109 protein-coding genes, 5 tRNA genes and 1 rRNA gene are annotated in these 109207 nt (G+C 61.3%); 90 read left to right on the top strand and 25 right to left on the bottom strand.

Annotated features, from left to right (window positions below; genetic code table 11):
• Positions 1-7 precede the first annotated feature (7 nt).
• From rrf to rplQ, 47 genes are all read left to right on the top strand, one after another.
• Positions 8-123 (top strand): 5S ribosomal RNA (gene rrf, locus C6V82_RS16235).
• Positions 124-294: 171 nt separating this feature from the next.
• Positions 295-1278 carry a biotin--[acetyl-CoA-carboxylase] ligase gene (locus C6V82_RS16230; protein WP_102588101.1) on the top strand — a complete coding sequence of 328 codons (984 nt, stop codon included), beginning with the start codon at positions 295-297 and terminating at the stop codon, positions 1276-1278.
• Entirely contained in the window at positions 1275-2114 is an 840-nt protein-coding gene (locus tag C6V82_RS16225) for a type III pantothenate kinase (protein WP_102588102.1), read from the top strand. The genes C6V82_RS16230 and C6V82_RS16225 overlap by 4 nt, the downstream gene beginning before the upstream one ends.
• A 118-nt stretch (positions 2115-2232) precedes the next feature.
• Positions 2233-2316: transfer RNA gene (locus C6V82_RS16220), tRNA-Tyr, on the top strand.
• A gap of 50 nt (positions 2317-2366) precedes the next feature.
• Positions 2367-2440, top strand: a tRNA-Gly gene (locus C6V82_RS16215).
• Between the two features lie 36 nt (positions 2441-2476).
• Positions 2477-2551: transfer RNA gene (locus C6V82_RS16210), tRNA-Thr, on the top strand.
• Positions 2552-2699: 148 nt separating this feature from the next.
• Positions 2700-2775, top strand: a tRNA-Trp gene (locus C6V82_RS16205).
• 71 nt (positions 2776-2846) lie between these two features.
• Positions 2847-3215, top strand: a complete 369-nt coding sequence (gene secE / locus C6V82_RS16200; protein ID WP_102588103.1) for a preprotein translocase subunit SecE — start codon at positions 2847-2849, stop codon at positions 3213-3215.
• An 8-nt stretch (positions 3216-3223) separates the two neighbouring features.
• Positions 3224-3757, top strand: a complete 534-nt coding sequence (nusG, locus tag C6V82_RS16195) for a transcription termination/antitermination protein NusG (protein WP_102588104.1) — start codon at positions 3224-3226, stop codon at positions 3755-3757.
• Positions 3758-3845: 88 nt separating this feature from the next.
• Positions 3846-4277 carry a 50S ribosomal protein L11 gene (gene rplK / locus C6V82_RS16190; protein WP_102588105.1) on the top strand — a complete coding sequence of 144 codons (432 nt, stop codon included), beginning with the start codon at positions 3846-3848 and terminating at the stop codon, positions 4275-4277.
• A gap of 2 nt (positions 4278-4279) precedes the next feature.
• Entirely contained in the window at positions 4280-4972 is a 693-nt protein-coding gene (gene rplA, locus C6V82_RS16185) for a 50S ribosomal protein L1 (protein WP_102588106.1), read from the top strand.
• A gap of 283 nt (positions 4973-5255) precedes the next feature.
• Positions 5256-5759 carry a 50S ribosomal protein L10 gene (gene rplJ / locus C6V82_RS16180; RefSeq protein ID WP_102588107.1) on the top strand — a complete coding sequence of 168 codons (504 nt, stop codon included), beginning with the start codon at positions 5256-5258 and terminating at the stop codon, positions 5757-5759.
• A gap of 90 nt (positions 5760-5849) precedes the next feature.
• Positions 5850-6221 (top strand): 50S ribosomal protein L7/L12, encoded by a 372-nt coding sequence (gene rplL, locus C6V82_RS16175; RefSeq protein ID WP_102588108.1) that lies wholly within the window; start codon positions 5850-5852, stop codon positions 6219-6221.
• 233 nt (positions 6222-6454) lie between these two features.
• Positions 6455-10534, top strand: coding sequence for a DNA-directed RNA polymerase subunit beta (gene rpoB, locus C6V82_RS16170; protein WP_102588109.1), 4080 nt, complete (start codon positions 6455-6457; stop codon positions 10532-10534).
• A 10-nt stretch (positions 10535-10544) separates the two neighbouring features.
• Positions 10545-14765 (top strand): DNA-directed RNA polymerase subunit beta', encoded by a 4221-nt coding sequence (rpoC, locus tag C6V82_RS16165; protein ID WP_102588110.1) that lies wholly within the window; start codon positions 10545-10547, stop codon positions 14763-14765.
• Between the two features lie 159 nt (positions 14766-14924).
• A complete protein-coding gene (rpsL, locus tag C6V82_RS16160; protein ID WP_102588111.1) occupies positions 14925-15299 on the top strand; it encodes a 30S ribosomal protein S12 in 375 nt (124 codons plus the stop codon).
• A gap of 186 nt (positions 15300-15485) precedes the next feature.
• Complete coding sequence (rpsG, locus tag C6V82_RS16155; protein ID WP_102588112.1) at positions 15486-15956, top strand: 30S ribosomal protein S7; 471 nt, start codon at positions 15486-15488, stop codon at positions 15954-15956.
• Positions 15957-16064: 108 nt separating this feature from the next.
• Entirely contained in the window at positions 16065-18185 is a 2121-nt protein-coding gene (gene fusA / locus C6V82_RS16150; RefSeq protein WP_102588201.1) for an elongation factor G, read from the top strand.
• Between the two features lie 29 nt (positions 18186-18214).
• Complete coding sequence (gene tuf, locus C6V82_RS16145; protein WP_102588113.1) at positions 18215-19408, top strand: elongation factor Tu; 1194 nt, start codon at positions 18215-18217, stop codon at positions 19406-19408.
• 162 nt (positions 19409-19570) lie between these two features.
• Positions 19571-19882, top strand: a complete 312-nt coding sequence (gene rpsJ / locus C6V82_RS16140) for a 30S ribosomal protein S10 (protein WP_021819602.1) — start codon at positions 19571-19573, stop codon at positions 19880-19882.
• Positions 19883-20031: 149 nt separating this feature from the next.
• Positions 20032-20670: a 50S ribosomal protein L3 gene (gene rplC / locus C6V82_RS16135; RefSeq protein ID WP_102588114.1), complete on the top strand. Its 639-nt coding sequence runs from the start codon at positions 20032-20034 to the stop codon at positions 20668-20670.
• Between the two features lie 14 nt (positions 20671-20684).
• Positions 20685-21290 carry a 50S ribosomal protein L4 gene (gene rplD, locus C6V82_RS16130; RefSeq protein ID WP_102588115.1) on the top strand — a complete coding sequence of 202 codons (606 nt, stop codon included), beginning with the start codon at positions 20685-20687 and terminating at the stop codon, positions 21288-21290.
• The gene (gene rplW, locus C6V82_RS16125) at positions 21287-21583 is read left to right on the top strand and encodes a 50S ribosomal protein L23 (RefSeq protein ID WP_102588116.1); all 297 of its coding nucleotides are present in this window, start codon (positions 21287-21289) and stop codon (positions 21581-21583) included. The genes rplD and rplW overlap by 4 nt, the downstream gene beginning before the upstream one ends.
• 17 nt (positions 21584-21600) lie before the next feature.
• Positions 21601-22431, top strand: a complete 831-nt coding sequence (gene rplB, locus C6V82_RS16120) for a 50S ribosomal protein L2 (protein WP_102588117.1) — start codon at positions 21601-21603, stop codon at positions 22429-22431.
• 33 nt (positions 22432-22464) lie between these two features.
• Positions 22465-22740 carry a 30S ribosomal protein S19 gene (gene rpsS, locus C6V82_RS16115; RefSeq protein ID WP_102588118.1) on the top strand — a complete coding sequence of 92 codons (276 nt, stop codon included), beginning with the start codon at positions 22465-22467 and terminating at the stop codon, positions 22738-22740.
• Between the two features lie 18 nt (positions 22741-22758).
• Complete coding sequence (rplV, locus tag C6V82_RS16110) at positions 22759-23091, top strand: 50S ribosomal protein L22 (protein WP_010626471.1); 333 nt, start codon at positions 22759-22761, stop codon at positions 23089-23091.
• Between the two features lie 11 nt (positions 23092-23102).
• Entirely contained in the window at positions 23103-23801 is a 699-nt protein-coding gene (rpsC, locus tag C6V82_RS16105) for a 30S ribosomal protein S3 (RefSeq protein ID WP_102588119.1), read from the top strand.
• Positions 23802-23816: 15 nt separating this feature from the next.
• Complete coding sequence (rplP, locus tag C6V82_RS16100) at positions 23817-24230, top strand: 50S ribosomal protein L16 (RefSeq protein ID WP_102588120.1); 414 nt, start codon at positions 23817-23819, stop codon at positions 24228-24230.
• Positions 24230-24421: a 50S ribosomal protein L29 gene (gene rpmC / locus C6V82_RS16095; RefSeq protein ID WP_102588121.1), complete on the top strand. Its 192-nt coding sequence runs from the start codon at positions 24230-24232 to the stop codon at positions 24419-24421. Before rplP ends, rpmC begins: the two co-directional genes overlap by 1 nt.
• A 1-nt stretch (position 24422) precedes the next feature.
• On the top strand, positions 24423-24683 hold the full coding sequence (gene rpsQ, locus C6V82_RS16090; RefSeq protein WP_102588122.1) for a 30S ribosomal protein S17: 261 nt from the start codon (positions 24423-24425) through the stop codon (positions 24681-24683).
• A gap of 52 nt (positions 24684-24735) precedes the next feature.
• Complete coding sequence (gene rplN / locus C6V82_RS16085; protein WP_102588123.1) at positions 24736-25107, top strand: 50S ribosomal protein L14; 372 nt, start codon at positions 24736-24738, stop codon at positions 25105-25107.
• A gap of 14 nt (positions 25108-25121) precedes the next feature.
• On the top strand, positions 25122-25439 hold the full coding sequence (rplX, locus tag C6V82_RS16080) for a 50S ribosomal protein L24 (protein WP_102588124.1): 318 nt from the start codon (positions 25122-25124) through the stop codon (positions 25437-25439).
• Positions 25440-25457: 18 nt separating this feature from the next.
• Complete coding sequence (gene rplE / locus C6V82_RS16075; RefSeq protein ID WP_102588125.1) at positions 25458-25997, top strand: 50S ribosomal protein L5; 540 nt, start codon at positions 25458-25460, stop codon at positions 25995-25997.
• A 10-nt stretch (positions 25998-26007) separates the two neighbouring features.
• Entirely contained in the window at positions 26008-26313 is a 306-nt protein-coding gene (gene rpsN / locus C6V82_RS16070; protein WP_102588126.1) for a 30S ribosomal protein S14, read from the top strand.
• Between the two features lie 32 nt (positions 26314-26345).
• On the top strand, positions 26346-26738 hold the full coding sequence (rpsH, locus tag C6V82_RS16065) for a 30S ribosomal protein S8 (RefSeq protein ID WP_102588127.1): 393 nt from the start codon (positions 26346-26348) through the stop codon (positions 26736-26738).
• Between the two features lie 9 nt (positions 26739-26747).
• A complete protein-coding gene (rplF, locus tag C6V82_RS16060) occupies positions 26748-27278 on the top strand; it encodes a 50S ribosomal protein L6 (protein ID WP_102588128.1) in 531 nt (176 codons plus the stop codon).
• Between the two features lie 9 nt (positions 27279-27287).
• Positions 27288-27638 (top strand): 50S ribosomal protein L18, encoded by a 351-nt coding sequence (gene rplR / locus C6V82_RS16055; protein WP_102588129.1) that lies wholly within the window; start codon positions 27288-27290, stop codon positions 27636-27638.
• Positions 27639-27649: 11 nt separating this feature from the next.
• Complete coding sequence (rpsE, locus tag C6V82_RS16050; RefSeq protein ID WP_102588130.1) at positions 27650-28150, top strand: 30S ribosomal protein S5; 501 nt, start codon at positions 27650-27652, stop codon at positions 28148-28150.
• A gap of 5 nt (positions 28151-28155) precedes the next feature.
• Positions 28156-28338, top strand: coding sequence for a 50S ribosomal protein L30 (gene rpmD / locus C6V82_RS16045; protein WP_102588131.1), 183 nt, complete (start codon positions 28156-28158; stop codon positions 28336-28338).
• A gap of 3 nt (positions 28339-28341) precedes the next feature.
• Positions 28342-28776: a 50S ribosomal protein L15 gene (rplO, locus tag C6V82_RS16040; protein WP_102588132.1), complete on the top strand. Its 435-nt coding sequence runs from the start codon at positions 28342-28344 to the stop codon at positions 28774-28776.
• Positions 28777-30108 (top strand): preprotein translocase subunit SecY, encoded by a 1332-nt coding sequence (secY, locus tag C6V82_RS16035; RefSeq protein ID WP_102588133.1) that lies wholly within the window; start codon positions 28777-28779, stop codon positions 30106-30108.
• A 77-nt stretch (positions 30109-30185) separates the two neighbouring features.
• Entirely contained in the window at positions 30186-30299 is a 114-nt protein-coding gene (rpmJ, locus tag C6V82_RS16030; protein WP_008959154.1) for a 50S ribosomal protein L36, read from the top strand.
• A gap of 123 nt (positions 30300-30422) precedes the next feature.
• Positions 30423-30779, top strand: coding sequence for a 30S ribosomal protein S13 (gene rpsM, locus C6V82_RS16025; protein ID WP_102588134.1), 357 nt, complete (start codon positions 30423-30425; stop codon positions 30777-30779).
• Between the two features lie 39 nt (positions 30780-30818).
• Positions 30819-31205: a 30S ribosomal protein S11 gene (rpsK, locus tag C6V82_RS16020; protein ID WP_013331014.1), complete on the top strand. Its 387-nt coding sequence runs from the start codon at positions 30819-30821 to the stop codon at positions 31203-31205.
• Between the two features lie 12 nt (positions 31206-31217).
• On the top strand, positions 31218-31838 hold the full coding sequence (gene rpsD / locus C6V82_RS16015) for a 30S ribosomal protein S4 (RefSeq protein WP_102588135.1): 621 nt from the start codon (positions 31218-31220) through the stop codon (positions 31836-31838).
• 85 nt (positions 31839-31923) lie between these two features.
• Complete coding sequence (locus C6V82_RS16010; RefSeq protein ID WP_102588136.1) at positions 31924-32922, top strand: DNA-directed RNA polymerase subunit alpha; 999 nt, start codon at positions 31924-31926, stop codon at positions 32920-32922.
• Positions 32923-32961: 39 nt separating this feature from the next.
• Complete coding sequence (rplQ, locus tag C6V82_RS16005; protein WP_102588137.1) at positions 32962-33354, top strand: 50S ribosomal protein L17; 393 nt, start codon at positions 32962-32964, stop codon at positions 33352-33354.
• 224 nt (positions 33355-33578) lie between these two features.
• On the opposite strand, the gene uvrA is transcribed toward rplQ, so the two are convergent.
• Entirely contained in the window at positions 33579-36449 is a 2871-nt protein-coding gene (gene uvrA, locus C6V82_RS16000) for an excinuclease ABC subunit UvrA (protein ID WP_102588138.1), read from the bottom strand.
• 162 nt (positions 36450-36611) lie between these two features.
• Between uvrA and C6V82_RS15995 the strand changes: the two genes are divergently transcribed.
• The 12 genes from C6V82_RS15995 to C6V82_RS15940 all read left to right on the top strand — a co-directional run bounded on the left by C6V82_RS15995 (position 36612) and on the right by C6V82_RS15940 (position 52001).
• Positions 36612-38003 carry an MFS transporter gene (locus C6V82_RS15995; protein WP_102588139.1) on the top strand — a complete coding sequence of 464 codons (1392 nt, stop codon included), beginning with the start codon at positions 36612-36614 and terminating at the stop codon, positions 38001-38003.
• An 85-nt stretch (positions 38004-38088) separates the two neighbouring features.
• A complete protein-coding gene (ssb, locus tag C6V82_RS15990; RefSeq protein WP_102588140.1) occupies positions 38089-38697 on the top strand; it encodes a single-stranded DNA-binding protein in 609 nt (202 codons plus the stop codon).
• 323 nt (positions 38698-39020) lie between these two features.
• Positions 39021-40538: a pyruvate carboxylase subunit B gene (locus C6V82_RS15985; protein WP_102588141.1), complete on the top strand. Its 1518-nt coding sequence runs from the start codon at positions 39021-39023 to the stop codon at positions 40536-40538.
• A 25-nt stretch (positions 40539-40563) separates the two neighbouring features.
• Complete coding sequence (gene accB, locus C6V82_RS15980; RefSeq protein WP_102588142.1) at positions 40564-41085, top strand: acetyl-CoA carboxylase biotin carboxyl carrier protein; 522 nt, start codon at positions 40564-40566, stop codon at positions 41083-41085.
• 28 nt (positions 41086-41113) lie between these two features.
• Positions 41114-42472, top strand: coding sequence for an acetyl-CoA carboxylase biotin carboxylase subunit (accC, locus tag C6V82_RS15975; RefSeq protein WP_102588202.1), 1359 nt, complete (start codon positions 41114-41116; stop codon positions 42470-42472).
• Between the two features lie 23 nt (positions 42473-42495).
• On the top strand, positions 42496-43542 hold the full coding sequence (gene dctP, locus C6V82_RS15970) for a TRAP transporter substrate-binding protein DctP (protein ID WP_102588143.1): 1047 nt from the start codon (positions 42496-42498) through the stop codon (positions 43540-43542).
• Between the two features lie 790 nt (positions 43543-44332).
• A complete protein-coding gene (locus C6V82_RS15965) occupies positions 44333-45823 on the top strand; it encodes a flavin-containing monooxygenase (protein ID WP_102588144.1) in 1491 nt (496 codons plus the stop codon).
• On the top strand, positions 45813-47492 hold the full coding sequence (locus tag C6V82_RS15960; protein ID WP_102588145.1) for a GMC family oxidoreductase: 1680 nt from the start codon (positions 45813-45815) through the stop codon (positions 47490-47492). Before C6V82_RS15965 ends, C6V82_RS15960 begins: the two co-directional genes overlap by 11 nt.
• A complete protein-coding gene (locus tag C6V82_RS15955) occupies positions 47489-49045 on the top strand; it encodes a class I adenylate-forming enzyme family protein (protein ID WP_102588146.1) in 1557 nt (518 codons plus the stop codon). Before C6V82_RS15960 ends, C6V82_RS15955 begins: the two co-directional genes overlap by 4 nt.
• A 20-nt stretch (positions 49046-49065) precedes the next feature.
• Positions 49066-49992 carry an alpha/beta hydrolase gene (locus C6V82_RS15950; protein WP_180978273.1) on the top strand — a complete coding sequence of 309 codons (927 nt, stop codon included), beginning with the start codon at positions 49066-49068 and terminating at the stop codon, positions 49990-49992.
• 14 nt (positions 49993-50006) lie between these two features.
• The gene (locus C6V82_RS15945) at positions 50007-51416 is read left to right on the top strand and encodes a coniferyl aldehyde dehydrogenase (protein ID WP_102588148.1); all 1410 of its coding nucleotides are present in this window, start codon (positions 50007-50009) and stop codon (positions 51414-51416) included.
• A 69-nt stretch (positions 51417-51485) separates the two neighbouring features.
• Positions 51486-52001, top strand: a complete 516-nt coding sequence (locus C6V82_RS15940; RefSeq protein WP_180978274.1) for a DUF4334 domain-containing protein — start codon at positions 51486-51488, stop codon at positions 51999-52001.
• Between the two features lie 75 nt (positions 52002-52076).
• Here C6V82_RS15940 and C6V82_RS15935 read toward each other — a convergent pair whose 3' ends face one another.
• Both C6V82_RS15935 and C6V82_RS15930 read right to left on the bottom strand, forming a co-directional pair.
• Positions 52077-52664 (bottom strand): TetR/AcrR family transcriptional regulator, encoded by a 588-nt coding sequence (locus C6V82_RS15935; RefSeq protein ID WP_180978275.1) that lies wholly within the window; start codon positions 52662-52664, stop codon positions 52077-52079.
• Positions 52665-52846: 182 nt separating this feature from the next.
• A complete protein-coding gene (locus C6V82_RS15930; protein ID WP_102588151.1) occupies positions 52847-53863 on the bottom strand; it encodes an OmpP1/FadL family transporter in 1017 nt (338 codons plus the stop codon).
• Between the two features lie 728 nt (positions 53864-54591).
• Between C6V82_RS15930 and C6V82_RS15920 the strand changes: the two genes are divergently transcribed.
• On the top strand, positions 54592-55476 hold the full coding sequence (locus C6V82_RS15920) for a sugar nucleotide-binding protein (RefSeq protein WP_102588153.1): 885 nt from the start codon (positions 54592-54594) through the stop codon (positions 55474-55476).
• Complete coding sequence (locus C6V82_RS15915; RefSeq protein WP_102588154.1) at positions 55473-56234, top strand: lysophospholipid acyltransferase family protein; 762 nt, start codon at positions 55473-55475, stop codon at positions 56232-56234. The genes C6V82_RS15920 and C6V82_RS15915 overlap by 4 nt, the downstream gene beginning before the upstream one ends.
• A gap of 91 nt (positions 56235-56325) precedes the next feature.
• On the opposite strand, the gene fabB is transcribed toward C6V82_RS15915, so the two are convergent.
• Complete coding sequence (gene fabB, locus C6V82_RS15910; protein WP_102588155.1) at positions 56326-57543, bottom strand: beta-ketoacyl-ACP synthase I; 1218 nt, start codon at positions 57541-57543, stop codon at positions 56326-56328.
• 13 nt (positions 57544-57556) lie between these two features.
• Complete coding sequence (gene fabA / locus C6V82_RS15905; RefSeq protein WP_102588156.1) at positions 57557-58072, bottom strand: 3-hydroxyacyl-[acyl-carrier-protein] dehydratase FabA; 516 nt, start codon at positions 58070-58072, stop codon at positions 57557-57559.
• Positions 58073-58326: 254 nt separating this feature from the next.
• Here fabA and C6V82_RS15900 point away from each other — a divergent pair, with 254 nt between their 5' ends.
• Positions 58327-60198, top strand: a complete 1872-nt coding sequence (locus C6V82_RS15900; protein ID WP_102588157.1) for a putative bifunctional diguanylate cyclase/phosphodiesterase — start codon at positions 58327-58329, stop codon at positions 60196-60198.
• Here C6V82_RS15900 and C6V82_RS15895 read toward each other — a convergent pair.
• The 10 genes from C6V82_RS15895 to C6V82_RS15850 form a co-directional block, all read right to left on the bottom strand.
• On the bottom strand, positions 60145-60681 hold the full coding sequence (locus C6V82_RS15895; protein ID WP_102588158.1) for a DUF2878 domain-containing protein: 537 nt from the start codon (positions 60679-60681) through the stop codon (positions 60145-60147). The two genes, C6V82_RS15900 and C6V82_RS15895, sit on opposite strands and share 54 nt — an antisense overlap.
• A 3-nt stretch (positions 60682-60684) precedes the next feature.
• Positions 60685-61956 carry an SAM-dependent methyltransferase gene (locus tag C6V82_RS15890; protein ID WP_229843233.1) on the bottom strand — a complete coding sequence of 424 codons (1272 nt, stop codon included), beginning with the start codon at positions 61954-61956 and terminating at the stop codon, positions 60685-60687.
• Positions 61953-62837, bottom strand: a complete 885-nt coding sequence (locus tag C6V82_RS15885; protein WP_102588159.1) for a DUF1365 domain-containing protein — start codon at positions 62835-62837, stop codon at positions 61953-61955. The genes C6V82_RS15890 and C6V82_RS15885 overlap by 4 nt, the downstream gene beginning before the upstream one ends.
• Positions 62834-64183 (bottom strand): NAD(P)/FAD-dependent oxidoreductase, encoded by a 1350-nt coding sequence (locus tag C6V82_RS15880; RefSeq protein ID WP_102588160.1) that lies wholly within the window; start codon positions 64181-64183, stop codon positions 62834-62836. Before C6V82_RS15880 ends, C6V82_RS15885 begins: the two co-directional genes overlap by 4 nt.
• The gene (locus C6V82_RS15875; RefSeq protein WP_102588161.1) at positions 64180-64989 is read right to left on the bottom strand and encodes an SDR family NAD(P)-dependent oxidoreductase; all 810 of its coding nucleotides are present in this window, start codon (positions 64987-64989) and stop codon (positions 64180-64182) included. Before C6V82_RS15875 ends, C6V82_RS15880 begins: the two co-directional genes overlap by 4 nt.
• Before the next feature lie 115 nt (positions 64990-65104).
• A complete protein-coding gene (locus C6V82_RS15870) occupies positions 65105-65542 on the bottom strand; it encodes a nuclear transport factor 2 family protein (protein ID WP_102588162.1) in 438 nt (145 codons plus the stop codon).
• A 101-nt stretch (positions 65543-65643) separates the two neighbouring features.
• Positions 65644-67056 (bottom strand): deoxyribodipyrimidine photo-lyase, encoded by a 1413-nt coding sequence (phrB, locus tag C6V82_RS15865; protein ID WP_102588163.1) that lies wholly within the window; start codon positions 67054-67056, stop codon positions 65644-65646.
• Positions 67057-67098: 42 nt separating this feature from the next.
• Positions 67099-68028: a MerR family transcriptional regulator gene (locus C6V82_RS15860; protein ID WP_102588164.1), complete on the bottom strand. Its 930-nt coding sequence runs from the start codon at positions 68026-68028 to the stop codon at positions 67099-67101.
• Positions 68025-68420: a sirohydrochlorin chelatase gene (locus C6V82_RS15855; protein WP_102588165.1), complete on the bottom strand. Its 396-nt coding sequence runs from the start codon at positions 68418-68420 to the stop codon at positions 68025-68027. The genes C6V82_RS15860 and C6V82_RS15855 overlap by 4 nt, the downstream gene beginning before the upstream one ends.
• Positions 68421-68438: 18 nt before the next feature.
• Complete coding sequence (locus tag C6V82_RS15850) at positions 68439-69500, bottom strand: NAD(P)/FAD-dependent oxidoreductase (RefSeq protein ID WP_102588166.1); 1062 nt, start codon at positions 69498-69500, stop codon at positions 68439-68441.
• Between the two features lie 89 nt (positions 69501-69589).
• On the opposite strand from C6V82_RS15850, the gene C6V82_RS15845 reads away from it, so the two are divergent.
• The gene (locus C6V82_RS15845; RefSeq protein WP_102588167.1) at positions 69590-70495 is read left to right on the top strand and encodes a TIGR01777 family oxidoreductase; all 906 of its coding nucleotides are present in this window, start codon (positions 69590-69592) and stop codon (positions 70493-70495) included.
• Between the two features lie 10 nt (positions 70496-70505).
• Here the strand turns inward: C6V82_RS15845 and rapA are convergent, their stop codons facing one another.
• Together rapA and C6V82_RS15835 are read right to left on the bottom strand one after the other, a co-directional pair.
• On the bottom strand, positions 70506-73451 hold the full coding sequence (rapA, locus tag C6V82_RS15840) for an RNA polymerase-associated protein RapA (protein ID WP_102588168.1): 2946 nt from the start codon (positions 73449-73451) through the stop codon (positions 70506-70508).
• Positions 73452-73588: 137 nt separating this feature from the next.
• Entirely contained in the window at positions 73589-74467 is an 879-nt protein-coding gene (locus tag C6V82_RS15835) for a redoxin family protein (protein WP_308430839.1), read from the bottom strand.
• Positions 74468-74569: 102 nt separating this feature from the next.
• Here C6V82_RS15835 and C6V82_RS15830 point away from each other — a divergent pair, with 102 nt between their 5' ends.
• Together C6V82_RS15830 and C6V82_RS15825 are read left to right on the top strand one after the other, a co-directional pair.
• Positions 74570-74809, top strand: coding sequence for a hypothetical protein (locus tag C6V82_RS15830; protein ID WP_102588169.1), 240 nt, complete (start codon positions 74570-74572; stop codon positions 74807-74809).
• Positions 74790-76373 carry a phospholipase D family protein gene (locus C6V82_RS15825; protein WP_229843232.1) on the top strand — a complete coding sequence of 528 codons (1584 nt, stop codon included), beginning with the start codon at positions 74790-74792 and terminating at the stop codon, positions 76371-76373. The genes C6V82_RS15830 and C6V82_RS15825 overlap by 20 nt, the downstream gene beginning before the upstream one ends.
• Positions 76374-76431: 58 nt before the next feature.
• On the opposite strand, the gene C6V82_RS15820 is transcribed toward C6V82_RS15825, so the two are convergent.
• Positions 76432-76508, bottom strand: a tRNA-Pro gene (locus C6V82_RS15820).
• Between the two features lie 77 nt (positions 76509-76585).
• Positions 76586-77587, bottom strand: a complete 1002-nt coding sequence (gene ispB / locus C6V82_RS15815) for an octaprenyl diphosphate synthase (RefSeq protein ID WP_102588170.1) — start codon at positions 77585-77587, stop codon at positions 76586-76588.
• 284 nt (positions 77588-77871) lie between these two features.
• On the opposite strand from ispB, the gene rplU reads away from it, so the two are divergent.
• The 16 genes from rplU to C6V82_RS15735 all read left to right on the top strand — a co-directional run bounded on the left by rplU (position 77872) and on the right by C6V82_RS15735 (position 92747).
• Complete coding sequence (rplU, locus tag C6V82_RS15810) at positions 77872-78183, top strand: 50S ribosomal protein L21 (protein WP_102588171.1); 312 nt, start codon at positions 77872-77874, stop codon at positions 78181-78183.
• A 34-nt stretch (positions 78184-78217) separates the two neighbouring features.
• The gene (gene rpmA / locus C6V82_RS15805) at positions 78218-78475 is read left to right on the top strand and encodes a 50S ribosomal protein L27 (RefSeq protein WP_102588172.1); all 258 of its coding nucleotides are present in this window, start codon (positions 78218-78220) and stop codon (positions 78473-78475) included.
• A gap of 85 nt (positions 78476-78560) precedes the next feature.
• Positions 78561-79748, top strand: a complete 1188-nt coding sequence (gene cgtA, locus C6V82_RS15800) for an Obg family GTPase CgtA (protein WP_102588173.1) — start codon at positions 78561-78563, stop codon at positions 79746-79748.
• Positions 79749-79817: 69 nt separating this feature from the next.
• Positions 79818-80957, top strand: a complete 1140-nt coding sequence (proB, locus tag C6V82_RS15795) for a glutamate 5-kinase (RefSeq protein ID WP_102588174.1) — start codon at positions 79818-79820, stop codon at positions 80955-80957.
• Between the two features lie 219 nt (positions 80958-81176).
• Entirely contained in the window at positions 81177-81443 is a 267-nt protein-coding gene (gene rpsT, locus C6V82_RS15790) for a 30S ribosomal protein S20 (RefSeq protein ID WP_102588175.1), read from the top strand.
• A gap of 191 nt (positions 81444-81634) precedes the next feature.
• Positions 81635-83209, top strand: coding sequence for a murein biosynthesis integral membrane protein MurJ (murJ, locus tag C6V82_RS15785; protein ID WP_268248479.1), 1575 nt, complete (start codon positions 81635-81637; stop codon positions 83207-83209).
• Positions 83210-83349: 140 nt separating this feature from the next.
• Entirely contained in the window at positions 83350-84390 is a 1041-nt protein-coding gene (gene ribF, locus C6V82_RS15780; protein WP_102588177.1) for a bifunctional riboflavin kinase/FAD synthetase, read from the top strand.
• A 10-nt stretch (positions 84391-84400) separates the two neighbouring features.
• Positions 84401-87235 carry an isoleucine--tRNA ligase gene (gene ileS / locus C6V82_RS15775; protein ID WP_102588178.1) on the top strand — a complete coding sequence of 945 codons (2835 nt, stop codon included), beginning with the start codon at positions 84401-84403 and terminating at the stop codon, positions 87233-87235.
• Entirely contained in the window at positions 87228-87788 is a 561-nt protein-coding gene (lspA, locus tag C6V82_RS15770) for a signal peptidase II (protein ID WP_373297648.1), read from the top strand. Before ileS ends, lspA begins: the two co-directional genes overlap by 8 nt.
• Positions 87789-87866: 78 nt before the next feature.
• Positions 87867-88328 (top strand): FKBP-type peptidyl-prolyl cis-trans isomerase, encoded by a 462-nt coding sequence (gene fkpB, locus C6V82_RS15765; RefSeq protein WP_102588179.1) that lies wholly within the window; start codon positions 87867-87869, stop codon positions 88326-88328.
• A gap of 84 nt (positions 88329-88412) precedes the next feature.
• Positions 88413-89366, top strand: coding sequence for a 4-hydroxy-3-methylbut-2-enyl diphosphate reductase (ispH, locus tag C6V82_RS15760; RefSeq protein WP_180978279.1), 954 nt, complete (start codon positions 88413-88415; stop codon positions 89364-89366).
• 205 nt (positions 89367-89571) lie between these two features.
• Positions 89572-90003: a type IV pilin protein gene (locus C6V82_RS18380; protein ID WP_102588181.1), complete on the top strand. Its 432-nt coding sequence runs from the start codon at positions 89572-89574 to the stop codon at positions 90001-90003.
• A 4-nt stretch (positions 90004-90007) separates the two neighbouring features.
• Positions 90008-90487 carry a pilus assembly FimT family protein gene (locus tag C6V82_RS15750; protein WP_102588182.1) on the top strand — a complete coding sequence of 160 codons (480 nt, stop codon included), beginning with the start codon at positions 90008-90010 and terminating at the stop codon, positions 90485-90487.
• Positions 90480-90917 carry a type IV pilus modification protein PilV gene (gene pilV / locus C6V82_RS15745; protein ID WP_229843231.1) on the top strand — a complete coding sequence of 146 codons (438 nt, stop codon included), beginning with the start codon at positions 90480-90482 and terminating at the stop codon, positions 90915-90917. Before C6V82_RS15750 ends, pilV begins: the two co-directional genes overlap by 8 nt.
• Complete coding sequence (locus C6V82_RS15740) at positions 90914-91462, top strand: PilW family protein (RefSeq protein ID WP_102588184.1); 549 nt, start codon at positions 90914-90916, stop codon at positions 91460-91462. The genes pilV and C6V82_RS15740 overlap by 4 nt, the downstream gene beginning before the upstream one ends.
• 37 nt (positions 91463-91499) lie before the next feature.
• A complete protein-coding gene (locus tag C6V82_RS15735) occupies positions 91500-92747 on the top strand; it encodes a PilX N-terminal domain-containing pilus assembly protein (RefSeq protein WP_180978276.1) in 1248 nt (415 codons plus the stop codon).
• A 6-nt stretch (positions 92748-92753) separates the two neighbouring features.
• On the opposite strand, the gene C6V82_RS15730 is transcribed toward C6V82_RS15735, so the two are convergent.
• Positions 92754-93347, bottom strand: a complete 594-nt coding sequence (locus tag C6V82_RS15730) for a GspH/FimT family pseudopilin (protein ID WP_180978277.1) — start codon at positions 93345-93347, stop codon at positions 92754-92756.
• A 98-nt stretch (positions 93348-93445) separates the two neighbouring features.
• On the opposite strand from C6V82_RS15730, the gene thiO reads away from it, so the two are divergent.
• Entirely contained in the window at positions 93446-94549 is a 1104-nt protein-coding gene (thiO, locus tag C6V82_RS15725) for a glycine oxidase ThiO (protein ID WP_180978278.1), read from the top strand.
• A 177-nt stretch (positions 94550-94726) separates the two neighbouring features.
• Here thiO and C6V82_RS15720 read toward each other — a convergent pair whose 3' ends face one another.
• A complete protein-coding gene (locus C6V82_RS15720) occupies positions 94727-94987 on the bottom strand; it encodes a PP0621 family protein (RefSeq protein ID WP_102588188.1) in 261 nt (86 codons plus the stop codon).
• A gap of 107 nt (positions 94988-95094) precedes the next feature.
• Here C6V82_RS15720 and C6V82_RS15715 point away from each other — a divergent pair, with 107 nt between their 5' ends.
• Positions 95095-96726, top strand: a complete 1632-nt coding sequence (locus C6V82_RS15715) for an NAD+ synthase (RefSeq protein WP_102588189.1) — start codon at positions 95095-95097, stop codon at positions 96724-96726.
• Between the two features lie 81 nt (positions 96727-96807).
• Here C6V82_RS15715 and brnA read toward each other — a convergent pair whose 3' ends face one another.
• From brnA to C6V82_RS15700, 3 genes are all read right to left on the bottom strand, one after another.
• Positions 96808-97044 (bottom strand): type II toxin-antitoxin system BrnA family antitoxin, encoded by a 237-nt coding sequence (gene brnA / locus C6V82_RS15710; protein WP_102588190.1) that lies wholly within the window; start codon positions 97042-97044, stop codon positions 96808-96810.
• Positions 97031-97297: a BrnT family toxin gene (locus tag C6V82_RS15705; protein WP_102588191.1), complete on the bottom strand. Its 267-nt coding sequence runs from the start codon at positions 97295-97297 to the stop codon at positions 97031-97033. Before C6V82_RS15705 ends, brnA begins: the two co-directional genes overlap by 14 nt.
• Before the next feature lie 117 nt (positions 97298-97414).
• A complete protein-coding gene (locus tag C6V82_RS15700; RefSeq protein WP_102588192.1) occupies positions 97415-98242 on the bottom strand; it encodes an outer membrane protein assembly factor BamD in 828 nt (275 codons plus the stop codon).
• A gap of 141 nt (positions 98243-98383) precedes the next feature.
• Here C6V82_RS15700 and rluD point away from each other — a divergent pair, with 141 nt between their 5' ends.
• The 5 genes from rluD to ilvN all read left to right on the top strand — a co-directional run bounded on the left by rluD (position 98384) and on the right by ilvN (position 105638).
• Complete coding sequence (gene rluD, locus C6V82_RS15695; RefSeq protein ID WP_102588193.1) at positions 98384-99343, top strand: 23S rRNA pseudouridine(1911/1915/1917) synthase RluD; 960 nt, start codon at positions 98384-98386, stop codon at positions 99341-99343.
• 27 nt (positions 99344-99370) lie between these two features.
• Positions 99371-100126: a peptidoglycan editing factor PgeF gene (pgeF, locus tag C6V82_RS15690; protein WP_102588194.1), complete on the top strand. Its 756-nt coding sequence runs from the start codon at positions 99371-99373 to the stop codon at positions 100124-100126.
• Positions 100127-100265: 139 nt separating this feature from the next.
• Positions 100266-102845: an ATP-dependent chaperone ClpB gene (gene clpB / locus C6V82_RS15685; RefSeq protein ID WP_102588195.1), complete on the top strand. Its 2580-nt coding sequence runs from the start codon at positions 100266-100268 to the stop codon at positions 102843-102845.
• Between the two features lie 577 nt (positions 102846-103422).
• Complete coding sequence (locus tag C6V82_RS15680) at positions 103423-105147, top strand: acetolactate synthase 3 large subunit (RefSeq protein WP_102588196.1); 1725 nt, start codon at positions 103423-103425, stop codon at positions 105145-105147.
• Positions 105147-105638: an acetolactate synthase small subunit gene (gene ilvN, locus C6V82_RS15675; protein WP_102588197.1), complete on the top strand. Its 492-nt coding sequence runs from the start codon at positions 105147-105149 to the stop codon at positions 105636-105638. The genes C6V82_RS15680 and ilvN overlap by 1 nt, the downstream gene beginning before the upstream one ends.
• 68 nt (positions 105639-105706) lie before the next feature.
• Here the strand turns inward: ilvN and ilvY are convergent, their stop codons facing one another.
• Positions 105707-106597, bottom strand: a complete 891-nt coding sequence (gene ilvY / locus C6V82_RS15670; RefSeq protein ID WP_102588198.1) for an HTH-type transcriptional activator IlvY — start codon at positions 106595-106597, stop codon at positions 105707-105709.
• Positions 106598-106787: 190 nt separating this feature from the next.
• Here ilvY and ilvC point away from each other — a divergent pair, with 190 nt between their 5' ends.
• Complete coding sequence (gene ilvC / locus C6V82_RS15665; RefSeq protein WP_102588199.1) at positions 106788-107804, top strand: ketol-acid reductoisomerase; 1017 nt, start codon at positions 106788-106790, stop codon at positions 107802-107804.
• Positions 107805-108022: 218 nt separating this feature from the next.
• Positions 108023-108859: a CDP-diacylglycerol--serine O-phosphatidyltransferase gene (gene pssA, locus C6V82_RS15660; protein WP_373297654.1), complete on the top strand. Its 837-nt coding sequence runs from the start codon at positions 108023-108025 to the stop codon at positions 108857-108859.
• The last annotated feature ends 348 nt before the right edge of the window (positions 108860-109207 follow it).

Genomic DNA, 109207 nt, shown 5'->3' with positions numbered 1-109207 from the left:
CTTTTCGCCTGACGACCATAGCGAGCGTGAACCACCTGATCCCATGCCGAACTCAGCAGTGAAACCGCTTAGCGCCGATGGTAGTGTGGGGTTTCCCCATGCGAGAGTAGGTCATCGTCAGGCACCTAATACCCAGTAAAAGGCCCCGAGCGCTCACGCGCTCGGGGCCTTTTGCGTTTTTGCCAAGCTGGTCTGGCGATTGGTGGGTATTTCCTGGTGGGACTTTGGTCTGTGGCGTTTCCGGGGGCAGTGCGCATCCGCTAGAATGATGGCTTTCCCGTCTGGGGCGTAAGCATGACCATCGGAGATTTGATCCGCCTGTTGAGCGATGGTGAATTCCATTCCGGGGAGCAGCTCGGGGAGCGACTGGGTGTGTCCCGGGCAGCGGTGTGGAAGCAGTTGAGGAAGCTTGAGTCCCTGGGGATCGCCATGCAGGCGGTGAAGGGGCAGGGATATCGCTTGGCGGAGCCACTGGAACTTCTCGATGGCAGCCTCATTGTGTCTGAATTGTCGCGAGAATCGCGTTTGCATCTGGTGCGCTTGTTTGTCGAAGAGACGTTGCCTTCCAGCAACGCTTTTCTTCGCGAGAGATTCGAGCAGGGTGCAGGGCATGGTGAGGTGTGCCTGGTAGAGCAGCAAAGTGCTGGTCGCGGCCGGCGTGGTCGCGTATGGACCACACCGTGGGGGCGCACCTTGATGCTGTCGGCAGGGTGGCGCTTTGAAGGCGGTGTGGCGGTTCTCGAGGGGTTGAGTCTGGCGATCGGCGTGGTGCTTGCTGAGGTATTGGAGCGGCATGGTGTGAAAGCGAGACTCAAGTGGCCCAATGATGTGTTGCTCGAAAGTGATAATGGGCAGCTCGGCAAGCTTGCGGGCATTCTGGTCGAGGTCAGTGGTGATGCGGCGGGGCCATGTGAGGTGGTGCTTGGAACGGGCATCAATATCGACCTTCCCGACGAATTTCGCGCCGGTATCGATCAGCCGGTGGCTGCAGTCCATGATCAGGCGCCAGGACTTTCGCGAAATACCCTGGCGGTAGAACTGATCGAATCTCTGCTGGAGTTGCTTGCGAGTTTTGAACAATTCGGCTTCGCTGGATGGCAGGAGCGTTGGAATGCCCGCCACGCCTATGCCGGGCAGGTGGTTGATATTCTGCGCGGGAGTGAGCGTGAGGCCGCGGTGGCGGAGGGCGTGGATGTCTCGGGGAATCTCTGGGTGCGGCAGGGTGAAAGACGACTCAGTATCGCGGGAGGAGAAGTCAGCGTGCGTGCTCGCCAATGATTCTGGACCTGGATATCGGCAACACCCTGTCCAAGTGGCGCCTCAAGGATGCCAACAGTAGCGAGATCCGTTCGCGTGGAGCGGTGTGGACGCGTGAAGAGTGGCGCCCAGGTTCTGACATTCCCGATCTCGACGTGGTCGAGGCCGTGCGAATCTCCAGCGTGGCACGCAAGACCGTGCTGCAGGAGACAGTAAGTCTTTTGCGCCGCAAAGTCGGGGCGGTGCATGTTGCGCATTCGGCACCAGAGGCACTGGGGGTCATCAATGGTTATAAGGAGCCAGAGCGGCTGGGGGTGGATCGCTGGATGGGCGCGCTGGCCGGCTACCAGTTGGCAGGCGGCTGCTGTGCGGTAGATTGTGGCAGTGCGATCACCATCGACTTCGTGCTGCCAGGCGGTCGCCATCTCGGGGGATACATCTTGCCGGGCCTGCGGTTGATGAAAGAAAGCCTGAAGCTTGGTACCCGCAATGTGGCGATTGACCCCGATAGTGAAGCAGAAGAGCTGCTTGCTCCCGGCCGGCGGACGGTCGAGGCGGTCAATCATGGAATTTACATGGCGGCTGTCAGTGCCATCAACCGGGTTTACGCTGAAGTCTGCGATACCGAAGGGGTAGCCTTGCCGCTGTTGATGACCGGCGGGGATGCTCGGGTGGTATCTCGGGGCATACAGGTACCACACGCGGTATGGCCGGACATGGTCTATGGCGGGCTTGAGGCCTGTTTTCCGCTGACGGCTGCGGAACGCGCAGGACGCATGTCTGGCGCGCCCTATGTGCCCGTCCCGGTGTCATTGGAAAAGATTCGGGCAGGCCTTGCATTTTCCATGCTGCTTTGACACAATTCGCCGCGTTCGTCAGGGAAGCGCTTCAACGAGCTGTTGTGCACCCGGTTAAGATCGCTGATAAAACAGATACTTGACATCGAACATTGAGGTGGTAGAATTTGCCGCCACTGGAGGGGTTCCCGAGTGGCCAAAGGGAGCAGACTGTAAATCTGCCGCGAAAGCTTCGAAGGTTCGAATCCTTCCCCCTCCACCAGATTCTGGTCGCCGCTTAATCCAGCGGGTAAAGGCCGCAAGAGTGGGTAGGCGGGCATAGTTCAATGGTAGAACCTCAGCCTTCCAAGCTGATGATGCGGGTTCGATCCCCGCTGCCCGCTCCAGATATCTCATGAAGTTCGTGTGATATCTCGAGTCGTGCTCATGTAGCTCAGGGGTAGAGCACACCCTTGGTAAGGGTGAGGTCGACGGTTCAAATCCGTCCATGAGCTCCACATTGGGAAAGGCGAGCCAAGGCTCGCCTTTTTCTTTCTGGGTCGTGGTGGTTGCGCGGCGCAGGGGTTGCCAGGCAGAGCGGCTTTCGCTATCATGGCGCCCGCTGTTGTTCGGCTTTCCCGCAAAGGGTAGTGATGAAGCAGTTACAGGCCAGTAGCTCAATTGGCAGAGCAGCGGTCTCCAAAACCGCAGGTTGGGGGTTCGATTCCCTCCTGGCCTGCCAGTCTTCCCCAGGCTGGCGAGATCCCGTAAAATTTCACGTTTCGATTGCCGCGCCTGAGGAGTCTCGTTTTCATGAAGCATAGCGCCGAGGTGCAGGAGTCGCGCCATGACGGGCTCAAGTGGGCGGTTGTCGTTACTCTGCTGGTTCTTGCAGTTGTCGGCAATACCTACTTCGCCGACCAGGCCCTGTTGTACCGAGTCCTGGGCGTTGTCGCGCTCAGTGCCGGAGCGGCGCTGGTGGCGCTGACGACTGGCAAGGGACGTGAGCTCGTCGAGCTGGCCAGGAATGCAAAGAAAGAAATTCAGCGCGTGGTCTGGCCGACGCGCCCTGAGACCGTTCAGACCACGGCCATTGTTCTGGTTGCCGTGCTGGTGGTCGGTCTGATGCTGTGGCTGATCGACACCCTACTTGGCTGGGCGATGTCCGGCGTCATTGGTTAGGAGCTCTCATGTCCAAGCGTTGGTACGTCGTGCACGCCTACTCCGGCTTCGAGAAGCATGTCATGCGCTCGTTGATCGAGCGCGTGAAGATGTACGGCATGGAAGACCGCTTCGGCGAAATCCTGGTGCCGACCGAAGAAGTCGTCGAGGTGCGTGACGGCAAGCGCCGCAAGAGTGAGCGGAAGTTCTATCCCGGCTACGTGCTGGTCGAGATGGAGATGGAGGATGAGACCTGGCACCTGGTAAATGAAACGCCGCGTGTCATGGGCTTCATCGGCGGTACCAAGGAGAAGCCGGCACCCATCTCCCAAAAAGAGGCCGATGCCATCCTTCGGCGCGTCCAGGATGGTACGGACAAGCCGCGGCCGAAGACGCTCTTCGAGCCAGGCCAGTCGGTGCGTGTCATCGATGGGCCTTTCGCCGACTTCAATGGCGTGGTCGAAGAGGTGAACTACGACAAGAGCCGTGTCCAGGTCAGTGTGTTGATCTTTGGGCGTGCAACGCCTGTCGAGCTTGAATTTGCGCAGGTCGAGAAGGAGTAGCCACTCGCCCTGACGTCTGTAAGGCGGTCGACGAGTCGGCCGCGTAACCGGGGAGCCGCAAGGCGCTATTACCCAACTGGAGTCCAATATGGCCAAGAAAGTACAGGCTTACATCAAGCTGCAGGTTGCAGCTGGCAAAGCCAATCCGAGTCCCCCCGTGGGCCCCGCGCTGGGTCAGCACGGTGTTAACATCATGGAGTTCTGCAAGGCCTTCAATGCGGCCACTCAGGACATCGAGCCGGGTCTGCCGACTCCCGTGGTCATCACCGTCTATTCCGATCGCAGCTTCACGTTCATCACCAAGACCCCGCCCGCCGCGGTCCTGCTGAAGAAAGCGGCTGGCATCAAGTCCGGCTCTGGTGAGCCGAACAAGAAGAAGGTCGGCACCGTGACCCGCGAGCAGCTCGAAGAGATCGCCCATACTAAGGAGCCGGATCTGACGGCTGCCGATCTCGACGCCGCTGTGCGTACCATTGCAGGTAGTGCCCGCAGCATGGGCCTGAACGTGGAGGGTCTTTGATCATGGCCAAGCTTTCCAAGCGCGCGCAGCTGATTCGCGAAAAGGTTGATGCGACCAAGACCTACTCCCTGGAAGATGCCGTGGCACTGCTTTCCGAGCTGTCCACCGTTAAGTTCAAGGAATCCTTGGACGTCGCGATCAATCTGGGTGTCGATCCGCGTAAATCCGACCAGGTCGTGCGCGGCGCCACCGTCATGCCCAACGGTACTGGCAAGGACGTGCGTGTTGCCGTCTTTACCCAGGGTGCCAACGCCGATGCAGCCAAGGAAGCGGGTGCCGACATCGTCGGTATGGACGACCTTGCCGAGCAGGTCAAGAAAGGCCAGATGGATTTCGACGTGGTCATTGCCTCGCCGGATGCCATGCGTGTGGTCGGGCAACTGGGTCAGATTCTTGGCCCGCGCGGCCTGATGCCGAACCCCAAGGTTGGCACCGTGACGCCTGATGTCGCCACTGCGGTGAAGAATGCCAAGGCGGGTCAGGTGCGCTTCCGCACCGACAAGAACGGCATTATTCACACTACCCTTGGCAAGGTCGATTTCGACTCAACCGCCATCCAGGGCAACCTGGAAGCGCTGGTTTCCGACCTGAAGCGGCTCAAGCCGAGTACTTCCAAGGGCATCTATTTGAAGAAGATTACCCTGTCCACCACCATGGGCCCGGGTATCACCGTGGACCACTCGGCTCTGGTCTGAAGACCAGCGTGTGAGTGGTACGGGTTTGTAGCATGAACTTTGCGGTCCCCGTGTCGAGACAAGACTCGCCGGCGGGGCACCGTCAAAGACCGCAGGTGCCGCCTGGTTGCATGGGGTGGCTTAATCATCCCTTCGGGGTGGCCTGCGCAGATGGTGTGGCCGCCAGGTTTCTGGTGAGCACCATCACCCAGGACCTTCGCGCCGATGCCTCGGTATCGTCGCGAAGGAGATGGTAACCACCGGAGTCCTCATCGCGAGGTTCCGGCACGAAGGAGTGATCACTGTGCCACTAGCACTCGAAGGCAAGAAGGCAATTGTTGCCGAGGTCAGTGAAGCGGCCAAGGATGCGCTCTCCGTCGTAGTTGCCGATTCTCGTGGCGTCACGGTCGAGAAGATGACCGGTCTGCGTAAGCAGGCACGCGAGAATGGCGTCCAGCTGCGTGTTGTTCGCAACACCCTGGCACGTCGCGCCCTGTCTGGCACTCAGTGGGAGTGCCTGAATGACAGCTTCGTAGGTCCGACTCTGCTGGCGTTTTCCACCGAGCACCCGGGCGCTGCCGCCCGTCTGTTCAAGGATTTCGCGAAGGACGAGAAGAACTTCGAAGTCAAGGCGCTGGCCTATGAAGGTGAGTTGATCCCGGCTGCCGATATCGACCGCCTGGCAAGCCTGCCGACCTATGACGAAGCCATCGCCAAGCTGATGTCCGTCATGAAGGAGGCTTCCGCCGGCAAGCTGGTTCGTACCCTCGCTGCGCTGCGCGACCAGAAGCAGGAAGAAGCCGCCTGATCGGCGAACCTTGCTGCGTAGCCCGAATCGAACATTGAATCCTCGAGCCACCGGTAAACCGGGGCTCCCGCAAAGTTAGGAACTGTGACAATGGCACTGACCAAAGAAGACATCATCAACGCCGTCGCCGACATGTCCGTAATGGAAGTCGTCGAGCTGATCGAAGCGATGGAAGAGAAGTTCGGCGTTTCCGCCGCGGCAGCTGTTGTGGCTGGCCCGGGCGGCGGTGAAGCTGCTGTCGAGGAAGAGCAGACTGAATTCGACGTTGTTCTGACCGCTGCTGGCGAGAAGAAGGTCAACGTGATCAAGGTGGTTCGCGAGATCACTGGCCTGGGTCTGAAGGAAGCCAAGGGTGCCGTCGACGGCGCTCCTGCGACCATCAAGGAAGGCTTGTCCAAGGACGACGCGGAAGCGGCCAAGGCCAAGCTGGAAGAAGCCGGCGCGAGCGTGGAGCTCAAGTAACCCCTTGGTCTCCACGGCTTTACGCGCTGCGTAAGCTTCCACGGCTGGTGGCGGGACACCCGCTGCCGGCCTTTTTCTGTTGTCACTGGCCTCTGCATTAGCAGTACGGCCAGCCGAATTTCGAAGGCGAGCGGCCCTTTTGGCGCTTGCCTTCATCGCCTGACGGAGCCTCTCCTGTCGGGTGGCGCCGACCACGCATCGGTCACCCATGGTGAACAAGCTGGGGAATACAGATGGCTTACTCATACACTGAGAAAAAACGCATCCGCAAGGATTTCGGCAAACTGCCCCAAGTGATGGATGTGCCCTACCTGCTGGCGATCCAGCTTGATTCCTACTACGACTTTCTCCAGCAGGATCGCTCGCCCGAGGAGCGTATCGAGATCGGCCTGCACGCGGCCTTCCGCTCCGTGTTTCCGATCGAGAGCTTTTCGGGCAACGCGGCGCTGGAGTATGTCAGTTACCGTTTCGGCACGCCGGCGTTCGACGTCAAGGAGTGCCAGCTGCGCGGCGTCACCTACTCGGCTCCGTTGCGGGTCAAGGTTCGCCTGATCATCTATGACAAGGAGTCATCGAACAAGGCGATCAAGGACATCAAGGAGCAGGAAGTCTACATGGGGGAAATCCCCCTGATGACCGAGAACGGCACCTTCGTCGTCAACGGCACCGAGCGCGTCATCGTTTCCCAGCTTCACCGCTCGCCGGGTGTGTTCTTCGATCACGACAAGGGCAAGAGCCATTCTTCCGGCAAGCTGCTGTATTCCGCTCGTGTGATTCCTTACCGTGGCTCCTGGCTGGACTTCGAGTTCGACCCGAAGGACAGCGTTTTCGTGCGCATCGACCGGCGCCGCAAGTTGCCGGCAAGCGTGCTGTTGCGCGCGCTGGGTATGAGCGCCGAGCAGATTCTCGAGGAATTCTTCGAGACCAGCACCTTCCACCTCGAGAAGTCCGGCTTCTCGGTGGAGCTGGTACCGTCGCGTCTGCGCGGTGAGACCGCGACCTTCGATATCAAGGATGGCGAGGGTAACGTGATCGTCGAGGAAGGTCGGCGGATCACCCAGAAGCACATCCGCCAGTTGGAAAAGGCCGGGCTCGAGCGTCTTGAAGTGCCGATGGAGTACCTGTTCGGCAAGACCCTGGGGCGCGACCAGGTCGATCCGAACACCGGTGAGTTGATCTGCCCTTGCAATACCGAGATCACCCCGGAGCTGCTCGAAAAGATTGGCAAGGCGGGTATCACCAGCCTCGAGACCCTGTATACCAACGATCTCGATTGCGGTCCGTTCGTCTCCGACACCCTGAAGCTGGATACCACCGGTTCCCAGCTCGAGGCGCTGGTCGAGATTTATCGCATGATGCGTCCTGGCGAGCCGCCCACCAAGGAAGCCGCCGAGACGCTGTTCAACAATCTGTTCTTCTCCGAGGATCGTTACGATCTCTCCGGCGTTGGGCGCATGAAGTTCAATCGTCGGCTGCGGCGTGATGCCGATACCGGTTCCGGCGTGCTGGATCAGCGCGATATCCTGGATGTGCTCAAGGAACTGATCTATATCCGTAACGGCTTCGGTGAGGTCGATGATATCGACCACCTGGGTAACCGTCGGATTCGCTGCGTTGGCGAAATGGCCGAGAATCAGTTCCGTGTGGGTCTGGTGCGTGTCGAGCGCGCGGTCAAGGAGCGCCTCTCGATGGCCGAGAGCGAAGGCCTGATGCCCCAGGACCTGATCAACGCCAAGCCCGTGGCGGCGGCGGTCAAGGAGTTCTTCGGCTCGAGCCAGCTGTCGCAGTTCATGGACCAGAACAACCCGCTTTCCGAGGTCACTCACAAGCGTCGTGTCTCGGCGCTTGGCCCGGGCGGTCTGACCCGCGAGCGTGCCGGCTTCGAGGTGCGTGACGTTCACGCCACGCACTACGGGCGCCTGTGTCCGATCGAGACGCCGGAAGGCCCCAACATCGGCTTGATCAACTCGCTGGCCACCTACAGCCACACCAACAGCTACGGCTTCCTCGAGACGCCGTACCGCAAGGTCGTGGACAGCCAGGTAACCGACGATGTCGTTCACCTGTCGGCCATCGAGGAAGGCGACTTCGTCATCGCCCAGGCCTCCGCCACCGTCAATGAAGGGGGGCGCCTGGTCGATGACCTGGTGCAGGTTCGTCACAAGGGCGAGACCACCTTCATGCGCCCGGAGCAGGTCACCCTGATGGACGTGTCACCGCGTCAGGTGGTCTCCGTGGCGGCGGCATTGATCCCGTTCCTCGAGCACGACGATGCCAACCGCGCCCTGATGGGTGCCAACATGCAGCGTCAGGCCGTGCCTACCCTGCGTGCCGAGAAGCCGCTGGTCGGTACCGGCATGGAGCGTTTCGTGGCCCGTGACTCCGGTGTCTGCGCCGTGGCGCGGCGCGGTGGTGTGATCGATTCCGTCGATGCCCGGCGCATCGTGGTGCGTATCAATGAGGATGAGATCATCGGCGGCGAAGCCGGTGTCGATATCTACAACCTCACCAAGTACGTGCGTTCCAACCAGAACACCTGCATGAACCAGCGTCCCATCGTGCGCCCTGGCGACGAAGTGGCACGTGGTGACATCCTTGCCGATGGCCCGTCCGTCGACATGGGTGACCTGGCTCTTGGTCAGAACATGCGTATCGCCTTCATGCCCTGGAACGGTTACAACTTCGAGGACTCCATCCTGCTGTCCGAGCGGGTGGTCCAGGAAGACCGTTTCACCACCATTCACATCCAGGAACTGACCTGTGTGTCGCGCGATACCAAGCTTGGGCCGGAGGAGATCACCTCCGATATTCCCAATGTGGGTGAGTCGGCGCTGGGCAAGCTGGATGAAGCGGGTGTTGTCTACATCGGTGCCGAGGTTGGTCCCGGCGATATCCTGGTGGGCAAGGTCACGCCGAAGGGCGAGACCCAGCTGACCCCGGAGGAAAAGCTGCTGCGGGCCATCTTCGGCGAGAAGGCCTCCGACGTGAAGGACACCTCGCTGCGTGCCCCCACCGGGATGCGCGGTACCGTCATCGACGTCCAGGTGTTCACCCGCGATGGCGTCGAGAAGGACTCGCGTGCGCTGTCCATCGAGCAGATGCAGCTCGACGAGGTGCGCAAGGATCTCCAGGAGACCTACCGTATCGCCGAGGATGCGACCTTCGAGCGCCTCAAGCGCACCCTGAGCGGCCAGCCGGTCAATGGTGGGCCCAAGCTCAAGAAGGATGACGTGCTTTCCGAGAGCTATCTCGAGGAGCTGCCGCGTCAGCAGTGGTTCAAGCTGCGCATGCAGGATGAAACCTTCAACGAGCTGCTGGCTCAGGCCGATGAGCAACTCGAGAACCGCCGTCGCGAAATGGACGAGCGTTTCGAGGACAAGAAGCGCAAGCTGACCCAAGGCGACGACCTGGCGCCGGGCGTGCTGAAGATCGTCAAGGTCTACATGGCGGTCAAGCGTCGCCTGCAGCCGGGTGACAAGATGGCGGGCCGTCACGGTAACAAGGGTGTCATCTCTGCGATCATGCCGATCGAGGACATGCCCTTCGACGACAACGGCGAGCCGGTGGATGTGGTACTCAATCCGCTGGGCGTTCCGTCGCGGATGAACGTCGGTCAGATTCTCGAGACCCACCTTGGCCTTGCGGCATGGGGGCTGGGTCGCCGGATCGAGCACCTGTTGCGTGATGCACGCGACCAGCAGTTGGGTGAAATCCGTGAGTTCCTCGGCCAGGTCTACAACTCCACGCCGGGAACCCGGGTCGAGGAGCTCGACAGCCTGTCCGATGACGAAGTGATCGCGCTTGCCAAGAACCTCAAGGCGGGTGTGCCAATGTCGACGCCGGTGTTCGACGGCGCCGACGAGCACGAGATCAAGCACCTGCTGCGCCTTGGCGGGCTGCCTGATTCCGGCCAGATGACGCTTTACGACGGACGTACCGGTGATTCTTTCGATCGCTCGGTGACCGTCGGCTACATGTACATGCTGAAGCTCAACCACCTGGTGGATGACAAGATGCACGCGCGCTCTACCGGCTCCTACTCCCTGGTAACCCAGCAGCCGCTGGGTGGCAAGGCGCAGTTCGGTGGCCAGCGCTTCGGGGAGATGGAGGTCTGGGCCCTGGAAGCCTACGGGGCGGCCTACACCCTCCAGGAGATGCTCACCGTCAAGTCCGATGACGTGGAGGGGCGCACCAAGATGTACAAGAACATCGTGGATGGCGACCACACCATGCAGGCGGGCATGCCGGAATCCTTCAACGTGCTGGTGAAGGAAATCCGCTCGCTGGGCATCGATATCGAGTTAGAGAGCTAGGAGCCTTGCAATGAAAGATTTGGTGAAAGTACTCAAATCGCAATCACAGTCCGACGAGTTCGATGCGATCAAGATCACGCTCGCGTCACCGGACATGATTCGCTCCTGGTCCTTCGGTGAGGTCAAGAAGCCCGAGACCATCAACTACCGGACGTTCAAGCCGGAGCGGGATGGCCTGTTCTGTGCCAAGATCTTCGGCCCGGTGAAGGATTACGAGTGCCTGTGCGGCAAGTACAAGCGCATGAAGCACCGTGGCATCATCTGCGAGAAGTGCGGCGTCGAGGTCACCAAGGCCGCCGTGCGCCGTGAGCGCATGGGGCATATCGAGCTGGCCTCGCCGGTTGCGCATATCTGGTTCCTCAAGTCGCTGCCGTCACGTATCGGCATGTTCCTGGACATGACCCTGCGCGATATCGAGCGCGTGCTGTACTTCGAAAGCTTCGTGGTCATCGACCCGGGCATGACCACCCTCGAGCGTGGCCAGCTGCTCAACGATGAGCAGTATTTCGAGGCCCTCGAGGAGTTCGGTGACGACTTCGACGCCCGCATGGGCGCCGAAGCCGTGCAGGCGCTGCTCAAGGACATTGACCTGGGCGAGGAGATCGATCGGCTGCGTGAAGAAATTCCGCAGACCAACTCCGAGACCAAGATCAAGAAGCTCTCCAAGCGCCTGAAACTGCTGGAAGCCTTCTATAACTCCGGCAATGCGCCGGCGTGGATGGTCATGGAAGTGCTGCCGGTGCTGCCGCCGGACCTGCGCCCGCTGGTGCCGCTGGACGGTGGCCGCTTCGCGACCTCCGACCTCAACGATCTCTATCGCCGGGTGATCAACCGCAACAACCGCCTGAAGCGGCTGCTCGACCTCAATGCGCCCGACATCATCGTGCGCAACGAGAAGCGCATGCTGCAGGAAGCGGTTGATGCGCTGCTCGACAATGGTCGCCGCGGCCGGGCCATCACCGGTTCCAACAAGCGCCCGCTGAAGTCGCTCGCCGACATGATCAAGGGCAAGCAGGGCCGCTTCCGTCAGAACCTGCTGGGCAAGCGCGTCGACTACTCCGGTCGTTCGGTGATTACCGTCGGCCCGACCCTGCGCCTGCACCAGTGCGGTCTGCCCAAGAAGATGGCGCTGGAACTGTTCAAGCCGTTCATCTACTCCAAGCTGCAGAGCCTTGGCTACGCCTCTACCATCAAGGCCGCCAAGAAGATGGTCGAGCGTGAGCTGCCCGAAGTGTGGGACATCCTCGCCGATGTCATTCGCGAGCATCCGGTGCTTCTGAACCGCGCTCCGACCCTGCACCGTCTGGGTATCCAGGCGTTCGAGCCGCTGTTGATCGAAGGCAAGGCGATTCAGCTGCACCCGTTGGTGTGTGCCGCCTACAACGCCGACTTCGACGGTGACCAGATGGCCGTGCACGTGCCGCTGACGCTGGAAGCTCAGCTCGAGGCGCGGGCGCTGATGATGGCCACCAACAACGTGTTGTCACCGGCCAACGGCGAACCGATCATCGTGCCGTCCCAGGACGTGGTGCTGGGTCTGTATTACATGACTCGCGAGCGCATCAACGCCAAGGGCGAAGGCATGGTGTTCGCCAACCTCAACGAGGTCGAGCGTGCCTTCGGTACCCAGAGCGTGTCGATGCATGCGCGAGTCAAGGTGCGCCTGACCGAGTTCGTCGCCGAGGAGGAGGGCGGAGAACTCATCGAGACGCGGTCGATCTTCGACACTACCGTGGGTCGTGCGCTGCTGTTCCGTATCCTGCCCAAGGGCGTGCCTTTCGAGCTGGTCGACCAGCCGATGAAGAAGAAGGCGATCTCGAAGCTGCTCAACGAGGTGTATCGTCGTGCCGGCCTCAAGCCGACCGTGATCTTCGCCGACCAGTTGATGTACACCGGCTTCCGCCTGGCGACCTGGTCGGGTGCCTCGATCGGCGTCAACGACTTCGTCATCCCGGATGCCAAGGCCGAGATCATCGAAGGCGCCGAGGAAGAGGTGAAGGAGATCGAGGACCAGTTCTCCTCGGGCCTCGTCACCGCCGGCGAGAAGTACAACAAGGTCATCGACATCTGGTCCAAGGCCAATGACAAGGTGGCAAAGGCGATGATGGTCGGAATCTCCAAGGAGACCGTGACCGACCGTGAAGGCAACCAGGTCGAACAGGACTCCTTCAACAGCGTGTTCATCATGGCCGACTCCGGTGCGCGTGGTAGCGCCGCCCAGATTCGCCAGCTGGCGGGTATGCGTGGCTTGATGGCGAAGCCGGACGGTTCGATCATCGAAACGCCGATCGTCGCCAACTTCCGCGAAGGCCTGAACGTACTCCAGTACTTCATCTCGACCCACGGCGCACGCAAGGGCCTGGCGGACACGGCCCTCAAGACGGCCAACTCCGGTTACCTGACGCGCCGCCTGGTGGATGTCGCCCAGGACATGGTGATCACCGAGGTCGACTGTGGTACCGAGAATGGCCTGACGCTGCACCCGGTCATCGAAGGCGGTGACATCATCGTGTCGCTGGCACAGCGCGTGCTGGGGCGTGTCGTGGCCCAGGACGTCATCGATCCTGCTTCCGACGAGGTGTTGATTCCCCGCGGCACGCTGCTCGACGAGAAGTGGTGCGCCGAGCTCGACACCATGGGTGTCGACGAGATCGTGGTGCGCAGTGCCATTTCCTGCCAGACCGGGCACGGCGTCTGTGCCAGCTGCTATGGACGTGATCTCGCCCGTGGCCACCAGGTCAACATCGGTGAGGCGGTGGGTGTCATCGCCGCGCAGTCGATCGGTGAGCCCGGCACGCAGCTGACCATGCGTACCTTCCACATCGGCGGCGCGGCCTCTCGTGCCTCCGCGGTGGATAGTGTGCAGGTCAAGCATGGCGGCAAGGTGCGTCTGCACAACATCAAGTACGTCGAACGTGGCGATGGCAAGCTGGTGGTGGTGTCCCGCTCCAGTGCCCTGGCCGTCGCCGATGACCATGGTCGCGAGCGCGAATACTACAAGCTGCCCTATGGCGCCGAGCTTTCGGTGCGCGACGGCGACAGCGTCGACGCCGGCCAGGCGGTGGCCAAGTGGGATCCGCACACCCACCCGATCGTCGCCGAGGCGGAAGGTCAGGTGCAGTATGCCGACATGGACGAAGGGCTGACCATCCACCGCACGGTGGATGAGATGACCGGGCTTTCCTCCATCGAGGTGATCGAGGCCGCGGCGCGCCCGATGGCCGGGCGCGACAAGCGGCCGATGATCCTGCTTTCCGACGAAGCCGGCAAGTCGGTCACGGTTACCGGATCCGATGCCCCGGTGCAGTATCTGCTGCCGGGCAAGGCGATCGTCACCGCCGACAACGGCGCCAAGATCGGGGTGGGCGAGATCGTCGCGCGTATCCCGGTGGAAGCATCCGCCAACAAGGACATCACCGGTGGTCTGCCGCGCGTTGCCGACCTGTTCGAGGCACGCAAGCCCAAGGAGCCCTCGATCCTGGCGGAAATCAGCGGCGTCATCAGCTTCGGCAAGGAAACCAAGGGCAAGCGTCGCCTGACGATCACCCCGGAAGGGGGCGCCGATCCGTTCGAGGCGCTCATTCCCAAGTGGCGCCAGATCGCCGTCTTCGAAGGCGAGAGCGTCGAGAAGGGCGAGGTGATCTCCGACGGCCCGAGCAACCCGCACGATATCCTGCGTCTGCTGGGTGTCGCGGAGCTCGCCAAGTACATCACCGCGGAAATCCAGGAGGTCTACCGTCTCCAGGGTGTCGGCATCAACGACAAGCACATCGAAGTCATCGTGCGTCAGATGCTGCGTAAGGTCGAGATCACCGAGTCCGGTGACTCCGACTTCATCCCGGGTGACCAGGTCGAACTGGTGAGGGTGCTCGAGCAGAACGCACGACTCGAGAAGGACGAGAAGTTCCCGGCCAAGTACCAGCGGGTACTGTTGGGTATCACCAAGGCCAGCCTTGCCACCGAGTCGTTCATCTCCGCGGCCTCCTTCCAGGAGACCACGCGGGTACTGACCGAGGCGGCGGTGACAGGCAAGCGCGACTATCTGCGTGGCCTGAAGGAAAACGTGGTGGTGGGGCGTCTGATCCCGGCCGGTACCGGCCTCACCCACCACGCGGAGCGTCGGCGCAAGCGTGAAGACAGCGACCGATTGCTCCACCCGTCGGCCTTCGATGTCGAGCAGGAGCTGGGCGCCCAGCTCACCGCGCTGGATTCGGACGACGACGAGATCTGACACCGCCCGCCACCCGGCGCCCAGGCTCAACGAGCGGGGCGCCGGGGTTGACGGCGGATGGCGTCAGCCATTAGAATGCGCAGCCTTTAACAGTGGGGTGGGTACGCCCGCGCCCGCTGAAATGGCAGCAAGGCAACCCATTGGAGTCAGCTACTACCCATGGCAACGATCAATCAGCTCGTGCGCAAGCCGCGCAAGCGCCCCGTCAGCAAGAGCGACGTGCCGGCGCTGCAGGCCTGCCCGCAGAAGCGCGGCGTTTGTACGCGCGTCTACACCACTACCCCCAAGAAGCCGAACTCCGCACTGCGTAAGGTGTGCCGTGTTCGTTTGACCAACGGTTTCGAGGTCTCCTCGTACATCGGTGGCGAGGGGCACAACCTTCAGGAGCACTCCGTGGTCCTGATCCGCGGCGGCCGTGTAAAGGACCTTCCCGGTGTGCGTTATCACACCGTGCGTGGCGCCCTGGACACCTCCGGCGTGCAGAACCGTAAGCAGGGCCGTTCCAAGTACGGCACCAAGCGTCCCAAGTCCTGATCCTCGAAGGTTCAGGCGGCGCTGCGATTGCAAGCGTCAGTGGGGCGCGGAAAGAACGCGTAGCGACGTCGGCCAATGTGGCCGGCAGACAGGACATAGGGCATCGGTCTGATAAGAGTAAGGTCGAGCGCACCGCAAGGTGAGCGTCTCGGGTTTACCTGAAGGACCCTTTACAGAGGGCTTATCATGCCTAGAAGAAGAGTTGCTGCCAAACGCGATATCCTCCCGGATCCCAAATTCGGAAGCGAGCGTCTGGCGAAGTTCATGAACCACCTGATGGTCAGCGGCAAGAAGTCCGTAGCTGAGCGCATCGTCTACGGTGCGCTGGACAGGGTTGCCGAGCGCAGTAATGAAGAGCCGCTGGAGATCTTTGACAAGGCGCTGGAAACCATCCAGCCGATGGTCGAGGTCAAGTCGCGCCGCGTGGGTGGTGCGACCTATCAGGTGCCGGTCGAGGTGCGTCCATCACGCCGCCAGGCGCTGGCCATGCGCTGGCTGGTGGATGCCGCTCGTCGCCGTGGTGAGAAGACCATGGTGCAGCGTCTGGCCGGCGAGATGCTGGACGCCGCCGAAGGGAAGGGCTCTGCGGTCAAGAAGCGCGAAGACGTTCATCGCATGGCGGAGGCCAACAAGGCCTTCTCGCACTACCGTTTCTAAGTGCCCGCTTCTAAGTGTGCGTTTCGCAAGAAGCGTGACTGACCAAGAGTTCCATCCACGAAGGGTCGCCCCTCGGGGCGACGCTTCACAGCAATGGAGATATCCATCGTGGCACGCAAGACTCCGCTAAAGCGTTACCGCAATATCGGTATCGTCGCTCACGTTGACGCCGGCAAGACCACTACGACCGAGCGTGTCCTGTTTTACACTGGCCTGTCCCACAAGGTGGGTGAGGTTCATGATGGTGCTGCCACCATGGACTGGATGGAACAGGAGCAGGAGCGCGGCATCACCATTACGTCCGCGGCGACCACCTGCTTCTGGCAGGGCATGAACAAGCAGTTCGATGAGCACCGCATCAACATCATCGACACTCCCGGACACGTTGACTTCACCATCGAGGTGGAGCGTTCATTGCGTGTTCTCGACGGTGCCGTGGTGGTGTTGTGTGGCAGCTCCGGCGTTCAGCCTCAGACCGAGACCGTCTGGCGTCAGGCCAACAAGTACGAAGTTCCGCGCATGGTGTTCGTCAACAAGATGGACCGCACTGGCGCCGACTTCTTCATGGTGGTCGACCAGCTCAAGGAGCGTCTCGGTGCCAACGCCGTGCCGATCCAGATCAACTGGGGCACCGAGGAAGAGTTCAAGGGCGTCATCGACCTGATTCAGATGAAGGCGATCGTCTGGGACGAAGAAAGTCTCGGCATGAACTACGAGCTCGCGGATATTCCGGCGGATCTGCAGGAAACCGCCGAGATGTATCGTGAGCAGATGATCGAGGCCGCCGCCGAAGGCTCCGAGGAGCTGATGGACAAGTATCTCGAAGGTGGTGAATTGACCACCGAAGAGATCAAGGCTGGCCTGCGTGCTCGTACGCTGTCCAACGAGATCGTGCTGGTCACCTGCGGTTCAGCGTTCAAGAACAAGGGCGTGCAGGCGGTGCTCGATGGTGTCATCGAATACATGCCGTCACCCACCGAGGTCAAGGCCATCGAGGGTGAGCTGGACGACAAGGATGGCACCGTCGACACGCGTGAAGCCGACGATAATGCACCTTTCGCGGCGCTGGCATTCAAGATCGCAACCGACCCCTTCGTCGGCACGTTGACCTTCATCCGCGTCTACTCGGGCGTGCTGAACACCGGTGACAGTGTCTACAACTCGGTCAAGCAGAAGAAGGAGCGCGTGGGACGTATGGTGCAGATGCACGCCAACTCCCGCGAAGAGCTCAAGGAAGTGCGCGCTGGCGACATCGCCGCCTGTATCGGCCTGAAGGACGTGACGACCGGTGATACCCTGTGCGACCTCGACAACAAGATCGTTCTCGAGCGCATGGAGTTTCCGGATCCGGTGATCTCGGTGGCCGTCGAGCCGAAAACCAAGAGTGACCAGGAGAAGATGGGTATCGCCCTTGGCAAGTTGGCCCAGGAAGATCCGTCGTTCCGCGTCAAGACAGACGAGGAAACCGGGCAGACCATCATCTCCGGCATGGGCGAATTGCACCTGGACATCATCGTCGACCGCATGCGTCGCGAGTTCAAGGTCGAAGCCAATATCGGCAAGCCTCAGGTCGCCTACCGCGAAACCATTCGCGGCAAGGTCGAGCAGGAAGGCAAGTTCGTTCGTCAGTCCGGCGGTCGCGGCCAGTACGGCCACGTCTGGCTGCGCATCGAGCCGCTGACCGAAGAGGACAAGGGCGAAGACGAAGAGATGCACTTCAAGTTCTCCTCCGAGATCGTCGGCGGTGTGGTACCCAAGGAGTACGTGGGTGCCGTCGAGAAAGGGGCCTTCGAGCAGCTGCAGAACGGTGTCATCGCGGGTTACCCGATGATCGACGTCAAGGTCACGCTGTATGATGGTTCCTACCATGACGTGGACTCCAACGAGAACGCGTTCAAGGTGGCCTCTTCCATGGCAATCAAGGAAGGCGCCAGGAAGGCCAAGGCCGTGCTGCTGGAGCCGATGATGAAGGTCGAGGTCGTGACCCCCGAGGATTTCATGGGTGACGTCATGGGCGACCTGAACCGTCGTCGCGGTCTGGTGCAGGGTATGGATGACTCGTCTTCGGGCAAGGTCATCCGCGCAATGGTGCCACTGGGTGAGATGTTCGGTTATGCAACCGATCTGCGCTCTGCGACCCAGGGCCGTGCGAGCTACTCAATGGAGTTCGCGAAGTACGACGAGGCGCCCTCCAGCGTCGTTGAAGCCGTCATCAACCAGAACGGTTAACCGTTAGCTAACGTAAAGAGGTTATAGCAGTGGCTAAGGAAAAATTTGAACGTTCCAAACCGCACGTCAACGTCGGCACCATCGGTCACGTCGACCACGGCAAGACCACTCTGACTGCGGCCCTGACCCGTGTGTCCGCCGAGGTGTTCGGTGGTGACTGGCGCGAATTCGATTCCATCGATAACGCTCCGGAAGAGCGTGAGCGTGGTATCACCATCGCCACCTCTCACGTTGAGTACCAGTCAGAGCAGCGCCACTACGCGCACGTCGACTGCCCGGGGCACGCCGACTACGTCAAGAACATGATCACCGGTGCCGCCCAGATGGATGGCGCTATCCTGGTCTGTTCCGCCGCTGACGGCCCCATGCCGCAGACCCGCGAGCACATCCTGCTGTCGCGTCAGGTTGGCGTACCGTTCATCGTCGTGTTCCTGAACAAGGCCGACATGGTCGATGACGAAGAGCTCCTCGAGCTCGTCGAGATGGAAGTGCGTGAGCTTCTGTCCGAGTACGACTTCCCGGGCGACGACACACCGATCATCACCGGTTCCGCGCTGATGGCCCTCGAAGGCAAGGATGACAACGGCATGGGTACCACCGCCGTTGCCAACCTGATCAAGGCCCTGGACGAGTACATTCCGGAGCCCGAGCGTGCCATCGATCAGCCGTTCCTGATGCCGATCGAGGACGTGTTCTCGATCTCTGGCCGCGGCACTGTGGTGACCGGTCGTATCGAGCGCGGTGTCGTCAAGGCTGGCGAAGAGATCGAGATCGTCGGTATCCGTGATACCACCAAGACGGTTGTCACTGGTGTCGAGATGTTCCGCAAGCTGCTCGACGAAGGTCGTGCCGGCGAGAACGTTGGCGCCCTGCTGCGTGGCACCAAGCGTGACGACGTCGAGCGTGGTCAGGTGCTGGCCAAGCCGGGCACCATCACGCCGCACACCGTCTTCGAAGCTGAAGTCTATGTGCTGTCCAAGGAAGAAGGTGGTCGTCACACCCCGTTCTTCAAGGGCTATCGTCCGCAGTTCTACTTCCGTACCACTGACATCACTGGTACCTGTGAGCTACCGGAAGGCGTCGAGATGGTCATGCCGGGCGACAACGTCAAGATGGTTGTCACCCTGATCAACCCGATCGCCATGGATGAAGGTCTGCGTTTTGCCATTCGTGAAGGCGGCCGCACCGTCGGCGCCGGCGTCGTGGCCAAGATCGTTCAGTAAGTTTTGCGCTTCTGAGTGATCGAAGGGGGCTCCGCAAGGAGCCCCCTTTCTGCGCACCCGCATGAGTGTTTGACACTGACTTACGGCGTGCCTATAATGCGCATCCTTTGAATGCGTGGGTAGACGGCTCGCGCCGTCGAGATCCATTGGAGTTAAGGGCAAATGCAGAACCAGAAGATTCGCATTCGGTTGAAGGCCTTCGACCATCGCCTGATCGACCAGTCCGCCGCGGAGATTGTTGAAACCGCCAAGCGTACCGGCGCCCAGGTTCGTGGTCCGATCCCTCTGCCGACCAATCGCGAGCGGTATACCGTGCTGATCTCGCCGCACGTCAACAAGGACGCGCGCGACCAGTACGAGATTCGTACCCACAAGCGTGTACTCGACATTGTCGAGCCCACGGAAAAGACCGTCGATGCGCTGATGAAGCTCGACCTCGCCGCTGGCGTTGACGTGCAGATCAAGCTCGACTGATTCCACACTAGACACTCGCGGCCCAGCGCTCTTCAAACGTATGAGCAGCAGCCGCCACGCCGGGAAGGCGTCATACAACGTGCTAGTGGAATGCTCTGGAAAGGGCAGCCATAGCGGGTGATAGCCCCGTACACTAAAGGAGACTGAGAATGACTATCGGTTTGGTCGGTAGGAAGGCCGGCATGACCCGCGTCTTCACCGAAGATGGCGCGTCCGTGCCCGTAACCGTTATCGAGGTTGAGCCCAACCGCGTGACTCGCGTCAAGACCGTCGAATCCGACGGCTACAGCGCGGTTCAGGTGACAACCGGCTCCCGCAAGGCCAAGCACCTGTCGAAGGCCCAGGCTGGGCAATTCGCCAAGGCAGGCACCGAGGCCGGTCGTTCGCTGATGGAGTTCCGCCTGGCAGATGGCGACGACACTCCGGAAGTGGGCGGCGAAATCACTGTATCCCTCTTCGAAGCTGGTCAGATCATCGACGTGACCGGCACCTCCAAGGGCAAGGGCTTCCAGGGCGCCGTCAAGCGCTGGAATTTCCGTACCCAGGACAACACCCACGGCAACTCCCTGTCGCATCGCGCGCCGGGTTCCATCGGCATGTGCCAGACTCCGGGCCGCGTGTTCAAGGGCAAGAAGATGGCAGGCCAGATGGGCAACGTGCGTTGCACCGTCCAGAGCCTCGAAGTCGTGCGTGTCGATGCCGAGCGTAACCTGCTGCTGGTCAAGGGTGCCGTGCCTGGCGCCACTGGCAGTGACGTCATCGTTCGCAGCGCCGTGAAAGCAGGCTGAAGGGGATCACACCAATGAATCTGAATCTTGCTGCCGGCGCCGGCACTGTCGAAGTGTCCGATGCCACCTTTGGCAAAGAATTCAACGAAGCGCTCGTGCACCAGGTCGTCACCGCGTACCTCGCGGCTGGTCGCCAGGGAACTCGCGCCCAAAAGAATCGTTCCGACGTGCGTGGCGGCGGCAAGAAGCCGTGGCGCCAGAAGGGCACCGGTCGTGCTCGTGCCGGTACTATCCGCTCGCCGCTGTGGCGCAGTGGCGGTGTGACCTTCGCGGCGCGTCCCCAGGACCACGCTCAGAAGGTCAACCGCAAGATGTACCGTGCGGCGATGCGCTCCATTCTCTCCGAGCTCGTGCGTCAGGAGCGACTGGTGGCCGTCGAGGAGATCACTGTCGAGGCTCCCAAGACCAAGCAGCTGGTCGCCAAGCTGGCGGAGCTGGGGCTGGAAAAGGTGCTGATCGTCACCGAGGAAATCGACGAGATGCTCTACCTGGCCGCCCGCAACATTCCCAACGTGGATGTTGTCGACGTGGCAGCCGCCGACCCGGTGAGCCTGGTTGCCTTCGACAAGGTGCTGGTCACCGTCTCCGCTCTGCGCAAATTCGAGGAGAAGCTGGCATGAACCAGGAACGTGTATTCAAGGTTCTGCTTGGTCCGCACGTGACCGAGAAGGCCGCTATGGCTGCCGAACGCAACCAGTACGTGTTCAAGGTGGCTGGCGACGCGACCAAGCCCGAGATCAAGAAAGCCGTCGAAGCCTTGTTTGGCAAGAAGGTCGATCGCGTTCAGGTACTGAACGTCAAGGGCAAGACCAAGCGCACCGCGAATGGTCTGGGTCATCGCAAGGGTTATCGCAAGGCCTACGTCACACTGGCCGCCGGCGAAACTCTTGAAGACTTCTCTGGCGCCGAATAAGGGCAGGAGTACGGACAATGGCAATCGTCAAGACCAAACCCACATCCGCCGGCCGTCGCCACGTCGTCAAGATCGTCGGCGAGGACCTGCACAAGGGTAAGCCCTATGCGCCGCTGCTCGAGAAGCAGTCGCGCAGTGGTGGGCGCAACAACAACGGCCGCATCACCACCCGCCACGTGGGCGGTGGGCACCGTCAACACTACCGGATCATCGATTTCAAGCGCACCAAGGATGGCGTTCCGGCCATCGTCGAGCGTCTCGAATACGATCCGAACCGCAGCGCGCACATTGCACTGCTTAAGTACCTGGATGGTGAGCGTCGCTACATCATCGCACCGAAAGGTGTGAGCGCTGGCGACAAGCTCGAGTCTGGCGTGAACGCCGCGATCAAGAAGGGCAACGCCCTGCCGCTGCGTAATATCCCGCTGGGTTCCACCGTGCATTGCATCGAGCTCAAGCCCGGTAAGGGTGCACAGCTTGCTCGCAGCGCCGGTACCAGCGCCCAGTTGGTCGCTCGCGAAGGCAACTATGCCACCTTGCGTCTGCGCTCCGGCGAGATGCGCAAGGTGCTCAGCGAGTGCCGTGCGACCCTGGGTGAAGTGAGCAACTCTGAGCACAGCCTGCGTCAGCTTGGCAAGGCCGGTGCAAAGCGCTGGAGAGGTGTGCGTCCTACCGTTCGCGGCGTGGCCATGAACCCGGTGGATCACCCGCACGGTGGCGGTGAAGGCCGCACCAGTGGCGGTCGTCACCCGGTGTCTCCGTGGGGTATCCCCACCAAGGGCCACAAGACCCGCAAGAACAAGCGCACCGACAAGCTGATCGTCCGTCGCCGCAAGGCCCGGAACTGATTGAAAACGCGAAGACTTTAAGAGGTAACGGCTGTGCCACGTTCACTGAAGAAAGGTCCCTTTATCGACCTTCATCTGTTGAAGAAGGTTGAGGCTGCAGTGGAAAAGAACGACCGCAAACCGATCAAGACCTGGTCGCGTCGTTCAATGATCCTGCCCAACATGGTCGGGCTCACCATTGCGGTCCATAACGGTCGCCAGCATGTCCCGGTGCACGTCGCCGAGGAAATGGTTGGCCACAAGCTGGGCGAATTCGCTGCTACCCGCACCTATCGCGGTCATGTGGCGGACAAGAAAGCCAAACGGTAAGCCAGAGAGGATTGAGAGATGGAAGTCACAGCTAAGCTGCGTGGCGCTCGTTTATCCGCCCAGAAGGCCCGTTTGGTGGCTGACCAGGTGCGCGGTAAGCCGGTCGCCGAAGCGCTGGACCTGCTGACCTTCTCACCGAAGAAGGCTGCCAAGCTGGTCAAGAAAGTGCTTCAGTCCGCCATTGCGAATGCGGAAGAAAACAACGGCATGGATATCGACGAGCTGCGTGTCTCGACCATCTGCGTCGATGAGGGCATGACGCTCAAGCGTATCAAGCCGCGTGCCAAGGGCCGCGCGGATCGTATCTTGAAGCGCACCTGCCACATCACCGTCAAGGTAGCCGAGAAGTAGGAGTCGACCAGATGGGTCAGAAAGTCAATCCAACAGGCATTCGACTGGGTATCGTCAAAGACCATACGTCAGTCTGGTATGCCGAGCGCGGCACCTATGCCGATAAGCTCAACAACGACCTCGAAGTGCGTCGTTTCCTCGAGGAGCGTCTCAAGAACGCTTCCGTGAGCCGCATCACTATCGAGCGTCCGGCCAACAACGCACGCATCACCATTCACACCGCCCGTCCGGGCATCGTGATTGGCAAGAAGGGTGAGGATGTCGATCGCCTGCGTCGTGAGGTCACTGAGATGATGGGCGTGCCTGTGCACGTCAACATCGAGGAAGTTCGCAAGCCCGAGCTTGATGCCATGCTCGTGGCCCAGAACATCGCTGGCCAGCTCGAGCGTCGTGTGATGTTCCGTCGCGCCATGAAGCGTGCGGTTCAGAACGCCATGCGCCTGGGCGCCGGCGGCATCAAGGTACAGCTGTCCGGTCGCCTTGGCGGCGCGGAAATCGCTCGTACCGAGTGGTACCGGGAAGGTCGTGTTCCGCTGCATACCCTGCGTGCGGACATCGACTACGCCATCTACGAAGCAAAGACCACCTACGGCATCATCGGGGTCAAGGTCTGGGTCTTCAAGGGTGAGATCCTCGGGGGCATCGAAGAGGTCCGCGCCAAGGCGAAGCAGCCTCAGGCAGCGCCCTCCAAGAAGAAAGGTTCCAGGTAAGGGGAGAGCGAGTCGATGTTACAACCCAAGCGTATGAAATTCCGCAAGATGATGAAAGGTCGCAACCGTGGCCTGGCACATCGCGGAAGCAAGATCAGCTTCGGGGAATACGGCCTCAAGGCTACCGGTCGCGGCCGTATCACGGCCCGTCAGATCGAAGCCGGCCGTCGTGCGATCACCCGTCACGTCAAGCGTGGCGGCAAGATCTGGATCCGCGTCTTCCCCGACAAGCCGATTTCCAAGAAGCCGCTCGAAGTCCGTATGGGTAAGGGCAAGGGCTCAGTCGAGTATTGGGTCGCACAGATCCAGCCGGGTCGCGTCCTCTATGAAATCGAGGGTGTGTCCGAAGAGCTGGCCCGTGAAGCCTTCTCTCTCGCCGCCCAGAAGATGCCCATATCCACCACCTTTGTGAAACGGACGGTGATGTGATGAAAGCCCAGGAAATTCGTGAAAAGTCAGTAGACGAGCTCAATGAGCAGCTCCTCGAACTCCTCCGCGAGCAGTTCAACCTGCGCATGCAGAAGGCCACCGGCCAGCTCAGCCAGACTCATCTGCTCAAGCAGGTTCGCCGGGATATCGCCCGGGTGAAGACTGTGCTCAACGAGAAGGCAGGTGACTGAGATGGCCGAAGAGAAAAATGCCCGTACGCTCACCGGCAAGGTGGTGAGCGACAAGATGGACAAGTCCATCGTCGTGATGATCGAGCGTCGTGAGCGTCACCCGATCTACGGCAAATACGTCAAGCGCTCCACCAAGCTGCACGCCCATGACGAGGCGAACCAGGCAAAGGCCGGCGATACGGTTTCCATTCAGGAATCACGTCCGCTGTCCAAGAAGAAAGCCTGGACGCTGGTCGAGGTGGTCGAGCAGGCCAAGGGCTGATCGGCTCACGCCTGTCAAACCAGTGCAGTCAGATTAGGTTTGGAGAAAACCGATGATTCAGACTCAGACAATGCTGGATGTCGCCGACAACAGTGGGGCGCGCCGGGTGCAATGCATCAAGGTGCTGGGCGGTTCACACCGTCGCTATGCCCACGTTGGGGACATCATCAAGGTCACGGTGAAGGAAGCTATTCCGCGTGGCAAGGTCAAGAAAGGCCAGGTCCTCAAGGCGGTTGTGGTTCGCACCCGTAGTGGCGTCCGTCGTTCCGACGGCTCGCTGATCCGCTTCGATGGAAATGCGGCCGTTTTGTTGAACAACACCAACGAACAGCCGATCGGTACCCGTATCTTCGGGCCGGTGACCCGTGAGCTTCGCAACGAGAAGTTCATGAAGATCATTTCCTTGGCGCCTGAAGTGCTGTAAGGAGCGAGGCGGATATGCAAAAGATAAAACGTGACGATGAAGTCATCGTCATCGCCGGCAAGGACAAGGGCAAGCGTGGCACGGTCAAGCGCGTCCTCAAGGACGACCGCTTTGTCGTGTCCGGTGTGAACATGGTAAAGCGTCACACCAAGCCAAATCCCATGGCCGGCAACCAGGGCGGTATCGTCGAGCGCGAGGCTCCGATTCACGCGTCCAACGTAGCCATCTTCAATTCGGAGACCGGTAAGGCGGATCGCGTCGGCTTCCAGGTGAAGGAAGACGGTACCAAGGTACGTATCTACAAGTCGACGCAGACGCAGATCGACGCCTAACGCGAGTCGGGTAGCAAAATGGCGAACTTGAAAGAACGTTATCAAAACGAGGTGGTGGCTCAACTCAAAGAGCAGTTCAGCTACGCCAACGTGATGCAGGTACCCCGGGTCACCAAGGTGACGCTGAACATGGGTATCGGCGAGGCGACCAGCGATAAAAAGCTGATCGACAATGCCATCGCTGACCTGGAGAAACTCTCCGGTCAGAAGCCGATGGTGACCAAGGCACGCAAGTCCATCGCGGGCTTCAAGGTGCGTGAAGGCTGGCCGATCGGGATCAAGGTGACCCTGCGCTCCGAGCGTATGTGGGACTTTCTCGACCGCCTGGTGAATATCGCGATCCCCCGCGTTCGTGACTTCCGTGGTCTCAACCCGAAGTCCTTCGACGGTCGTGGCAATTACTCGATGGGGGTGCGTGAGCAGATCATCTTTCCGGAGATCGAATATGATAAGATCGACCGGATTCGTGGTCTGGATGTCACCATCACCACCACCGCCAACACCGATGATGAAGGTCGTGCGCTGTTGAGCGCGCTGAACTTCCCGTTCAAGAAATAGGGGTGGGATCATGGCAAAGAAGAGCATGGTAGAGCGTGAGCTCAAGCGCACCAAGCTGGTGGCAAAGTATGCCGCCCGCCGTGCCGAGCTCAAGGCGATCATCCAGGACGTGAACGCTTCCGACGAAGAGCGCTTCGAGGCAACGCTGAAGCTGCAGCAGCTGCCGCGCGACTCGAGCCCGGTGCGTCAGCGTAATCGCTGCCGTATCACCGGCCGTCCGCACGGCTTCTACAACAAGTTCGGCCTCGGCCGTAACAAGCTGCGTGAAGCCGCCATGCGTGGCGATGTGCCCGGGCTCAAGAAGTCCAGCTGGTAACGCCACGTAGAATCATCAGGAGCGCAACGTAAATGAGCATGCAAGACACTCTGGCGGATATGATCACTCGTATCCGCAATGCGCAGATGGCCACCAAGGAGACGGTCACCATGCCGTCCTCCAAGCTGAAGGTCGAGGTGGCCCGCGTGTTGATGGAAGAGGGCTATGTCACCGACTTCACGGTGTCCGAAAGCGCCAAGCCCGAGCTGACCGTCACTCTCAAGTACTTCGAGGGCAAGCCGGTCATCGAGCACCTGCAGCGCGTGTCAAAGCCGTCCCTTCGCCAGTACAAGGGCAAGGATGGGCTGCCTAAGGTCGCCGATGGTCTGGGAATCGCGATTGTCACCACCTCCAATGGGGTGATGACCGATCGCGCGGCTCGCAAGGCTGGTGTCGGTGGCGAAGTCATCTGCACCGTATTCTAGGAGTTTGGAATGTCCCGCGTAGCCAAATATCCGGTAAAAGTGCCCGCTGGTGTCGAGGTCAAACTCGATGCTGACCAGCTGACCGTCAAGGGCGGCCAGGGCACACTTTCACTGACCATCCATCCCGATGTGGCGATCGCCCAGGAAGAAGGTCAACTGACCTTCAACCCGAGCGAGTCCGCCAAGAGTTGGGCAATGGTCGGTACCACCCGTGCCCTGGTCCAGAACCTGGTCACCGGTGTCAGCGAGGGCTTCACCAAGTCTCTCGAAATCATCGGCGTCGGTTATCGTGCCCAGGCCAAGGGCCAGACGCTCAATCTGTCACTGGGCTTCTCGCACCCGGTCGATTACACGCTGCCTGAGGGTGTCACGGCGGAAACGCCAAAGAACACCCAGATCGTGCTGAAGAGCGCGGACAAGCAGCAGCTCGGCCAGGTTGCCGCGGAAATCCGCGCCTTCCGTCCGCCCGAGCCCTACAAGGGCAAGGGTGTCCGGTACGCCGACGAGCAGGTGCGTCGCAAAGAAGCCAAGAAGAAGTAAGGCAGGGTTATGAACGCGAAGAAAGAATCTCGTCTCCGTCGTGCCCGCCGTGCTCGCGCAAAGATCCGCGAGCTGGGCGTGTATCGCCTGTGCGTCAACCGTACCCCCCGCCACATCTACGCGCAGATCATCTCGCCGGATGGTGGCAAGGTGCTGGCCAGTGCTTCGACACTGGACAAGGACCTTCGCGAGGGTGCGACCGGCAATGCCGATGCCGCCGCCAAGGTGGGCGCACTGATTGCCGAACGTGCCAAGCAGGCTGGCATCACCCAGGTAGCCTTCGATCGTGCCGGTTTCAAGTATCACGGCCGCGTCAAGGCCCTGGCCGACGCCGCTCGTGAAGGCGGCCTGGAATTCTAAAGGGTTTTACGATGGCGAAGAACGAACAGCAAAGCGGCGATCTGCAGGAAAAGCTCGTGCAGGTCAACCGTGTCGCCAAGGTAGTCAAGGGTGGCCGTATCTTCGGTTTCACCGCTCTGACTGTCGTGGGAGACGGCAAGGGTCGTGTCGGTTTCGGTCGTGGCAAGGCGCGTGAAGTGCCGGTCGCGATCCAGAAGGCGATGGACCAGGCCCGCCGCAACATGGTCAAGGTCAATCTCGCTGGCGGCACGCTGCAGTACCCGGTCAAGGCCCGTCACGGCGCCTCCAAGGTGTACATGCAGCCTGCTTCCGAAGGTACCGGTATCATCGCTGGCGGCGCCATGCGCTCCGTGCTCGAGCTGGCCGGTGTCCATGACGTGCTTGCCAAGTGCTACGGTTCCACCAATCCGGTGAACGTGGTGCGCGCAACCGTCAAGGGCCTGTCCGACATGCAGTCGCCGGATGACATCGCCGCCAAGCGCGGTTTGTCCGTCGAAGCGATTACGGGGTGAACGCCATGACAGCAATGATCAAGGTTACCCAGACCCGCAGCACCATCGGCATTCTGCCCAAGCACAAGGCCACCATGAAGGGCCTGGGGCTACGCCGCATCGGTCATACGGTTGAGCTGGAAGACACCCCTGCCGTTCGCGGCATGGTCCACAAGGTGAACTACCTTGTGCGCGTTGAGGGAGAGTAATCCATGAAACTCAATAGCCTGAGCCCGGCACCGGGTTCCAAGCACGCCGAAAAGCGTGTCGGCCGTGGCATCGGCTCCGGTCTGGGCAAGACCGGTGGCCGTGGCCACAAGGGTCAGAAGTCTCGCAGTGGCGGCACCGTCACCCCCGGTTTCGAGGGTGGTCAGATGCCATTGCAGCGGCGTCTGCCGAAGTTCGGCTTCACCTCCATGAAGTCGCTCGTCTCCGAGGAAGTGCGCCTGGCCGAGCTCGGCAAGGTCAGCGGTGACGAGGTCACCCTCGAGACCCTCAAGCAAGCCAACGTGCTGAAGGACGCCACGCTGCATGCGAAGGTGATCCTGTCCGGCGAACTGAACAAGGCGGTCACGGTCCGCGGCATCAAGGTCACCAAGGGTGCCCGAGCCGCGATCGAAGCCGCCGGTGGCAAGGTAGAGGACTAAATGGCCAAGTCAGGAAAAATGCCGGCGATGGGCAGCGGTCTGGGTGAACTGTGGGCGCGCTTGCGCTTCGTGCTTCTCGCCATCGTGGTCTACCGTATCGGTGCCCACATACCCGTGCCCGGTATGAATCCTGACCAGCTTGCTGCCTTGTTCAGGGAGCAGCAGGGCACCATCCTCGGCATGTTCAACATGTTCTCGGGTGGCGCCCTGGAGCGGATGAGTATCATGGCGCTGGGCATCATGCCCTATATCTCGGCATCGATCATCATGCAGCTGCTGACCGCGGTCTCGCCCCATCTTGAGCAGCTCAAGAAGGAGGGCGAGGGGGGCCGTCGCAAGATCAGCCAGTATACCCGCTACCTCACGGTGGCCCTGGCCCTGGTTCAGGGCACCGGCATGTCGGTGGGCCTGGCTAACCAGGGGATCGCTTACACGGCAGACTTCAGTTTCTATTTCACCGCGATCGTCACCTTCGTGACCGGTGCGGTGTTCCTGATGTGGCTGGGCGAGCAGATTACCGAGAAGGGTATCGGCAACGGTATTTCGCTGCTGATATTCTCAGGCATCGTCGCCGGTCTGCCGAGTGCGGTGGGGCAGGCCTTCGAGCTTGCTCGCAATGAAGGCGCCTGGAACGTGCTTCCGCTGCTGGCCCTCTCCGTGCTCGGTATTGCCACTGTCGCCTTCGTGGTGTTCATCGAGAGAGGGCAGCGCCGCCTCACCGTGAACTACCCACGGCGCCAGGTCGGCAACAAGATGTACGCGGGGCAGAGCAGCTACCTGCCGCTGAAGGTGAACATGGCCGGTGTCATTCCGGCGATCTTCGCCTCCAGTATCCTGCTGTTCCCGGCCTCCATGGGCCAGTGGGTAGGCAGTGGCGAAGGTTTCGAGTGGCTGCAGCGTGCTTCCCAGGCCCTCGGGCCAGGTCAGCCGCTGCACATCTTGCTTTTCGCCGCGGCGGTGATATTCTTCTGCTTCTTTTACACAGCGCTGGTCTTCAATCCCAAGGATGTCGCCGACAACCTCAAGAAGTCGGGGGCCTTCCTTCCTGGGATTCGCCCGGGCGAGCAGACCGCTCGTTATGTCGACAAGGTCATGACCCGTCTGACCCTGTTCGGCGCCATGTACATCACCGCGGTTTCCCTGATGCCCCAGTTCTTGATCGTGGCCTGGAACGTGCCGTTCTTCTTTGGCGGCACGGCGCTGCTGATCGTGGTGGTGGTCATCATGGACTTCATGGCCCAGGTGCAGTCGCACCTCATGTCGCACCAGTACGAGTCGGTGATGAAGAAGTCCAACCTGAAAGGCTACGGTAGCGGCGGCATGATGCGCTGAGGCGCGCCGCACGTGAATTGGCGCGCCGCGAGCCGAAGCACTGGCTCGAGGCGCGAGCCAACCTTGGAGATGGAACGATGAAAGTTCGAGCTTCCGTAAAGAAAATGTGCCGCAACTGCAAGATCATTCGTCGCAATGGCGCTGTCCGCGTCATCTGCAGCGAACCGCGGCATAAGCAGCGCCAGGGCTGAACCCTGGTTCTGTGATGGACTGGTGTCGGCATACCCCTTGCCCTGAAGCGGGTAAAGGGGTATGCTGTTGCGCCTTTTGTAGATGATCCAACGAGCAAGCCGCTCACATTTCGGAGTAAGCTGATGGCCCGTATTGCAGGCGTCAATATCCCGGACAACAAGCATGCGGCGATCTCGCTGACCTATATCTTCGGGATTGGCCGCACGCGTGCACAGGATATCTGTGCCTCGTCCGGCATCGCGCCGACCACCAAGATTCAGGAACTGTCCAGCGAAGAGCTTGACACCCTGCGTTCTGAGGTCGGCAAGTATACCGTTGAAGGTGACCTTCGTCGTGATGTGACGCTGAATATCAAGCGTCTCATGGACCTGGGTTGCTACCGTGGTCTGCGTCATCGTCGTGGTCTTCCGCTGCGTGGTCAGCGTACCAAGACCAATGCGCGTACCCGCAAGGGCCCGCGCAAGCCGATCCGCAAATAACACGCACGTTCTGGCGTAAAGACAGGAATAGACATCAACATGGCTAACCCGCGTAGCAACCGTAAAAAGGTTAAAAAGCAGGTAGTGGATGCCGTTGCGCATATCCACGCCTCTTTTAACAACACGATCATTACGATCACAGACCGCCAGGGCAACGCTCTTTCCTGGGCGACTGCCGGTGGTTCGGGTTTTCGTGGTTCTCGCAAGAGCACCCCGTTCGCTGCTCAAGTAGCAAGCGAACGTGCAGCGACCGCTGCAGCCGAGTATGGTGTGAAAAACGTCGACGTGCTGGTCAAGGGCCCCGGTCCTGGCCGTGAATCCGCCGTGCGCGCTTTGAACGCCGCCGGCTTCCGCGTGCAAAGCATCACCGACGCGACGCCCATCCCCCACAATGGCTGCCGTCCGCCGAAGAAACGCCGCGTTTAAGGAGACAGATTCATGGCTCGTTATATTGGACCGAAGTGCAAACTGTCTCGTCGTGAGGGCACCGACCTCTTCCTGAAGAGCGGTGTCACTCCCTTCGAGAAAAAGTGCAAATCCGAACAGATTCCGGGTGTGCACGGCCAGCGTCGTCAGCGTCTTTCCGAATACGGCTTGCAGCTTCGCGAGAAGCAGAAAGTTCGTCGCATGTATGGCGTTCTCGAAAAGCAGTTCCGCAATTACTACAAGGAAGCGGCCCGTCTCAAGGGCGCGACCGGCGAGGTGTTGCTGCAGCTGCTCGAATCCCGACTGGACAACGTCGTCTATCGCATGGGCTTTGGCTCTACCCGCTCCGAGTCCCGGCAGCTGGTGAGCCACAAGGCCATCGCCGTGAACGGTCGCACCGTCAACGTGGCGTCCTATCAGGTCAAGCCCGGTGATGTGGTGTCCGTTCGCGAGAAGGCGAAGAACCAGGCGCGTATCCAGAGTTCACTGGCGATTGCCGCTAACCGCGGTGAAGTGATCTGGATCGAAGTCGATGCCAAGAAGATGGAAGGCACTTTCAAGGCTCTGCCTGAACGCGGTGACCTGACTGCCGACATCAACGAAAACCTGATCGTCGAGCTGTACTCGAAGTAAACGGCGCCAAGCGCCGTGTCGGCTCCCCTAGCGGGAGCCGACCTAGAGTACCGAGTATCCGTTTGGCAGCCTGAAAGGTGTTCATATGCAGCGTTCAGTGACAGAGTTTCTTCGTCCTCGCGACATCAAGGTCGAAGAGATCAGCGCACATCACGCGAAGATCGTGCTCGAGCCCTTCGAGCGTGGCTTCGGCCACACACTGGGCAACGCACTGCGTCGCATCCTGCTCTCGTCCATGCCCGGCTGTGCCGTGGTGGAAGCCGAGATTGCCGGAGTCGATCATGAGTACAGCGCGATCGAGGGCGTCCAGGAAGATGTCATCGAGATCCTCCTGAACCTCAAGGACGTGGCGATCAAGATGCACAGCCGCGACGAGGCGGTGCTCTCGCTGAACAAGCAGGGCCCGGCCGTCGTGACCGCGGGGGATATCGCCATCGATCACGATGTCGAAATCGTCAACCCCGAGCATGTCATCGCCCACGTCAATGAAGGCGCCGAGCTGAAGATGCAGCTCAAGATCGCACTCGGCCGTGGCTATGAGCCGGCGGATGCGCGTCTTGGAGCCGATGACGAATCACGTGCCATCGGCCGCCTGCAGCTGGATGCGACCTTCAGCCCTGTGCGTCGTGTTTCCTATTCCGTCGAAGCGGCGCGTGTTGAACAGCGTACCGACCTCGACAAGTTGATCATCAACCTGGAAACCGACGGTACCCTGGATCCGGAAGAGGCGATCCGTCGCAGCGCGACCATCCTGCAGGAGCAGCTGGCCGCGTTCGTCGACCTGGAAGTCGACAAGGAACAGGAAGTGGAGGAGGAAGAGGATCATATCGATCCCATCCTGCTGCGCCCAGTAGACGATCTCGAGTTGACCGTTCGCAGCGCCAACTGCCTGAAAGCCGAGAATATCTATTACATCGGGGATTTGATCCAGCGCACCGAAGTGGAGCTGCTGAAGACCCCGAACCTCGGCAAGAAGTCCCTGAACGAAATCAAGGACGTTTTGGCAGCGCGCGGTCTTTCCCTTGGCATGCGGCTGGAAAACTGGCCGCCGGCAAGCCTGAAGGACGACAAGGCCTCCGCGTGAGAGCCGACTCGAGTCCCAGTTTGGTAAGGAATCACAACCATGCGTCATCGTAAGAGTGGTCGTCACCTAAATCGCACGAGCTCGCACCGCCAGGCCATGTTCAAGAACATGAGCGTGTCGTTGATCGAGCACGAAGTGATCAAGACAACCCTGCCCAAGGCCAAGGAGCTGCGTCGCGTCATCGAGCCGCTGATCACCCTGGCCAAGCAGGACAGCGTCGCCAACCGTCGTCTGGCCTTCAGCCGCACTCGCTCGAAAGAAGCGGTCGGCAAGCTCTTCAATGAGCTGGGTCCGCGTTACGTCGAGCGTCCGGGCGGTTACGTCCGTATTCTCAAGTGCGGTTTCCGCACCGGCGACAACGCGCCCATGGCCTATGTCGAACTCGTTGACCGTCCGGTCGTCGAGTCCGAGGAAGTCGCTGTCGAGGAGTGATCCCCGACCCGACTTCCGGCTTCGGCACGCCAAACCGGCTCCCTTCGGGGAGCCGGTTTTTTTGGTGTCTGGACGGTGGCCTCGAGTCGCGGCTTTCCCGACGACAGGCCTGCGCGGGGGCGCTGTGAATACTTCCCTGTACGCTACTGATTCCTTCCCTGGAATCGGACCCCCGCTACGACCTGTCCCCGGCGCCGTTCGCAACTGTTGGTTTTACAGTTGGGTCAGGTCTCAGCCGCGCTTGCGGCCCGCGGCTCGCGGCTCGTCGCTTGCTTCTCCAGCAGCGTCTTGAGGAAACGCCCGGTGTGGGATTCGTCGTTACGTGCGACTTGCTCGGGCGTGCCTTCGGCGATGATACGCCCACCACCAGAGCCCCCTTCCGGGCCGAGGTCGATCAGCCAGTCGGCGGTCTTGATCACGTCGAGGTTGTGCTCGATAACCACGACAGTATTGCCGTGGTCACGTAGACGGTGCAGCACGGTGAGCAACTGGCGGATGTCCTCGAAGTGCAGGCCGGTGGTTGGCTCATCGAGGATGTACAGCGTCTTGCCGGTATCCCGTTTGGCAAGCTCCCGGGCCAGCTTGACGCGCTGCGCTTCACCGCCGGAGAGTGTGGTGGCGCTCTGCCCGAGGCGGATGTAGGAGAGCCCTACGTCGAGCAGGGTCTGCAGGCGCCGCGCGATGGCCGGTACCGGTGAGAAGAAGTCCAACGCTTCCTCGACGGTCATCTCCAGCACCTCATGGATGCTCTTCCCCTTGTACTGGATCTCCAGGGTCTCGCGGTTGTAGCGCTTGCCCTTGCACACGTCGCAGGGCACGTAGATGTCGGGCAGGAAGTGCATCTCGACCTTGATCATGCCCTCGCCCTGGCAGGCCTCGCAGCGGCCGCCCTTGACGTTGAACGAGAAGCGCCCTGGCTTGTAGCCGCGTGAGCGGGCTTCCTGGGTGCCGGCGAACAGTTCGCGGATCGGCGTGAAGATGCCGGTGTAGGTCGCCGGGTTGGAGCGTGGGGTGCGCCCGATCGGGCTCTGGTCGATATCGATGACCTTGTCGAGCTGATCGAGTCCCTCGATGGTGGTATAGGGGGCCGGCGTCAGGGTGGTGGCGCGGTTGAGCTCGCGTGCGGCGATCGGCATCAGTGTCGAGTTGATCAGCGTCGACTTGCCGGAGCCCGAGACGCCGGTGATGCAGATCAGCAGGCCGAGAGGTAGTGCCAGCGAGACATTCTGCAGGTTGTTGCCGGTGGCCCCGGTCAACCGCAGTACCTTCTCGGGATTGCCGGGAATGCGCCATGGAGGAATCTCGATACGCCTTGCGCCGGAGAGGTATTGCCCGGTGAGTGAGTCGGGGTTGTCCATCACCGCCTGTGGCGTGCCCTGGGCGACGATGTATCCGCCGTGTACGCCGGCGCCTGGTCCGATATCCAGCACGTGGTCGGCAGCGCGGATGGCGTCCTCGTCATGTTCCACCACGATCACCGTGTTGCCGAGATCGCGCAGGTGTTCGAGGGTCTTGAGCAGTCGGTCGTTGTCACGCTGGTGCAGGCCGATGGAGGGCTCGTCGAGAATGTACATGACCCCGACGAGGCCCGCGCCGATCTGGCTGGCCAGGCGGATACGCTGCGCCTCCCCACCAGACAGGGTGTCGGCACTGCGCTCGAGGTTGAGGTAGTCGAGGCCGACATTGACCAGAAACTCCAGTCGCGCGTGAATCTCACTGATGATCTTGACGGCAATTTCGCCACGACGCCCCGGCAGCGCCAGGGACTTGAAGTAGCGCCAGGATTCACCGATCGGCAGGTGAACGATCTCGGGGAGAGTGCGCTCGTCGATGAACACGTGGCGCGACTCCTTGCGCAGACGTGAGCCTTGGCAGGTGGGGCAGGGCTGGACGGCTATGTAGCGTGCCAGGTCCTCGCGCACCATGTTGGATTCGGTCTCGCGGTAGCGGCGCTGCATGTTCGGCAGTACCCCCTCGAAGGGGTGTTCCCGGCTGACCTTGCGCCCGCGATCATTGACGTACTCGAAGGTGATGTCGTCATCGCCGCTGCCATTCAGAATGATCTCTCGCTCGTGGCGGGCAAGGTCGTTCCAGGCGGTCTCCAGGGTGAAGCGGTAGTGGTCCGCGACTGCCTTGAGCTGGTTGAAATAGTAGACACTGCGTCGGTCCCAGCCCTTGATCACCCCCTCGGCAAGCGACAGCTCCGGGTGACTGATCAGCTTGTCAGGATCGAAGAACTGCTGGACCCCCAGGCCGTCACAGGTTGAGCAGGCGCCAGCTGGATTATTGAACGAGAACATGCGCGGCTCGAGCTCGGCGATCGAGTAGCCACATACCGGGCAGGCGAAGCGAGCCGAGAAGTTGATGTCTTCGGCCTCGCCTTCCATGAAATGGATGACCGCCACGCCATCGGCCAGGCCAAGGGCCGTCTCGAAGGATTCCGCCAGGCGCTGCTCGAGGCCGTCGCGCACCTTGATGCGGTCGACCACCACGCTGATGTCATGCTTCTTGTTCTTTTCCAGCGGCGCGATATCGTCGAGTTCCAGCACCTGGCCATCAATCATGGCACGCACGAAGCCTTGGGCGCGCAGCTCGGCAAGCAGTTGGAGATGCTCGCCCTTGCGCCCCTTGACCACGGGGGCCATCAGCATCAGTTTGCTGCCCTCGGGCAGCGTCAGTACCTGGTCGACCATCTGCGACACGGTCTGGGCCTCGAGGTCTTCGCCATGTTCCGGGCAGCGCGGCGTGCCGGCACGGGCGAACAGCAGGCGCAGATAATCGTAGATCTCGGTGATGGTGCCGACCGTGGAGCGCGGATTGTGCGAGGTGGACTTCTGCTCGATGGAGATCGCCGGAGACAGCCCCTCGATATGATCGACGTCCGGCTTCTCCATCATCGACAGGAATTGCCGGGCATAGGTCGAGAGCGACTCCACGTAGCGGCGTTGGCCCTCGGCGTAAAGAGTGTCGAAGGCCAGCGACGACTTGCCGGAGCCAGAAAGCCCGGTGACCACGATCAGTGCATCACGGGGCAGTTCGACATCGATGTTCTTGAGGTTGTGGGTGCGGGCACCCCTGACCAGAATCCTGTCCATTCACACCTCGAGGCGCGCGGCAAAAGTTCGATTATACGTGCCCGCTCCCGGCGGCGGCAAAGCCCACCCTGACTTGGCTTTCCCTGCAGGGTGGCGAGCCGCTAGAATGTGCGATCCACACAGGGATGCGATGCATCCGTTTCATGGAATTCCGAACCCCTTATGCGAAAGGTCTCAGGACTGCTTCTGGCCAGCGAGCGGCGTGCCATCTCCGGCCTCGCCGGGCTCTATGCCACGCGCATGCTGGGCCTGTTCATGGTGCTACCGGTACTGGCGTTGTACGCCGACGACCTGATCGGTGCCACACCCTTTCTGGTGGGGCTGGCACTGGGTATCTACGGGCTGACCCAGGCACTGCTGCAGATTCCTTTCGGCATGCTCTCCGATCGTGTGGGCCGCAAACCGGTGATCGCCGCGGGCATGGTGTTGTTCATGCTCGGCAGTGTCGTGGCGGCCCAGGCCGATACCATCGGCGGGGTGTTGCTGGGGCGCAGTCTTCAGGGTAGCGGTGCAGTGGCGGCGGCGATCATGGCGTTGCTTGCCGATCAGACCCGCGAGCAGGTACGTACCGCGGCCATGGCCACCATTGGCCTTTCCATCGGTGTCGCCTTCGCGGTGGCCATGGTGCTGGGCCCCTGGCTTGCCGCGGGCTTTGGACTCCCCGGGGTGTTCTGGTTCACGGCGCTGCTGGCGGCCGGTGGGCTTGTGGTGTTGTGGAAGCTGGTGCCTCCCGCACCACGCCTCATACGTCACCGCGACGTGGGAATGGACCGCAACCAACTCAAGGCGATGCTGGGGCGCCGCGACCTGTTACGCCTGGATTTGTCGATTTTCGTGCTGCACCTGGTGTTGATGGCGATCTTCGTCGCTGTGCCATTACGGTTGCTCGATGTAGGCATTGCCCCGGAGCGCCACGGAATCACCTATCTTGGCGTCATGGCGCTGGCCTTCCTGTGCATGGTGCCACTGGTCGTGATCGCCGAGAAGCGGCGGCGCATGAAAACCATGTGCCTGCTGGCCATTACCGCCATCACCCTGGGCCTTGGTGGGCTCGCCGGGTTTGCCACGAGCTACTGGGGGCTGTTCGGGTGGTTGCTGTTGTTCTTCACAGGCTTCAACCTGCTCGAGGCGACCCTGCCATCCATGCTCAGCAAGCTGGCACCAGCCGGGGCCAAGGGCTCGGCCATGGGGGTCTACTCGACCAGCCAGTTTCTCGGGGCGTTCCTCGGTGGATTGCTGGGCGGTGTGCTGGCCCAGCAATGGGGGCTTTCGGCGGTCTTCATTGGCTGCGCCGCCATGTCACTGGCATGGCTCGTGCTGATGATCGGCATGGTGCCGCCGCCCCACCTGGCAAGCGAAGTGGTGGCGCTGGATGGCGACCAGTACGGCGATGCCCTGGATACCTTGATGGCAGGCTTCGCCGAGGTGGCGGGGGTCGAGGAGGTGATGGTGGTGCCGGAGGAAGGGCTGGCGTACCTGAAGGTGGACCGCCAGCGACTCGATGAGAAGGCCCTGGCGCGTCTGATCGAGAAAGGCAACAGCATCGACACCTGATGGTGGGTATTCGGATCGGCGCGCCTGGCGCCTCAACCCGCGGAGCTTTTCGCGGTCAAATGTTTACATGACAAAGGAGTCTCTCATGGCCCGTGGCGTCAACAAGGTCATTCTCATTGGCAATCTCGGCCAGGACCCGGAAGTGCGATTTCTGCCTTCCGGTGCCCCGGTCGCCAACCTGCGGCTTGCCACCACCGATACCTGGATGGATCGCCAGAGCGGGCAGCGCCAGGAGCGTACCGAATGGCACAGCCTGGTGATGTTCAACAAGCTCGCCGAAATCGGTCAGCAATACCTCAAGAAAGGTTCGCGGATCTATGTGGAGGGCCGCCTGCAGACCCGCAAGTGGCAGGGCCAGGACGGGCAGGATCGCTACAGCACCGAAATCGTCGTCAACGACATGCAGATGCTCGATACGCGCAGCGGCAGCGACAATCAGGGCGGCGCTTCCCAGGGTGGTAACATGCCCCCGCAAGGCGGCGGTGGTTATGGTGGCCAGCAGGGTGGCCAGCAAGGCGGTTACGGCGGCGCTGGTGGCCAACAGCAGCGCCCCGCTGCACAGCCGGCCCAGGGGCGTCCGCAGCAGGGCAATCCTCAGCAGGGTAACCCACAACAGGGCAATGCCCAGCAAGGTAACTATGGGGCGCCGGATCCCGGCAGCTTCGATGATTTCGACGACGAGATCCCGTTCTGAAGAACGGGGTTTCCCCGCTCGAGTCCGGTAGATAAACTCGCCGGGCTCGAGGCCACTGGCCTTTCTGTCAAGCCGCTCCCCGCTCCCCGCTCCCCCCTCTTTTCTCTTCTCTCTTCGCCAGCCCGCAAGCCGCAGGCCAGCGCCCGCGTGCGCTGGTGTCGGCCAGATGATCGCCGCACTGATAGGCGCAGGCCGCGTCCGACTAAAGAACAATGGTGATGTATTTTGCACACATATGTTCACTATGCGATTATGGGGGCACTCAGAAATAGACGTAACATCACGAAAACAATATTTGATATGGTCGAGGGGAGTCACGGGTAATGACGAAAGGAAACCAAAAGAGTATTGCGACTATTTTTGGGGAAGGTGGCCGGCCTAAAAATAGTGAACGTGAAATTAAAATTATAGATACAACTTTTCGTGATGCCCATCAAAGCCTTTGGGCGACGCGCATGCGTACCGAGCATATGCTGGGTATAGCAGAAACAATGAATAATATTGGCTTCCATCATATTGATATGATGGCGCCCATTCAGTTTGATGTTTCAGTACGCTATCTGAAAGAAGACCCATGGGAGCGAGTAAGAAAACTACATAATGCTGCACCTGAGACAAAGTTCCGTGCCCTTATTCGTTCAAAAAATATCGCTTCATTCGATTTTCTTCCTGATGATGTGATTGATGGCTGGGTAGATCAGCTATTTAACAACGGTTTTCGAGTTATCGGGGCATTTGATGGGTTGAATGACGTTTCCAATATTGTCCGTTGTTTGAAGCGCGCCAAGAAGCTAGGTGCTTACACTTTTGGTGCGCTTTCCTTTTGCGAAAGCCCGGTACATACAGACGAGCTTTTTGTAAAAACGGCTATTGATCTAATTGAGCAAGCTGATGTCGATGCCATTATGCTCAAGGATGCTGGAGGGCTACTGACTCCAGAGCGAATTCGGACTCTTGTTCCTGCAATTAAAAAGGTGATTGGTAATCGACCACTTGAGCTTCATAGTCACTGCTTAACTTCATTATGTCCACTCGTATATTTAGAAGCTGTTGAGCTCGGTTGCGATCTTTTACACACGTCTATTGCACCTTTGGCAAATGGAGCTGGACAGCCCGCTGCTCAGACAATCGTAAAGGCATTGCGAGAACTTGGCTATATCGTAAATGTTGACGATGAAAAAATTGATGAAGTCAGCAGCTATTTCAAAAACATTTGTGAGGTTGAAGGAAAGCCAGAAGGCAAGCCAGCCGAATATAATCCGTTGCATTACAAACACCAGCTTCCAGGCGGGATGCTATCAAACTTCCAGGCGCAGCTAGAAACGGCAGGCCTGGGGGATCGTTATGAAGAGCTCCTCGAAGAAATAGCGAAAGTAAGAAAAGAGCTGGCATGGCCAATCATGATTACGCCATTTGCCCAGTTTGTTGGGACGCAAGCGGTCATGAATGTCATTTCAGGCGAGCGTTATGGCACAGTGCCGAATGAAATTAAAAAATACGTTCTTGGATATTATGGGCGCCTGTTAGGGCCGGTTGATCCAGAGGTCTACAAAAAAATCATTGACAATGGGTCATCTGAAATAAGTGAGAAGCCTGCGCAGCCTAAGCCGATGATGGATGACCTTGCTCAGCAATATCCAAATGCAACTAAAGATGAGCTTTTGTTGCGTGCCATGTTCGCTGGTAATCAAGTCGATGCAATGAAAGAGGCCATTGCCAACGGGGAGTCTGGAGATGGTGAAAGTGGCCAGCTGGTTTCCTTCATCAAAGATCTTGCTAGCGGAGATGAAAGACAGGTGAGCTTGTCCACTGGCAATTTGAATATTTCAATTTCACGATAATATTTTCCTAGAGGGGAGACTCATCATGAAAAATCTGGATGTCAGCCTTAACGACTTGAAGCAATTGACCCAATGGGTCAAAGAAAGCAGTGATATCCGTGAGCTATCACTTTCATATGATGGGATTGAGCTTTTCATTAGCCGCAATGAAAACACTCGTCGCAATGCCGTCTCTGAAGCGACTGCAGCTCCTTCAGCGGTCACTTCCAACGGCGGTATACAAAATCAAACCGAGATCAAAGAGCCCGTAAGTGCACCTGTTGAAAGTCCCGCCGCCTCGCCAGCCGAAGTGACGGCTGGCGAGAACGAGGTGTTAATCAAAGCACCAATGGTAGGGACTTTCTATAAGTCGCCGAAGCCTGGCGCTCCTGCTTTCGTTGAAGTGGGGCAGCAAGTGAAACCAAAGTCGATTGTTTGCATTATCGAAGTAATGAAGTTGATGAACAACTTGGAAGCTAAAGTTGATGGCCGCATAAAAGAGATTTATGTAGAAGACCAGCAGCCGGTTGAATTCGGCCAGCCCATCATGCTTATTGAGAAAGTATGAGTTTCAGCTCGGTTAAATGGGATTCCTCATGTTGAATAACATTAAAAGCATAATGGTTGCTAATCGGGGTGAGATTTCACTCCGGATAATCCGAGCTTGCAAGGAGCTTGGCGTAAAAAGTATCGCGATTTATTCAGAAGCCGATAAGGATACGTTGCCAGTACAAATGGCTGATGCAGCTATTTGTATTGGCCCTGCGCCCGCTCAACTTAGCTATCAAAACCAAGAAGCGATCATTAGTGCAGCTCTAGCCTTTGGCGTAGATGCTATTCATCCTGGCTATGGCTTCCTTTCGGAAAAAGCAGATTTTGCAAAGAAATGCGAAGACAATGACATTGTCTTCATTGGCCCCTCTGCTGAAATCATCAGCAAGATGGGAGATAAAATAGAGGCCAGAAAAATAGCTGACTCTGCTTCAGTCCCGACAATACCTGGTTCTGATGGAGCAGTGACAGAAGCTGAGAAAGCATTGGAAATTGCTAACAAGATTGGTTTTCCACTACTCATAAAAGCTTCTGCTGGTGGTGGTGGGCGGGGTATGAGAGTTGTCAAGTCAAAAAACACCTTGGAACAAGACTTGACTGAGATTATGTCTGAAGCGGAAGTGGCTTTTGGCGACCCTGCTGTTTATATCGAAAAATATTTAACAGACATTCGTCACGTTGAAGTGCAGTTGCTTGCTGATGGTATAAGCTGCATTCACCTTGGTGAGCGCGACTGCACGGCTCAGCGCCGAAATCAGAAGTTGGTTGAAGAAGCTCCTTCGCCTATTTTAAGTGCTGCTCAGCGTGAAGATTTATGTCAATCCGCGGTCCGTTTGGCCAAAAAGGTCAAGTACAAAAGCGCTGGAACCGTTGAATACGTATTCGACAATGTTGATAAAAAGTTCTATTTCATTGAAATGAATACACGGGTTCAGGTTGAGCACCCCGTCTCTGAAATGATTACCGGCATTGATATCATCAAGGAGCAGATAAAGATCGCGGATGATCAGCTGTTGGAGATCAAGCAGAAGGACATTTCGCTTCATGGGCATGCAATAGAGTGCCGTCTAAATGCGGAAGACCCGGAAAATGGCTTTATGCCTTGTCCAGGCACTATAGGTAACTATCGGCCACCCGGTGGCTTTGGGATTCGAATGGATAGCCATTTGCTGAGTGGCTATAAAATTCCTCCGTATTACGATTCAATGATTGGAAAGTTGATCTGTTGGGGCGCTGATCGTAATGAAGCCATTGTGAGAATGACGCGCGCCCTGTCTGAAATGAAAGTTGACGGAGTGAAAACGACAGCCACGTTTCACAGTGAACTCATCAACAGAAAAGAATTCAAGTCTGGGTATTTTAACACTGCCTTTGTGGGCAGTCTGCTCGAGAGTAAGTGCTAGATACGATAACAGAGGAGCTCTAGATGAAGTCTTTAATAAATAAAAGCATGCTCTATGCAGTCGTGTTTGCCGTGACAGGTACAGTGGGTGCCGTGTTCTCTTCAGAAGTTGAGTCTCAGGAGCTTAATATGCTCTCTGGGTATCCTTCGAACTTTGCCTGGTATAGAGAAATAGGTCCTTCGTTTATCGAAATGGTAGATAAGTTATCCGAGGGTAGTGTACAAATTGCCGTGCAAGGCCCTGATGTTGTACCCACATTTGAGCAGTTGCAACCCGTTCAGGCCGGTGTATTTGACTTGCTCTTTACCCACCCGGCATATCACTCAGGCACAACCGCGGTCGGACTCTCCATAGATGCCATAGATGTTGACCCAGTCAAACGTCGAGAGGAAGGTATCATCGATTATATCGATGCGCATTATCAAGAGCTTGGCCTCAAACTGATCTCCGCGCCATCGACTGGCAGCAAAGGCTTCCGCTTTTATCTCCGCGATCCAATTACTGGCGTGCCAGGGCTGGAAGGCCGTCGAATTCGAGGGACAGTTTCCTACCAATCCATGATTGAAGAACTTGGCGGCGCGCAAGTCAATATGCCTGTAACAGATATCTATACTGCGCTGCAACGCGGTGTGGTTGATGGTGCAGCCTGGGGATTGACGGGGGCGAGTGATCTTCAATGGCATGAAATCATTGGCTACATGACTGATCCCGAATTTGGGCAAGTCGGGGTCATGATCTTTATGAATCTTGATCGCTGGAATGCATTGGAAGCTGATGCCCAGGAAGTGCTTGACCAGGCTGGCAAAAAAATTGAAATTGACTCTGTAGCTCATTTTGATGCCTTGCAGAAAAAAGAAGCAGATTTTCTTATGAAAAATGGCGTCCAGATTACGTCTTTTAGTCAGGCCGAATCTGATGATCATGAACGCCTATGGGCTGAAGGAGTTTGGAAAGTCGCTGAAGAGCAAAGTGGCGATGATGCTCGACGCTTACGTGAATTGGCAAATCAGCCGACATGTCCTACTGATAGTTGCCACCTTATGGCTGGGGTTTATGCCCTGGCCACATAAAGGTTTATATCCATGTTGACAAAGATTGTTGATATGACAACTCGAGCCTGTTTTTCATGGATTCATTGGCTTTAGTCTTGATAGCCATCGTATTTGTATAAAGATAATAATGCGTTAACTCGTTGCGGATCCTAAATCGTGGACTCCTGACGCAGGGCGGTCTCAAGTTCCAAGTGCAACGCTATTTAGGAATTGCCTTTTGATCACCTCGCTCCGCTCTCGATGATGGCTGACCTCACTGAGCTCTCATGCGTTTTACCTGGGTGACCCAGCGTAGGCGCTCAAACGGTATTCCGTATATAAGGCGGTGATTGATTAGTCCGGTCAATACGATGTCGACATCAGACGGGGCCTTGGAGTACTTCCGATGCTGTTGAGGCAAATAAGACACCAAAACCGTTGACGACCTATAGGAGACGGTATAGTCTGTTAATAGACAGCGATGTTCATATACGACCAATGGCGGATCGATGAAGCAGCCCGCCGGTCTCTTTAACGGGGCCAGCGACTGCTGGGCTGATCCGGGCGCAAGCGTTTCGATCACAGCAGTAACGAGGTCGGCCTTGAATGGGGTGTGTTGCATGCCCCGGAGTGTGGAGCGGCAGCGGAATACAGATACGGCCATCGCTGACTCAGTGATGCCCTTGGTGCGGTTTAGCTAGTAGGTGGCGCGAGTCCAGACACTGGTCGCTCTGCCCGAAATATCAGGACGGAGGTCATTGGTGGCCGCATAGAGGCCCTGTCAGCAGGGGTGGTGCCACGAAGGCCGAGCGTCGGGAGGATCGCTTATATGAAGAACAAGAGAAATCCTTCGGTACTCATTATCGGGGCCGGAGCAACGGGGATACTGTCGGCAATCCGGCTGCGAGAGTCCGGCATTACCGACATCACGATCATCGAAAAGGCAGATCGTGTCGGTGGTACATGGCGCGACAACACTTACCCCGGTGTTGCCTGTGATATTCCATCGCACCATTACTGCTTTTCTTTCGAACCCATTCCCTGGAAGCATCAATGCGCGGTGGGCGAGGAACTGCAGGACTATATGGAGTATGTGGGCCACAAATACGGTGTGACCGAAGCCGTCCGCTTCAATGAGATCGTGACCTCCTGTGTGTACGACGACCTGGGGAAATGGACAGTCAAGACGGATAAGGGTGCCGTATTCGTTGTTGACTTCGTGATCGCCGCGACTGGACTGCTGCACCACCCGAAATATCCTGAGATCGAAGGGCGGGACGAGTTCGCAGGCGCAAGCTGGCATACCGCACGCTGGAACCACGATGTGGATCTGTCCGGCAAGCGGATTGGTGTGATCGGTACCGGCTCAACCTCCCACCAGGTGGTGCCCGAACTGGTGAAGGCGGGGCACGATGTCAGCGTGTTCCAGCGCACTCCACAGTGGGTATTTCCGTTTCCAAACGTGAAATTCCCGGAATGGCTGCGCAAACGCTGGCAGAAAAAGCCCGAGCGCATGAAGTTCTGGAAACAGTGCTACAAAACCTTTATCGAACAATTCATCATCAAGGCCACCGTCGGAGCGCCCGTGCAGGGCGCGCTAATGAAGGCTCTGGTGAAAGCCCACCTGCGCTTCGCTGTGCGGGACAAGACGTTGCGGCGCAAGCTGACGCCGGATTACGGCGTCGGATGCAAGCGACTGGTGGTGAATACCACCTTCTATTCAGCGATCCAGAAGCCCAACGCCCACCTGCTGACGGAAGGCATTTCGCGGATCGAACCCAAAGGTGTTCGCACCACTGATGGCAAGCTGCATGAGCTTGACGTGCTGGTGTTCTCCACCGGGTTTCATAATTTCAACTTCATGCGCCCGATGGAGGTGGTCGGTCGCAACGGGCATACCATCGAGGACAGCTGGGGTGCAGGGCGTTTTCGCACCAGCCGAGCCATCCTGATGGAGCATTTCCCCAATTACTTCCTGATGCTGGGCCCGGGGTCACCGATCGGCAATAACTCCGTCATCGGTATCGCCGAGGAGCAGGTCGAGTATGTGCTGAAGCTGATCGATCTCTGGCGCGACAAGCGCGCCGATGAGATCGAGCCGACGCCTGAGGCTGTCCAGTCATTCACCCACTACATCAAGGACGGTCTGGAAGGCTCTGTCTGGGTGGCCGGTTGCGATAGCTGGTACCTGGATGCCGATGGCGTTCCCGCCGTGTTTCCCTATCCATGGCATGATTTCGTCAAATCCATGGCATCCGTGAACACCCATGAACTGACGATGCGCCGGCTTGAAGCCTCTGAGGTGGCCCATGCAGTTTGACTACGTCATCGTTGGCGGAGGCTCGGCAGGGAGCACCCTGGCCGCGCGCCTCTCGCAGAACCCCAACGTCAGCGTCTGCCTTCTGGAAGCCGGGGGCGATGGCAAGGGTCTCTTGGTCAGGGTGCCTACCGGGGTCGTTGCACAGCTGGCGAGCAACCCGTTCAGCGCCAACAATCGGGCATTCGAAACCGTCCCCCAGCCTGGACTGAACGGGCGTCGAGGCTATCAACCGAGTGGTAAGGGGTTGGGTGGGTCGTCGGCGATTAACGCGATGGTCTACACCCGCGGCAATCGTCGTGACTATGATGGCTGGGCTGAAATGGGCTGTGATGGCTGGTCCTATGATGAGGTGCTGCCCTATTTTCGGCGTTCGGAAAACAATGTACGCGGGGCGGATGCCTACCATGGCGGCGACGGACCGCTGCATGTGACCGATCCCGTCTCACCGCGCCAGATCACCGAAGACTGGATCCGTGCCGGAGAGGCCAACAAGCTGCGCCGTACCGATGACTTCAATGGCGCATGCCAAGATGGGATCGGCGTCTACCAGGTCACTCAGTTCCACAATTCCAAGCGCGGCCAGCGTTGCTCAGCCGCGGCGGCCTATCTGCATCCGGTCATGGACCGGCCGAACCTGACGGTCATCACCGGCGTCCACGCCCGAAAAGTCCTGGTCGAGGGCAAGCGCGCGACAGGCGTGCTCTACCAGCGCGGAAGGGTGGAAGGGACGGTACTCGCGCGCAAGGAAGTGATCATTTCCGCCGGCGCTTTGCAGTCACCGCAACTTCTGATGCTCTCCGGGATCGGCCCATTCGAGCACCTGGCCGAGCATGGAATCGAGGTGGCACATCATGCGCCAGGAGTGGGGCAAAATCTGCAGGACCATATCGACATGGTGCTTTCCTACCGGGTCAATACCACCGATGTGTTCGGCGTCGGCATTGCGGGTGGCCTGCGGCTGGTCAAGGCCATGTCGCAATGGAGGCGGGATGGACTGGGCATGCTCACCACCAACTTTGCCGAAGGCGGGGCGTTTTTCTCCGTCGGTGAGGATGGGGACGCTTGGCCCGATACGCAGTTGCACTTCGCCATCGCGCGGATCGAGGACCATGGTCGCCAGATCAGACCGGGCTATGGCATTTCCTGCCATGTTTGCATGTTGCGTCCCCGCAGCCGCGGCACGCTACGGCTGGCGTCCGCCGACCCATTGGCCGCCCCACTGATCGACCCACGATTCCTTTTCGATGAACGCGATGCCGCACAGCTGCTGAAAAGCGTGAAAAAGGTGATGGCGATCATGGAGACGCCTCCAATCTCGAACCGGATCACCAGGAACTTCACCACCGGCCACGTCAGAAGCGATGCCGAGCTGCTGGACGTCATCCGAAACAAGGCCGATACGGTCTATCACCCGGTCGGCACTTGCCGAATGGGTCGCGATGCGGACGCCGTTGTGGACCCCCGCTTGCGCGTGAATGGGGTGCAGGGGTTGCGCGTGGTCGATGCGTCGATCATGCCCAGACTGATCAGCAGCAACACCAATGCGGCCACCATCATGATTGCCGAGAAAGCCGCTGACATGATCTTCGAGGATGCGGGGATTTTACCAACGAGCACAGCCAGCGGCCGGGGGAGGGCCGAGGCGTCCAACATGGGGAATACACCATGAAGCCAAGCACGCTTGACCAGCTTTTTGATTTCGCCGAACGCGCCGACTCCGGTCGCCCGGCCTTTCTCGATCTCAGTGGACGAAGCGTGTCCGCCCCCGAGTTCTCGCGGGCCACGCGTCGCACGGCAGCCGGCTTGCGGTCGCTGGAGGTACGCCAGGGCGCGGGCGTCGCGATTCTGGGACTCAATTCGATCGAGACCTTTCAGACCCTGTGTGCCAGCGGTCTGGCCGGGTTGGTTGCCGTACCGCTGAACCTGCGCTGGTCGCCGGACGAGCTGGTCTACGCGATCGAGGATGCAGGCTGCGAAGTGTTGGCGGTCGAGGCACCGTTCCTGGCCTTGGCCGAGGCCATACGCGCCAAGACCGACGTCGTCGAGGAGGTGATCCTCATGGGGCCTGGCGAGGCACCCGAGGGGGTCAGGCCGCTGGCAGAAGTCAGTGGCGAGCCGCTGGCGCTGGCGCTGGACCGCGACCCGGACAAGGACGTGCTGATCCTCTATACCGGTGGCACGACCGGCAAGTCCAAGGGCGTGATTCACACCCATGCCACGCTGATGGCCGCAGTCGAGATCAGCGTGCAGGCCGCGTTCCCAACCGCCGGAAAGTCCTGTCTGTGCGCGTTTCCGTTTTTCCACATCGCTGGCGTCATTCCAGCGTTTGCACGTCTGCCGCAGCGGTCGACCTACGTGCTCGTTCCGAGGTTCCAACCCGACCTGATCATCGAGGCGGTCAAACGGTTCGGGGTGGAAGAGCTGGGCTTCGCTCCCACCATGATACAGATGCTGATGGCGGACGAGGCTTTCGACCCGGAGGATTTCGCCGGGGTAAAGCGTATTCTCTACGGCGCCTCGCCGATGGCCAAGGGCGTGATGGCGCAACTGCAGACGAAGCTCCCCTGGGTCGGGCTGACCCAGGGCTATGGGATGACAGAGGCGGGGATCTGCGCCTTCCTCGACCCTCAGTTTCATGTCGGTGACCTGGCCCGAACCGACGCCGCGGGCCAGCCCGGCGCGCCGTCGGTACGTATCCAGATAGAGGATGAGGCTGGACGCGAGGTGCCCCGGGGCGAGATCGGCGAAATCGTCATCTATAGCCCCGGCGTGATGTCACGCTATCAAAACAATCCGCAAGCCACGGCGCAGGCGATCCGCAATGGCGGGTTGCGCTCAGGGGATTTGGGCTACGTGGATGAGATGGGCGTGCTTTACCTCAAAGACCGCATCAAGGACATGATCATTACCGGTGGTGAAAACGTCTACTCCGTCGAGGTGGAAAGCGTGGTGTCCACCCATCCGGATGTCGCCCAGGTCGCGGTTATCGGCGTGCCGGACGATAAATGGGGCGAGGCGGTGCACGCCGTCATCGTGCCGGCAGTCGGCAAGGCGCTATCGCTGGAAGACATCCAGGCGCACGCGAAGGAGAGGATTGCCGGATACAAGTGTCCGCGCTCGATCTCTGTCGTCGAGGAATTGCCGTTGTCACCAATGAACAAGGTGCTCAAGCATGAACTGCGTGCGCGGTATCTGAAAATGCTTGAAGCCGAACCGAAATGAGTTCGCCGAAAGGAGGCAGCATGGTATCCCTTGCTCAGCGAGTGATGAATGCCAGGACGCGGTATCTGGAAAAGCCCTTGGTCGCATGCGTGCGCAGTCAACCACTGCTCCGTCGGGCGTCGGGACTCTACGCGCGTTTCGCCTACAAGACCTATTCCGACATGCGCTTCACGCCGACGAATCTGTGGGCGGAAGAGGCCTCGGTACCGGCCTTGTGGTGCGATCAGGGAACGCCGCGGTTCGATGGGGTGATCCTCTATTTGCATGGCGGCGCCTTTACCGTCGGCGGTGCTGCGACCCACAAGCACCTGGCGGCGCGGTTGGCGGGCGTGTGCGGTCTGCGCGCGCTGCTGCCAGAGTATCGCCTGGCGCCCGAGCACCCGTTCCCGGCCGCGCTCGACGATGCGTTGACCGCCTATCGCGCCCTATTGGCCAAAGGCTATGACGGCGGCCAGATCGTGTTGGCCGGGGACAGTGCGGGCGCAGGGCTGGTCTATTCATCGCTCCTGCACATCCTGGCCGAGGGGCTTCCGAAGCCGCGCTGCGTGGTCGCCATCAGCCCCTTCGTGGATATGGAGCTCAGTGGTGAGTCCTTCACCACCAATCGCAAGTCCGAGTTGATGTTACCGATGTCCTGGATCAAGCGGGCCGGAAAGATGTACCTGGCCGGTACCGATCCGACGGACCCGCGTGTGTCACCGCTGAGGGGGGAATTCGAAGGCGCGCCGCCCAGCTTCATTCTGGTGGCGGCGGGAGAAGTGCTGCGTGACGACAGCCACCGCATGGTCGCTCGTCTGCGTGAAGCGGGGGCAGCCGCGGAACTGTTCGAGCAGCCCGACGTGCCGCACATCTGGCCCACACTGCTGGGCCGGACACCCGAGGCCGACGCGGCAATCGACCGTATCGCCGCCTTCGTGAGATCCCATTTCAATGCGCGTCATGCGTGACCGGAGCCAACCCCATGCAAGACACCATCCACTGTATGCAGGAGCGGTTTCGTGCGATGCAACAGGCGCATCTGTCCGAACCGAACCCGGATCATGCGACGCGAAGTGATCGTCTGAAGCGACTGGAGCTGGCGCTGCATCGGTTCTCCGACCCGCTCATGGAAGCCATGCAAGCGGATTTCAGCCATCGCAGCAGCAGCGAGGCGGCCGCATTCGATGTGACCGTGCCGATTGGCGATGTTCGCATGAACAGACGCCATCTTCGCCACTGGATGCGCCCGCGCCGATACGCCACGCCCAAGCATCTGCTGCCGGGTCGGGGGCGTGTCATTCCTCAACCCAAAGGCGTGGTGGGCGTTATTTCGCCGTGGAACTTCCCCGTCTACCTGGCGACGGGCCCGATGGCCGCGGCGATCGCCGCAGGCAACCGTGTGATGTTGAAGCCTTCCGAACTGACGCCGCACACCTCCGATGTGCTGAAGCAGATGATCAATGAGCTGTTCGACCCAAACGAAGTCGATGTGGTGCTCGGCGGCCCTGACGTGGCGGCGGCGTTCTCCGAGCTACCGTTTGGTCATCTGTTGTTCACGGGCTCGACCCAGGTGGGGCGCAAGGTCGCCGAGACGGCGGCGCGTAACCTGACCCCGGTGACACTCGAGCTCGGTGGCAAATCGCCGGCCATCATCGGCCAACACGCCGATCTGGCCTATGCGGCCAAGCGTATCGCCTTCGGCAAGACCGTCAATGCCGGGCAGGTCTGCGTGGCCCCCGATTACGCTCTCGTGCCGCGCGCCCAGATGGACAGCTTCGCCATTCAGCTCGTTGCGGTGATCAATGAGTTCTTCCCGGATGTGGCCGAATCCGATGATTACACCGCGATCATCTCGGAGCGTCATCAGCATCGCCTTCAGAGCATGATCGAGGAAGCCGAGGCCCGGGGCGTCAACGTGATACGCGTGGGCGACACCCGGCGGGCGACGACCCGCAAGGAGGCACCGGCGCTGCTGATCGACCCACCGCTGGACATCCGGGCCATGCATGAAGAGATTTTCGGCCCGATCCTGCCGATCATTCCCTATGACTCGCAGGAAGAGGCCATGCGCTTCGTTGCCACGCGGCCATCGCCTTTGGCGCTGTATATTTTCACCGACAACAAGGCCGAACGCGACGCGTGGGTGACCCAGAGCCTGTCCGGCGGGGCCTGCGTGAATGAGACCATGATGCACGTCGCGGTGGATACCATGCCCTTCGGCGGTGTGGGAGAGTCCGGCATGGGGGCCTATCACGGCAAGACGGGCTTCGACACCTTCAGCCATCTGAAGTCCGTGTTGTATCAGCCCAAGCTGAACACCAGCTTCATTTTCAATCCGCCGATGCGTCCCTACAAGCGGATAGCCGGCAAGCTACTGCGAAAGATTATCTGAGGCGTGTATCGGGTGCGATACGGCATCGCGTAACCCCGGCGGCATATGGGCGACACAGAGGAACAGCGGATGCGAAAGAACAATGACAGGATGACCACCGCGCAGGCGATCGAGCTTTTCGACAGCCTGCCACCGGCACGGGCTGATCAGATGATCGGACGTTGGCGGGGGGAGGGGATCGACACGGACCACCCCAGGGACGGGCTGCTGGAAGCCTCCTATTGGCACGGCAAAGACTTCCAAAGTCACGAGGCGGTATATCCCTTGATTCACACGCTGCCGATCTGGGGGCGGGTTGCTGTCAACCCGGCAATGATTCCAATGACGCTGGTGGAAGTGTTGCCGCTTCGCGATTGGATTACCCCCGTGCTTTTCCCGATCATCTATCCGTTGATGCGTACATCAAAGCCCAAGGCACGGCTTCGCACGATCGAGTTTCGTGGGCGGCCTCATGCGGCGATGCTGTATGATGCGAAACCGATTCACGACATTTTTGCAAAGCTCGATGACGACACCATGATGGGCTGGATGGACTTTCGGGGGATGGAGCAGCCCTACTTCTTCAAGCTGCACCGCGAGGTCTGACGTTTGGCAGCATCTGCCAAATAGCGGATGGGGCACCAGATCGTGGCGCCGCGTGACACCCACTGCCCAGTACCATCACCGATGGCTGGGCAGCTCCTTTCTCGCGATGCCGCGGGCTTCTTCGGTTGGCAGCCCCAGGGCGCGCAATTGCCAGAACACCAATTCTTCGCCGGCGTCTCGCCAGGTCTTCTTGCCGTTGAGGACGAGGATCATCAAGGCGAATGTCGCTCCAGCCGCCTGCGTCAAAAACGCCTCCACCTCGGCGGGTTCCAGTTCGAACCGGCCCTGCTCGATACCGCGCAGCATCGCCGTGGTGGGAACGCCGCGCCAGAAGCTGTTCAACTCGGCATTGGAAATGGCGAACTGTACCAGGAAGCGCCCCCACACCGGCTCGTCCATGATGCGTTGCAAAGGGGCGCGTAGCGTGATGCCGAACTGTTCCGCTGGATCTTCAATGCCGTCGAGGCGCTTGTGGATCCGCTCATTCATCTCCTCGACCACACGTATGGCGACCTGATCGAAAAGGTGCTCAGGGTCGGTAAGGTTGTTGTAGACCGTACCGCGAACAACGCCGGCTTCCTTGGCAAGCTCACTCACATTGAGATGCTGGCTGCCGGTTTCCGCGAAGAGTTTGAGGGCGGCATTGTGAAGTCGTAGTTGCACTCTGTTCATCATTTATCAGACTCGGATTACATTGAACATATCCTGTAAATTATGCTCAAAATCGTCCAAAGTCTACCGCCTTGTCCAGAATGATCCGAGCTGCTCGGATTTGGGAAAGGTCACGGAGCGACACTTGCCACCGGAATGGCGTGTGACACTCCGTAACCCTTGGTGGCAAGAGGTTAGAAGTGATAGCCGATCTGCATGCCAACCGCTATGGCGTTGCCACCTTCAAATTCCCCGACCGCGCCTGTGGTCCCCTTGAGATCGAAGTACTCCGCCATGGCGGTGATGCGCAGCTTGTTGTGCTGATAACTGGCGCCCAGCCCGATGCCGCGCGCGCCATTGGTGGGGCTGAATATCACCTGGTCGTCATCACTGGCGGCCTCATAGGTGAAGCGCACAAGGCCGCTCCAGTTGTCGTTGAACTTCTGCGCCACCCCCAATTTGTAGGTGGTGGTATCGTCCTCGAGCGCCAGGATCGACGCCCCGTCCGCGGAGAATATCGGGGGGCTGATGTCATATCCATCCCATTTGGTATGGCGAACGCTACCGAACACGAGTGTCGACTGGCTGACCGGTGCCCGGAAATCGAGGGTGTAGGACTCGGGCCACTCGATATCGAACGGCCCTGACTTGATGCCGCTCTCTGTGGCCTCCAGCGAGTGGGTGATGCTGGAATGATAGGTCAACGCCACCAACGCATGATACTCCGGGATCTCGTAGGCAGCGCCCACCACATATCCCAGGTCGGTCTCTGTGCTGGTGTCCAGTGAGTAACCGAAGAGTGGGAAGGCCGCGTCAGCTTTCATGCGCTGAAATCGCGGCCCGCCATGGATGCTGTAGCGATCGTTGAACTTGTAACGGGCAGCCAAGGTCAGCGCTTGTGAGTCGAGGTTGGCATCCAATCCGCTGAACAAGCCGGCGCCATAATAACTTTGCCCATGGAAGGGTTGATCCCAAAGGAGAGCCAGCGACAGTCGTTCCGTCGCATCGGTTTTCAGCGCTCCTTTGTAGGTGAAGAATCCTTCGCTGATCTTGCCGGTCGACTGGCCCGATACGTCGGTCCCGGACACATCCGGGGTGATGCTGACGACGGAGAGTTCGGCGTAGGTACCCTTCTCGAACAGAGGCAGCATCGGCTGTCCACTTAGATCGAGGCCTCCGGCCGATGCGCTGCTGGCGGTGGTGAGTGCCAAGCAGGCAACTCCTCCAAGTGTCATTATTCTTGTCATGTTTCCCCCTTAGGGTTGGTGAGTCTTTCTAGTCCCCACTGAAAAACGGGGACGTTTTGTTATTCGACGTTCTTTTATTGAGCGCTGGCTGTTTGAACGTACTCTTGGGCAATGCGGGCATGCCGCGTACGATCTCCTTTATCATGGACATCGTGGTCAATTTTAAACACCTGTGATCATTTTGTGTCAATACTACTTAATCTGATGTGCCCGCTGCCTCCTCGGTCACCAACACGTCGATTTCTTGGTGTCTTTCAAGATGCGCCAGGACCGCTTGGGGAGGTGGCCACGGCCTTGAGCTGGATGTCACAGGTCGCCATTTCGTCCACCAGGAACGCTGCGGGTGCACGGAGTTGATCTGGGTGTCTGGGACGGCGGGGTCGATTCGGACGCAAGATTCCCATTGCTGAGCGGGTGTGCCACATTGGGCCCATGAGCCGTGATAACATTTGCCCCTACCTTGGCCCTGCCGAACGTCAAGCTCCGAGCAGCAACCGCAACACCTCGCGCAAGCTCGTCAACCCCATCCCGGCCCGCCGGACCGGGTTGCCGAGCTGTGTGTTGACGAGGTGTCGCAAATCCAGGCGCTTGCAAATCCAGGCGCTTGATGGGAGCCAGCCGGGGCTGGTGCTCAATAGAGGTTGCGCAGCGACCATGACCAACGACCGCGACGACGAGATCCCGTTTTAACCGTGAAATTGCTGATATTGGATGCCGGCCACTGCCTGAGCCTGGCGTTGGCGCGCGAGGCAAACAGACGCTCTGACACTGAGCTTGTGATCGTCGAGGGCCTTGAACTTGAGCCCGGCATGCTCGAGGAAGTGGCCCCCCAGGCCCTGGTGATTCCGCCCCTGGCCCGCCCGATCAGTGCCGCGCCGGCGGAAGTGACCGAGCATGCCCGGGCTGTTGAATCCTGTATGGAAGCCTGCCAGGCGGCGGGAGTGCCTCTGGTGTGGTGTGTCTCCGATCAGCTCTACGAGGATGGCTTCGCGGAGCCCATCGATGAGCACGTGATTCCCCGGCCTCGTGACGAAAGCCTGCGGCGATTGATTGCCACCGGAGATCGCATTCGCGCCGAGCACCCTCACCACCTGATCGTGCGGCTGGGTCCGTTGTTCGCGCTGGAGGGGAGTAACGCCTGGTTGAACGAACTGCTCGATACGCTCGTCACCGGTGGAGAGCTGCGGGGCGAAGCCGATGTCACCTGCTGCCCGACCTCGGCAGATGCCGTGGCCATGGCGATGCTTGGCATGCTGCAACAACAGCATTGCGGTGCCGATGCCTGGGGCAGTTATCATCTGGCGGGGACCGAGCCGGTCAGTGTCTATACCTTCGTCTCGATGGTGCGAACCCAACTGGCGACGCGGCTGGAGGGGCGCGGCGAGAAAGTCGAGCTGGGGGGCGTCAAGGCGCTTCGTCACCATCACGACCAACCCCTGCGTCGTGTACTCAACTGTCGGCGGGTGCTGGATGTCTTCGGCGTGCACCAGAAGCCCTGGCGGCTGGAGCTCGGCCTGATGCTCGATGCCTGGTGCCAAGCCAATCAGCCTGATGAGGAGGTCGCCAAACAGCGATGAATGCCATCCGTAGCGTGCTGTTTTACATTGGCTATTTCCTGGCCGTACTGGTGTGTGGGGTATTGTTCCTGCCGGTGGCGCCGTTGTTGCCACTGAGCAACCGTTACCGGCTGCTCAACCTCTACAACCACTTCATCATCGCCTGGTTCGGTGTCACCTGCGGGGTTCGCTACGATATACGTGGCCGTGAGCATCTACCCGCCGGACCCTGCGCCATCCTCTCCAATCACCAGTGCGAGTGGGAAACCGTCTATCTGCAATTGCTCAAGCCGCCTGTGTGCACGGTGCTCAAGCAGGAACTGCTGCGCATTCCTCTGTTTGGCTGGGGGTTACGCCTGTTGCACCCCATTGCACTCGATCGCTCGCGGCCTGCGCGGGCCATGAAGCAGGTGTTGACCCAGGGCAAGGCGCGCCTGGAGGCGGGCTTGTCGGTGTTGATCTTTCCCGAGGGTACGCGTGTGGCGCCAGGCAGTCGCCGTCGCTATAACAAGAGTGGTGCGGTGATTGCCTGTCGCGCTGGCGTGCCAGTGGTGCCGGTGGCGCACAATGCCGGCGAGCGCTGGCCCGGGCGCCATTGGGTCAAGAACCCGGGACGCCTGTCGCTGGTGGTGGGAGAGCCCATCGAGACCGAGGGGCGTACGCCCGAGGCGGTGATGGAAGAGGTCGAAGCATGGATCGAGGCAAGGCTGGTCGAGATATCCGAGGTGCCTCGCCCGGCAAGCGCCGTTGAACCCATCGCCGAGAGTACGCTTGGCTGAGGGGCTTGGGTCAGGCTCGTTCTGGATACGCAAGAGGCGCCCCGTGGGGCGCCTCTTGCGATCTGGCATCGAGCTCGACGGCCCTGAGCGGTCAGCCAGAGAACTTCTCCAGTACCAGGCAGGCGTTGGTGCCGCCGAAGCCGAAACTGTTGGAGAGCACCCGTTCGACCTTCACGCCTTCACGCAGGGAGGTGACGATATCGAAACCATCGGCCTGTTCATCGAGAGTCTCGACATTGGCGGAGGCGGCGATGAAGTCATTCTCCATCATCAGCAATGAATAAATGGCCTCCTGCACGCCGGTGGCACCCAGCGAGTGCCCGGTCAGAGACTTGGTGGAACTCATCGCCGGCGTGGTGTCGCCGAACACCTCGCGGATGGCCTTGAGCTCAGCCACATCGCCGACCGGCGTGGAAGTGCCGTGGGTGTTGATGTAGTCGATCGAGCCCGCCACGCCGGACATGGCCTGACGCATGCAACGCACCGCGCCTTCGCCCGAGGGGGCGACCATGTCGTAGCCGTCGGAGGTGGCGCCGTAGCCGACGACCTCGGCGTAGATTTTCGCGCCGCGTGCCTTGGCATGCTCCAGCTCCTCGAGTACCAGCATGCCGCCGCCACCCGCGATGACGAAGCCGTCGCGCGCCTGGTCATAGGGGCGTGAGGCCTTGTCTGGCGACTCGTTGTACTGGGTCGAGAGGGCGCCCATGGCGTCGAACAGGCAGGACAGCGTCCAGTGTTCTTCCTCGCCGCCGCCGGCGAATACCACATCCTGCTTGCCCATCTGGATCTGCTCCATGGCACTGCCGATGCAGTGGGCCGACGTGGCGCAGGCCGAGGAGATCGAGTAGTTGACACCCTTTATCTTGAATGGGGTGGCAAGACAAGCGGATACCGTGCTGCCCATGGTGCGGGTGACTCGGTAGGGGCCGACACGCCGTAGCCCCTTCTCGCGCATGACATCGGCGGCTTCCACCTGGTTGGCGCTGGACGCGCCACCTGAGCCGGCGATCAGGCCGGTGCGTTCGTTGGACACCATCTCCGGCGTCAGGCCGGAATCTTCGATGGCCTGCGCCATGGATACATAGGCATAGGCGGCGGCATCACCCATGAAGCGCCGCAGCTTGCGGTCTATCAGCGCATCGAGGTCGATATCGACCACACCGGCGACATGGCTTCGGAAGCCATGCTCGGCATAGTCTGCCTTGAACTGGATCCCTGAGCGCCCGGCTTTCAGCGCCTCGAGAACCTGCTGTCGGTCGTTGCCAAGGCAAGATACGATGCCCAAGCCGGTGACTACCACTCGTCGCATGGGAGCCTCCTGATCAGAAGTTCGCGGTAGAGGTGAACAGGCCGACACGCAGGTCGGTGGCCTGATAGATATCGCGGCCGTCGACGGACACGGTGCCGTCGGCCATGCCCAGGATCAAACGTCGGGTAATGATGCGCTTGATGTTGATCCGGTAGGTGACCTTGGAGGCCGTGGGCAGAATCTGCCCGGTGAACTTTACCTCACCGCAGCCCAGGGCGCGTCCACGACCAGGGTGACCGAGCCAGCCCAGGTAGAAGCCGACCAGTTGCCACATGGCGTCGAGGCCCAGGCAGCCAGGCATCACCGGGTCCCCCGGGAAGTGGCAATCGAAGAACCACAAGTCAGGGTGGATGTCCAGTTCGGCGATGAGCTCGCCCTTGCCATGCTCGCCGCCATCTTCATAGATACGGGTGATACGATCGAGCATCAGCATGTTGGGGGCCGGCAACTGCGCATTGCCAGGGCCGAACAGCTCGCCGCGGGAGCACGTCAGAAGTTCATCGCGATCAAAAGAGTGTTGCTTGGTCACTGGGTCATTCCGAGAGTCGAAGTTGTTGTTCGCCCTGCGCGGCAAATAGCCAGCGGACGACTCTGCCTAGTCTACTGTTCGCGAACCATGATTGCACGTTGCCCCTCTCTACTGTTCGCAAACCGCGATTGGGCGTTGATGACGCGTTGCGATGAAAGGTTACAGTTATCGCTTACATTGCCGATGTAGGATTGCGTGGGCGTTGCGGTCTTCGTTACGTCATTTTTCCGCCCGCCATCGTCGGATCCAATGCCATGTGGCCAGCCTTCTCACTGAATCGCCCCCTGTTGTGGATTGGTTTTGCCGGTCTGTCGGCCGCTGTGTGGCTGCCGTTTGCGTGGCTGCGTCTGGCGGCCACCTTGTTGATGGTGCTGGGCCTGTATGATGCCTGGCGCCAAGTGCGCCAGGAGCACCAGCGCGCACGGCTCGGTCAGGACGCACTGGCGCTTTCCGAGGATGGCGTGATCATCACCGATGCCGCCAACCGCATCCAGGCGGTCAACCCCGCTTTCACCCGCATCACCGGCTATTCCGCCGAGGAAGTGCGTGGGCGCAATGCCACCACGTTGGCGGCACCGCGTCATGACAAGGCATTCTTCGACAGATACTGGCAGGCCTTGAAGTCGACGGGTCGCTGGGAGGGCGAGATATGGAACCGACGCAAGCACGGCGATGAATACCCGGAGTGGCTGCGGGTGCGTGCGGTGGCGGATGCAACCGGCAAGGTCAGCCACCATGTCTGCCTGTTCACCGATATCTCGATGCACAAGGCACGCGAGCGCGATCTCCGGCGGATCGGCTTCGAGGACCCACTGACCGGGCTGCCCAATCGCCGCCGGCTGCAAGACCTGCTGGAATCGCGGCTCAGACATTTACGGGCCGGCGAAAGCCTGGACCTGGCAATGATCGACATCGACGGCTTCAAGGCGATCAATGACGGGCTCGGCGTGGAAATGGGCGACCGCCTGCTGGGGCGCTTCGGCCAGCGCCTGGCACAGCATGTCGCCGGTGGCGTGGTGGGCCGCCTGGGTGGTGACCTGTTCATGGTAATCCGTACCACCACTTTCGAAGATCATGACACCTGGGTCGCCGGGCTGCGTTCGCATCTGGGGGAGCCGTTCGAGCTGCCCGGCAATTCCTTGCGCCTGGGCCTGACCATTGGTAGTTGCCGGGCGCTGGAGGATGGCCGCGAAGCGAGTGTGCTGTTTCAGCGACTGGAATCGGCGCTGTACTCCGCCAAGCGCCACGGGCGCAATCATAGCCAGCGCTTTCGCCCCGCGCTCGATGTACAGGACAGCCCGCAGCTCGGTCTTGTCAACGAATTGCGCAACGCGCTGGCCACCGGTACCCAACTCGAACTGCACTACCAGGGACAGCATCGCCTGGTGGATGGGGCCCTGGTGGGTCGTGAGGCGCTGTTGCGCTGGCATCATCCGCGCGATGGCATGATCTCGCCGGCGGACTTCATTCCCATCGCCGAGCGTCATGGCTTGATGGCATCGCTTGGCAACTGGGTGATCGACGAGGCGCTCGCCCAGCAGGGGCGCTGGCGGCAGCTCGGCATGCCGGACGTACCGGTGTGGATCAACGTCTCGGCATTGCAGATGTTTCAGGGGGAACTGGAATCGGCGCTTGCCGCCGGGCTTGCGCGTCACCAGGTGCCGGCAAGCCAGCTAGGCCTCGAGATCACCGAATCGGTGCTGCTGGATGAAAGGGCGGGGGATATCTCACCGCGCCTGGAGGCCTTGCGCCAGTTGGGTCATCCGGTGGCCATCGATGATTTCGGGACCGGTTACTCGTCGCTTGGCTACCTGAAGAAACTGCCGCTGGACAAGCTCAAGCTGGATCGCGCCTTTATCAAGGCGTTGCCGGATGACCTGGCGGATGCGGCCATCGTCAACGCGGTGTTGTCGATGGCCGATGGATTGGGCCTTGAAGTGATCGCCGAAGGCGTCGAGACCGAGGCCCAGCGCGATTTTTTGATCGCCGCGGGCTGCACGCTGGTTCAAGGGTTTCTCTACGCCCGGCCGGAATCCGCCGAGCGTCTGGAAAGGTCCTGGCAGGAAGAGGCCCTAGTGTCTGGTGTCGGTGGGGCCGGGCGTCTCGCCGCCGAGGCAACGGCATAACGCCAGGCATAGTAGCGCCCACACTATCGCTTGTACCGGCAGCAGCCAGGGAGCCAGCGTCACGTCAGCCAGATGGGCGCCTGCGAAGTAGGAGGAGGGGCCGCTGGTGGCGCCGCCCAGCATGGCAAGCCACGGGCGGCGCCACAGCCAATCCAGTGAATGGTGCAGCAGGGTGGCGAAGAGTGGCCAGAGCAACCACAGCCAAAGTGGCAGCACCCCGAGGACGAGTGGCTGTGCACCGAAATCAAAACCTCCCGCCAGGGCAAGGCTGCCATCCACGATCAACCCCAGGGCGGCGAAGCCGGCAATCCAGCGCCACTCATGGGGACGAGCCAGCCAGCGAAGGTGCAGCGTCAGGATCACCGCTGCCACGACCGCGCCAATCAGCGACCCACCAAGCACGCACGCGAACCAGCCGACCTGAAAGGCCGCCACGTTGAGCAGCGCCTGAAAGGCGCCGGGTTTGCGCCAGGCCGTGTTCATCCGTTACAGCGCCCCGCTGAGCGGTGTCGGTCGTGCGCCGGGTTTTGCCAGCAGCAGGTGGCAGGTACCGATGCTGCGCTCGAGAAATCCCCCCTCGCAGTAGCACAGATAATAGCGCCACATGCGGATGAAGCGTTCGTCGTACCCCAACCCCTGTACTGTCTCGAGACTTGCCTCGAAGCGGTGACGCCACTCGCGCAGGGTACGTGCGTAGTGCTGGCCGATCTCGTCGAGGGCCAGCACGTTCAGTGAGGTGTGGCGGGTCAGTCCCTTGAGGATGGCGTGGTGTGAAGGCAGGAATCCGCCGGGGAAGATGTAGCGCTTGATGAAGTCCATCTCGCGTTTGGCCCCCTCGAAGCGCTGGTCGCGGATGGTGATTGCCTGCAGCATTGCCAGCCCGTCATCGGTGAGCAGGCGGTCCAGGGTCGTCAGGTAGGTATCCAGGTACTGGTGGCCCACGGCCTCGATCATCTCCACCGAGATCAGCCGGTCGTAGCGCCCGGTCAATTCGCGATAGTCCTGCTTGAGCAGGGTGATGCGGTCCTCGAGCCCCTCCTCCTCGATGCGCCGGGCAGTGTGGGCATACTGCTCGTCGGAGATCGTCGTGGTGGTGACCTTGCAGCCGCGAGTCAGAGCGGCATGGATGGCAAGCCCGCCCCAGCCGGTACCGATCTCCAGCAGATGGTGTTCCGGTCGCACGTCGAGACGTTCGAGCATCAGGTCGAGCTTGTGGCTCGAGGCCTCCTCGAGGCTCGCCTCGGGAGAGGGGAAGACCGCACTCGAGTACATCCAGTGGCGCCGGTCGAGGAAGGTGGCGAACAGGTCGTTGCCGATGTCGTAGTGTGCCGATATGTTGCGCTTCGAGCCGCGCAGGCTGTTGCGTTGCAGGCGGTATAGTCCACTCAGCAGCCAGCGGCCCAGCCGTGCGGTACCGTTTTCCATCTCACCGTTGACCCGTTCCAGGTTGATCGCGAACAGGCGGATCAGCGCGACCAGGTCATCGGCATCCCAGTCGCCATCCATATACGCTTCGGCGGCGCCCACGGTGCCACCCAGTGCGACCCGCTTCCAGGCGCGGCTGTTGCGAACCACGACGGTGACATGCTGTTCGCCTGGCTTGCCAAGCCGATGACGGGCATGCCCCTCGATCAGTGTGATGCTGCCGCCGCTCAACTTGTCGAGCTGGGCCATCAGGCGAGGTCGCAGCCAGCGGGTCAGGCGATCGGCATCGTCTGGCAGCGGTCGGGATGTAGTAGCTGAGCGAAGCGTGTTCACGACGAACTCTCCTCACGGGCCCCAGGTTCACGGGGCAGGGGGGCATGGGGCACAGGTTCACGGGGCAGGAATTCACGGTGCACAGGTTCATGGGGCACAGGTTCACGAGATTGACTGTCAGGCCCGGGGTGGTCATGGATCGGCACGCGCCTGGCCCACAGGCGCAGCGCCTCGAAGTGGATGCCCGCCAGGGTCTTCAGGCTCATCCAGGGCTGGCGTGCCAGGGTGCCGAGCAGCCTGGCGCGGGTGGCCGGGCGAGCCTCCAGTGTCAGGCTGGCATCGAAGTGGCGCTCGCCATCCTTCCAGTTCTCCATGTGCATCAACAGCTGGACATCCGGCGTATTGAAGTGCCAGCGGTAGGTCATGTCCATGGGGTTGAAAGGCGAGACATGCATGGCCTTGTCGAACTCGGCCGTATGCTTGTGCCGGCTGGGGTCGACCGCGCATGCGTAAAGATGGCGCTCGCCCCAGGGGGTGTTGCTCACCTCGCCGAGCACCGCACACAACGCATCATTTGGGTCGTAGCAGTAGTAGAGCGACACGGGGTTGAAGCCGACGCCGAGGGTGCGCAACTGCGTGAGCAAGCAGATTCTGCCCCGGGGTGAGAAGCCAAGCTGGCGCTCGACCTCGGCGCGCACCACCTGGTCCAGCGGTTGGTCGTGCGGGGTCAGGTAGTCCTGGCGACGAAAACGCGCCAGGGCTGGGCGGCAAGCACTGAATCCCGGCACTCCATTGAAGAGCTCGGGAAGCTCATCGAGATCGAGCCAGGCCATCCATACCGAGTAGGTGAACTCGTGACGCTTCGGCAGCATGCGACGGTGACGTAGCGTGCCCCGATAGATGCGCGAACGGGGAGCCGTGATGGGCGTGCGTGCGCTCATGCCAGATTCTCCTCGGCGAGTGCGCTGTCGTGGAGGGGCGTGTGGTGGTCAGGCGGACCCTGGTCGTCGCAGCCAAGCGTCATCGCGACACGCAAGGCGCTCCAGACGCCATCCTCATGAAACCCGCTGCGCCAATAGGCCCCGCAGTAGTGGGTGCGCTGTGGCACGCCGGAAATCTCGGCGTGGCGGGCCTGGGCCGCCTGGCCGGCAAGGGTGAATTGCGGATGGGCGTAGGTGAAACGTCCCAGTATCTTGGCGGGGTCGATCGCCTCACTGTCGTTGAGCGTCACACAGAAGGTATGAGGCGCCTCGAGACGTTGCAGGATGTTCATGTCGTAGGTCACCGAGACCCGTGCTTGCTCGTCGCGGCCATCCAGCCGGTAGTTCCAGCTTGCCCAGGCGCGCTTGCGACGCGGCAGCAGGCGCGTATCGGTATGCAGCACCACGTCATTGTCCTGATAGGGCATGGCGCCGAGTATCTCGCGTTCGGCATCGCTCGGGTCGTCGAGCATGGCCAGTGCCTGATCGGCATGGCAGGCCAGCACCACCTGGTCGAACCGCTCGACACCGCCATCCGTGCGCAACTCGACGCCATCGTCATGACGTCGGATGCCGCGCACTGGCGTCGCCAGGCGAATGCGGCTGGCGAAGGGGGCGGTCAGGGCCGGGATATAACGGCGTGAACCGCCCATCAGGGTGTGCCATTGCGGGCGGTGGTTGACCGACAGCAGGCCATGGTTGCGAAAGAAGCGCACGAAGAACAGCAGCGGGAAGTCGCGCAGATCCTTGATGCTGGCCGACCAGATCGCCGCTCCCATGGGCAGCAGGTAGCGGCGCTGGAAGTCGGCGCCGAAGCCGTTGGCGTCCAGCCACTCACCAAGGGTCATGGACGGCTCGAGCGAGCCATTGTCGAGCGCCGCCGTGGCCTGGCGGTTGAAGCGCATGATATCGGCCAGCAAGCGGTAGAACGTCGGGCTGAGAAGGTTGCTGCGCTGGGCGAAGAGGCTGGCCAGGGTGTGCCCGTTGTATTCGAAGTCGCGGTGAGTCTCGTGCACCGAGAAGCTCATTTCGGTGGGCTGGGTCGCCACGCCCAGACGTGACAGCAAGCGCATGAAGTGCGGGTAGGTCCAGTCGTTGAAGACGATGAACCCGGTGTCGATAGCGTAGCGATGCCCGTAGAGCTGCACGTCGATGGTGGCGGTATGGCCGCCGAGCCGCTCGGCAGCCTCGAACAGCGTCACCTGGTAACGGCTCGAGAGGTACCAGGCGGCGGCCATGCCGGCAATGCCGCTGCCGATCACGGCGATTCTCGGTTGCCGTTCCGCGGTGTGCAGGGCAGCGGTCATGACGAGCTCTCCGAAGCATGGTCGGGCGCGCCGGTGTCGCGGGTCATGCGCAGCCCAAGGCGGAGACGCAGGCCGGGAGGGAGAATGCCGGCAAGCTTGACCAACAGGGTAAATCGGCGCGGGAAGTGGATGTCCAGGCGACGCTTGGCGAGTCCTGAGAGAATGGCATCGGCGGCCTGCTCGGCCGTTACCCGCATGGGCATGGCGAAGTCGTTGCGGTCGGTCAGCGGAGTCTTGACGAATCCGGGGTGGATCAGGCTGATCGCGATACCCTCGCCATGGAGGTCGAGGCGCAGCGATTCCAGGAAGTAACTGAGCGCCGCCTTGGAGGCGCCATAGGCCTCCGCACGCGGGAAGGCCAGGTAGGCGGAGGCGCTGGATGTCGCGGCAAGCAGCGGTTTGCGACCCTCGCCGCGTGCCTGGCGCAGCAACGGCAGCGCCGCATCCACGCAGTAGAGGGTACCGAAGAAGTTGGGCGCGAAGACACGTTCGACGAGATCCACGTCGAAATGGCCTGCATCCAGGTATTCGCAGGTGCCGGCATTCAGAATCGCCAGATCCAGCGAGCCGAAGCGTTCCGCCAGGGTGTCTCCACAGCATCGCACGGCCTCACGGTCCGCCACATCGAGTGGCAGGATCAACGCGTTGTCACGCCCAGCCGCCAGCGTCTCGAGCGCCTCTTCGCTGCGCGCGCTGAGCGCAACCTGATGCCCCTGGTCCAGCAACCGAAGCGCGAGGGCGCGCCCGATCCCCGATGTGGCGCCGGTGAGCCAGATGCGTTGCTTGGGTGAGTTGGCTGCGCTCAAGGTTGCCTCCTGGGGCCTGGGTGACTCGAAAGGCGAATTCGCGACACGTCTTGCTGACAGTGATATACGGCAAACAGGCGAGACTGGATGCAGCTGGCGCGATATTCGTGTTACATCAGCCCAGCCGTCGCTTGATGCGCCTCACCACTGCGCCGATCAGCGGCAAGTGCTCGTAAAGCATGGCACCAACGTCGAAGTAGTCGCGATGCCGTGCCACTCGCCCGCTTCCATCACTGGCGAACGTCAGTTGCGAGCAGCCTTCTACCGCCACCTCCTGGCCTCGGGCCAGTCGGGGGTGAACCAGCGTCATGGTCCAGGTGACGAATGCCTTGTCGCCATCACGCACCCGCTCATGAAACTGGAAGCGGCATGCTGTCACATTCTCGTACAAGATGAAAAAGTACTGCTCTAGCGCAGAGATTCCTTCTATGCGGTGCAGTGGGTCGATAAACACGACGTCGTCAGTATAGAACTGGTCAAGACTTCTTGTACAGGTCTTGTCGAGTTTATTGAAGAAGGCACAGAACGCTTCCAGGTCTTGATCCTGGGCCATGTCGAGCTCCTTGGGTGGTGGACGACCCCCTTGCGCTACGTCAGGCAAGCCGGTCGTCGAGCCGATGAATGAGCTGATTATCGAGCCGGTTATCGAGCCGGTTATCGAGAAAGCGCTTTGAAGGCCTCCAGCGCGCGAGCGCGGGCGGCCTTGTGGTCGACGATGGGCATCGGGTAGTCGACCCCACCCAGCAAGTCTGTTGGCGGGGCGTGGCGTGCCTTGGCCGGTAGTTCGGCGAGTGCTGGCAGCCATTCGGCGAGGAAGGTGCCGTCGGGGTCGAAACGTTCGGACTGGGTCGTGGGGTTGAAGATACGGAAATACGGCGCCGCGTCTGTGCCGGTGGAAGCGGCCCATTGCCAGCCGCCGTTGTTGGCGCAGAATTCCCCATCCACCAAGTGGCGCAGGAAAAACGCTTCACCCCGACGCCAGTCGATCAGCAGGTGCTTGCTGAGGAACATGGCGGTGATCATGCGCAGGCGATTGTGCATCCAGCCCGTCTCGACAAGCTGGCGCATCGCGGCATCGACGATGGGATAGCCGGTGCGGCCCTCGCACCAGGCGGCGAAGGCGGCCTCGTCGTCACGCCAGGCGAGTGCCTCGGTATGCGCCTGGAAGGCCCGGTGCCGGCACACCCGTGGAAAGCCATAGGCGACATGGCGATAAAACTCCCGCCACACCAGCTCGTTGACCCAGGCAACGAGCCCCGCATCACCCTCGGCCAACTGGCCGTCGTTTTCGGTAAGCACCGCCTGCAGGCACTGCCGATGGGAGATCATGCCGAGCGCCAGGTAAGGCGACAGTTCGCTGGTGCCGCGAATCGCCGGAATGTCGCGCTGACGCTTGTAATGGTGGCCGCGAAAGCGCAGGAATCGCTCCAGCCGATCGGCCGCGGCGGTTTCACCGGCGGGCCATAGCCGTTCATCCACCGGGGTGTCTGCCAGCGCCGGCAGTGTCGGCAGCGGGTCAGAGGCGATATCCAGTGGTTGTTGCGGTGCGGGCGTATCGCGCAGGGCGATTCTCTCGTCGCCAAGCTGGCGATGCCAGGCGCGGGAGAACGGTGTGAACACGCCATAGTAGTCGCCCTTGCCGGTCAAAAGCTCCCCCGGGGCGAAAGTCACTGCATCATGGTGTCCTGTGGCGGTGAGGCCGGCGGCGGTGAAGGCCGCTGCCACGCCACGGTCCCGGACCACTTCGTCCACCGGGTATTCATGATTGAAGTGCAGGGCGTGCGCTCCCACGTGCCGGGCGATGTCGAGAAGCACCTCGGCGGCTTCATTGAAGTGTCCGATATCGCGATGCAGCAGGGGAATGTTCAGGCCCGCCAGGTCATCGCCCAGGGCTTCTACGCCGCGCGCGCGAAAATCGAGCTGGTTGGCGCCATGTCCGTGGCGTTGCCAGTCAGCGAGGCAGCGCAGGTAGACGGCCACCACCGGCCCCTGGCGTGCCGCGGCGGCGAGCGCGCTGTTGTCGTGAACCCTCAGGTCGCTGCGAAACCACACCAGCGTGACTGTCATGCGAACTCCCTTTCCATTCTATGGCGGCCCATCTCTGGTGGCTCAGCGGCTGGTGGCGCTACCCTGTGGCAACAGGGCCTTGAGCCGAACCATCGCCTGGCCAAGATCGTCACCCAGCACCTCGACTTGGCTTCCGGTCAGCTCGCTTGCCCGAATACGCGCTACCGGGCCACACAGCGCCAGCGGTACATCGAGTTGTTCGGCGAGCCGGGGTAGCTGGCGCCTGACGAGGTCCGACTTCTCGGCCTGACCGCTGGCCAGTAACAGTGCGCCGGCATGCAAGTGCTCCACTGCCAGGGGGAGTTCGCTGAAGGGTAGTGGCGCATCGAACAGCTGGACCTCGAACCCCTTGTCGCTTGCCGCAAGCGCCACCAGCAATACCCACAGTGAGCCGGGGTCTTCCGGCATGGCCGAGATCAGCAGGGCAGGCCCCTGCACGACGCGGTTGGCGTGCAGCAATCGGGTGCCGATTCGGGTGCGCAGGAAGGCTTCCAGAAATCGCCGCTGCAGGGTGTCGCCCAGGCGCTCCCCCCAGCCTTCTTCAAGCGCCTGGATCACCGGCTGCCACAGCTCGGCGATGCATACCGATACCGGGTAGAGCGACAATGACTGGCTGAACAGCATGTCAAGGCGATGCTGGTCGAGTGCAGCCACCGCGGTCATCAGTTGGGTGCGTTGGCTCGACCAGTCGCTGGTATCCGGTGGCTGGGGCTCCATTGGCGTGGGTCGGTCAAGCAATTCGCGAACCTGGCTCACGGGCACGCCGCGGTTGAGCCATTGCAGGATCTGTTCTACCCGCGCGATGTCCTCGCGGGCATACAGGCGATGTCCCTTGGGGGTCCGCTGAGGCTTGATCAGCCCGTAGCGACGCTCCCAGGCGCGCAGGGTCACCGAGTTGACGCCGGTGATGCGCGACACTTCGCGAATCGGGTACAACGGTGTGTCGCCGGTGTGGGGTGCCTGCTCACTCATGGTTCATGAGACTCCCCGGCCTGCTCGGCAATCACCGTCGCCAGGGCCTCGACGAACGCCGGATGTTCTCCCACTGGTGGCAACAAGGTCAGTCGAACGCCTGGTACTTCCTGTGCCAAGGCGTCGACCTGGCCGGGCACATCCTTGCGCAGGTGACGCCCGGCGGCGAAGAACAATGGCAGGATGTCGGCACGCTCGACTCCGGCCTCGGCCAGTTCGGCCACCGTGGATTCTAGCGAAGGCTCACAGAGTTCCATGTAGGCCAGTCGCAGCGGGGTGTCGAGCCGGGTGGCCAGCGCCGCATGGAAGTTCTCGAAAGGGGCTCGCCAATTGGGGTCGCTGGAGCCATGGGCCAGCAATATCAAGGCATAGGACGTGGTGGCGTCGCGCATTGGGGTCTCCAGAAAAGGTCAGGAAGCGGCTGTGGCCAAGACGTCGCCGAGGTGGTGGCCCGACAACCAGGCATCCTCGATTCGTGGGCCACGAAAGCCATCACCACAAAGTGCCAGACCACTGGCAGACAGGCGATGATCACGATTGATGGCCTCGCCGCGGGCAAACACGTCTGGTTGGGCATAGCGCCAGCGGTGAGCCCCCAGGGAGGTGGGGTCAGGTAGCGCTACCTGGCCGGGCAGGGCATCGGCAAAGGCGGCCAGCAATTCGGCGGCGACCTCTTCGGCAGGGCGCTCCAGGTGGGCCTCGCTCCAGTCGAGGTGGGCCAGCAGGCTGAGTGTCTCCCCCTGGCCCGCGCGTCCCGGCTTGAGGCCGTTGCGGGCAACGAAGCGCAGCGGGTTCCCACTGATGCTCGGCCCCAGGCGCACTGCCTGCCAGTCATCGTCGACCCCCGGCAGGGTCGGCAGTGGCGCATCGAAACATGCCCAGGCCGCCCAGCATGGACGCTGGACGACTGCCTCGCACTCCCCGGCTAGCTGGCTATCGTGGGGGGCCACCAGGGCGTGCGCCTGCGGCGAGGGTGCGCTGATCACGACACGCGCAAAGGGGCCGTGGCGAGTCTGTCGCTGGTCGATCAGCCACCAGGCTTGTCCATCGTGCTCCAGGTGTTCGATGCGCGTTTCGCAGTTGAGTGTCAGGCCCTCGGCCAGGTGGCGCGCCACCGCGCTCATGCGCGGCGAGCCGGTGAGGCGTGGCAGGTTGTCATGATGTCGCTGCCATTTCCCATCACCCAGCCCATCACCCAGCGTCCACATGGAATCGGGCCATGCACCAATGACGCCGGCCTGGCGCCAGTCTTGGACCTCCCGGCGAAAGGTGTCATGGCGTACGCTGAAGAATTGGGCACCCAGCTCTACGCTGGCATCCCCCAGGCGACGACTGGACATTCGGCCGCCAGGTCCCCGTCCCTTGTCGAACAGGACGACTGGCTGATTCGCTGCGGCAAGCACCCTTGCGCAGGCAAGTCCAGCGATGCCGGCCCCAATGATGGCGGTGGCGATAGTGGGTTGGGCTGTCATCACGTGCTCACGGCGATTTACGTTGTCAACTAGACTAGCAGAAGTGTACAACAGCTGTATAACTCATGGGCGATAAGGAGGGAACCGCCATGCGTGTGTTGATCACCGGAGGGAGCGGTTTCGTTGGCCAGCGCCTCTGCCAGCGCCTGGTAGAAGCCGGCCATCGCGTGCTGGTGGTGTCTCGCGACCCGGAGGCGGTTCGTTCACGGCTGCCCAAGGGCGCTGATATTCGCCGCTCGGTGCTGGACTTCGTGGATACCCCGCCGGAGGCCATCGTCAACCTGGCGGGTGAGTCGATCGCCGCGGGTCGCTGGAGCGATAGCCAGAAGGAGCGGTTGATCGATTCGCGCGTCAATATCACCCGCGACCTGGTGATCCTCTGCGAACAGCTCAAGCTTACCGGTGGCAAGCCGCCGCGGGTGATGGTCTCCGGCTCGGCCATGGGCTACTACGGCGACCAGGGCGACCGCGAGGTCACCGAGCAGACCCATGCCCACGACGAGTTCGCGCATCGCCTGTGCAAACGCTGGGAAGACACCGCCCGAGAGGCCGAGGATTTCGGTACCCGCGTGGCGCTGCTGCGTATCGGCCTGGTGCTGGATAATGGCGGCGGCAGCCTGCAGAAAATGTTGCCGCCTTTCAAGCTGGGGGTTGGCGGGCGCTTCGGCGATGGTCGTCAGTTCATGCCCTGGGTGCATCGCGAAGACCTGGTGCGGATGATCCAGTTCCTGATCGAGCGCGACGACCTGTCGGGCCCGTTCAATGGCAGTGCCCCACACCCCGTCACCAACGCCGAGTTCACGCGCATCCTGGCCAAGCAGCTAGGCCGGCCAGCACGCTTGCCAGTGCCGGCCATCGCGCTCGAGACCATGTTCGGCGAGATGTCACGCCTGCTGTTGACCGGTGCCGACATGCGCCCGGCACGCCTGCTCGAAGCGGGCTTCGAGTTCCGCTTCGAGACCCTTGAAAAGGCGCTGGCGGATATCCTGAACTGATGCTCCTGACCTAGCTTTCTTCCCCCACAGTCACGATCACCCGCACCGCGTCAAGGCGCAGGCGGGTCCCTTCGATGGCCGTATCCAGTGCGCTGCGTTCGTCGCGTAGCGCGGTGAGTTCGTCGTCGCGCACCGCGGGGTTGTGGCGGGCCAGCGCGACGAGGCGAGCGAGTTCACCGTCCAACTCTTCACGCATGCGCACCTGGGCCGACTCCACGATGCTGGGAAGCTCGCGCTCGGCTTCCTGCTCGCCGCGATCGAGCAGCTCGCGCAGGGCGTCCAGGCGGCTGCGTATCAGGTCGCGAGCCATCGCCTTCTTGACCTTGCGCAGGTTCTTCGAAAGGCCGGTGAACGAGATCTTGTCAGTCAGGTTAACCCCGGATTCGTCGAGCAGCACGCGCACCGCGGTGGGCGGCAGGAAGCGGTTGAGGTGCAGGGTTCTGGGGGCCGGGCAGTGCGTGCGGAAAATCAGTTCGGCCATCACCCGGCCGGCCGGCAGTGACGGATGCTTGAGCAATGCCAGCGCGGTGTTGCCCATGGTGCCGTCGATGATCCGCCCCATCATCTCGCGCAACAGCGGGTGCTCCCAGGAGAGCCTATGCACGTCGTCGCGCGCCAGGGCCCGGGAGCGCGAGAACGTGGCCGAGAAGCCATCCTCGCCCTTGGCAAGCCCCGGCAGGCCATCGAGCATCTGCGGGCTGGGTTGCAGATGCATGATACCGCCCCCCAGCTCCTGGCTGTCGACGCCGAAGATGTCCAGCGCCAGTTCCAGGTAGCGGGGCAGGGCGCGGTCCTCGTCGAGTTCACGAATCGCCGCGGCGACTTCGTCGGCGCGCTCATGGCGACAGGCATTGAGCTCGAGCAAGCGATTACGGCCAGCGTCGCGTTCGGCCAGGCGGCTTTCGAACAGCGCCCGGGTCTCGGTGATCACTTCCGTCAGGCTCTCCTCGTCGAGCAGCGCATCGGCCAGTGCATCACCGAAGGCATCGAATATCTCGCTGCCCACCGCGTGCGGGGCACTGAAGGCATCCATTCCCTCGCGGTACCAGCGCAGCAGCTTCTCGCCGGGGCTGCCCGTGAACACCGGCACATGCAGCTCGATGGCATGGCGCTGGCCGATACGGTCGAGGCGGCCGATGCGCTGTTCGAGTTGATCGGGATGCAATGGCAGGTCGAACATCACCAGGTGGCGGCAGAACTGGAAGTTGCGGCCCTCTGAGCCGATTTCCGAGCACACCAGCACCTGGCTGCCCTCTTCCTCATCGGCGAACGCGGCGGCGGCGCGGTCGCGCTCCACCAGCGACAAGCCTTCGTGAAAGACCGGGGCGTGCATGCCGCCGAGAACGCGCAGTCCCTCGGCCAGACCCTGGGCGGTCTCGCGGTCATGGGCGATGACCAGCACCTTGTCGTTGGCGAAGCCGCTCTCGCCGGTATCGGCCAGCTTCTCCATCAGCCAGGTCACGCGCGGGTCGAACTGCCACCAGGGTTCCGTGTTCAGCGGGTCATCAGACAGTGCCCTGTACATGCTGTCGAGATAGATCAGTACCTCGGGATGGTCGAGCCCGGTCTCGATCAGCAGCTCGTCCAGATAGTCCTCGTCGCGTTCGAGGCGACCCAGCACACGGCGGTAGGAGGAGGGCGGCTCGAGTTCGGTGACATGCAGGCGACGTTCCGGGAAACCGCCGACATGTCGCCGGCTGTTGCGGAACATCACCCGGCCGGTGCCGTGGCGGTCGAGCAACTGATCGCGCAGTTGCTGGCGAGCATTGGCCTGCTGAGGCTCGCCACTCTCGGGGTTGGCCAGGGTGTCGAGCAGTGCCAGGCTGTCCGCCTCGTCCATCACCGCGGCGAGGCGCGCGTGATCCTCGGCGCTGCCGGGCAGTCGCTCCAGGGCATCGATGGCCTCGGCGACCTCGACGTAGTGTTGCTCCTCTTCCTTGAAGCGCTCGAGGCTATGGTAACGGTCCGGGTCGAGCAGCCGTAACCTGGCGAAGTGGCTCTCGAGGCCCATCTGCTCGGGCGTGGCGGTCAGCAGCAGCAAGCCGGGAACATCCGCCGCCAGGCGCCCCACACAGGCGTAGCCGGGACCGGCATGGTCCGGGCTCCAGTCGAGATGGTGGGCCTCGTCGACGATCAAGAGATCCCACTGGCACGCCTGGGCCTGGGCCTGACGATGGGGGTTGGCGAACAGCCAATCCTGGCTTGCCAGCACCAACTGACCCGTCTCGAAGGGGTTGCTGTCGCCATGGGCCAGGCTCTGTTGTTCGTCGAGCAGCGTCACTTCCAGGGCAAAGCGGCGCAGCAATTCCACCAGCCACTGGTGCGTAAGGCTTGCCGGCACCAGCACCAGGGCACGCTCGGCACGTCCGGTGAGCAGCAGGCGATGCAGGATCAGCCCGGCTTCGATGGTCTTGCCAAGCCCGACCTCGTCGGCCAGCAGTACGCGCGGCGCATGACGGCGCGCTACTTCGTCGGCGATGTACAGCTGGTGGGGGATCAGGTCGATACGCGGGCCGGCCAGGCCCAGCGCTGGGTTCTGTTCGACGCGATGGTGGTGATGCAGGGTGCGAAAGCGCAGGTCGAACCAGTCGTTGCGATCCACCTGCCCGGTGAGCAGGCGGTCGCGAGCCTGGTCGAACTGCATGGTGTCGGCCAGTTGCGCTTCGGGAAGTTCGCGCAGCTCACCCTGCTCATCCTCGCCGATGTAGACGATCAGCCCTTCCGACTCCTTGCTGTCATCAACGGTCAAGGTCCAGCCGCTGGCGGCGCGGATGCGGTCGCCACTGCCAAAGGCCACTCGGGTAAGCGGGGCCTGACGGCTGCTGTAGGTGCGGGTTTCCTGACTGGCCCCGAAGAGCACGGTGACGCTGCGTGGGTCACAGCTCAGGATGGTGCCCAGGCCAAGTTCGGCTTCGCCGTCGCTGATCCAGCGCTGGCCGGGAGAAAAATCGCTCATGATGCCTCGGAGGATGCTGAAAACGTTGCGCTCGGGACCGCCCTCGCGGGGCGGCAACAACAGGGCGCGGTATCTTACAGCAAAGCGCGATCCGGCTTAAGTATGGTGCACCGTTTGCGGACGTGGTAATGACCGGTTCAATCCCCCTGCAGCCAGCTGTCCAACTGGGCGCGTGAGAGCTCCCCCACGTGACGCTCCATGGCACGCCCCTCGGCATCGAACAGCATGGTGGTGGGCAGCCCCGGGGACTCCATGATCACCATCAGCTCCTGGCGTGGGTCGAGCAGCGGATAGCGGAACTCGAGCGCCTGGTCGTCCAGGTAGCGAATCACCTGCAGTAGCTCCTCACCCTGGTTGACCACCACGACGGTGACGCCGTCCCGGGCATCGGCCTCCTCCAGCAGCGGCATCTCGCGCAGGCAGGGCGGGCACCAGGTGGCCCACAGGTTGATCACCACCCGCTCGCCGCGCAGCTGGCGCAGATTGACCGCCTCCCCTTCGAGGGTCTGCAGCTCCAGGTCGGGCAACTCGGCAAGCGGCATCGGGTTGCCCAGTGGTGCCAGGGTCACCAGTACCAGCCACAGGCTGGAGCTCCCCACCACCATGGCCATGGCGCCGATCATGCGCAGCACATGGTCACGCAGTGCCCAGGCGCTCCACACCAGCGCCGCCAGCATCCCCCAGATGCCGTGAAACCCCGGTTGCCAGATCTTCAGCACATCCAGCGGGGCCGCGGCATAGGCGTCCGGGTGCATGGCCACGTAGCCCAGGCGCGCCCCCAGCACCCAGGCGATCACCAGGCCGTTGAACCAGCGCGCATGAGCGCGGCGTGGCATGCCAAGCAGCCATAGGCTGGCAACCAGCAACAGCAACGCCGCACCGATGGCGTAGAGCCGGGGCACGGAAATGAGCACGGGGCCCAGGGCGATGGCATCCATTGGGAAGAGTGACTCCTTGGCGGCAAGCATGTGGTTGGCAGGCGCGAGGGTCGGCGACCGGCGCGCGAGCGGGTACACTGTGGCATCCTGCCGATTCGCGGCAGTTGCATACAGAAATTCCAAGTATCGAGTTGCCAAGCCTACTGTCGGCAGGCTTGGCTGTCATCTCGCGGGAGGCCCATGGCCAAGCAAGCTTTCGATACCCTGCGCGCCCTGGCGATTGCCAGCCAGGCGCTGGGCTTCATTCTGATCATCACCCTCGAAACCGTCATGAGGGACGCCGCGCGCCCCTGGCAGGGCTTGACCCTTGCCGCCATGGTGGCGGCGGCGCTAGCGATCGCCCTGGTTCGCCTTTACCGTCGCAATCGCGCGCGCAAGGCAATGGTGCGACGCCTGGCCGATGACGACGATGCTGCCTGACCACGCGCGACGCTCCGTCGTGCCTTCAGGCCTGCTCTGGTGCCTGCTTTCGCTACTGCTGATGACTGGCTGCAGCGCTACCCCCGTCAGCCGTGAGCATCGGGTGGCGCTTGCCCCGTGGGAAGTGGCAGACACCCGGCTGGGGCAGTGGGTGGCCGAACAGGCCGCTCCCCAGGAAGACACGAGCGCCTTCGCGCTCCTGGCCGATGGCCGCGATGCCTTTGCGGTTCGCGCCCTGCTGACGGCGCGCGCCGAACGTCGTCTGGATATCCAGACGTACCTGATGGGAGATGGGTTGACCACGCGCATTCTGCTGCACCAAGTGCTGTTGGCCGCCGACCGGGGGGTCGAGGTGCGCCTGCTGCTGGATGATATCGGCGCGATTGGCCAGGGGCGTCGCCTGGCGTCATTGGATAGTCACCCCAACATCGAGGTGCGCGTCTTTCACCCCTTGCCGATCGGGCGCAGCCACCTTGTGGCGCGGGTACTTGCCACCGCGTCGGTGTTCAACCGCCATCATCGGCGCATGCACAACAAGTTGTGGATCGCCGACAATGCGCTGGCCATCGTGGGCGGCCGCAACCTGGGGGACGAATACTACAACGCCAGCGAGCCGCGCAATTTCGCCGACCTCGATATGCTGACCCTGGGTGATGTGGTGACACCACTGTCTCGCAGCTTTGATCTCTACTGGAATCATGGCCTGGCGCAACCGGTGGGTCGCTTCCACCGAGCCGCCGCCGATGCCTGGCAGGTGTTGCGTGATGAACTGGCGGCAAGGCTCGATGACGAGGAGAAAACCGACTACTTCGCCGCCCTGCGTGAACGCCGCGACGAGCGCGACCGTAATCGGCTGGTCGACGACCTGCGCTGGGGCGAGGCTGAAGCCTTCTGGGACCCGCCCGGCAAGCCTGGCTATCACCATACGCCGGCACTCGATGACACCATGGCCGGGCAGTTATGGCGGCGCACCACGCCCAGCGAAAAACTCAGCTTGGTGTCGGCCTATTTCGTGCCCACCGAGGCGGGCAGCCAGTGGCTGCAATCACTGGCTCGCAGCGATGTCGACATCAGGGTGGTGACAAACTCCCTGGAAGCCACCGATGTGCCGATGGCGCATGGCGCCTACATGCCCCATCGGGAAGCGCTGCTCGAAAGTGGTGTTGAGCTCTTCGAGCTGCGCGTAAGGCACGACAATCCGGATGAAGTCGCCATTGGCGTGCCAGGCACCTCGGCATCGGCGCTGCACATCAAGGCATTGGGGATCGACGACGACATGGTCTTCGTGGGCTCACCGAATGCCGACCCACGCTCGGTCTGGTGGAATAGCGAGGTGGGCGTGCTGGCAATCAGCGAAGGGCTGGCCGCCGACTTCGAGGCGCTGGTGAAGGAAGGGGCGCAGCCCACCGTGAGTTATTCAGTGGAGCTCGATGCCGAGGGCAAGCTTGCCTGGCTGACCCGGGAAGATGGCGCGCCGGTGAAGCTCGAACGTGAACCGGGCAACGCCTGGCGCCGGCTCAACGCCTGGCTCAGCCGCGTGCTGGGGCTGGAACGCTGGCTGTGAAGCAACAAAAAACCGCCACCCGGATTGATCCGTAAGTGGCGGTTTTTGCTATGTTCTTTGGTCGGAGCGACAGGATTCGAACCTACGACCTCTGCCTCCCGAAGGCAGCGCTCTACCAAGCTGAGCTACGCTCCGACGCGTTGGGCTTGTGCCTCAACGGAGACGAATTATACCCGCCAGGCGTGGCTTTGCAAGCCTTGCGTGGGCTTCCCTCATGCCTGTCGGTCGACCGCCAGGCGGGCCAGTTCGGCCATGCTGTCGCGGTAGCGGCTGGGCGGTAGTGCGGCGAGTTGCTCGAGGGCCTTGGCGGCCATTTCCTCGGCACGTGCGCGGGTGTAGTCCAGGGCGCCGGTGTCGGTGACAATGGCCAGTACTTCGTCGAGATGCTCGAGGCCGCCCTTGCGGATCGCCTGGCGAATCAACTTGGCCTGCTCGGGCGTGCCCTTGGCCATGGCATGAATCAGCGGCAGGGTCGGCTTGCCCTCGGCGAGGTCGTCGCCGACATTCTTGCCCATCGCCGCGGCATCGCCCTGGTAGTCGAGCAGGTCGTCGATCAACTGGAAGGCGAGCCCCAGGTAGCGGCCGTAATATTGCAGCGCGGCTTCCTGCTCCGGGTTAGCCTCGGCCACGATGGCGCCACTGTGGCTGGCGGCCTCGAACAGCATCGCGGTCTTGCCCTGGATGGTCTCGAAGTAGGCGGCCTCGTCGGTGTCGGGGTTGCCGACGTTGGTCAACTGCTGGACTTCACCCTCGGCGATGGTGCAGGTGGCGGCCGACAGGACTTCCATGATGCGCATCGAGCCCACTTCGACCATCATCTGGAACGAACGCGAATAGAGAAAGTCGCCGACCAACACCGAAGGGGCGTTGCCCCAGGCGTCGTTGGCGGTGGCTTTGCCGCGCCGCATGTGGGATTCATCGACCACGTCGTCATGCAACAGTGTGGAGGTGTGCATGAACTCGATCAGCGTGGCCAGCGTTACATGGCGGCTCCCGTCATACCCGAGCGAACGCGCCGCCAGCAGCACCAGCAACGGGCGTAGGCGCTTGCCGCCGCTCTCGATGATGTACTGGCCGATAGTCTCGACCAGTGGTACCCGCGAGGCGAGTTGGTCGAGGATGGTCTGGTTGACGGCGGCGAAGTCCTCGGCCACCACGGCATGGATCGGCGAGGGCGAGTCGGTATGAGGGGCGGGCGAGGCGTTGGATGGCATTAGGCGATATCGACACAGTAAGGAAAAGGCCTGGGTTGCAGGTCATGCTATGGGCCGCCCATGGGGGCGTCAAGGTAATCGGTCGCAGGCCCGCTGGCATGCGTCCGGCCCAGGGGCGCGAGGTGGTGGCGTGGCGTTTGGCCCAAGATGGGTTGTCTGCGCGCGCGGCTATCGTTATAATCCGCGACCCACTCATCTCGCTCCCTGTCAGATGGCTGCCGGAAGGGGCGCCACTCGCCGCAGGTCGATGAAGAGCACAACCCGATGAGTCCTGGAGAGATAGCATGTACGCAGTAATCAAGAGCGGTGGCAAGCAGTACCGCGTTCAGGAAGGCCAGACTCTCAAGCTCGAGAAGCTGGAAGTGCCGACCGGCGAAAGCGTCGCGTTCGACGAAGTGCTGCTGGTTGCCGATGGCGACGACGTGACTGTCGGCGCGCCGCTGGTCGATGGCGCCAAGGTGTCCGCCGAGGTCGTCGCTCACGGCCGTGGCGACAAGGTGACCATCATCAAGTTCCGTCGTCGCAAGCACCACATGAAGCGTCAGGGCCACCGTCAGTGGTTCACTGAAGTCAAGATCACCGGGATCTCCGCATAAGCGGTAACTCCCCTGAACGAGCGAGGTATTTGCAATGGCTCATAAGAAGGCAGCCGGCTCCACGCGCAACGGTCGCGATTCCGAATCCAAACGCCTTGGTGTGAAGCTGTTCGGTGGCCAGGTCGTCACCGCCGGCAACATCATCGTGCGTCAGCGCGGCACCAAGTTCCACGCCGGTACCGGCGTCGGCCTTGGCCGCGACCACACCCTGTTCGCCCTGAACGACGGTGTCGTCAAGTTCGAGACCAAGGGTCCGCACAGCCGCAAGTTCGTCAGCGTCGTCTCTGCCTGAGACCGCCCGCGCTTGCAGTGAGAAGGCCCCGCCCAGGCGGGGCCTTCTTGTATCATGACGGCAGGTGCCGTCTGGAGAGAGACAGATGCAGTTCGTCGACGAAGCCTCGATCATCGTGGAAGCCGGCAAGGGCGGTAACGGTTGCCTGAGCTTCCGCCGCGAGAAGTACGTGCCCAAGGGTGGCCCCGATGGTGGCGATGGCGGCCATGGCGGCAGCGTCTACCTGATCGGTGACGATGCGCTGAATACCCTGATCGACTTCAAGTACCAGCGCTTCTACAAGGCCCAGAATGGTCAGCCCGGCATGGGGCGGCAGATGAGCGGCAAGGCTGGCGATGATCTGCACATCAAGGTGCCGGTGGGCACCACGGTGATCGACGAGGACACTCTCGAGGTGATCGCCGATGTCACCGAGATCGGCCAGGTGGTGCTGGTGGCCCAGGCCGGCCGGCGTGGGCTTGGCAACATCCACTTCAAGTCATCGACCAACCGCGCGCCGCGCCGTACCACGCCCGGCACCGAGGGCGAACGCCGCACCCTGCGCCTGGAGATGAAGGTGATGGCCGACGTGGGGCTGCTGGGCATGCCCAATGCCGGCAAGTCGACACTGATCCGCGCGGTGTCCGCCGCCAAGCCCAAGGTCGCCAACTACCCCTTCACTACCTTGGTGCCCAATCTTGGCGTGGTGAAGCTTGGCATGCACGAGCACTTCGTGATGGCCGATGTGCCGGGGTTGATCGAGGGAGCATCGGATGGCGCGGGGCTGGGGCTGAGGTTTCTCAAGCACCTGACGCGCACCCGCCTGCTGTTCCACGTGGTGGATGTCGCGCCGTTCGATGAATCCGACCCGGTGGAAGCCGCCGAGGCGATCATCCACGAGCTCGGTGAATTCTCGCCGGCGCTGGCCGAACTGCCGCGCTGGCTGGTGCTCAACAAGCTCGACCTGCTGCCCGAGGAGGAGCGCGAGGCGCGCGCCGATGAGATCGTTCGTCGTCTAGCGTGGGAAGGGCCGGTGTTTCGTATTTCGGCGATCTCAAGCGACGGCACTGACCCGCTGGTGCAGGCCGCGCATCGCTGGTTGACCGAGCAGCGTCGACTCGAGAACGAGGACGAGGAAGCCGCCGAGCGCGCCCGCGAGATGCGTGCCCGCATGGAAGACGAAGCCGTGGCCCGCACCGAGGCGCGGCTGGGTCGCAAGCGCAAGCGCGAAGATGAAGACGATGACGATTTCGACGACGATGATTTTGATGTCGAGGTCGAATACGCGCCTTGAGCAAAACGGGTGGGTAGTGCTGGCTTGGTTGAGATGATGAGAGCCTGATATTCGGCGGAGTCGGTAAGAATGGAAACGAAGCAGCAGGCCGGGGGGCGCAAGGCCTTGACCGGTGCGCGCCGGGTGGTGGTGAAGATTGGCAGTGCGCTGCTGACCAATGACGGTCGTGGTCTCGACGAGCCTGCCATAGGCGGCTGGGTCGATCAGATTGCCGCCTTGCACTTGGCGGGTGTCGAGGTGGTGCTGGTGTCCTCCGGGGCAGTGGCGGCGGGCATGGTGCGGCTCGGCTGGCAGGTGCGGCCTTCGGCGGTGCATGAGCTGCAGGCCGCCGCTGCGGTGGGCCAGAACGGCCTGACCGAGTGCTACGAAGGGCACTTCGCCCGCCACGGCCTGCTCACCGCCCAGGTGCTTTTGACCCACGATGACCTCTCCAATCGCAAGCGTTACCTGAACGCCCGCTCGGCGCTGCGCACGTTGGTCGACCTGCGCGTGGTGCCGGTGATCAACGAGAACGATACCGTTGTCACCGATGAGATCCGTTTCGGTGACAACGACACCCTGGGGGCACTCGTCGCCAACCTGCTGGAGGCCGATGCGCTGGTCATCCTCACCGACCAGGAAGGGCTTTATGATGCCGACCCGCGCCACAACCCGGCTGCTACGCTGATTCACGAAGGGCGTGCCGACGACCCGGCCTTCACTGCCATGGCTGGAGGTGGCGGTGCCCTTGGGCGTGGTGGCATGGCCACCAAGTTGCAGGCTGCACGCCTGGCGGCGCGCTCTGGCGCCTGCACGGTCATCGCCAGTGGTCGCCAGCCCGAGGTCCTCAGCCGGCTGGTGGCGGGGGAGCGCCTTGGCACGCTGCTCAGTCCCGATCAGGCGCCGATGGCGGCGCGCAAGCGTTGGTTGGCTGGGCAGTTGCAGGTGCGCGGCAGCCTGACGCTGGACGCCGGCGCCGTGAAGGTGCTGCAGAGCCGTGGTTCCAGCCTGCTGCCGGTCGGGGTCAGGGCGGTTTCCGGCAATTTCGTGCGCGGCGACATGGTGCTGTGTGTCGACGAGCAGGGGCGGCGTATCGCCAAGGGCTTGGTCAACTACGGTGCCGAGGATGCCGCGCGCCTTCTCGGCAAACCCAGCCACCAGATCGAGGCGATTCTTGGCTTCATGGAAGCGCCGGAGCTGATTCACCGCGACAACCTGGTGGTGCTGTAGGCGATGGCTCTGCTGGCAGGGCAGCAGCGCTAGCAAGCACATCGAGGGCTGTGGTAGCATACGCCATCCTCTCAGACACGGCCCGTGAACGATCGCTGATGTCAAGCGGTCGGCCAGATGGCCATACCGGCGGAAAGGTAAAAACCTTCCTGCCGGATCAATACGTTATCGAAGCCACCGGGAATCTGGTGGCGACAGAATCTCCAAGGAGACAGTTCAGTGGCAAACAGCAAGCAAGCCCGCAAGCGCGCCCGTCAGTCCGAAGGCCGTCGTGTCCTGAAGGCCAGCCAGCGCTCCATGGTGCGCACCTACATCAAGCGCGTGATCACGGCGATCAATGGCGGCGACCACGCCGAAGCCATGACCGCGTTCCAGAAGGCGCAGCCGGTCATTGACCGTATCGCCGACAAGGACGTGCTCTCCAAGAAGAAGGCCGCACGCCTGAAGAGCCGCCTGAACAAGCGTATCAAGGCGCTGGCTGCCTGAGCAGGCCGGATGTCATTGGAGCGCGGCTGATCGATATTCGATCGCCATGAGCGTTCCACAAAAAACCGGCTGCGGCCGGTTTTTTTGTGGCTGGGTTTCATGCCCGGGAAGAAGGCCAAGAGAGGAAGTGACGAGTGACGGACCGCGAATCGCCGCCTGACCCCGAACGGCCCACCGAGCCGGCTCCCCCCTTGCCGCTTGCCGAAGGTGACCGGGTGGTAGCGCCCAAGGCCGGGGGCCTTGCGCGTTCAGGCCTGATTGTCAGCGTCATGACCATGCTCTCGCGGGTGATGGGGCTGGCGCGTGACGTGGTGGTGGCCGCGCTGTTCGGGGCCGGCAGTGGCGCGGATGCTTTCTTCGTCGCCTTCAAGATCCCCAATTTCATGCGTCGCCTGTTTGCCGAGGGAGCATTCAACCAGGCCTTCGTGCCGGTGCTCTCGGAATACGCCACGCGCGGCAGCAGGCGGGAAGTGCGTGAGTTGCTCGATGCCGTCTCCGGCAGCCTTACCGTGGTGCTGGCGTTGCTTACCGCGCTGTTCATGCTTGCCGCCCCGTGGCTTGTGTGGGTCTTCGCGCCTGGCTTCGGTCGCGACCCGGAAAAGCTGGCGTTGACCGCCGACATGCTGCGGCTCACCTTTCCCTACCTGCTGCTGATTTCGCTGACCGCCTTCTCGGGCAGCGTGCTCAACACCTGGAATCGCTTCGCGGTGCCGGCCTTCACCCCGGTGCTGTTGAATATCTCGTTGATCGGAGCGGCGTTGCTGCTGACGCCGCTGATGAGCGAGCCGGCCATGGGGCTGGCCTGGGGCGTGCTGATCGCAGGCGTCGCGCAGCTCGCCTTCCAGGTGCCGTTCCTGGTGCGCCTGGGGCTGGCGCCACGGCCCTGGCCGAACTTCGCCCACCCCGGGGTCAGGCGGATCATGTTGCTGATGGCGCCGGCGCTGTTCGGCGTCTCGGTCTCGCAGATCAACCTGCTGCTGGATACTGTGCTGGCCTCGTTGCTGGCGCCGGGCAGCGTCTCCTGGCTCTACTACTCCGACCGGCTGGTGGAACTGCCGCTGGGGGTGTTCGGCATCGCGATTGGCACGGTGATCCTGCCGGCGCTGTCCAAGCGCCATGCCGAGCAGTCCAGCGAGCACTTCGCGGCGATGCTCGACTGGGCGATTCGCGCGGTATTGTTGCTGGGGCTTCCGGCCGCGCTGGCGCTGGCGCTGCTGGCCGAGCCGCTGCTGATCTCGCTGTTCCATTACGGCGCCATGACCGAGCAGGATATCGCCATGGCGGCCATGAGCCTGCGTGCCTATGCATTCGGGCTGGTCGCCTTCATGTTGATCAAGGTGCTGGCGCCGGGGTTCTTCGCCCGCCAGAACACCAGTACGCCGGTCAAGGTTGGCATCATCGCCATGGTCGCCAACATGGTCCTCAACCTGCTGTTGATCTGGCCATTGGCCCATGCCGGCCTGGCACTCGCCACGGCACTGTCGGCGTTCATGAATGCGGGCCTGCTGGGCTGGCTGTTGCGCAAGGAAGGCGTGCTGGTCTTTCAGCCCGGCTGGGGGCGCTATGCGGTCCAGTTGCTGGGCGGCTGCGCGGTGCTGGGGGTCGGCCTTGCCTGGCTCGCCCCCGATTGGCAGGCCTGGCTGGGCTGGGGAGTGTGGACGCGTGTCAGCTGGCTGGCGCTGCTGGTGGTGGTCGGGGCGGCGGTCTATTTCGCCTGGCTTGCTGCCACAGGGGTGCGTATTCGGCACTTCCGCATGAAAAGCTGAGGGCCATCTCGTGGCGTTGGCGGGGCGGACATGAGACATCGCTCCCTGCAGCCAGCTGGTGCGGCTGTCAAGGGGCCGGCTGTCCGGTATAATCGAGGTTTTTACGCACGTAATCTTCAACGGGGCCCGTGGCGAATGTCATGCAAGTGATCCGAGGACTGCACAACCTGCGCGACGAGCACCGTGGCTGCGTGGCCACCATCGGAAACTTCGATGGGGTTCATCGCGGCCATCAGGCGATTCTGGAACAGTGTCGCGAACAGGCCCGCAAGCTGCAATTGCCTGTGATCGTGGTGGTGTTCGAGCCGCAGCCCCGCGAGTTCTTCGCCGGTGACCAGGCACCACCAAGGCTGACCCGGCTGAGCGACAAGGTGCGCTTGCTGGGTGATGCCGGGGTGGAGCGAGTGTTGTGCTTGCCATTCAATGACGCCCTGCGCAGCCTCACCGCCGAGGAATTCGTCGAGAAGGTGCTGATCGCGGGCCTGGGCGTGCGTCATCTGGTGGTGGGCGACGATTTTCGCTTCGGCTGCGACCGGCGCGGCGATTTCCACCTGTTGACCGAAGTGGGCGAGAGGCGAGGTTTCGGGGTCGAACACACCCGTACCTTCACGCTGGACGATGAGCGGGTCTCGAGTACCCGGGTGCGGACCCTGCTGGCCAGCGGCAACTTCGATGCCGCCTCGCGCCTGCTGGGTCGGCCCTACCGGTTGGGTGGGCGTGTGGTGGCCGACCAGCAACTCGGTCGCACCATCGGCGTGCCCACCGCCAACCTGCCGCAGCCGCCTCGCCCCCTGGCCCTGCAGGGCGTTTATGCGGTGGTCAGCGAGTTGCCGGATGGCCGCCACCTGCCGGGGGTGGCCAACATCGGCTGGCGACCGACGGTGGGCAGTACCAGGCCGGTGCTTGAAGTGCACCTGTTCGATTTCGATGGTGACTTATACGGCCAACGCCTCGACGTGTTTCCCTGCGCCAAGTTGCGTGGCGAGGTGAAGTTCGACGATTTCGAGGCGCTCAAGCGCCAGATTCATGCCGACCAGGCGCGTGCTCGCGGCTTCTTCGCCGAGCGGGCCCGGGCGAGCGGCAACCATGACTCTCTTCCTCTGGCATCGGCGCCGCTGGCGCGCGAGACCGTGACTTCCGATTCCTCGGCGGGCCGACCCGCCGACCACGACGACGGCTGACCCCCAGGATATGAGCGACTACAAGCACACTCTGAACCTGCCAGAAACCGATTTCCCGATGCGCGGCATGCTGCCCAAGCGTGAACCCGAACGGCTGGCGCAGTGGGACAAGCTCGACCTCTACCATCGCCTGCGCGAAGAGCGTCGCGGTCGTGAGCAGTTCGTGCTGCACGATGGCCCTCCCTACGCCAATGGCAGCATTCACATTGGCCATGCCGTCAACAAGATCCTCAAGGACATCATCGTCAAGTCGAAGAACCTGGCGGGCTTCGATGCGCCCTATGTGCCCGGCTGGGATTGTCACGGCCTGCCCATCGAGCACAAGGTCGAGACCACCCATGGCAAGCATCTCGAGCCCGAGCGTGCCCGTGAGTTGTGCCGTGAATATGCCGGCGAACAGATCAAGGGCCAACTGGCCGACTTCGTGCGCCTGGGTGTGGTGGGTGACTGGGGCAACCCTTACCGCACCATGAACTACGCCAACGAGGCGGGCGAAATTCGTGCCCTGGCCGACATGGTCGACGCCGGGTACGTGTTCAAGGGCCTCAAGCCGGTCAACTGGTGTTTCGATTGCGGCTCGGCACTTGCCGAAGCCGAAGTGGAGTACGCCGACAAGAAGTCCGATGCCATCGATGTCGCCTTCGCCGTGGAAGATGCCGCGCAACTGGCCGCGGCGTTTGGCCTGGAGGCACTGGCCAAGCCTGCCGCCATCGTCATCTGGACCACCACGCCGTGGACCATTCCGGCCAACCAGGCGCTCAACGTGCACCCCGAGTTCACCTATGCGCTGGTCGATACCGGCAGCCGCCTGCTGCTGCTCGCCGAGGAGCTGGTCGCCTCCTGCCTCGAGCGTTACGAGCTCTCCGGCGAGATCGTGGCCACCGCCACCGGCGAGCGCCTGGATGGCATTCGTTTCAAGCATCCGCTGTATGAGCGCCTGTCGCCGGTCTACCTGGCCGATTACGTCGAATCCGAGGTCGGCAGCACCGGTATCGTGCACTCCGCCCCGGCCTACGGCGTCGATGACTTCGTCACCTGCCGCGCCCACGGCATGAGCTTCGATGAGATCGAAAGCCCGGTGCAGGGCAACGGCGTGTATGTCGACGACCTGCCGTATTTCGGCGGCCAGATGATCTGGAAGGCCAATCCGCAGATCGTCGACAAGCTGCGCGAGGCCGATGCACTGCTGGCCCACAAGGTGATTAACCACAGCTACATGCACTGCTGGCGCCACAAGACCCCGGTGATCTATCGCGCCACCGCGCAGTGGTTCGTCGGTATGGACCTGCAGGGCAGTCACGGCAAAACCCTGCGTGAGCAGGCGCTGGAGGGCATCGAGGCCACCCAGTTCACCCCGGCCTGGGGCCAGGCGCGGCTGCATTCGATGATCGCCAACCGTCCCGACTGGTGCATCTCTCGCCAGCGCAACTGGGGCGTGCCGATCCCGTTCTTCCTGCACAAGGCCACCGGCGAGCTGCACCCGCGCACCGTGGCGCTGATGGAGGAGGCCGCCCAGCGTGTCGAGGCCGAGGGCATCGATGCCTGGTTCCGTCTCGACCCGGCCGAGCTTCTGGGCGAAGAAGCCGCCGACTACGACAAGGTCACCGACACCCTGGACGTGTGGTTCGACTCCGGCACCACGCACCGCCATGTGCTGCGCGGATCGCACCCCCATGGCCACGAGCAGGGCCCGCGTGCCGATCTCTACCTGGAAGGCTCCGACCAGCACCGTGGCTGGTTCCACTCATCGCTGTTGACCGGCTGTGCCATCGATGGCCACCCGCCGTATCGTGGCCTGCTGACCCACGGTTTCACCGTCGATGCCCAGGGCCGCAAGATGTCCAAGTCGGTGGGCAACGTGGTCGCCCCCCAGGAAGTGATGGACAAGCTCGGCGCCGATATCCTGCGCCTGTGGGTCGCCTCCACCGACTACGGCGGCGAGATGGCGGTTTCCGACGAGATCCTCAAGCGTACCGCCGATGTCTATCGACGCATCCGCAACACCTCGCGCTTCCTGCTGGCCAACCTCAACGGCTTCGACCCGGCGCGCGATCTGGTGGCCTTCGATGACATGCTGGCCCTCGACCAGTGGGTGGTCGACCGTGCCGCCCAGTTGCAGGCCCGCATCGAGCGTGCCTATGCGGATTATCGCTTCCTGGATGTCTACCAGCAGGTGCACGGTTTCTGCGCCCGCGAACTGGGCGGTTTCTATCTGGATGTGATCAAGGATCGCCAGTACACCACCCAGGCCGACTCCCTGGCACGTCGCAGCGCCCAGAGCGCGCTCTACCACGTGGTGGAAGCGCTGGCGCGCTGGGTGGCGCCGATCCTCTCGTTCACCGCCGAGGAGATCTTCGAGAACATCCCTGGAACGCGTGGTGACAGCGTGTTGCTGGAAGAGTACTACCCGGGCCTTGGCACCCTGGCGGGCGACGCCGAGATGGGTCGTGACTTCTGGGAGCAGGTGCTCGAGGTCAAGCAGGCGGTCAACAAGTGCCTGGAAGACGCCCGGAACGCCAAGACCATCAAGGGCAGCCTGGCCGCCGAGGTCACCCTCTACGTCGATGATGCCTTGCACGCCACGCTTGCCAAGCTCGGTGACGAGCTGCGTTTCGTGATGTTGACCAGCGAGGTCACCCTGGCGCCGCTTTCCCAGGCGACTGGCGCCGAAGCCACCGAGCTCGACGGCCTCAAGGTGGCGGTGGCGGCAAGCTTGCACACCAAATGCGAGCGCTGCTGGCACCATCGCGAGGATGTCGGCAGCCACCCCGGCCACGACGACCTGTGTGGGCGCTGCGTCAGCAACCTGCCGGATGGGCCTGGAGAGACGCGTCACTATGCCTGATCGTCAAGCGTCTTCCAGCAAGCACGCCGAGGCGGGCGGCACGATAGCGGTGCCGCCGATGCGCAGGCCACTGCGCTGGCTGTGGCTGGCGCTGGCGATCATCGTGGTTGACCTTGCCACCAAGTATGCCGCCAGTGCCTCACTTGCCTACGCGCGGCCGGTGGAAGTGCTGCCCTTCTTCAACCTGACGCTTCTGCACAACACCGGCGCTGCCTTCAGCTTCCTGGCCGATCACCCCGGCTGGCAGCGCTGGTTCTTCGCCACCATCGCGGTGGGCGCGAGCATCGGCCTGACGATCTGGCTGCGGCGCCTCAAGCGCGATGAAACCCTGCTGGCCGTCTCGCTTGCGATGATCATCGGCGGGGCACTCGGTAACCTCTACGACCGCCTGGTACATGGCTATGTGGTGGATTTCCTCTCCTTCCACGTCGCCGGTTGGTACTACCCGGCGTTCAATGTGGCGGACATCGGCATTACCCTCGGCGCCATCGGGCTGATCTGGGAATCGGTGATCGGCGAGAAGCGCCGGGCACGCAAGCGGCTTGGCGGATGAGCCAGTGACCGCGACGCTGACATTCTTCAACCCGCGTGACGCATGGCCATGCCGGCGGCGTCACGCTCGGAGCGCTAGATGAGCGAGCAAAATCCTGCGGAATACCGCATCGACGAGGGCATGGAAGTGACCCTGCACTTCACCCTCAAGCTGGAAGACGGGACGGTGGTGGACTCCACCCACGACAAGGCACCGGCCACCTTCCAGGTTGGCGATGGCAACCTGCCGCCCGGCTTCGAACACCCCATCAAGGGCCTTTCCGCCGGCGAGCATGGCCGCTTCGAGATCACCCCGGAGCACGCCTTCGGCCAGCACAACCCGCAGAACATTCAGCGCCTCAAGCTCGACGACTTCGGTGACGAACAGCCGGAAGTGGGCGTGGTGATGTCGTTCGCCGACCCGGCGGGCGGGGAGCTGCCCGGCGTGATCAGCCGCATCGACGACGACCAGGTGGAAGTGGACTTCAATCACCCGCTGGCAGGGCGTACCCTGACCTTCGAGGTGGAGGTCATCGAGGTAAAGCCCGCGCAGACACACTAGGCTAGATCAGACGTTTCCAGGCTCCCAAAGAATTATCGACTGGATGCCCAGGCATCAAGGCAAGGCCCCATGCAAACCAAACCCATGCAAATCAAGATGGCCAACCCCCGCGGCTTCTGCGCCGGGGTCGATCGCGCCATCGAGATCGTCAACCGCGCCCTCGACGTGTTCGGCCCGCCGATCTACGTTCGCCATGAAGTCGTCCACAACCGCTTCGTGGTCGATACCCTGCGCGAGCGCGGCGCCGTGTTCGTCGAAGAGCTTCACGAAGTGCCCGACGACGTGATCGTGATCTTCTCCGCCCATGGCGTTTCCCGCGCCGTGCAGGAAGAAGCCGACCGGCGCGGACTGCGCGTGTTCGATGCCACCTGTCCGCTGGTCACCAAGGTGCACCTGGAAGTGCTGCGTTACGCGCGGCGCGGTCAGGAGTGCATCCTGATCGGCCATGCGGGGCACCCGGAAGTGGAAGGCACCATGGGGCGCTACGACACCCGCCATGGCGGTGATATCTACCTGGTGGAGGATGAGCGCGACGTTGCCGCCCTCGAGGTCAAGGACCCGAGCCGGCTTGCCTTCGTCACCCAGACCACGCTCTCCATGGACGACACCGCCAAGGTGATTGACGCGCTGCGCGCCAAGTTCCCTGAGATCGAAGGGCCGCGCAAGGACGATATCTGCTACGCCACCCAGAACCGCCAGGACGCGGTGCGCGAGCTAGCCGCCGGTGCCGACCTGGTACTGGTGGTGGGCAGCCCCAACAGCTCCAACTCCAACCGCCTGCGCGAGCTTTCCGAGCGCATGGGCACCCCGGCCCACCTGGTCGACAACGCCGAGCAGATCGACCCCGCCTGGCTTGATGGCGTGAGCGCGATTGGCGTCACCGCCGGCGCCAGCGCCCCCGAGGTGCTGGTGCAAGGCGTGATCGACCGCCTTCAGGCACTCGGCGCCGAGGTGCCCGAAGAGCTCGACGGCCGAGCCGAGACCATTACCTTCTCGATGCCGCGTGAACTGCGTGAAAGGGTGATCACAAGCAGCTAGACTAAGCCGATAGGGTAAGCATGTGCTAATAGGGAAATATGGCGAGGTGTATCAGCCATGGCATGCTCCCAGTGAATCCACCATGGCAAGGAAGCCGGGCAGACGCCCGGCTTTTTTGTGGCACTCCCCTAGCGGCAAAGCCGGGGGTGATACATACTGAAACCAAACGTAACGCAAGCGAAGACCAAGGGAGACGCGCCGCGTGATGCCACCGAGCACCCGACGCACAAGGCCGCAGGGCCACACAGGCAACACCCGGCGGGCCGCCGGCTTCACGCTCATCGAACTGATGATTGCGGTAGCCGTGGTGGGAATCCTCGCCTCCATCGCCTACCCGAGTTATACGCGGTATGTGCAGCAGGCAAGGGTCAGCGAAGGAGTCGCCGTGTTGATGGATGTCGCGGGTCAATTGGAACGCTGCTACACGGTGAACAACACATACGCTGAAGCAAGCTGTATTGCTGAAGCTGATCTGCCTGACTCCGAGTCCGGGGTTTACACATTGACTTACAACGACCCAGCACCCGGCGCTACCTTTACCCTTGAGGCAACCCATGACGGGAGCCAAGTGACAAGTGGGTGTGAGACATTGACGATCGACCAGACTGGCGCCACAGCTCCTGCGGATTGTTGGTGACCTTATGATTAGTAGAGGCTTCACGCTTATTGAGTTGTTGGTCACATTGGCAGTCGCCGTGATCCTGGCAACCATTGCCGTTCCAGGCTTTCAAGGCATGATGGCAACCAACAGGTTCTCTGCCGATTATAATGAAGTTCTTACGGGGCTAAATTATGCCAGGAGCGAGGCAGCCAAACGTCGCGAGACGATAGTGTTTGAGATTATCAGCGACGCGCCCTGGGAGTATAAAGTTTATCCTGAAGGTGAATCAGGAAATATCCTGAGAATGGGTGCAGCAAGTGACGATAAAGTCTCTATAAGCACTGGTTCAGTTGAGTTCAACGCTCTTGGTAGGCGTATGAGCACTTGTGTTGATTGGACAGATTGCACACTCGCCGTGAGTTTGGGCGAGGATAGGGTGAGTGGAATCGAGATCGGATTGACGGGGCGTGTCAGCAAGACGGATACCATTCCTGAGCCGAGCGAGGATGAGAATGGTTAATATCGCGCCCATGAGGAGACCGTCATCCAAGGGCTTTACCCTTCTCGAGGCATTGATCGCGGTGCTGGTTTTGTCGCTTGGGCTGCTGGGTGTGGCCGCCATGCAACTCAAGGCGATGCAGAGTGCGCATGTGTCATATCAGCGTTCTGTGGCAACGCTCGCCGCTCAGGATGCGGTAGAGCGTCTATGGGTAGCGTTGGGTGAGTCGGGAGGGACGTGCCCGGCGGCAGGCGATCTCAATGGTGCTGGCGGCCTGGATAGTTGGAGTGATGTTTGGGGCGTTTACCTGAACGGGCTTGATGATGAACCCGTTGTGGCAGTTGACTGTGAGTACACGGTCACAGTGGCCTGGGAAGATGATCGCTTCGGAGGCGAAAACGTTTCGTCGTTGGTATACGTCGTGCGGTTGCCAGGTGAGGTGGCCCCATGAAGAAATGTCTGGTTTTGAGCAGGCGCAGCGCGGGTTTTACCTTGGTGGAGCTGATGGTGGCCTTGGTGATCGGCCTGATTATAGTCCTCGGCGCCGGCCAGCTTTTTCTGATGGGCAAGCAATCTTATGACAGGGTGGCAGAGCTGGCAAATCGCCAGGAGTCATTGCGCTACCTGGCTGACATTGTTTCTCTCGATATCAGAACCGCCACAACCGCAGCCGATGCCGATGACGGGGAGAGGTTGGTTCTCAATTATGGGGCTGGAGTGCGCCCCGATGATGTATATTGCTCTGGGGATGAGCTTGTCCAAGTGCAATATGCATTGGGTCAGAATACAGTGACGATTGAGATTCAATGCGAGGGGGAGGCTTTGTCTGTTCCTAATTCATTGATAGAAGGTGTCACCGGCTTGAACTTCGGCTCAGCAGATCCCCAACTCATCGAAGTGGAAGTCGAGTTCGAGCCAATGAGAGGAGAGTCAGCGGAGTACGCAGCCTACAGTTTTGTGGTGGCCAGGCGTGAAGAAATTCTCTCAAGATTCTGAATAATGATGCATGGTGAAGCCCATGCGGGGAGGTGGTATGAGTAGCCGAGGTGATCAGCGAGGGGCAGCGCTCGTCGTAACATTGGTGTTATTGGTGGTGGCGCTCATGTTGGGTTTGTCCAGCTTTCAAAGTGCCAGGCTGGAAGAGTCCATGGCAGGTAATCAAAGAGCCTCGGTACAGGCTCTTCTCGCTGCTGAATATGGGGCTTCTAAAGCATGGTTGGAGTTCGATCCCTCAAGTCTATCTAGTGAAGAAGGTGTTTTGGTATCTGACGATAGAGATAATGTCTATTATAGCTGGAGCGTTACCCCTGATGGATATGGTAAATACCTGTTTAACAGCGTTGGGGAAGTTATGGCAGGTAGTGACTTAATTTCCCAAAGAGTTATTAGCTATCTGGGGATATTAAGTATAGGCCCTGGAGGTACTATAGTTGCGGCTAATAATGATGATGATTGTGAAGAAGGCAGTGTCGAATTTGTCCCGCCTAGCTCCAATATGGAAGTAACAGGTGAGGAGGAGGTGAATGGCAATATTAAGGCGGCAGTCCAAGTGGGCTGTGGTATAATTGCAGAAAATATAGCTTCATCAATTATACCAAAAAACGGTGAGTTTGATGATTATGTCATGCATGACACGGGTGATGATACATATACATGTTTGGATGGGGGTGGGAATAATAGGTTGTGCAATTATTATGGCGGAATTCAAGGTGGTATTGATCTAGATATACTAAAAAACGCTGACATGCTTGCACAGTTCGTTTATGGTATTCGTGATAATTATAGTGAGTCAATTGTCAATTCTATTCCCAGTAGTGTTCCTGAAGGCTCAATTACTTATGTGAAATCCGCTGATGATGCTGATGGTAATAGAGAGACTTTCTCTAGGTCTGGAAACTTTACCGGTAGCGGAATACTGATAGTGGATGGGAATGTTGATTTTGGTGGTGTTCCTGGTTTTGAGGGGCTAGTTATTGTTTTAGGTGACTATGTTGTCTCAGGCGGTGGAGGTGGTGAGTTTAAAGGCTCGGTAGTCTCAGCGCCTATAGTTGACAGTGCTTGTTGGGATGCGGGTGCTGCAACGGGTTGTGAGTTTGATGATAAAAAGATTGAGATAGGTGGTGGTGGCTCATCAAGTTATAGTTATGATCCCCTTGCTATTTTGAATGCATTTGAACTTATTGATGGTAGCGGTTTGGATGAATTGTGGGGGGTGGATAATCAGACTCTAAAGGGTAATTTTTATATGGCGTCTTGGAGTGAATTGATTGGCAATTATTAATTCACTTTAACTGCAGTTGGCTTGGGGATGCTGTATGGTTCTTAACCTACCGTAATTGCTCAACACTATTAAGGCTTTGAGCCGACTTTGGAGGCAAATGGTAAAGGTGCCATTGTGCCCGCGCGCCCAACCAGTGGATTGATAGCGAATGGGTCGGTCGCGATTGAAAGTTATCTCTGGCCCGTTGGTGCCGTCGAGAATTCGTAGCAACGTTGTATCCTCTAGACTGGTGCCCGCGTTCTTTCCTTCCACGATTACCAGTGGTAGCGACCAGTCACTCAGCTCGCAACGGGCTGCATCAACAGCGGCCACCGGACATACGGTGATTGTCTTACGCCTTGTAATCGCCGTATTCCTGGCCAAGGCCAGCGCCGTCTTGATGCGCATCACTTCCGCGGCGACTTCGTTGCGGGCGACAAAGCGTTGGTAGCTCGGCAGCACTTGGGTGACGAGCACCGCCAGCACCGCGATGGTGACAAGCAGTTCGATCAGCGTCAGCCCATGCTGACGGTATGGCTGCGTGCGCTTTGCCAGCGGCGGGGCGCTGCCGTTATGGTAGAGAGCGATTCTGCGGGGGTGATGCGGGGCGATCGGGGGCATGGTTCCCTCCAGGCATGATGCGTCATCCATGGGCACCGTGTTGTTTCACCTTAGCCACTCCCCGCTGAATGCCTTGTCAGCCATTACGGACACATCTCGTGAGTGAATTCCTGATTGTGGGTGGCGGCGTTATCGGCATGATGACGACGCTGCAGCTGGCCGATGCCGGCCATTCGGTGACATTGCTGGAACGCGGCCAGTGCGGGCGCGAGGCATCATGGGCGGGCGGTGGCATCGTCTCGCCGTTGTATCCCTGGCGCTACAGCGCGCCGATTTCGCGGCTTTCCACCTGGTCGGAGGGCTATTACCCCGAACTAGCGCTGCGCCTGCTGGAAGAGACCGGCATCGATCCGGAGTACCGCCAGAAGGGGTTGTTGTACCTGCGGGTGGATGACGAACCACGCGCCATGGCATGGGCGCGGGAGGTCGGCAAACCGCTTGAGCGTGTGGATGCCGATTTTCTCTACGACAAGGAACCCGAGGCGGTCGCGGGGCTTGCCGATGCCTTGTGGATGCCGACCCTTGGCAGCATTCGCAACCCGCGCCTTGTCAGCGCGCTACGCGCCCGGCTGGCGGCCATGCCGAGCGTCACATTGCGTGAGGAGTGCGAGGTAACGGGGTTCGAGTCGGCGGCTGGGCGCGTGTTGGCGGTGAATACCACGGCAGGCCCTGTGGCCGGCGGCCAGGTGATCGTGTGTGGCGGCGCGTGGGCGTCAGGCCTTCTGGAACGCCTCGAGGTGCGGCTCCCCGTGCGCCCGGTGAAAGGGCAGATGATTCTGTTCAAGACCCCGCCAGGGTTGGTGCGGCGCGTGGTGTTGATGGATGGTCGCTATGTGATTCCGCGCGCTGATGGCCGTGTGCTGGCGGGTTCGACCCTGGAGGAGTGCGGGTTCGACAAGACCGCCACGCCGGATGCGCGTGAGTCGCTTTGGGAGAGTGCGGTGAAGATCATCCCGGCCCTGGCGGAATGCGAGGTGGAACATCACTGGGCGGGGCTGCGTCCCGGTTCTCCGGATGGCGTGCCGTTCATCGGTGCGGTGCCCGGGTTCGATAACCTGCATGTGAACGCGGGGCATTACCGCAACGGGCTGGTGCTGGCGCCGGCCTCGACGCGGCTGCTGGTCGATCAGTTGCTTGGGCGCGAGCCGATACTCGACACGGCGCCTTATCGTCTTTCGGAGGCGTTGGCGAGTACCGCGTGAATTACTGACCTTGATGGACTGCGGCTGGACTGCGGCTGGATTGCGGCTGGACGGCGACAGGGCGCTGCGGACACGCTGTGAACCCGTCCCTGGGCGCTAGCTTTTTCATCCCTGAAAAAGATGTCCGCGACGCCCTGTCCCCTGCGCCGCCCTAAACTCGAGCCCCAAAGCCCGAAGCTATTCTTCCTTCTGTTCTTCGAGGTACTTGTCACGGTGGGCGCTGCAGCAGAACCATTCGCCCTTGTCGCGCAAGGCTTCGCTCTCCGGCACGTGCACGTTGCACCAGGTGCAGCGCACCATCTGGCCGCCCTCGTTTTTCTGGTCATCTTCCAACAGTTCCTCGCGGTCGAGCTTCCACTCCCGGTACATGCGGTAGAGCTTGAAGCCGGCGAAGAACAGCACGGCGAAGATGATCAGGCGGATCAGCAAGAGGTTCATTCCTTTCGAGGCTCCCTGGTGGGGGTGGTCGGCTTCGGCTTTGCCAGCCGGCCGCCCTTGCGGGACAATGGAGGTTATTCATCGATTCTCGAGAGATTTCTACGCCCATGCAAGACCTGACGCTGGTGATGGCTCAGCTCGACCCGCTGGTAGGGGACATTCCCGGCAACACCGATACCGCCATCGAAGCGGTGCGCGAGGCGCGCATCGAGCATGGCGCCGACATCGTCGTGCTGCCCGAACTCTTCCTGACCGGCTACCCGCCGGAAGATCTGTTGCTGCGCCCCTCGATGGAGACGCGGTTGCGTGATGCCCGCACGCGCATGGCTGAGAAGGTGGTACGCGACGTGCTGGTGATCGTCGGGTATCCCGGCCGCCGCGAGGGGCGTACCTGGAACCTCGCCGGGGTGCTCTACAACGGTGAGTGGCTGGGGGAGTACGCCAAGCAGTCACTGCCCAACTACCAGGTGTTCGACGAGCAGCGCTACTTCGCCGCCGGCAGCGAACCGCTGGTGATCGATCACAAGGGCGCGAAGCTGGGCTTGTTGATCTGTGAGGACCTGTGGCATGGCGAGCCTGTGCGTGCGGCCCGTCAGGCCGGTGCGCAGATTCTGATCAGCCTGAATGCCTCGCCTTTCCATCACGACAAGCCGGCCGAGCGTCTGCGGCTGCTGGAGGAACGGGCCGCTGAGGTCGAGCTGCCGCTGGTCTACGTCAACATGATCGGTGGCCAGGATGAGTTGGTCTTCGATGGTGGCTCGGCGTGCGTGGATGCCAAGGGCACGTTGCAGGTGCAGGCACCGCACTGGGCGGTGGGCCTGATGCCGGTGCAGTTCGTGCATGAGAAGGGCGGTTGGGTGCCGCAACCCGGCGAGACGGAACCCGAGGTCGAGCCCGAGGACAGCCTCTACTGCGCTCTGGTCACCGGGCTTCGCGACTACGTCAACAAGAGTGGTTTCCAAGGCGTGGTGCTGGGCTTGTCGGGTGGCATCGATTCGGCCTTGTCGCTTGCCATCGCGGTGGATGCGCTTGGCCCGCAGCGCGTGCAGGCGGTGATGATGCCCTACCACTACACGGCGGACATCTCCAAACAGGATGCCGCCGAGCAGGCCACGATGCTCGGGGTGAATTACGAGGTGATGCCGATCGAGCCGATGGTCGATGCATTCATGACGACGCTTGCCGAGAGCTTCGCCGGTACCGAGCGCGACACCACCGAGGAGAACCTGCAGTCACGCTGCCGTGGCGTACTGTTGATGGCGATCTCCAACAAGAAGGGCCTGATGGTGCTGACCACCGGCAACAAGAGCGAGATGGCGGTAGGCTACGCCACGCTCTACGGCGATATGGTGGGTGGCTACAATGCCATCAAGGATGTCTACAAGACCTGGGTCTACCGGCTGGCGCGCTGGCGCAATACCCAGTCACCGGCGATCCCGGAACGGGTGATCGAGCGTCCGCCCTCCGCCGAGCTGGCGCCGGACCAGCAGGACAGCGATACGCTGCCCGACTACGATGTGCTCGATGCCATCCTGGTGCGCTATATCGAGGGCGACATGAGCGCCGAGTCGATCATCGAGGCGGGCTTTGCGCGCGACGATGTCTACAAGGTGGTCAAGCTGGTCGACCGCTGCGAGTACAAGCGCCGCCAGGCGCCGGTAGGGGTGCGCGTCACGCCACGCGGCTTCGGGCGCGACCGTCGCTATCCCATCGTCAACGGCTGGCAGCCAGGCGAGTGAAGCGCCGACCGTAAACGCGAAGCCCAAAAAACCGGCACTGCTCATGGCAGCGCCGGTTTTTTTAGTATTGGCAGGGTGGAGTCAGTGCTGATGGGAGCCGTGCTGCTCGAGGCGCTCGGCAAGCCATATCTTGATGATCGATTGGCGAGTGACGCCAAGGCGCGCGGCTTCGCGATCAAGCGAGTCGATCATCCATGTCGGGAAGTCGACATTGACCCGTTTCTGTTGCCTGAGAGGGCGCTTGGCTTGCGATAGGTCGAGCTCATCAAGTATCTCGTCACCCGCATCGAAGCGTGTATCGAGTTCATGGGCTTTCATAAAGTGCTACCTCGCTGGCTCGTGAACGTCTGACCGAGATCAGGCGAATTCGTTTTCCCCTGTAGGTGATGATGCCCGACCAGTGCCTGTCGTTGATCTTGCCGATCACCACGAACCGGGGCTCGTCGGTAGAGTTCGCCGGGATCTCCAGCAAGTCCGGATCCTCCCAGAGGTGCTGGGCATCCACGAAGTCGATACCGTGCTTGGCCTGGTTGGCTTCGCTTTTGCGAGGATCGAACTCGAAGGTGGCCATGAGTAAAAAATATACCTTTTCTATGCTTTTGAGAAGCTGATTCCTCGAACGCTAGGTACAAAAAAACCGGTGCTGCTCATGGCAGCGCCGGTTTTTTTATCGCAGTGCGTACCGCGGTCAGGCCGAGAGCGAGTCCGCGTTCACATGCCTGGGCTCGAAGGTACGGCCGCGCAACTGCTCGTGGCGAGGATCGTTCTCGATCAGCACGTTGAGCACCTCGCGGGCACGGTCACGCATCTCGAGACCCAGGTAGCCTTCCACCATGACCGCCAGTGCATCGCGGGTGGCTTCTGTGTTGGGATAGTTCTCGACCACCCAGCGCCCACGTTCCACGGCGGCGAGGTAGGCTCCCTTGCGCAGGTAGAAATCGGCCACGTGCAATTCATGGCGCGCCAGCAGGTTGCGCAGGTAGACCAGGCGCTGTTCGGCATCCGGGGCGTACTGGCTGTTCGGGTAGAGACGAATCAGCTCGCTGAAGTCGGTATAGGCATCACGCGAGGCGCCCAGGTCACGCTTGGAGATGTCGATCAGTTTCAGGCGTTCGAGGCTGAAACGGCCAGCTTCCCAGGCGGCCAACCCACGCATGTACAGGGCGTAATCGGCCTGCGGGTGGCTCGGATGCAGGCGGATGAAGCGGCTGGCGGCGGCACGGGTGGCCTCCCAATCGTTCGTCTCGTAGTAGGCGTAGATCAGTTCCAGCTGGGCCTGCTCGGCGTGGTTGCCGAACGGGTAGCGCGTGTCGATCGCCTCGAGCCGTTCGATGGCCGAGCCGAATACACGGCGATCCAGCGCATCGCGGGCATCTTCGTAGAGTTCGCGTTCGGCGACGCCTGCGAACTCGTCTTCTTCTTCCGGGGTGTCGCCACCGTTGCTGGCACAGCCGACCAGTAGGGTGGAGGCCAGCAACAGTGTGGCCAGACGGGCAGTGGGGGTGAAAACGCGCATCGTGATCCTCGTGTCAAACAACGCGGATTGGCCGTGTTAGAATCGACCTTAAACCCGGTCACTATAAAGCACCGCGCGGCAAAACGCAGTCATCCGACGATATCCCGGATTCACCTCTCGCATACAGGCCTCCTCAAGCACATGTCTCAGACCCTGGAAGCACAGCAACGTGTGCCCGACACCATGGCCGGCCTACGCCTGGATCAGGCCGCTGCCGAACTGTTCGCCGACCATTCCAGGGAGCGCCTGAAGGCCTGGATCAAGGCCGGTGCGTTGACCGTCGATGGCAGCCCGGCGAAACCCAAGGACAAGGTCTATGGCGGTGAGGCACTCGCGCTTGTGGCCGAGATCGAGGATGACACGCGCTTCGAGCCACAGGATATTCCGCTTGAGGTGGTGCATGAAGATGATGCGGTGCTGGTGATCGACAAGCCGGCGGGACTGGTGGTTCACCCGGCGGCCGGCAACCCCGATGGCACGCTGCTCAACGCGCTGCTGTTTCATTGCCCGGCGCTTGCCATGGTGCCGCGCGCCGGCATCGTGCACCGTCTGGACAAGGACACCACCGGCCTGATGGTGGTGGCCAAGACACTGGCCGCACAGACGGCGCTGGTGGAACAGCTGCAGGCGCGCACGGTATCGCGGGAATACGATGCGATTTCGGTGGGGGTGATGACCTCCGGTGGTTCGCTGGATGCACCGATCGGGCGTCACCCCAAGGATCGCAAGCGCCAGGCGGTGACAGCCTCCGGCAAGCCGGCGGTGACCCATTACCGTGTCGTCGAGCGCTTTCGTGCCCATACCCATGTGCGCTGTCGGCTGGAAACGGGCCGTACCCACCAGATTCGCGTGCACCTGGCGCACCTGCGCTATCCATTGATCGGCGACCCGGTCTATGGTGGGCGGCTGAAATTGCCGCCAGGGGCCAGTGATACGCTGAAGACGATTCTGCGCGAGTTCCCTCGGCAGGCGTTGCATGCCCGCAAGCTGGCCTTCGTGCACCCGGAACACCGCGAGCGAATGATCTTCCGTTCAGCGCTGCCGGATGACATGCTGCTGCTGATCGATTACCTGCGTGACGACCACGAGACCATGCGCTGATCCCCACGTGCCAAGGAATCCCCCGCGATGAGCGACGCTCCAGACCTGCGCCCGACGCTGATTCTGCCTGATTGGCCGGCGCCTACCACCGTGGGTGCTTTCGTGACGACCCGCGAGACCGGCCCCAGCCAGGACGAGTTCGCCTGCTTCAACCCCGGCGAGCACGTGGGTGACAACAGTGATCATGTCGCGTTGTGCCGTCGGCTGCTGCAGAAGGAAGTGGGCGGCGAGCGCCCGCTCCTGTGGTTGAACCAGGTACACGGTGCGCGGGTGCAGCAGTCCTTCCAGGAGACGCCGCCGAAGGCGGATGCCGCCGTGGCGTTCGATGACCAGTATGCCTGCGTGGTAATGACCGCCGACTGTCTGCCGGTGTTTTTCACCGATCGGCGGGGCACCCGGGTGGCGGTCGCCCATGCCGGCTGGCGTGGTCTGGCTGGCGGCGTACTCGAAGCGACGGTGGCGGCTCTCGGGATCCCTCCGGAAGAGCAGTTGGCGTGGCTGGGCCCGGCGATCTCCAATGCCCAGTTCGAGGTCGGCCCGGAAGTGCAGCAGGCGTTTGTCGGTGTCCACCCGGAAGCCGCCGATGCCTTCGACCCAAGCCCCTACCGGCTTGGCCATCACATGGCCGATCTCTATCGGCTCGCCCGGCTGCGCCTGGAACGCCTCGGGCTCTCGCATATCAGCGGTGGCCACTTCTGCACCGCTTGCGAACCACGCTTCTATTCTCACCGCCGTGATGAAGGCAAGACCGGCCGCATGGCCAGCGTGATCTGGCTACGTTGACCCACATCAACCCTTCCTACGCTTTTCCTCACGGCCGACTTGAAAGCGGCCCAGCCTGACTCCATTGAATGTGTCAAGACGAATTGATCGGGCCACGCGGGGCGTCCGAACGCCTCGCCACCCCAATGGAGAAAAGCGCATGCGTTTCGATAAATTTACCGGCAAGCTGCAGAACACCGTGGCCGATGCCCAGTCCCTGGCCGTTGGCCACGGCCACAATCAACTGGAACCCGGCCACCTGTTGCTGGCCCTGCTGGATGCCAGTGATACCGGTGCCAAGTCGCTGGTACAGAAAGCGGGTGGGGATGCTGCGCGCTTGCGCAGCTCGTTGATGGGCCATCTCGATGACCTGCCCAAGGTCGCCCAGTTCGATGGAGAAGTGCAGCCGTCCCGTGATCTGATCCGGCTGTTCAACCTGACTGACCGTGAAGCCCAGAAGCGTGGCGACCAATTTATCGCCAGTGAGCTGGTGCTGTTGGCGGCGCTGGACATGGGTCACGCGGTCAGCAAGCTACTCACCCAATCAGGGCTCAACCGCAAGACGCTGGAAGCGGCCATCGACAGCCTGCGTGGTGGCAGCAAGGTCGAGGATGCCGGTGCCGAGGAGCAGCGCGAGGCGCTTGCCAAGTACACCCTCGATCTCACCGAGCGGGCGGCCAGTGGCAAGCTCGATCCGGTGATCGGTCGTGACGACGAGATCCGCCGTACCATTCAGGTGCTGCAGCGGCGCACCAAGAACAACCCGGTGCTGATCGGTGAGCCCGGGGTGGGCAAGACCGCCATCGTCGAGGGCCTGGCCCAGCGTATCGTCAACGGCGAGGTGCCCGAGGGGCTGAAGGACAAGCGCGTACTTGCCCTGGACATGGGGTCGCTTCTGGCCGGTGCCAAGTTCCGTGGCGAGTTCGAGGAGCGTCTGAAGGCGGTGCTCAACGAACTCTCCCAGGAAGAGGGGCGGGTGATCCTGTTCATCGATGAGCTTCACACCATGGTGGGTGCGGGCAAGGCCGAAGGCGCCATGGATGCCGGTAACATGCTCAAGCCGGCGCTGGCGCGTGGTGAGCTGCACTGCGTGGGGGCCACCACCCTCGATGAGTACCGCAAGTACATCGAGAAGGATGCCGCGCTGGAGCGGCGTTTCCAGAAGGTGCTGGTCGACGAGCCTACCGAGGAAGATACCGTGGCGATCCTGCGTGGCCTCAAGGAGCGCTACGAGGTGCACCATGGGGTCGACATCACCGATGGGGCGATCATCGCCGCGGCCAAGCTCTCGAACCGCTACATCACGGACCGGCAGTTGCCCGACAAGGCCATCGACCTGATCGACGAGGCGTCGTCGCGTATCCGCATGGAGCTTGATTCCAAGCCCGAAGAGATGGACCGCCTGGATCGCCGTCTGATTCAGTTGAAGATGGAGCGCGAGCACCTCAAGAAGGAAACCGACGAGGCGTCGAAAAAGCGCCTGGAAACGTTGGAAGAGCAGATCTTTGAGCTCGAGCGCGAGTATGCCGACCTCGACGAGATATGGAAGGCGGAAAAGGCCAGCATCCAGGGCGCGGCGCAGTTCAAGGATGAGCTCGAGCGTGCGCGTGTCGATCTCGAGCAGGCTCGCCGCCAGGGCGATCTCGGACGTATGTCGGAGCTGCAGTATGGGGTGATTCCGGAGCTCGAGAAGAAGATCGCCGAGAGCGGTGAACGCGAGGCGGATACCGCCAAGCACCAGTTGCTGCGCTCCAACGTCACGGAGGAGGAGATCGCCGAGGTGGTCTCACGCTGGACCGGCATCCCGGTGGCCAAGATGCTCGAGGGCGAGCGTGACAAGCTGCTGCGCATGGAAGAGGCGTTGCACGAGCGGGTGATCGGCCAGCACGAGGCGGTCACGGCGGTGGCCAATGCGGTGCGCCGTTCGCGTGCCGGACTTGCCGACCCCAACCGGCCCAATGGCTCGTTCCTGTTCCTCGGTCCCACCGGGGTGGGCAAGACGGAGCTCTGCAAGTCACTGGCCAATTTCCTCTTCGACACCGAAGAGGCCATGGTGCGTATCGACATGTCGGAGTTCATGGAGAAGCACTCCGTGTCGCGCTTGATCGGTGCGCCGCCCGGATACGTCGGCTATGAAGAGGGCGGCTATCTGACCGAAGCGGTGCGCCGCAAGCCATACTCCGTGCTGTTGCTCGACGAGGTGGAGAAGGCGCATCCGGATGTCTTCAATATCCTGCTGCAAGTGCTCGAGGATGGCCGCCTCACCGATGGCCACGGGCGCACCGTGGACTTTCGCAATACGGTGATCGTCATGACCTCCAACATGGGCTCGGACATCATCCAGCGAATGGGCGGGGACGACACCCATTACGAGCAGATGAAGAGCGCGGTGATGGAGGTGGTCGGCACGCATTTCCGGCCCGAGTTGATCAACCGCATCGATGAGGTGGTGGTGTTCCACGCCCTCGGCCAGGAGCAGATCCAGGCCATCGCCGGCATTCAGCTGGAACGCCTGAGGTCGCGGCTCGCCGAGCATGACCTGCGCCTGGAAGTGAGCGATGAGGCGTTGGCTCAGCTTGCCGTCGTGGGGTTCGATCCGGTATTCGGGGCGAGGCCGCTGAAGCGTGCCATCCAGAACCGTATCGAGAATCCACTGGCCCAGGATCTGCTGGCTGGCAAGTTCTCGCCCGGCGACGTGATTCATGTCACGGCCGAGGAGGGGCATCTGGTGTTTGCCTGAGCCGGGCGTGCATCGCAACAAACCTTTACGTTGCCGGCCCGGTGGCTGGCTACACTAAGATCAGGTTGCGTCCTGTAACCCTCTTGCCCGCCAGACTTCGCGTCCGGCGGGTTCTTTTTTGCCCGTGATATTTTCCCTGATTTAGTACGCCTTACCGCTCATCGCTGCCGGCGGGGCCACGCTCACTGCGGATTGTGCTCTTCCTGCGGTTGACACCATTGTGTCGCTAATGGAATCTTGTCCGTTCCTGATTTGCGGGCGCGGAATATAGCGGGCAACCCCCACTCCCGCGCGAAGGGTAGGCCAGAGGGCCTTTACCCGCCGAAGGATTACCGAGACCGGGCCAACCGCCTGGTTCGGCCAACGCCCCGACGCGGCGATCTGCCGTGAAGGGAACGCAGGATTCATGTCGCAATGAACCGGCGTTCCCGAATGAGAGTGCAGGCCCTAACCGGGCCAATGCCAGGGTTTGGCATCAGGTGCCGGCGTATCCGGCAGCGACATACCGTCGCACTCGACCCCGTGCCCCCGATTGGGCCACGGATCGCACTCGAGACCTCCAGGGGAGATACATCAAGTGGAACTGCTTTCCGGCGCGGACATGATCGCCCGATTCCTGCAGGATGAGGGCGTCGAATATATCTATGGTTACCCGGGTGGCGCAGCGCTGCACATCTACGATGCGCTGTTCCGCCAGGACAAGGTCAAGCACATCCTGGTGCGCCACGAGCAGGCGGCGACCCACGCCGCTGACGGCTATGCGCGTGCCTCCGGCAAGCCCGGCACCGTCCTTGTGACCTCCGGGCCCGGTGCGACCAACGCGGTCACCGGTATTGCCACCGCCTACATGGATTCGATTCCGATGGTGGTGCTGTGCGGCCAGGTAATGAGTCACCTGATTGGCGATGACGCCTTCCAGGAGACCGACATCATCGGGGTCACCCGGCCAATCGTGAAGCATAGCTTCTCGATCAGGCATCCAAGCGAGATTCCGGAAGTTCTCAAGAAGGCCTACTACCTTGCGGCGACTGGCCGGCCTGGCCCGGTGGTGGTGGATATCCCCAAGGATATGACTGCCCCCACCGAGCGTTATGAGTACGTCTATCCGAAAAAGGTCAAGATGCGCTCCTACAACCCCGTGACTCGCGGGCATACCGGCCAGATCAAGAAGGCCGTGGAGTTGATGCTCAAGGCCAAGCGGCCGGTGTTCTATACCGGCGGTGGCGTGGTCACCGGGCGCGCAAGCGAGGCGCTGACCGACCTGGTCAAGCGGTTGGGCTATCCGATCACCACCACCCTGATGGGTATCGGTTCCTATCCGCAAAGCGACAAGCAGTGCCTGGGCTGGCTCGGCATGCACGGCTCCTATGAGTCGAACATGGCCATGCATCACGCCGACCTGATCATTGCCATCGGCGCGCGTTTCGATGATCGCGTCACCAACAATACGTCCAAGTTCTGCCCCACGGCCAAGATCGTTCACGTCGATATCGACCCGAGCTCGGTGTCCAAGACGGTGCGTGCCGATGTGCCGATCGTGGGCCCCGCCGGCAGCGTGATCAGTGAAATGATCAGCCTGGTGCAGGGCAAGGAGATCGCCAACCCGGAGTCGCTCGCCGAATGGTGGCAGAAGATCGAGGGCTGGCGTGAAGATCGGGTCGGCAAGCTGTATGAGCCTTCCAGGCCCGGTGAGTCCATCAAGCCCCAGGAAGTGATCGAGGCGCTGTGTCGCATCACCCGTGGCGAGGCATACGTGACGACCGACGTGGGCCAGCACCAGATGTTCGCGGCTCAGTACTACAAGTTCGACAAGCCCAACCGCTTCATCACGTCCGGGGGGCTCGGTACCATGGGCTTCGGTTTCCCGGCGGCCATGGGCATCAAGCATAACTTCCCGGATGAGCAGGTCATCTGCGTGACCGGCGAAGGCAGCTTTCAGATGATGATGCAGGAGTTGTCGACCTGTAAGCAGTTCGGTGGCGGTGTGAAGATCGTCAACCTCAACAATGCCTCGCTTGGCATGGTGCGCCAGTGGCAGGACCTGAACTACAAGTCCCGCCATGCGCACTCCTACATGGAGTCGTTGCCAGACTTCCAGAAACTGATCGAGTCGTATGGCTTCACCGCCCTGCGGGTCGAGACCCTCGAGGAGCTCGAACCGGCATTGGAACGCGCCTTTGCCGACAAGCATGAGCTGGTGTTCCTCGATGTTCTCGTCGACCCTCACGAGCACGTCTATCCGATGCAGGTGCCCCTGGGCTCCATGCGTGACATGCTGCTTTCCAAGACGGAGCGGACCTGATGCGCCATATCATCTCGATTCTGATGGAAAACGAACCGGGCGCCCTGTCGCGTGTGGTGGGGTTGTTCTCCCAGCGCAACTTCAACATCGAAACGCTGAACGTGGCGCCTACCGAGGACCCGAGCCTGTCGAGGCTGACCGTGACGACAGTGGGGGATGACCGGGTGATCGAACAGATCACCAAGCACCTCAACAAGCTGATCGACGTGGTCAAGCTGGTGGATTTGACCGAAGGCAACCACATCGAGCGCGAGCTGATGCTGATCAAGGTCAAGGCGCTGGGGGCCGCGCGTGATGAAGTGAAGCGCACGGTGGATATCTTTCGTGCCCAGATCGTCGATGTCTCGCCAAGCCTCTATACCGTGCAGATCACCGGCGATGCCGGCAAGCTCGACGCCTTCCTGCAGGCCATGGCGCCGGTTGGCATTCTCGAAGTGGCGCGCACCGGTGTGTCGGGGATAGCCCGCGGCGACAAGGTGCTGTCCCTGTAGGGGTGTTCGAGGTAACGAGAGCAACGCAAAAGCCGCCACACGGGGCGGCTTTTGCGTCTTCCGGCGGGTCAGCGCTCGATGACTTCCTGCCACAGCGCCTGGATCAGTGGGCTTCTCAAGCGTCGCTCCAGCACACACAGGCCGACATCGTAGTGGGGAAGTTCCGGCTTCACCGGGAGAACCCGGACGCGCTGAACGAGTGGGCTGTTGTCGAGCACGATCTTCGGCACCACGCCGATGCCGAAGCCCAGCCCCACCATGCTGACGATGGCCTCGTGCCCGGCCACCTGGGCGTAGATGCGTGGCGCGATGCCAAGCGCCTTGAACCAGGTGTCGCTGTACTGCCGCGACAGCCCGGCCTCGGAGAGAATCATCGGCACGTCCCGCCACTGCTCGGCACTGGGTGACTCGGGCGTGGGGGGAATCCAGTCATGGGCGTCATGCGGGGCGATGAAGACCAGCGGCGAGCGGGTCAGGGACTTGAATGCCAGCGCCTCGGGCGTTTGGCGGGGGCGTGGTGTGATGGCCATGTCCTCGTCCCCGGCGAGCACTCGCGACATTGCCTCGGCCGGGTCGCCGGTATGCAGCTTGAGCTCGATACCCGGGTGGCGAAGGCGAAAGTCGCTGAGCAGTTCGTAGAGGAAACTGTAGCTGGCGGTCACCGAACAGTAGACGCTGATCTCGCCGGTCAGCGTCTGCCCCTCGTTGATCAGCGAGAGGCGCAGCTGTTCCCATTGCGCCAGAGCCTCCCGGGCGTAGCGCTGGAAGGTCTCGCCGTGACGGGTCAGCGCGACGTGACGATTATCGCGTTCGAACAATCGCACGCCACTCAGGCTCTCTTCCAACTGGCGGATCGAGCGCGACAGTGTCGATGGGCTGACGTGACAGGCATCGCTGGCGCGGCCGAAGTGCAATGACTCCGCCAATGCCAGGAAGTGCTTCAAGGGTCGCATGTCCATGGCTTCAGTATTGCATAATTCGGCATGTGGTGTTGCAAATATCGCGTTTTACGCAACAGCATGCATGGCTTAAGGTGTCTTCCATCGGATGCCGCGAACCCAGCGCCGCGACAGACGGGGCGGGTGGCCATCAACGCTGACACGACCTTGATCCTTCCGATCAGTCTCACTCAACTTTCAGGAGCACCTCATGCACGTTTATTACGACAAGGATTGCGACCTCTCCCTCGTTCAGGGCAAGAAGGTCACCATCGTGGGTTACGGTTCACAGGGCCATGCCCACGCCAATAACCTCAAGGAGTCCGGTGTCGACGTCACCGTGGCGCTGCGTGCTGGTTCCAGTTCCGCCGCCAAGGCTGAGTCCGCGGGCCTGAAGGTCGCGTCCGTCGAAGACGCCTGCAAGACCGCCGACATTGTGATGATCCTCGCCCCGGACGAGAACCAGAAGGCGATCTACGAGAACCAGGTCGAGCCGAACCTCAAGCAAGGCGCTACACTGGCCTTCGCCCATGGTTTCAACATCCACTACAACCAGGTCGAGCCGCGCAAGGACCTGGATGTGATCATGATCGCCCCGAAGGCGCCGGGTCACACCGTGCGCTCCGAATTCGTCAAGGGCGGCGGCATTCCCGACCTGATCGCCATCCACCAGGATGCCTCAGGCTCCGCCAAGGAGCTCGCGCTCTCCTATGCCGCAGCCATCGGCGGCGGTCGCAGCGGTATCATCGAGACAACCTTCAAGGATGAGACCGAGACCGACCTGTTCGGTGAGCAGGCCGTGCTGTGCGGTGGCGCCGTCGAGCTGGTCAAGGCAGGTTTCGAGACCCTGACCGAAGCCGGCTATGCCCCGGAAATGGCCTACTTCGAGTGCCTGCACGAGCTCAAGCTGATCGTCGACCTGATGTACGAGGGTGGCATCGCCAACATGAACTATTCCATCTCCAACAACGCGGAGTATGGCGAGTACGTGACTGGCACCGAGGTCATCAATGAGCAATCCCGTGCCGCCATGCGCAATGCGCTGAAGCGTATCCAGACCGGCGAATACGCCAAGATGTTCATTAACGAGGGCAACAGCAACTATCCCTCGATGACCGCACGTCGTCGCCTCAACGCTGAGCACGACATCGAACAGGTGGGTGCCAAGCTGCGCGGCATGATGCCGTGGATTGCCGCCAATCAGCTGGTCGACAAGAGCAAGAACTGATCCTGCAAGGGGCCGGCTGAACGCAACGAGGGCGCGTTTTTCCGCGCCCTCGTTGCGTGTTGGAGTGCCGCCCGTACGGGTGGCTCGATGTTTTGCCACCCGCTCAGCGTGTAGAATGTGCCTATCGCTGTGAGGCGATTTCACTCCGCCAATGGATAACGCGTATGAGTCAGGATTCCAGAAAGCCCGAGAACGAAGCTGCGCAGACTTCAGATGGCATGGAGGCTGGTGATGACGGCAGGACGAATGACACGGCTTCTCCTGCCGAGGAGGATATTGCCGCGGCCTTTCTGCGCGAGACGGAAGTCATCGAAGAGTCCATGGAAAATGGCCAGAAGGTGCGGCGCAAGGGTATTTATCTGTTGCCCAATCTATTCACCACGTCTGCGCTGTTCGCAGGTTTCTTTGCCGTGGTGGCAGGCATCAACGGCGAATTTACTACCGCTGCGGTTGCCATCTTCATCGCCATGGTGCTCGATGGACTGGACGGTCGAGTCGCCCGCATGACCAATACTCAGAGCGCGTTTGGTGCCGAGTACGATAGTCTGGCCGACATGCTCTCGTTCGGTGCGGCACCGGCATTAGTCGCCTTCACCTGGATACTCCAGGACATCGGCAAGACCGGCTGGGTCGTGGCTTTCCTGTATGTGGCCTGCGCCGCGCTGCGGCTGGCGCGCTTCAATGTGCAGGTTGGCAGTGTCGACAAGAAATGGTTCATCGGCCTGCCAAGCCCCTCGGCGGCGGCCCTGGTGGCTGCCAGCGTGTGGACGTTCCACAGTTTCGATGCCGACGCCTTTGGTTTCAAGCTGCTGATGTTGTTCATTGTTGGGGCAGCTGGGGTGCTGATGGTCAGCAATATTCGCTACTACAGCTTCAAGGATATCGACCTCAAGGGTCCCGTTCCCTTCGTGGTGTTGTTGGCCATCGTGCTCGGGTTCGTTGTCATCTCGGTCGAGCCTTCGGTGATGCTGTTGCTGCTGTTCGGCGCCTACGTGGCCTCCGGGCCTGTGATGGCTGTGATGCGCAAGATGAAGCGTTCACCTGGCGATAGCTGAGTCGTCGTTTTGCGTGGAATCACAACGCCTGCCCAGTGATCCACGCCACCTTCATGACATACGGCGTGACATTTTTCTGATGCAGGGTATTGCATGGACGTCATGAAAACCGTAAAGTACGCATCCGCTGCCGGCGACGGGCAACGTTGCAGGCGGTGGTAAGTGAAGAAAGTGATTGATAGTACTGGGGTTTTGGTGCTGTCGACAGTTTCTGGGTGAGTCATCACCCCGGCGAAACATGGCGCTTGACACGCCACGCCGATCACGTAGAATACGCCTTCCTCGCAGGGCGCTGGCGAGGCCGCCGCAACACGGCAGGCCACGACGGCAAGCGAGACGCTCCGCTCA

It is taken from the genome of Halomonas urumqiensis (assembly GCF_003028575.1).
Taxonomy (GTDB): Bacteria; Pseudomonadota; Gammaproteobacteria; order Pseudomonadales; family Halomonadaceae; genus Halomonas; species Halomonas urumqiensis.
The sequence above is the reverse complement of the archived record's forward strand: the minus strand, read 5'-3'. Positions and strand labels throughout refer to the sequence as shown.

What these genes read in the sequence shown, in the direction of transcription:
- dctP (WP_102588143.1), top strand. Translation starts at nt 42,496, where the DNA reads ATGAAGTCTTTAATAAATAAAAGCATGCTCTATGCAGTCGTGTTTGCC.
- ribF (WP_102588177.1), top strand. Translation starts at nt 83,350, where the DNA reads ATGCAAGTGATCCGAGGACTGCACAACCTGCGCGACGAGCACCGTGGC.
- secY (WP_102588133.1), top strand. Translation starts at nt 28,777, where the DNA reads ATGGCCAAGTCAGGAAAAATGCCGGCGATGGGCAGCGGTCTGGGTGAA.
- rpsN (WP_102588126.1), top strand. Translation starts at nt 26,008, where the DNA reads ATGGCAAAGAAGAGCATGGTAGAGCGTGAGCTCAAGCGCACCAAGCTG.
- rplN (WP_102588123.1), top strand. Translation starts at nt 24,736, where the DNA reads ATGATTCAGACTCAGACAATGCTGGATGTCGCCGACAACAGTGGGGCG.
- brnA (WP_102588190.1), bottom strand. Translation starts at nt 97,044, where the DNA reads ATGAAAGCCCATGAACTCGATACACGCTTCGATGCGGGTGACGAGATA.
- C6V82_RS15850 (WP_102588166.1), bottom strand. Translation starts at nt 69,500, where the DNA reads ATGACAGCCCAACCCACTATCGCCACCGCCATCATTGGGGCCGGCATC.
- rplD (WP_102588115.1), top strand. Translation starts at nt 20,685, where the DNA reads ATGAATCTGAATCTTGCTGCCGGCGCCGGCACTGTCGAAGTGTCCGAT.
- ilvN (WP_102588197.1), top strand. Translation starts at nt 105,147, where the DNA reads ATGCGCCATATCATCTCGATTCTGATGGAAAACGAACCGGGCGCCCTG.
- C6V82_RS15915 (WP_102588154.1), top strand. Translation starts at nt 55,473, where the DNA reads ATGAATGCCATCCGTAGCGTGCTGTTTTACATTGGCTATTTCCTGGCC.
- rpsH (WP_102588127.1), top strand. Translation starts at nt 26,346, where the DNA reads ATGAGCATGCAAGACACTCTGGCGGATATGATCACTCGTATCCGCAAT.
- C6V82_RS15965 (WP_102588144.1), top strand. Translation starts at nt 44,333, where the DNA reads ATGAAGAACAAGAGAAATCCTTCGGTACTCATTATCGGGGCCGGAGCA.
- rpsJ (WP_021819602.1), top strand. Translation starts at nt 19,571, where the DNA reads ATGCAGAACCAGAAGATTCGCATTCGGTTGAAGGCCTTCGACCATCGC.
- C6V82_RS15960 (WP_102588145.1), top strand. Translation starts at nt 45,813, where the DNA reads ATGCAGTTTGACTACGTCATCGTTGGCGGAGGCTCGGCAGGGAGCACC.
- rpmJ (WP_008959154.1), top strand. Translation starts at nt 30,186, where the DNA reads ATGAAAGTTCGAGCTTCCGTAAAGAAAATGTGCCGCAACTGCAAGATC.
- rplF (WP_102588128.1), top strand. Translation starts at nt 26,748, where the DNA reads ATGTCCCGCGTAGCCAAATATCCGGTAAAAGTGCCCGCTGGTGTCGAG.
- rpsL (WP_102588111.1), top strand. Translation starts at nt 14,925, where the DNA reads ATGGCAACGATCAATCAGCTCGTGCGCAAGCCGCGCAAGCGCCCCGTC.
- C6V82_RS15885 (WP_102588159.1), bottom strand. Translation starts at nt 62,837, where the DNA reads ATGAGCGCACGCACGCCCATCACGGCTCCCCGTTCGCGCATCTATCGG.
- rplE (WP_102588125.1), top strand. Translation starts at nt 25,458, where the DNA reads ATGGCGAACTTGAAAGAACGTTATCAAAACGAGGTGGTGGCTCAACTC.
- rplU (WP_102588171.1), top strand. Translation starts at nt 77,872, where the DNA reads ATGTACGCAGTAATCAAGAGCGGTGGCAAGCAGTACCGCGTTCAGGAA.
- C6V82_RS15740 (WP_102588184.1), top strand. Translation starts at nt 90,914, where the DNA reads ATGAAGAAATGTCTGGTTTTGAGCAGGCGCAGCGCGGGTTTTACCTTG.
- C6V82_RS16230 (WP_102588101.1), top strand. Translation starts at nt 295, where the DNA reads ATGACCATCGGAGATTTGATCCGCCTGTTGAGCGATGGTGAATTCCAT.
- rplC (WP_102588114.1), top strand. Translation starts at nt 20,032, where the DNA reads ATGACTATCGGTTTGGTCGGTAGGAAGGCCGGCATGACCCGCGTCTTC.
- C6V82_RS15870 (WP_102588162.1), bottom strand. Translation starts at nt 65,542, where the DNA reads ATGGCCCAGGATCAAGACCTGGAAGCGTTCTGTGCCTTCTTCAATAAA.
- rplP (WP_102588120.1), top strand. Translation starts at nt 23,817, where the DNA reads ATGTTACAACCCAAGCGTATGAAATTCCGCAAGATGATGAAAGGTCGC.
- rpsC (WP_102588119.1), top strand. Translation starts at nt 23,103, where the DNA reads ATGGGTCAGAAAGTCAATCCAACAGGCATTCGACTGGGTATCGTCAAA.
- C6V82_RS15860 (WP_102588164.1), bottom strand. Translation starts at nt 68,028, where the DNA reads ATGAGTGAGCAGGCACCCCACACCGGCGACACACCGTTGTACCCGATT.
- accB (WP_102588142.1), top strand. Translation starts at nt 40,564, where the DNA reads ATGAAAAATCTGGATGTCAGCCTTAACGACTTGAAGCAATTGACCCAA.
- rpsD (WP_102588135.1), top strand. Translation starts at nt 31,218, where the DNA reads ATGGCTCGTTATATTGGACCGAAGTGCAAACTGTCTCGTCGTGAGGGC.
- pssA (WP_373297654.1), top strand. Translation starts at nt 108,023, where the DNA reads ATGGAGGCTGGTGATGACGGCAGGACGAATGACACGGCTTCTCCTGCC.
- C6V82_RS15900 (WP_102588157.1), top strand. Translation starts at nt 58,327, where the DNA reads ATGTGGCCAGCCTTCTCACTGAATCGCCCCCTGTTGTGGATTGGTTTT.
- rplL (WP_102588108.1), top strand. Translation starts at nt 5,850, where the DNA reads ATGGCACTGACCAAAGAAGACATCATCAACGCCGTCGCCGACATGTCC.
- rpsE (WP_102588130.1), top strand. Translation starts at nt 27,650, where the DNA reads ATGGCGAAGAACGAACAGCAAAGCGGCGATCTGCAGGAAAAGCTCGTG.
- rpsG (WP_102588112.1), top strand. Translation starts at nt 15,486, where the DNA reads ATGCCTAGAAGAAGAGTTGCTGCCAAACGCGATATCCTCCCGGATCCC.
- uvrA (WP_102588138.1), bottom strand. Translation starts at nt 36,449, where the DNA reads ATGGACAGGATTCTGGTCAGGGGTGCCCGCACCCACAACCTCAAGAAC.
- C6V82_RS15735 (WP_180978276.1), top strand. Translation starts at nt 91,500, where the DNA reads ATGAGTAGCCGAGGTGATCAGCGAGGGGCAGCGCTCGTCGTAACATTG.
- rplQ (WP_102588137.1), top strand. Translation starts at nt 32,962, where the DNA reads ATGCGTCATCGTAAGAGTGGTCGTCACCTAAATCGCACGAGCTCGCAC.
- C6V82_RS15825 (WP_229843232.1), top strand. Translation starts at nt 74,790, where the DNA reads ATGACGACGATGCTGCCTGACCACGCGCGACGCTCCGTCGTGCCTTCA.
- rpsM (WP_102588134.1), top strand. Translation starts at nt 30,423, where the DNA reads ATGGCCCGTATTGCAGGCGTCAATATCCCGGACAACAAGCATGCGGCG.
- nusG (WP_102588104.1), top strand. Translation starts at nt 3,224, where the DNA reads ATGTCCAAGCGTTGGTACGTCGTGCACGCCTACTCCGGCTTCGAGAAG.
- C6V82_RS15700 (WP_102588192.1), bottom strand. Translation starts at nt 98,242, where the DNA reads ATGCGCGTTTTCACCCCCACTGCCCGTCTGGCCACACTGTTGCTGGCC.
- C6V82_RS15940 (WP_180978274.1), top strand. Translation starts at nt 51,486, where the DNA reads ATGCGAAAGAACAATGACAGGATGACCACCGCGCAGGCGATCGAGCTT.
- C6V82_RS15880 (WP_102588160.1), bottom strand. Translation starts at nt 64,183, where the DNA reads ATGACCGCTGCCCTGCACACCGCGGAACGGCAACCGAGAATCGCCGTG.
- rpoB (WP_102588109.1), top strand. Translation starts at nt 6,455, where the DNA reads ATGGCTTACTCATACACTGAGAAAAAACGCATCCGCAAGGATTTCGGC.
- ileS (WP_102588178.1), top strand. Translation starts at nt 84,401, where the DNA reads ATGAGCGACTACAAGCACACTCTGAACCTGCCAGAAACCGATTTCCCG.
- C6V82_RS15715 (WP_102588189.1), top strand. Translation starts at nt 95,095, where the DNA reads ATGCAAGACCTGACGCTGGTGATGGCTCAGCTCGACCCGCTGGTAGGG.
- rplB (WP_102588117.1), top strand. Translation starts at nt 21,601, where the DNA reads ATGGCAATCGTCAAGACCAAACCCACATCCGCCGGCCGTCGCCACGTC.
- C6V82_RS15845 (WP_102588167.1), top strand. Translation starts at nt 69,590, where the DNA reads ATGCGTGTGTTGATCACCGGAGGGAGCGGTTTCGTTGGCCAGCGCCTC.
- rpoC (WP_102588110.1), top strand. Translation starts at nt 10,545, where the DNA reads ATGAAAGATTTGGTGAAAGTACTCAAATCGCAATCACAGTCCGACGAG.
- pgeF (WP_102588194.1), top strand. Translation starts at nt 99,371, where the DNA reads ATGAGCGACGCTCCAGACCTGCGCCCGACGCTGATTCTGCCTGATTGG.
- C6V82_RS15750 (WP_102588182.1), top strand. Translation starts at nt 90,008, where the DNA reads ATGATTAGTAGAGGCTTCACGCTTATTGAGTTGTTGGTCACATTGGCA.
- pilV (WP_229843231.1), top strand. Translation starts at nt 90,480, where the DNA reads ATGGTTAATATCGCGCCCATGAGGAGACCGTCATCCAAGGGCTTTACC.
- proB (WP_102588174.1), top strand. Translation starts at nt 79,818, where the DNA reads ATGGAAACGAAGCAGCAGGCCGGGGGGCGCAAGGCCTTGACCGGTGCG.
- ssb (WP_102588140.1), top strand. Translation starts at nt 38,089, where the DNA reads ATGGCCCGTGGCGTCAACAAGGTCATTCTCATTGGCAATCTCGGCCAG.
- C6V82_RS15830 (WP_102588169.1), top strand. Translation starts at nt 74,570, where the DNA reads ATGGCCAAGCAAGCTTTCGATACCCTGCGCGCCCTGGCGATTGCCAGC.
- fabB (WP_102588155.1), bottom strand. Translation starts at nt 57,543, where the DNA reads ATGCGACGAGTGGTAGTCACCGGCTTGGGCATCGTATCTTGCCTTGGC.
- C6V82_RS15705 (WP_102588191.1), bottom strand. Translation starts at nt 97,297, where the DNA reads ATGGCCACCTTCGAGTTCGATCCTCGCAAAAGCGAAGCCAACCAGGCC.
- rpmC (WP_102588121.1), top strand. Translation starts at nt 24,230, where the DNA reads ATGAAAGCCCAGGAAATTCGTGAAAAGTCAGTAGACGAGCTCAATGAG.
- rapA (WP_102588168.1), bottom strand. Translation starts at nt 73,451, where the DNA reads ATGAGCGATTTTTCTCCCGGCCAGCGCTGGATCAGCGACGGCGAAGCC.
- rplK (WP_102588105.1), top strand. Translation starts at nt 3,846, where the DNA reads ATGGCCAAGAAAGTACAGGCTTACATCAAGCTGCAGGTTGCAGCTGGC.
- C6V82_RS16225 (WP_102588102.1), top strand. Translation starts at nt 1,275, where the DNA reads ATGATTCTGGACCTGGATATCGGCAACACCCTGTCCAAGTGGCGCCTC.
- phrB (WP_102588163.1), bottom strand. Translation starts at nt 67,056, where the DNA reads ATGACAGTCACGCTGGTGTGGTTTCGCAGCGACCTGAGGGTTCACGAC.
- C6V82_RS15945 (WP_102588148.1), top strand. Translation starts at nt 50,007, where the DNA reads ATGCAAGACACCATCCACTGTATGCAGGAGCGGTTTCGTGCGATGCAA.
- lspA (WP_373297648.1), top strand. Translation starts at nt 87,228, where the DNA reads ATGCCTGATCGTCAAGCGTCTTCCAGCAAGCACGCCGAGGCGGGCGGC.
- C6V82_RS15720 (WP_102588188.1), bottom strand. Translation starts at nt 94,987, where the DNA reads ATGAACCTCTTGCTGATCCGCCTGATCATCTTCGCCGTGCTGTTCTTC.
- C6V82_RS15730 (WP_180978277.1), bottom strand. Translation starts at nt 93,347, where the DNA reads ATGCCCCCGATCGCCCCGCATCACCCCCGCAGAATCGCTCTCTACCAT.
- rpmD (WP_102588131.1), top strand. Translation starts at nt 28,156, where the DNA reads ATGACAGCAATGATCAAGGTTACCCAGACCCGCAGCACCATCGGCATT.
- rplW (WP_102588116.1), top strand. Translation starts at nt 21,287, where the DNA reads ATGAACCAGGAACGTGTATTCAAGGTTCTGCTTGGTCCGCACGTGACC.
- C6V82_RS15985 (WP_102588141.1), top strand. Translation starts at nt 39,021, where the DNA reads ATGACGAAAGGAAACCAAAAGAGTATTGCGACTATTTTTGGGGAAGGT.
- C6V82_RS18380 (WP_102588181.1), top strand. Translation starts at nt 89,572, where the DNA reads ATGCCACCGAGCACCCGACGCACAAGGCCGCAGGGCCACACAGGCAAC.
- C6V82_RS15955 (WP_102588146.1), top strand. Translation starts at nt 47,489, where the DNA reads ATGAAGCCAAGCACGCTTGACCAGCTTTTTGATTTCGCCGAACGCGCC.
- accC (WP_102588202.1), top strand. Translation starts at nt 41,114, where the DNA reads ATGTTGAATAACATTAAAAGCATAATGGTTGCTAATCGGGGTGAGATT.
- rpmA (WP_102588172.1), top strand. Translation starts at nt 78,218, where the DNA reads ATGGCTCATAAGAAGGCAGCCGGCTCCACGCGCAACGGTCGCGATTCC.
- C6V82_RS16010 (WP_102588136.1), top strand. Translation starts at nt 31,924, where the DNA reads ATGCAGCGTTCAGTGACAGAGTTTCTTCGTCCTCGCGACATCAAGGTC.
- rplA (WP_102588106.1), top strand. Translation starts at nt 4,280, where the DNA reads ATGGCCAAGCTTTCCAAGCGCGCGCAGCTGATTCGCGAAAAGGTTGAT.
- C6V82_RS15995 (WP_102588139.1), top strand. Translation starts at nt 36,612, where the DNA reads ATGCGAAAGGTCTCAGGACTGCTTCTGGCCAGCGAGCGGCGTGCCATC.
- rpsQ (WP_102588122.1), top strand. Translation starts at nt 24,423, where the DNA reads ATGGCCGAAGAGAAAAATGCCCGTACGCTCACCGGCAAGGTGGTGAGC.
- C6V82_RS15950 (WP_180978273.1), top strand. Translation starts at nt 49,066, where the DNA reads ATGGTATCCCTTGCTCAGCGAGTGATGAATGCCAGGACGCGGTATCTG.
- rplV (WP_010626471.1), top strand. Translation starts at nt 22,759, where the DNA reads ATGGAAGTCACAGCTAAGCTGCGTGGCGCTCGTTTATCCGCCCAGAAG.
- rplO (WP_102588132.1), top strand. Translation starts at nt 28,342, where the DNA reads ATGAAACTCAATAGCCTGAGCCCGGCACCGGGTTCCAAGCACGCCGAA.
- ilvC (WP_102588199.1), top strand. Translation starts at nt 106,788, where the DNA reads ATGCACGTTTATTACGACAAGGATTGCGACCTCTCCCTCGTTCAGGGC.
- fkpB (WP_102588179.1), top strand. Translation starts at nt 87,867, where the DNA reads ATGAGCGAGCAAAATCCTGCGGAATACCGCATCGACGAGGGCATGGAA.
- cgtA (WP_102588173.1), top strand. Translation starts at nt 78,561, where the DNA reads ATGCAGTTCGTCGACGAAGCCTCGATCATCGTGGAAGCCGGCAAGGGC.
- secE (WP_102588103.1), top strand. Translation starts at nt 2,847, where the DNA reads ATGAAGCATAGCGCCGAGGTGCAGGAGTCGCGCCATGACGGGCTCAAG.
- ispB (WP_102588170.1), bottom strand. Translation starts at nt 77,587, where the DNA reads ATGCCATCCAACGCCTCGCCCGCCCCTCATACCGACTCGCCCTCGCCG.
- rpsK (WP_013331014.1), top strand. Translation starts at nt 30,819, where the DNA reads ATGGCTAACCCGCGTAGCAACCGTAAAAAGGTTAAAAAGCAGGTAGTG.
- clpB (WP_102588195.1), top strand. Translation starts at nt 100,266, where the DNA reads ATGCGTTTCGATAAATTTACCGGCAAGCTGCAGAACACCGTGGCCGAT.
- C6V82_RS15895 (WP_102588158.1), bottom strand. Translation starts at nt 60,681, where the DNA reads ATGAACACGGCCTGGCGCAAACCCGGCGCCTTTCAGGCGCTGCTCAAC.
- rplR (WP_102588129.1), top strand. Translation starts at nt 27,288, where the DNA reads ATGAACGCGAAGAAAGAATCTCGTCTCCGTCGTGCCCGCCGTGCTCGC.
- rplX (WP_102588124.1), top strand. Translation starts at nt 25,122, where the DNA reads ATGCAAAAGATAAAACGTGACGATGAAGTCATCGTCATCGCCGGCAAG.
- rluD (WP_102588193.1), top strand. Translation starts at nt 98,384, where the DNA reads ATGTCTCAGACCCTGGAAGCACAGCAACGTGTGCCCGACACCATGGCC.
- C6V82_RS15855 (WP_102588165.1), bottom strand. Translation starts at nt 68,420, where the DNA reads ATGCGCGACGCCACCACGTCCTATGCCTTGATATTGCTGGCCCATGGC.
- ispH (WP_180978279.1), top strand. Translation starts at nt 88,413, where the DNA reads ATGCAAATCAAGATGGCCAACCCCCGCGGCTTCTGCGCCGGGGTCGAT.
- ilvY (WP_102588198.1), bottom strand. Translation starts at nt 106,597, where the DNA reads ATGGACATGCGACCCTTGAAGCACTTCCTGGCATTGGCGGAGTCATTG.